Source organism: Streptomyces rishiriensis, assembly GCF_003112535.1.
Lineage (GTDB): Bacteria > Actinomycetota > Actinomycetes > Streptomycetales > Streptomycetaceae > Streptomyces > Streptomyces rishiriensis.
The window spans coordinates 461,374-573,742 of record NZ_BEWA01000002.1; the positions used below are offsets into that span (position 1 = coordinate 461,374).

At 71.2% G+C, this 112,369-nt stretch carries 99 protein-coding genes, 4 tRNA genes and 2 pseudogenes (1 of these 105 cut by a window edge); 43 read left to right on the forward strand and 62 right to left on the reverse strand.

All coding sequences use genetic code 11. The features are described from left to right. Nucleotides 1-31 precede the first annotated feature (31 nt). From Sri02f_RS03740 to Sri02f_RS03755, 4 genes are all read right to left on the reverse strand, one after another. Nucleotides 32-1,480 carry a GH1 family beta-glucosidase gene (locus tag Sri02f_RS03740; protein ID WP_108999604.1) on the reverse strand — a complete coding sequence of 483 codons (1,449 nt, stop codon included), beginning with the start codon at nt 1,478-1,480 and terminating at the stop codon, nt 32-34. 173 nt (nt 1,481-1,653) lie between these two features. Next, on the reverse strand, nt 1,654-2,574 hold the full coding sequence (locus Sri02f_RS03745) for a carbohydrate ABC transporter permease (RefSeq protein WP_108999605.1): 921 nt from the start codon (nt 2,572-2,574) through the stop codon (nt 1,654-1,656). Between the two features lie 14 nt (nt 2,575-2,588). Further along, nucleotides 2,589-3,581: a carbohydrate ABC transporter permease gene (locus Sri02f_RS03750; protein WP_108999606.1), complete on the reverse strand. Its 993-nt coding sequence runs from the start codon at nt 3,579-3,581 to the stop codon at nt 2,589-2,591. Nucleotides 3,582-3,964: 383 nt separating this feature from the next. Next, complete coding sequence (locus Sri02f_RS03755) at nt 3,965-5,284, reverse strand: ABC transporter substrate-binding protein (protein WP_108999607.1); 1,320 nt, start codon at nt 5,282-5,284, stop codon at nt 3,965-3,967. A gap of 756 nt (nt 5,285-6,040) precedes the next feature. Here Sri02f_RS03755 and Sri02f_RS03760 point away from each other — a divergent pair. Beyond that, complete coding sequence (locus Sri02f_RS03760) at nt 6,041-7,468, forward strand: GH1 family beta-glucosidase (protein WP_108999608.1); 1,428 nt, start codon at nt 6,041-6,043, stop codon at nt 7,466-7,468. A 126-nt stretch (nt 7,469-7,594) separates the two neighbouring features. Here the strand turns inward: Sri02f_RS03760 and Sri02f_RS03765 are convergent, their stop codons facing one another. From Sri02f_RS03765 to Sri02f_RS03805, 9 genes are all read right to left on the reverse strand, one after another. Next, the gene (locus Sri02f_RS03765) at nt 7,595-8,680 is read right to left on the reverse strand and encodes a hypothetical protein (protein ID WP_108999609.1); all 1,086 of its coding nucleotides are present in this window, start codon (nt 8,678-8,680) and stop codon (nt 7,595-7,597) included. Nucleotides 8,681-8,768: 88 nt separating this feature from the next. Next, complete coding sequence (locus Sri02f_RS03770) at nt 8,769-10,784, reverse strand: beta-galactosidase (RefSeq protein ID WP_108999610.1); 2,016 nt, start codon at nt 10,782-10,784, stop codon at nt 8,769-8,771. Beyond that, entirely contained in the window at nt 10,784-12,106 is a 1,323-nt protein-coding gene (locus Sri02f_RS03775) for a glycoside hydrolase family 36 protein (protein WP_108999611.1), read from the reverse strand. Before Sri02f_RS03775 ends, Sri02f_RS03770 begins: the two co-directional genes overlap by 1 nt. A gap of 27 nt (nt 12,107-12,133) precedes the next feature. Beyond that, nucleotides 12,134-13,018 carry a carbohydrate ABC transporter permease gene (locus tag Sri02f_RS03780; protein WP_108999612.1) on the reverse strand — a complete coding sequence of 295 codons (885 nt, stop codon included), beginning with the start codon at nt 13,016-13,018 and terminating at the stop codon, nt 12,134-12,136. Further along, on the reverse strand, nt 13,015-13,995 hold the full coding sequence (locus tag Sri02f_RS03785; protein ID WP_108999613.1) for a carbohydrate ABC transporter permease: 981 nt from the start codon (nt 13,993-13,995) through the stop codon (nt 13,015-13,017). Before Sri02f_RS03785 ends, Sri02f_RS03780 begins: the two co-directional genes overlap by 4 nt. Continuing rightward, nucleotides 13,992-15,308: an ABC transporter substrate-binding protein gene (locus Sri02f_RS03790; protein WP_108999614.1), complete on the reverse strand. Its 1,317-nt coding sequence runs from the start codon at nt 15,306-15,308 to the stop codon at nt 13,992-13,994. The genes Sri02f_RS03785 and Sri02f_RS03790 overlap by 4 nt, the downstream gene beginning before the upstream one ends. Before the next feature lie 211 nt (nt 15,309-15,519). Next, entirely contained in the window at nt 15,520-16,998 is a 1,479-nt protein-coding gene (locus tag Sri02f_RS03795; protein ID WP_108999801.1) for a cellulose binding domain-containing protein, read from the reverse strand. A 195-nt stretch (nt 16,999-17,193) separates the two neighbouring features. Next, nucleotides 17,194-18,564 (reverse strand): HAMP domain-containing sensor histidine kinase, encoded by a 1,371-nt coding sequence (locus Sri02f_RS03800; protein WP_108999615.1) that lies wholly within the window; start codon nt 18,562-18,564, stop codon nt 17,194-17,196. Next, nucleotides 18,561-19,268, reverse strand: a complete 708-nt coding sequence (locus Sri02f_RS03805; RefSeq protein WP_108999616.1) for a response regulator transcription factor — start codon at nt 19,266-19,268, stop codon at nt 18,561-18,563. Before Sri02f_RS03805 ends, Sri02f_RS03800 begins: the two co-directional genes overlap by 4 nt. A 143-nt stretch (nt 19,269-19,411) precedes the next feature. Here Sri02f_RS03805 and Sri02f_RS03810 point away from each other — a divergent pair, with 143 nt between their 5' ends. After that, complete coding sequence (locus Sri02f_RS03810; protein ID WP_108999617.1) at nt 19,412-19,936, forward strand: hypothetical protein; 525 nt, start codon at nt 19,412-19,414, stop codon at nt 19,934-19,936. 49 nt (nt 19,937-19,985) lie between these two features. Here Sri02f_RS03810 and Sri02f_RS03815 read toward each other — a convergent pair whose 3' ends face one another. Beyond that, nucleotides 19,986-20,858 (reverse strand): spermidine synthase, encoded by an 873-nt coding sequence (locus Sri02f_RS03815; protein WP_108999618.1) that lies wholly within the window; start codon nt 20,856-20,858, stop codon nt 19,986-19,988. A gap of 132 nt (nt 20,859-20,990) precedes the next feature. Further along, on the reverse strand, nt 20,991-21,383 hold the full coding sequence (locus tag Sri02f_RS03820; protein ID WP_108999619.1) for a hypothetical protein: 393 nt from the start codon (nt 21,381-21,383) through the stop codon (nt 20,991-20,993). A 255-nt stretch (nt 21,384-21,638) separates the two neighbouring features. On the opposite strand from Sri02f_RS03820, the gene Sri02f_RS03825 reads away from it, so the two are divergent. After that, a complete protein-coding gene (locus tag Sri02f_RS03825; protein WP_108999620.1) occupies nt 21,639-23,099 on the forward strand; it encodes an NsdA family TPR-like regulatory protein in 1,461 nt (486 codons plus the stop codon). Between the two features lie 134 nt (nt 23,100-23,233). Here the strand turns inward: Sri02f_RS03825 and Sri02f_RS03830 are convergent, their stop codons facing one another. Next, complete coding sequence (locus Sri02f_RS03830; RefSeq protein WP_108999621.1) at nt 23,234-23,827, reverse strand: histidine phosphatase family protein; 594 nt, start codon at nt 23,825-23,827, stop codon at nt 23,234-23,236. Nucleotides 23,828-24,048: 221 nt separating this feature from the next. Here Sri02f_RS03830 and Sri02f_RS03835 point away from each other — a divergent pair, with 221 nt between their 5' ends. The 7 genes and pseudogenes from Sri02f_RS03835 (at nt 24,049) to Sri02f_RS03865 (ending at nt 30,476) form a co-directional block, all read left to right on the forward strand. After that, nucleotides 24,049-25,002, forward strand: coding sequence for a phosphatase PAP2 family protein (locus Sri02f_RS03835; protein ID WP_108999622.1), 954 nt, complete (start codon nt 24,049-24,051; stop codon nt 25,000-25,002). Then, nucleotides 24,968-26,140, forward strand: a complete 1,173-nt coding sequence (locus tag Sri02f_RS03840) for a hypothetical protein (protein ID WP_245970424.1) — start codon at nt 24,968-24,970, stop codon at nt 26,138-26,140. The genes Sri02f_RS03835 and Sri02f_RS03840 overlap by 35 nt, the downstream gene beginning before the upstream one ends. Further along, nucleotides 26,131-27,765: an amino acid adenylation domain-containing protein gene (locus Sri02f_RS03845; RefSeq protein WP_108999802.1), complete on the forward strand. Its 1,635-nt coding sequence runs from the start codon at nt 26,131-26,133 to the stop codon at nt 27,763-27,765. The genes Sri02f_RS03840 and Sri02f_RS03845 overlap by 10 nt, the downstream gene beginning before the upstream one ends. Further along, entirely contained in the window at nt 27,762-29,102 is a 1,341-nt protein-coding gene (locus Sri02f_RS03850) for an AAA domain-containing protein (protein ID WP_108999623.1), read from the forward strand. The genes Sri02f_RS03845 and Sri02f_RS03850 overlap by 4 nt, the downstream gene beginning before the upstream one ends. 152 nt (nt 29,103-29,254) lie before the next feature. Continuing rightward, nucleotides 29,255-29,623 carry a DUF8844 domain-containing protein gene (locus Sri02f_RS03855; RefSeq protein WP_069769646.1) on the forward strand — a complete coding sequence of 123 codons (369 nt, stop codon included), beginning with the start codon at nt 29,255-29,257 and terminating at the stop codon, nt 29,621-29,623. Between the two features lie 180 nt (nt 29,624-29,803). After that, a pseudogene (locus Sri02f_RS03860) lies at nt 29,804-30,412 on the forward strand (bifunctional DNA primase/polymerase); the annotation flags it as partial. Further along, a tRNA-Lys gene (locus tag Sri02f_RS03865) sits at nt 30,403-30,476 on the forward strand. The pseudogene Sri02f_RS03860 and the gene Sri02f_RS03865, both read left to right, overlap by 10 nt. 77 nt (nt 30,477-30,553) lie before the next feature. Here the strand turns inward: Sri02f_RS03865 and Sri02f_RS03870 are convergent. Further along, nucleotides 30,554-31,834 carry a M6 family metalloprotease domain-containing protein gene (locus Sri02f_RS03870; RefSeq protein WP_167467484.1) on the reverse strand — a complete coding sequence of 427 codons (1,281 nt, stop codon included), beginning with the start codon at nt 31,832-31,834 and terminating at the stop codon, nt 30,554-30,556. Nucleotides 31,835-32,158: 324 nt separating this feature from the next. Here Sri02f_RS03870 and Sri02f_RS03875 point away from each other — a divergent pair, with 324 nt between their 5' ends. Then, entirely contained in the window at nt 32,159-34,042 is a 1,884-nt protein-coding gene (locus tag Sri02f_RS03875; protein WP_108999626.1) for a putative bifunctional diguanylate cyclase/phosphodiesterase, read from the forward strand. Here the strand turns inward: Sri02f_RS03875 and Sri02f_RS03880 are convergent. The 3 genes and pseudogenes from Sri02f_RS03880 to Sri02f_RS42530 form a co-directional block, all read right to left on the reverse strand. Beyond that, on the reverse strand, nt 34,021-35,094 hold the full coding sequence (locus tag Sri02f_RS03880) for an LLM class flavin-dependent oxidoreductase (protein WP_108999803.1): 1,074 nt from the start codon (nt 35,092-35,094) through the stop codon (nt 34,021-34,023). The two genes, Sri02f_RS03875 and Sri02f_RS03880, sit on opposite strands and share 22 nt — an antisense overlap. A 264-nt stretch (nt 35,095-35,358) precedes the next feature. Next, entirely contained in the window at nt 35,359-36,090 is a 732-nt protein-coding gene (locus Sri02f_RS03885; protein WP_108999627.1) for a maleate cis-trans isomerase family protein, read from the reverse strand. Continuing rightward, a pseudogene (locus Sri02f_RS42530) lies at nt 36,087-36,295 on the reverse strand (maleate cis-trans isomerase family protein); the annotation flags it as partial. The gene Sri02f_RS03885 and the pseudogene Sri02f_RS42530, both read right to left, overlap by 4 nt. A gap of 204 nt (nt 36,296-36,499) precedes the next feature. On the opposite strand from Sri02f_RS42530, the gene Sri02f_RS03895 reads away from it, so the two are divergent. Continuing rightward, nucleotides 36,500-37,462 (forward strand): D-2-hydroxyacid dehydrogenase, encoded by a 963-nt coding sequence (locus Sri02f_RS03895; protein ID WP_108999628.1) that lies wholly within the window; start codon nt 36,500-36,502, stop codon nt 37,460-37,462. Between the two features lie 53 nt (nt 37,463-37,515). On the opposite strand, the gene Sri02f_RS03900 is transcribed toward Sri02f_RS03895, so the two are convergent. Further along, complete coding sequence (locus Sri02f_RS03900; protein ID WP_108999629.1) at nt 37,516-38,016, reverse strand: cupin domain-containing protein; 501 nt, start codon at nt 38,014-38,016, stop codon at nt 37,516-37,518. Between the two features lie 498 nt (nt 38,017-38,514). On the opposite strand from Sri02f_RS03900, the gene ehuB reads away from it, so the two are divergent. The 6 genes from ehuB (at nt 38,515) to Sri02f_RS03930 (ending at nt 42,815) form a co-directional block, all read left to right on the forward strand. Then, the gene (gene ehuB, locus Sri02f_RS03905) at nt 38,515-39,441 is read left to right on the forward strand and encodes an ectoine/hydroxyectoine ABC transporter substrate-binding protein EhuB (protein WP_167467477.1); all 927 of its coding nucleotides are present in this window, start codon (nt 38,515-38,517) and stop codon (nt 39,439-39,441) included. Further along, nucleotides 39,441-40,181: an ectoine/hydroxyectoine ABC transporter permease subunit EhuC gene (ehuC, locus tag Sri02f_RS03910; protein ID WP_108999804.1), complete on the forward strand. Its 741-nt coding sequence runs from the start codon at nt 39,441-39,443 to the stop codon at nt 40,179-40,181. The genes ehuB and ehuC overlap by 1 nt, the downstream gene beginning before the upstream one ends. Then, nucleotides 40,178-40,825 (forward strand): ectoine/hydroxyectoine ABC transporter permease subunit EhuD, encoded by a 648-nt coding sequence (gene ehuD, locus Sri02f_RS03915; RefSeq protein ID WP_108999630.1) that lies wholly within the window; start codon nt 40,178-40,180, stop codon nt 40,823-40,825. Before ehuC ends, ehuD begins: the two co-directional genes overlap by 4 nt. Then, nucleotides 40,815-41,639: an ectoine/hydroxyectoine ABC transporter ATP-binding protein EhuA gene (gene ehuA / locus Sri02f_RS03920; RefSeq protein WP_373865062.1), complete on the forward strand. Its 825-nt coding sequence runs from the start codon at nt 40,815-40,817 to the stop codon at nt 41,637-41,639. The genes ehuD and ehuA overlap by 11 nt, the downstream gene beginning before the upstream one ends. Before the next feature lie 243 nt (nt 41,640-41,882). Further along, a complete protein-coding gene (locus Sri02f_RS03925; protein ID WP_108999631.1) occupies nt 41,883-42,641 on the forward strand; it encodes an IclR family transcriptional regulator in 759 nt (252 codons plus the stop codon). A 100-nt stretch (nt 42,642-42,741) separates the two neighbouring features. Then, nucleotides 42,742-42,815, forward strand: a tRNA-Lys gene (locus Sri02f_RS03930). Between the two features lie 98 nt (nt 42,816-42,913). Here Sri02f_RS03930 and Sri02f_RS03935 read toward each other — a convergent pair. The 5 genes from Sri02f_RS03935 to Sri02f_RS03955 form a co-directional block, all read right to left on the reverse strand. Beyond that, nucleotides 42,914-44,605, reverse strand: a complete 1,692-nt coding sequence (locus Sri02f_RS03935) for an AMP-binding protein (RefSeq protein WP_108999632.1) — start codon at nt 44,603-44,605, stop codon at nt 42,914-42,916. A 40-nt stretch (nt 44,606-44,645) separates the two neighbouring features. Then, nucleotides 44,646-45,110 carry a DUF3592 domain-containing protein gene (locus tag Sri02f_RS03940; protein ID WP_108999633.1) on the reverse strand — a complete coding sequence of 155 codons (465 nt, stop codon included), beginning with the start codon at nt 45,108-45,110 and terminating at the stop codon, nt 44,646-44,648. Nucleotides 45,111-45,245: 135 nt separating this feature from the next. Beyond that, on the reverse strand, nt 45,246-45,875 hold the full coding sequence (locus Sri02f_RS03945; protein ID WP_108999634.1) for a lytic polysaccharide monooxygenase auxiliary activity family 9 protein: 630 nt from the start codon (nt 45,873-45,875) through the stop codon (nt 45,246-45,248). Nucleotides 45,876-46,099: 224 nt separating this feature from the next. Then, complete coding sequence (locus tag Sri02f_RS03950) at nt 46,100-47,206, reverse strand: SPFH domain-containing protein (protein WP_108999635.1); 1,107 nt, start codon at nt 47,204-47,206, stop codon at nt 46,100-46,102. Nucleotides 47,207-47,337: 131 nt separating this feature from the next. Then, the gene (locus Sri02f_RS03955) at nt 47,338-48,153 is read right to left on the reverse strand and encodes an NlpC/P60 family protein (RefSeq protein ID WP_174855575.1); all 816 of its coding nucleotides are present in this window, start codon (nt 48,151-48,153) and stop codon (nt 47,338-47,340) included. 204 nt (nt 48,154-48,357) lie between these two features. Between Sri02f_RS03955 and Sri02f_RS03960 the strand changes: the two genes are divergently transcribed. Then, nucleotides 48,358-48,431 (forward strand) — tRNA-Lys (locus tag Sri02f_RS03960). Between the two features lie 227 nt (nt 48,432-48,658). Here the strand turns inward: Sri02f_RS03960 and Sri02f_RS03965 are convergent. From Sri02f_RS03965 to Sri02f_RS03985, 5 genes are all read right to left on the reverse strand, one after another. Then, nucleotides 48,659-49,318: a class F sortase gene (locus Sri02f_RS03965; protein WP_108999636.1), complete on the reverse strand. Its 660-nt coding sequence runs from the start codon at nt 49,316-49,318 to the stop codon at nt 48,659-48,661. A gap of 3 nt (nt 49,319-49,321) precedes the next feature. Continuing rightward, on the reverse strand, nt 49,322-50,074 hold the full coding sequence (locus Sri02f_RS03970; RefSeq protein ID WP_108999637.1) for a hypothetical protein: 753 nt from the start codon (nt 50,072-50,074) through the stop codon (nt 49,322-49,324). A gap of 112 nt (nt 50,075-50,186) precedes the next feature. After that, on the reverse strand, nt 50,187-50,966 hold the full coding sequence (locus tag Sri02f_RS03975; RefSeq protein ID WP_108999638.1) for an HAD-IIA family hydrolase: 780 nt from the start codon (nt 50,964-50,966) through the stop codon (nt 50,187-50,189). Between the two features lie 155 nt (nt 50,967-51,121). Next, nucleotides 51,122-52,057 carry an LAVTG motif-containing sortase-dependent surface protein gene (locus tag Sri02f_RS03980; RefSeq protein WP_108999639.1) on the reverse strand — a complete coding sequence of 312 codons (936 nt, stop codon included), beginning with the start codon at nt 52,055-52,057 and terminating at the stop codon, nt 51,122-51,124. Between the two features lie 185 nt (nt 52,058-52,242). Beyond that, complete coding sequence (locus Sri02f_RS03985) at nt 52,243-53,370, reverse strand: ROK family transcriptional regulator (RefSeq protein ID WP_245970395.1); 1,128 nt, start codon at nt 53,368-53,370, stop codon at nt 52,243-52,245. Nucleotides 53,371-53,452: 82 nt separating this feature from the next. Between Sri02f_RS03985 and Sri02f_RS03990 the strand changes: the two genes are divergently transcribed. Both Sri02f_RS03990 and Sri02f_RS03995 read left to right on the forward strand, forming a co-directional pair. Further along, nucleotides 53,453-54,526 (forward strand): Gfo/Idh/MocA family protein, encoded by a 1,074-nt coding sequence (locus Sri02f_RS03990; RefSeq protein WP_108999640.1) that lies wholly within the window; start codon nt 53,453-53,455, stop codon nt 54,524-54,526. Next, on the forward strand, nt 54,526-55,032 hold the full coding sequence (locus Sri02f_RS03995; RefSeq protein WP_108999641.1) for a heme-degrading domain-containing protein: 507 nt from the start codon (nt 54,526-54,528) through the stop codon (nt 55,030-55,032). Before Sri02f_RS03990 ends, Sri02f_RS03995 begins: the two co-directional genes overlap by 1 nt. A 213-nt stretch (nt 55,033-55,245) precedes the next feature. Here Sri02f_RS03995 and Sri02f_RS04000 read toward each other — a convergent pair whose 3' ends face one another. The 3 genes from Sri02f_RS04000 to Sri02f_RS04010 all read right to left on the reverse strand — a co-directional run bounded on the left by Sri02f_RS04000 (nt 55,246) and on the right by Sri02f_RS04010 (nt 57,303). After that, the gene (locus Sri02f_RS04000; RefSeq protein WP_108999642.1) at nt 55,246-56,103 is read right to left on the reverse strand and encodes a fumarylacetoacetate hydrolase family protein; all 858 of its coding nucleotides are present in this window, start codon (nt 56,101-56,103) and stop codon (nt 55,246-55,248) included. A 115-nt stretch (nt 56,104-56,218) separates the two neighbouring features. Further along, nucleotides 56,219-56,917, reverse strand: a complete 699-nt coding sequence (locus Sri02f_RS04005; protein ID WP_108999807.1) for a YidC/Oxa1 family membrane protein insertase — start codon at nt 56,915-56,917, stop codon at nt 56,219-56,221. 119 nt (nt 56,918-57,036) lie between these two features. Further along, the gene (locus tag Sri02f_RS04010) at nt 57,037-57,303 is read right to left on the reverse strand and encodes a DUF6412 domain-containing protein (RefSeq protein ID WP_108999808.1); all 267 of its coding nucleotides are present in this window, start codon (nt 57,301-57,303) and stop codon (nt 57,037-57,039) included. Nucleotides 57,304-57,711: 408 nt separating this feature from the next. Here Sri02f_RS04010 and Sri02f_RS04015 point away from each other — a divergent pair, with 408 nt between their 5' ends. Then, on the forward strand, nt 57,712-58,467 hold the full coding sequence (locus Sri02f_RS04015) for a hypothetical protein (protein WP_108999643.1): 756 nt from the start codon (nt 57,712-57,714) through the stop codon (nt 58,465-58,467). Beyond that, nucleotides 58,460-58,843: a GntR family transcriptional regulator gene (locus Sri02f_RS04020; protein WP_108999644.1), complete on the forward strand. Its 384-nt coding sequence runs from the start codon at nt 58,460-58,462 to the stop codon at nt 58,841-58,843. The genes Sri02f_RS04015 and Sri02f_RS04020 overlap by 8 nt, the downstream gene beginning before the upstream one ends. Nucleotides 58,844-58,941: 98 nt before the next feature. On the opposite strand, the gene Sri02f_RS04025 is transcribed toward Sri02f_RS04020, so the two are convergent. After that, nucleotides 58,942-59,781, reverse strand: coding sequence for a class E sortase (locus Sri02f_RS04025; protein WP_167467479.1), 840 nt, complete (start codon nt 59,779-59,781; stop codon nt 58,942-58,944). Between the two features lie 273 nt (nt 59,782-60,054). Between Sri02f_RS04025 and Sri02f_RS04030 the strand changes: the two genes are divergently transcribed. From Sri02f_RS04030 to Sri02f_RS04045, 4 genes are all read left to right on the forward strand, one after another. Further along, entirely contained in the window at nt 60,055-61,530 is a 1,476-nt protein-coding gene (locus Sri02f_RS04030) for a glycoside hydrolase (RefSeq protein WP_108999645.1), read from the forward strand. A 165-nt stretch (nt 61,531-61,695) separates the two neighbouring features. Further along, the gene (locus tag Sri02f_RS04035) at nt 61,696-62,718 is read left to right on the forward strand and encodes an SEC-C domain-containing protein (protein WP_108999646.1); all 1,023 of its coding nucleotides are present in this window, start codon (nt 61,696-61,698) and stop codon (nt 62,716-62,718) included. Nucleotides 62,719-62,835: 117 nt separating this feature from the next. Then, entirely contained in the window at nt 62,836-63,267 is a 432-nt protein-coding gene (locus Sri02f_RS04040) for a very short patch repair endonuclease (RefSeq protein WP_108999647.1), read from the forward strand. Between the two features lie 104 nt (nt 63,268-63,371). Then, nucleotides 63,372-66,449 (forward strand): DEAD/DEAH box helicase, encoded by a 3,078-nt coding sequence (locus tag Sri02f_RS04045; protein WP_167467486.1) that lies wholly within the window; start codon nt 63,372-63,374, stop codon nt 66,447-66,449. Between the two features lie 14 nt (nt 66,450-66,463). Here Sri02f_RS04045 and Sri02f_RS04050 read toward each other — a convergent pair whose 3' ends face one another. After that, nucleotides 66,464-67,123, reverse strand: coding sequence for an ATP-binding protein (locus Sri02f_RS04050; RefSeq protein WP_108999648.1), 660 nt, complete (start codon nt 67,121-67,123; stop codon nt 66,464-66,466). Nucleotides 67,124-67,327: 204 nt separating this feature from the next. On the opposite strand from Sri02f_RS04050, the gene Sri02f_RS04055 reads away from it, so the two are divergent. The 3 genes from Sri02f_RS04055 (at nt 67,328) to Sri02f_RS04065 (ending at nt 69,304) form a co-directional block, all read left to right on the forward strand. Then, nucleotides 67,328-68,173: a helix-turn-helix domain-containing protein gene (locus Sri02f_RS04055; RefSeq protein WP_108999811.1), complete on the forward strand. Its 846-nt coding sequence runs from the start codon at nt 67,328-67,330 to the stop codon at nt 68,171-68,173. Beyond that, on the forward strand, nt 68,173-68,373 hold the full coding sequence (locus tag Sri02f_RS04060; RefSeq protein WP_108999649.1) for a DUF397 domain-containing protein: 201 nt from the start codon (nt 68,173-68,175) through the stop codon (nt 68,371-68,373). The genes Sri02f_RS04055 and Sri02f_RS04060 overlap by 1 nt, the downstream gene beginning before the upstream one ends. Before the next feature lie 190 nt (nt 68,374-68,563). Next, nucleotides 68,564-69,304 carry a DUF6879 family protein gene (locus Sri02f_RS04065; RefSeq protein WP_108999650.1) on the forward strand — a complete coding sequence of 247 codons (741 nt, stop codon included), beginning with the start codon at nt 68,564-68,566 and terminating at the stop codon, nt 69,302-69,304. 70 nt (nt 69,305-69,374) lie between these two features. On the opposite strand, the gene Sri02f_RS04070 is transcribed toward Sri02f_RS04065, so the two are convergent. After that, on the reverse strand, nt 69,375-70,034 hold the full coding sequence (locus tag Sri02f_RS04070) for an HAD family hydrolase (protein WP_108999651.1): 660 nt from the start codon (nt 70,032-70,034) through the stop codon (nt 69,375-69,377). A 213-nt stretch (nt 70,035-70,247) separates the two neighbouring features. Between Sri02f_RS04070 and Sri02f_RS04075 the strand changes: the two genes are divergently transcribed. Further along, entirely contained in the window at nt 70,248-70,907 is a 660-nt protein-coding gene (locus tag Sri02f_RS04075; protein WP_108999812.1) for an RNA polymerase sigma factor, read from the forward strand. Then, nucleotides 70,904-72,031, forward strand: coding sequence for a CU044_5270 family protein (locus tag Sri02f_RS04080; RefSeq protein ID WP_174855576.1), 1,128 nt, complete (start codon nt 70,904-70,906; stop codon nt 72,029-72,031). Before Sri02f_RS04075 ends, Sri02f_RS04080 begins: the two co-directional genes overlap by 4 nt. Nucleotides 72,032-72,135: 104 nt before the next feature. On the opposite strand, the gene Sri02f_RS04085 is transcribed toward Sri02f_RS04080, so the two are convergent. Further along, nucleotides 72,136-72,711: a hypothetical protein gene (locus Sri02f_RS04085; RefSeq protein WP_108999652.1), complete on the reverse strand. Its 576-nt coding sequence runs from the start codon at nt 72,709-72,711 to the stop codon at nt 72,136-72,138. On the opposite strand from Sri02f_RS04085, the gene Sri02f_RS04090 reads away from it, so the two are divergent. Next, a complete protein-coding gene (locus tag Sri02f_RS04090) occupies nt 72,710-73,012 on the forward strand; it encodes a hypothetical protein (RefSeq protein WP_108999653.1) in 303 nt (100 codons plus the stop codon). The genes Sri02f_RS04085 and Sri02f_RS04090 overlap by 2 nt on opposite strands. Before the next feature lie 322 nt (nt 73,013-73,334). On the opposite strand, the gene Sri02f_RS04095 is transcribed toward Sri02f_RS04090, so the two are convergent. The 4 genes from Sri02f_RS04095 to Sri02f_RS04110 form a co-directional block, all read right to left on the reverse strand. Continuing rightward, nucleotides 73,335-73,820, reverse strand: a complete 486-nt coding sequence (locus tag Sri02f_RS04095) for a DUF2247 family protein (RefSeq protein ID WP_159106660.1) — start codon at nt 73,818-73,820, stop codon at nt 73,335-73,337. 5 nt (nt 73,821-73,825) lie between these two features. Then, a complete protein-coding gene (locus Sri02f_RS04100; RefSeq protein WP_108999655.1) occupies nt 73,826-80,677 on the reverse strand; it encodes a polymorphic toxin-type HINT domain-containing protein in 6,852 nt (2,283 codons plus the stop codon). A 132-nt stretch (nt 80,678-80,809) separates the two neighbouring features. Further along, nucleotides 80,810-85,213, reverse strand: coding sequence for a LamG-like jellyroll fold domain-containing protein (locus tag Sri02f_RS04105; protein WP_108999656.1), 4,404 nt, complete (start codon nt 85,211-85,213; stop codon nt 80,810-80,812). 311 nt (nt 85,214-85,524) lie between these two features. Next, the gene (locus Sri02f_RS04110; protein WP_108999657.1) at nt 85,525-86,559 is read right to left on the reverse strand and encodes a GlxA family transcriptional regulator; all 1,035 of its coding nucleotides are present in this window, start codon (nt 86,557-86,559) and stop codon (nt 85,525-85,527) included. A 239-nt stretch (nt 86,560-86,798) separates the two neighbouring features. On the opposite strand from Sri02f_RS04110, the gene Sri02f_RS04115 reads away from it, so the two are divergent. After that, nucleotides 86,799-87,248: a hypothetical protein gene (locus Sri02f_RS04115; protein WP_108999658.1), complete on the forward strand. Its 450-nt coding sequence runs from the start codon at nt 86,799-86,801 to the stop codon at nt 87,246-87,248. A gap of 73 nt (nt 87,249-87,321) precedes the next feature. On the opposite strand, the gene Sri02f_RS04120 is transcribed toward Sri02f_RS04115, so the two are convergent. Further along, entirely contained in the window at nt 87,322-88,857 is a 1,536-nt protein-coding gene (locus Sri02f_RS04120; protein ID WP_108999659.1) for an MFS transporter, read from the reverse strand. Nucleotides 88,858-88,950: 93 nt separating this feature from the next. Then, nucleotides 88,951-90,294, reverse strand: a complete 1,344-nt coding sequence (locus tag Sri02f_RS04125; protein ID WP_108999660.1) for a DUF445 domain-containing protein — start codon at nt 90,292-90,294, stop codon at nt 88,951-88,953. A 133-nt stretch (nt 90,295-90,427) separates the two neighbouring features. Between Sri02f_RS04125 and Sri02f_RS04130 the strand changes: the two genes are divergently transcribed. After that, nucleotides 90,428-91,762: an SGNH/GDSL hydrolase family protein gene (locus Sri02f_RS04130; protein ID WP_108999661.1), complete on the forward strand. Its 1,335-nt coding sequence runs from the start codon at nt 90,428-90,430 to the stop codon at nt 91,760-91,762. Nucleotides 91,763-91,853: 91 nt separating this feature from the next. On the opposite strand, the gene Sri02f_RS04135 is transcribed toward Sri02f_RS04130, so the two are convergent. The 4 genes from Sri02f_RS04135 to Sri02f_RS04150 are packed head-to-tail and all read right to left on the reverse strand — an operon-like array spanning nt 91,854 to nt 95,338. Beyond that, nucleotides 91,854-92,684, reverse strand: a complete 831-nt coding sequence (locus Sri02f_RS04135) for a DUF1707 SHOCT-like domain-containing protein (protein WP_108999662.1) — start codon at nt 92,682-92,684, stop codon at nt 91,854-91,856. 9 nt (nt 92,685-92,693) lie between these two features. After that, nucleotides 92,694-93,716, reverse strand: coding sequence for an ABC transporter ATP-binding protein (locus Sri02f_RS04140; protein WP_108999663.1), 1,023 nt, complete (start codon nt 93,714-93,716; stop codon nt 92,694-92,696). 7 nt (nt 93,717-93,723) lie between these two features. Then, nucleotides 93,724-94,488 (reverse strand): ABC transporter permease, encoded by a 765-nt coding sequence (locus tag Sri02f_RS04145; RefSeq protein ID WP_108999814.1) that lies wholly within the window; start codon nt 94,486-94,488, stop codon nt 93,724-93,726. A 49-nt stretch (nt 94,489-94,537) separates the two neighbouring features. Beyond that, complete coding sequence (locus tag Sri02f_RS04150; RefSeq protein ID WP_167467480.1) at nt 94,538-95,338, reverse strand: ABC transporter permease; 801 nt, start codon at nt 95,336-95,338, stop codon at nt 94,538-94,540. A gap of 233 nt (nt 95,339-95,571) precedes the next feature. On the opposite strand from Sri02f_RS04150, the gene Sri02f_RS04155 reads away from it, so the two are divergent. Then, nucleotides 95,572-97,992, forward strand: a complete 2,421-nt coding sequence (locus Sri02f_RS04155) for a transglycosylase domain-containing protein (protein WP_108999664.1) — start codon at nt 95,572-95,574, stop codon at nt 97,990-97,992. Nucleotides 97,993-98,144: 152 nt separating this feature from the next. Here Sri02f_RS04155 and Sri02f_RS04160 read toward each other — a convergent pair whose 3' ends face one another. Next, nucleotides 98,145-98,501 (reverse strand): GroES family chaperonin, encoded by a 357-nt coding sequence (locus tag Sri02f_RS04160; RefSeq protein ID WP_108999665.1) that lies wholly within the window; start codon nt 98,499-98,501, stop codon nt 98,145-98,147. Between the two features lie 66 nt (nt 98,502-98,567). Further along, on the reverse strand, nt 98,568-98,897 hold the full coding sequence (locus Sri02f_RS04165) for a DUF3618 domain-containing protein (protein WP_108999666.1): 330 nt from the start codon (nt 98,895-98,897) through the stop codon (nt 98,568-98,570). 109 nt (nt 98,898-99,006) lie between these two features. On the opposite strand from Sri02f_RS04165, the gene bcp reads away from it, so the two are divergent. Together bcp and Sri02f_RS04175 are read left to right on the forward strand one after the other, a co-directional pair. Continuing rightward, nucleotides 99,007-99,474, forward strand: coding sequence for a thioredoxin-dependent thiol peroxidase (bcp, locus tag Sri02f_RS04170; protein WP_108999667.1), 468 nt, complete (start codon nt 99,007-99,009; stop codon nt 99,472-99,474). A 180-nt stretch (nt 99,475-99,654) separates the two neighbouring features. Then, nucleotides 99,655-99,739: transfer RNA gene (locus Sri02f_RS04175), tRNA-Leu, on the forward strand. A gap of 46 nt (nt 99,740-99,785) precedes the next feature. On the opposite strand, the gene rdgB is transcribed toward Sri02f_RS04175, so the two are convergent. From rdgB to Sri02f_RS04195, 4 genes are all read right to left on the reverse strand, one after another. After that, complete coding sequence (gene rdgB, locus Sri02f_RS04180) at nt 99,786-100,388, reverse strand: RdgB/HAM1 family non-canonical purine NTP pyrophosphatase (RefSeq protein ID WP_108999668.1); 603 nt, start codon at nt 100,386-100,388, stop codon at nt 99,786-99,788. 32 nt (nt 100,389-100,420) lie between these two features. Next, nucleotides 100,421-100,837 (reverse strand): hypothetical protein, encoded by a 417-nt coding sequence (locus Sri02f_RS04185; RefSeq protein ID WP_108999669.1) that lies wholly within the window; start codon nt 100,835-100,837, stop codon nt 100,421-100,423. A gap of 109 nt (nt 100,838-100,946) precedes the next feature. After that, nucleotides 100,947-101,684, reverse strand: a complete 738-nt coding sequence (rph, locus tag Sri02f_RS04190) for a ribonuclease PH (protein ID WP_108999670.1) — start codon at nt 101,682-101,684, stop codon at nt 100,947-100,949. A gap of 80 nt (nt 101,685-101,764) precedes the next feature. Continuing rightward, nucleotides 101,765-101,998, reverse strand: coding sequence for a PTS sugar transporter subunit IIB (locus Sri02f_RS04195; protein ID WP_108999671.1), 234 nt, complete (start codon nt 101,996-101,998; stop codon nt 101,765-101,767). 179 nt (nt 101,999-102,177) lie between these two features. Between Sri02f_RS04195 and Sri02f_RS04200 the strand changes: the two genes are divergently transcribed. Together Sri02f_RS04200 and Sri02f_RS04205 are read left to right on the forward strand one after the other, a co-directional pair. After that, complete coding sequence (locus tag Sri02f_RS04200; protein WP_108999672.1) at nt 102,178-103,476, forward strand: PTS transporter subunit EIIC; 1,299 nt, start codon at nt 102,178-102,180, stop codon at nt 103,474-103,476. Between the two features lie 113 nt (nt 103,477-103,589). Beyond that, nucleotides 103,590-104,843 (forward strand): PTS transporter subunit EIIC, encoded by a 1,254-nt coding sequence (locus Sri02f_RS04205; protein ID WP_108999673.1) that lies wholly within the window; start codon nt 103,590-103,592, stop codon nt 104,841-104,843. A gap of 99 nt (nt 104,844-104,942) precedes the next feature. On the opposite strand, the gene Sri02f_RS04210 is transcribed toward Sri02f_RS04205, so the two are convergent. Together Sri02f_RS04210 and Sri02f_RS04215 are read right to left on the reverse strand one after the other, a co-directional pair. Beyond that, the gene (locus tag Sri02f_RS04210; protein ID WP_108999674.1) at nt 104,943-105,287 is read right to left on the reverse strand and encodes a hypothetical protein; all 345 of its coding nucleotides are present in this window, start codon (nt 105,285-105,287) and stop codon (nt 104,943-104,945) included. A 129-nt stretch (nt 105,288-105,416) separates the two neighbouring features. Beyond that, a complete protein-coding gene (locus Sri02f_RS04215; RefSeq protein ID WP_108999675.1) occupies nt 105,417-106,169 on the reverse strand; it encodes an MBL fold metallo-hydrolase in 753 nt (250 codons plus the stop codon). 260 nt (nt 106,170-106,429) lie between these two features. Here Sri02f_RS04215 and Sri02f_RS04220 point away from each other — a divergent pair, with 260 nt between their 5' ends. Next, nucleotides 106,430-106,936, forward strand: coding sequence for a type II toxin-antitoxin system PemK/MazF family toxin (locus Sri02f_RS04220; RefSeq protein WP_108999676.1), 507 nt, complete (start codon nt 106,430-106,432; stop codon nt 106,934-106,936). Between the two features lie 247 nt (nt 106,937-107,183). Here Sri02f_RS04220 and Sri02f_RS04225 read toward each other — a convergent pair whose 3' ends face one another. From Sri02f_RS04225 to Sri02f_RS04250, 6 genes are all read right to left on the reverse strand, one after another. After that, entirely contained in the window at nt 107,184-108,134 is a 951-nt protein-coding gene (locus tag Sri02f_RS04225) for a PLP-dependent cysteine synthase family protein (RefSeq protein ID WP_108999677.1), read from the reverse strand. 16 nt (nt 108,135-108,150) lie between these two features. Then, the gene (locus tag Sri02f_RS04230; RefSeq protein ID WP_057574449.1) at nt 108,151-108,429 is read right to left on the reverse strand and encodes a MoaD/ThiS family protein; all 279 of its coding nucleotides are present in this window, start codon (nt 108,427-108,429) and stop codon (nt 108,151-108,153) included. Between the two features lie 90 nt (nt 108,430-108,519). Beyond that, entirely contained in the window at nt 108,520-108,615 is a 96-nt protein-coding gene (locus Sri02f_RS43995; RefSeq protein ID WP_319301368.1) for a putative leader peptide, read from the reverse strand. 132 nt (nt 108,616-108,747) lie between these two features. Continuing rightward, entirely contained in the window at nt 108,748-109,773 is a 1,026-nt protein-coding gene (locus Sri02f_RS04240; RefSeq protein ID WP_167467481.1) for a LacI family DNA-binding transcriptional regulator, read from the reverse strand. Nucleotides 109,774-109,837: 64 nt separating this feature from the next. Further along, nucleotides 109,838-110,422, reverse strand: coding sequence for a nicotinamidase (locus tag Sri02f_RS04245; RefSeq protein WP_108999680.1), 585 nt, complete (start codon nt 110,420-110,422; stop codon nt 109,838-109,840). 125 nt (nt 110,423-110,547) lie between these two features. Next, nucleotides 110,548-111,894: a nicotinate phosphoribosyltransferase gene (locus tag Sri02f_RS04250; RefSeq protein WP_108999681.1), complete on the reverse strand. Its 1,347-nt coding sequence runs from the start codon at nt 111,892-111,894 to the stop codon at nt 110,548-110,550. 137 nt (nt 111,895-112,031) lie between these two features. Here Sri02f_RS04250 and clpS point away from each other — a divergent pair, with 137 nt between their 5' ends. Together clpS and Sri02f_RS04260 are read left to right on the forward strand one after the other, a co-directional pair. Continuing rightward, a complete protein-coding gene (clpS, locus tag Sri02f_RS04255; RefSeq protein ID WP_069769588.1) occupies nt 112,032-112,349 on the forward strand; it encodes an ATP-dependent Clp protease adapter ClpS in 318 nt (105 codons plus the stop codon). A gap of 11 nt (nt 112,350-112,360) precedes the next feature. Beyond that, a protein-coding gene (locus Sri02f_RS04260; protein WP_108999682.1) for a DUF2017 domain-containing protein crosses the window boundary here: on the forward strand, nt 112,361-112,369 show its beginning. Its footprint extends 600 nt past the window's final position; the window shows 9 of its 609 coding nt (coding positions 1-9); it begins with the start codon at nt 112,361-112,363; its stop codon lies beyond the right edge, outside the window.

Below are 112,369 nucleotides of genomic sequence, written 5' to 3' on the forward strand. Positions count from 1 at the left end.
GTGCGGTCCCGGCCTGCGGGACGGACCGGCCTCACTCCTGCCCGGCGGCCGGCAGCGCGTTGCGGCGGATCACCTCGGCGTACCAGTGGGCGCTCGCCTTGGGGATGCGGCGCTGGGTGGAGTAGTCGACGTAGACCGCGCCGAAGCGCTTCGAGTAGCCGTAGGACCACTCGAAGTTGTCCAGCAGGGACCACAGGAAGTAGCCGCGCACGTCGGCCCCGTCGGCCACCGCCCGCCGGACGGCCTCCAGGTGCGCGTGCAGGTAGGCGATCCGCTGCGGGTCGTTCACCCGGCCCTCGGGTGAGACGTAGTCGTCGAAGGCGGCGCCGTTCTCGGTGACCATCAGCGGCAGCCGGGGGTGCGACGCGGCCAGGCCGGTCAGCAGGGTGTGCAGACCGTCGGGGTCGATGGCCCAGTTCATCGCGGTGAGCTGGTCGTTGGCGAGGTGGAAGTCGACGTGCTCGGAGCCGGTCCACGGGGAGTGGTCGCTCGCGCCGTGGCCGTCGTTCTTGGTGCCGGTGCCGTCGCCGGCGGACACCACGGTCGGGGCGTAGTAGTTGACGCCCAGCACGTCGATGGGACGGGAGATCTCCTCCAGGTCGCCGTCGTGCACCAGCGCTGCCCAGTCGACCAGGTGCGCGGTGTCGGCGATCAGGTCCTCGGGGTAGGCGCCGTCCAGCACGGGCCCGGTGAAGACCCTGTTGCCGACCGCGTCGATCCGGCGGGCGGCCTCGGCGTCCTCGGGGCTGTCGGTGAGGGGGCGCACCTCGTGCAGGTTCAGGGTGAGGGAGGTCTGCGCGGACGCCGGCAGGTTCGCGCGCAGCGCCCCGACCGCCAGGCCGTGGCCCAGGTTGAGGTGGTGGGCGGCGCGCAGGGTGGCGGCCGGGTCGGTGCGGCCGGGGGCGTGCACACCGGAGCCGTAGCCCAGGAACGCCGAGCACCAGGGCTCGTTGAGGGTGGTCCACAGCCCGACGCGGTCCCCGAGGGCCCGGCCCATGATCTCCGCGTAGTCGGCGAAGCGGTGCGCGGTGTCGCGCTGCGGCCAGCCGCCCGCGTCCTCCAGCTCCTGCGGCAGGTCCCAGTGGTAGAGGGTGGCGACGGGGGTGATGCCCGCCTCCAGGAGCTCGTCGGTGAGCCGGCGGTAGAAGTCGAGGCCGCGCTCCACGGCGGGGCCGCGGCCGGTGGGCTGGACCCGCGACCAGGAGATCGAGAAGCGGTACGCGCCGAGGCCGAGGTCCTTCATGAGCGCCACGTCGTCGCGGTAGCGGTGGTAGTGGTCGGCGGCGATGTCGCCGGTGTCGCCGTTGCGCACCTTGCCGGGGGTGTGGCTGAAGGTGTCCCAGATGGAGGGGGTCCGGCCGTCCTCCGCGGCGGCGCCCTCGACCTGGTACGCGGCGGTGGCGGCGCCCCAGACGAAGCCCGACGGGAAGGAGGTGTCTGCGGCCGGCTCGGCTTTGGTCTCGGTTCGTACGGCAGTCATGGAGAGAACGCTCCCAAGTGGCGTGAGGAAGGGCCGGTGGTCCGGCGATGGGGGGAAGCGGACGGGGCACGGCACTGGGCGCCCGGCCGGGCCCGGCCCGCGGGCGGGGCGGGCCGTACGGAACGGCGAACGGGGGGCGGGGCCTGGTGCCGGCCCCCCGGCGGTCGCCCGGGTCAGCCCTTGACTGCGCCCGCCATGATGCCGCCGACGATCTGCTTGCCGAAGACGACGAAGACCAGCAGCAGCGGCAGGGCGCTGATCAGCGCTCCGGCCATGACGATGCTCTGGTCAGGGGTGTAGGAGGCGCTGAGCTGGCCGAGTGCCACCTGGAGGGTGGGGTTGTCCTGGTTCAGGGCGAGGAAGGGCCAGAAGAAGTCGTTCCACGCCTGCACGAACGTGAGCATGCCGAGGACCATCATCGCGGGCCGGGCGGCGGGCAGGACCACGTTCCAGACGATGCGGATGTTGGTCGCGCCGTCCACCTTGGCCGCCTCGATCAGCTCGTAGGGCAGCGCCTCCAGCAGGTACTGGCGCATGAAGAAGACGCCGAACGCGCCGACCAGGGTCGGGAAGATCACCGACTCCAGCTGTCCGCCCCACCCGATGTCCGCCATCATCATGAACAGCGGGACGACGCTGAGCTGCGGCGGAATCGTCAGGGTGGCGATGACCGCGGTCATCAGGGCGCCGCGGCCGCGGAAGCGCATCTTGGCGAAGGCGTATCCGGCCAGGGTGCAGAAGAACAGCGTGGCCGCGGTGATGCAGCCGGCCACGATGAAGCTGTTCACGATGGCCTTGCCCAAGTGGGCCTGGTCCCAGGCCGCTTGGAGGTTGCTCCACAGCCGGCCGCCCGGCAGGAACGGCGGCGGGCTGTCGAGGACGCGCTGCTGGTCGTGGGAGGCGGCCACCAGCGTCCAGTACAGCGGGAAGACGGAGCCCAGGCCGACGACGATCAGGGCGGCATAGGTGAACGGGCCGCCCTTGAGGTGCTGGCCGGCGCCGAGCTTGAAACGGCCGCCGCCCTTGTCGGCGGAGGCGGGAAGCGGTGCCGGGGCGAGGTCCGGCACGGTCTTGGTGGGACTGGTCGTGGTCATCGATATCGCTCCCGTCAGGCCGCGCTCTTGCGCACGAACCGGCCGACGATCCAGTTGATCAAGGCGATGAGCAGCAGCAGGACGAGCATGGCCCAGGCCACGGCCGCCGCCGGGCCCAGATGCCCCAGCTTCCAGCCGTAGTTGAAGAGATAGATGCTGAGGGTCTCGTACTGGTGCTCGCTGCCTCCGACGGCGCCGATCGTGCCGCCCTGCAGCAGCAGGGGCTCACCGAAGAGCTGCATGGAACCGATCGTCGAGATGACGATGGTGAACAGGATCGTCGGTCGCAGCGAGGGGATGGTCACCTTGCGGAACTGCTGCCAGCGCGTCGCACCGTCGATCGACGCCGCTTCGTACAGGTCGGTGGGCACGGCCTGCATGGCCGCCAGATAGATCAGGGCGTTGTAGCCGGTCCAGCGCCAGATCACGATGACGGAGATGGCGATCTTGGACGTCCACTCGCCGTCGCCCCAGTCGGTGTCGCCGAAGCCGACGAAGTGGAGCACCCAGTTGAGCAGACCGCCGTCGGGCCGGAAGACCAGGGCGAAGACCAGGGCCGCGGTCGCCACCGAGGTGGCGTACGGGGTGAGGATCACCGTCCGCCAGAAGGTGCTCGCGCGCAGCTTGTAGTTGAGCAGGTGGGCCAGGCCCAGCGCCACGAGCAGCTGCGGGACGGTGGAGATGACGCCGATCACGAAGGTGTTCGTGACGGCCGTCCAGAACTCGGAGTCCTGGAGGATCTTGGCGAAGTTGTCCCAGCCGACCCACTCGGACTGGTCGAGGCCCGTCATCTCCACCCGGTGCAGGGCTATCCAGCCCGTGTACAGGAGCGGGTAGAGCCCGAACGCGCCGAAGATGAGGAAGAAGGGGGCGATGTACGCGTACGGCGACGCCTTGTCGTCGAGGCGCCACAGCCGCGTACGCCACGCGCTGGGTCCGTTCGACGTGACGCCGGAGCCGCCGGGTGGCGGGGTGTGGGCACCCCGTGTGGGGGTTGTCGTTGCCACGGAGGGAGTCCTTCCCTGGAGAGCTGGGCCGGGTAGGGGCGGAAGGCGGGCTCACGGGCCGGACGCCGGTCCCGCCGCCCGCGCGGATCGGTGCGGTGGCGAGCGGCCCGCGTTCCGGCGGCGCCGTGGCGCCTCCCGCCCGCGCGGAGCCTGTCACGCGGCTCGTGCCGCGCCGTCGGGCTCCGGTCGCCGACCCCGCGCGACCCGGTGCCGCGACGTCCGGCGGGTGTCTGCCGGACGCCCGGACGCCGCGGAGCAGACCGGCGCCGGACGGCCGACCTGGTGGGGACCACCTCCGCGCCCGCGGCGCGGGAGCCGCAGCAGGGCCCCGCGCGCCGCAGCGCGGTGCGGGCGGCCCGTGGGGCCGCCCGCACCGGCGGATGTCAGCCGATCACCTTGTCGATCGTGTCGGTCGCGGCCTTCCACGCGTCATCGGGCTTGGTGCCGCGCTTCTCCATGTTGTTGATCTGCGTGGAGATCGTGTCCTTGATCGTGGCGTCCTTCGGGCCGAGCACCGTCTCGGGGATGGCCTTGGCCTCCTCGGCGTAGATCTGGCCGATCGGGGCGTCGTTGAAGTACGGGAGCTTCGCGTCCTTGACGTCGGCGAGCTCGTAGGCCCCCTTGTTGGAGGGGAAGACACCGATCGCCTTGAACACGGCGGCCTGCTGCTCGGGAGCGGTCAGCCACTTGACCAGCTCGGTGGCCTCCTTGGTGTGCTTGCCGCCCTTGGGCACGGCCAGGAAGGAGCCGCCCCAGTTGGCCGCGGTGGCGCCGGGCGCGCGGCTGATGTCCCACTTGCCCTTGAAGGCGTCACCGGAGTTGATGGAGATCTGGCCGGCCATCCAGGCGGGGCACGCCACCGTGGCCACGGTGCCCTTGCGCAGCGCCGCCTTCCAGGGGTCGGTGAACTGCGGCAGGCCCTGGGTCAGCTTCTTCGACGCGGCCTCGGCGGAGAGGTTCCAGCCCTGCTGCACGGAGGGGCTGTCCTTGTAGACCGCCTTGCCGTCGGCGTCGTAGTACTGCTTCGGGGAGGAGCCGACGACCGCGTTGTACATGGCGCTCGCGGAGTCCATGAAGAAGGTGCCGGCGGGCGCCTTCGCCTTGAACTTCTCGCCGAGCTTGATGTAGTCCTCCCAGCCGCCCTTCACCGCGTTCGCGACGGCTTCGCGGTCGGCCGGCAGGCCCGCCTGCGCGAACAGGTCCTTGCGGTAGCACAGGGACATCGGGCCGATGTCGGTGCCGGCGCCTATGACCGTGCCGTCCTTCGCGGTGGCCTGCTTCTCCTTCCAGGAGACCCAGTCGGCCACGTTGATGGTCTTGCTCAGGTCGGTGAACTTGGCCGCCTGGGTGTCGGTGACCTCCTTGATGCGACCGACCTCGATGCCGGTGACGTCCGCCAGACCGCTGCCCGTGTTCAGCTGCTGAAGAAGCTTCGGGTAGTAGTCCTGCTCGTTGGCGGTCGTCTCCTCCGTCACCGTGATGTTCGGGTGCAACGTGTGGTACTTCGCGAACAGACCGGCTTCCTTGTAGCCGAACTGCCCGAAGTCGGCCACCTTGAGAGTGATGTTCCCGTTGGAGTCCGAGGCGTCCGAGCCGCCGTCGTCGCTGCAGCCGGTCAGCAGCAGCGCCGAGGCCGTCAAGACCGTGGTGGTCAGGGCCGCTGCTCTGCGGCCGCGACCGCCGCTGGTACGGGTGATGCGCATTCCACTACTCCTTGTTCCAGTGGGGAACGGGATCTCAGGAATCGGACCGCCGGGGTTCGACGCTCCCGACCTGCCCTCTCGATTCGAGCGGTGGCCAGCCACAGCACATGGCGTGCGGTGAAAACGTGCTGGTCAACGGTGCGCCATGTGCGTCAGAGGGAAGGGCTGTTGGTGGTTCGGTTCACGGAGGAGAGGGCCCCCGACCGTCCGTGGGACCGCTCCCACGCGGCATGCCGGAAGACTCCTTGCTGCCGGACCGGGTGTCAAGACTTGAAAACGGCGTTGTTGCGCAAGCGTGTTCTCTGCGTCACGTGAATGTGTCGCACCGGACGGGATCACCCGCCCTGACATCACCCGGCCCCCCGCAGGAATCACGCAGGTCACGAACGGATCGGCGCGCGGCACGGGAGCCCGGCGCCGCCCGCCGGCGTCCGCGCCCGGTTTTTCCGGCCCGGAACGGGGCGAGTTCACCGGGGCCGCCGGAAGGTGAACGATCAGCCCCGCGCCGCACCGGAGCGAGGCGCCGCAGGGCGGTGCGGGAATCGACGTGACCGACGGGGCCGGGATGCGGAGGGCGGATTCCGGCTGCGGCGCGCGGGCGCGCGGGAGGGGAACCCGGAACGAGGCCGCGCCCGCGCCGACGGAATGCGCGGCGCAGGACCGGACCTTTTCCCCTCCTCCTTCCCGCGCCCCCCTTTTGCCGTGGGAGCGCTCCCATGCATAATGGGCGCTCACCCGACTCACGGGAGCGACTTCATGTCCGACCTGATGACCGCGGCCTTTCCTCCGTCCTTCCTCTGGGGCGCCGCGACGTCCGCCTACCAGATCGAGGGGGCGGTGCGGGAGGACGGCCGTACGCCGTCGATCTGGGACACCTTCAGCCACACGCCGGGCAAGACGGCCGGCGGCGACTCCGGCGACATCGCCGTCGACCACTACCACCGCTTCCGCGACGACGTGGCGCTGATGGCGGACCTCGGCCTGACGGCGTACCGCTTCTCCGTCTCCTGGTCCCGGGTGCAGCCGACGGGCCGCGGGCCCGCGGTGCAGGTGGGCCTGGACTTCTACCGCCGCCTGGTCGACGAGCTGCTCTCGAAGGGCATCAAGCCGGCCGTCACCCTCTACCACTGGGACCTCCCGCAGGAGCTGGAGGACGCGGGCGGCTGGCCCGAGCGGGACACCGCACACCGGTTCGCCGAGTACGCGCAGATCGTCGGCGAGGCGCTCGGCGACCGCGTGGAGCACTGGATCACGCTGAACGAGCCGTGGTGCAGCGCGTTCCTGGGCTACGCGTCCGGGGTGCACGCACCGGGCCGGACCGACCCGGCCGCCTCGCTGAAGGCGGCCCACCATCTGAACCTGGCGCACGGACTGGGCGCCTCGGCGCTGCGCTCGGTCATGCCGGCCCGCAACGAGGTGGCGCTCAGCCTCAACTCGTCGGTCGTGCGCCCGCTCTCCCCGGGCAACGCCGAGGACCTCGCGGCCGTCCGGAAGATCGACGACCTCGCCAACGGCGTCTTCCACGGCCCGATCCTGAAGGGCGCCTACCCGCAGACGCTGCTGGCGGCGACCTCGTCGCTGACGGACTGGTCGTTCGTCCTCGACGGCGACCTGCGCAGCATCAACCAGCCGCTGGACGCGCTGGGCCTGAACTACTACACGCCCACCCTGGTCTCGGCGGCGGACGCGGAGCCGAGGGGGCCCCGCTCGGACGGCCACGGCGCGAGCGCCCACTCCCCCTGGCCGGGCGCGGACGACGTCGCCTTCCACCAGACTCCGGGTGAACGCACGGAGATGGGCTGGACGATCGACCCGACCGGGCTGCACGAGCTGATCATGCGCTACGCCGAGGAGGCCCCGGGCCTTCCCCTGTACGTCACGGAGAACGGCGCGGCCTACGACGACAAGCCCGACGCGGACGGCCGCGTCCACGACCCGGAGCGCATCGCGTACCTGCACGGTCACCTCTGCGCGGTGCGCCGCGCGATGGCGGACGGCGCGGACGTCCGCGGCTACTACCTCTGGTCCCTGCTCGACAACTTCGAGTGGGCGTACGGCTACGAGAAGCGGTTCGGGGCGGTGTACGTCGACTACGCGACGCTCGCCCGCACCCCGAAGTCGAGCGCGATCTGGTACGGCCGGGCCGCAAGGACGGGGACCCTGCCGGAGGTCGGGACGGCCTGACCGCAGAGCCACCTGCCCGGGGAAAGGGGCAGGGGAGGGGAGGGCGCGGCAGGTTGTGGGGGCTTGCCGCGCCCGGGCCGTCCGGGGGTGGTCGAGCCGGGCAGCGGGGCCGAGGTGCGCCGCCGGTCACCGAAGCAGCGTCAGCGACACCACCGCGACCAGGGCGGCGACGGCGACGGCCGCCCAGGCGAGGGCCGTGAGGCGCTGTCTGCTGGGACGGCCGATCACCTCGATGCCGGCGGTCCCCGGGAAGGCGTAGTAGACCCGGTCCGGGTCGGTGCGCACCACGACCCTGGCCAGCGGCAGGCAGCGGAGCTCCACCCGGCGTCGCACCTCCCCCTCCGTCTCGGCCAGGAGCGGCGCGATCCGCTTGGCCTGGGCGTCTTCCAGGAACTCCGGTAGCTCCTCGGAGGGCGAGGAGAGCACGGCCGTGTGCCAGCGCCCGGCGCCGTCCGCCCTCAGCCGGGTCAGGGGCGGGTAGACGGGCTTGATCCCGTCGGGGGCCGGCGTGTGGGTGATCACCCCCTCGGTCCACACGGTGAACAGGCCCGCGCCCCCGCACTTCTCGTGCCGCAGACGTTTCGCGCCCTTGCACGTGCCGCAGACGGCCCGGCCCGTGCCGGCGCAGGCCGGGCACTTCAACTGCCGCTCCCCCAGGCACTTCGGGCACGCCACGTCGGGGCGCCGGCACCGTTTGCAGGGGGCGCGCTCCTGCGCCCCCTCGGTGCGAGGGCGGTGCGGCCGGGCCCGGCGGGTGCGCGGATGGCCGGTGCCGTCGCACTCCCAGCACGCGTCGGGGCCGCCCTGGCAGACGTCGCACTCGACGTACCGGGCGCACCGGCTCCCGCCGCGGCCCGCGCAGCCGGGGCATTCCCGCTTGCCGTCGACGCAGTCGCCGCACGGTTCCTCCGCCGGCGAGCCCTCCCGCACCAGCTCGATCCGCCGCGCGGTCCCCGGATCGTCGGGCGGGGCGACGGGATGGGTGTCGAGGTCGGTGTACGTCGGCCGGCCCGCGATCGCGCCCCGCCTGCCCTTGACCCTCATCGGCCGCTCGGTCCGCCGCTCGACGGAACGGACGATGCGGCACTCCAGGACCGACTGCCAGGAGAGCGCCGCCGCGCCGGGCACGGTGAGGTGAGCGGCGGCGCCCTGCCGGGAGACGTGCCGCTCGACCGCCTTGAGCATCTCTTCCTCGGACGGCGCCTCGGCCAACGCGCTTCCCCTCACCGGCGGGTGACACTCGCGGGAAGAGCAGGGTAGGAGGCGTCCGGCCGGGCGGCAAGAGGGCCTCGCGCCCCGGTCACGTTCCGCGCGGCTCCCGTACCACCGCGACGCCGCCGGGCGGGACCGTCACCGAGCCGTGCGCCGCCGGTCGTCCGGTGAGGAGTTCGACCGCCCCGGCGGCCACCGCCACTTCGGCTCCCGTCCCGCCGTGGTCGATGAGGAAGAGGTAGTCGGCGTCGCTCCCCCGCCGCCGGGCCGCCTCCACGCCCGTCGGCACGTCCGCGAGCACCGGCCGCACGCCGGCTTCCTCACGGATCCGGGTGAGCAGCGCCGCCAGCGTGTGCGGGTCGGGCAGGGTGGCCAGGTACCAGGCGGCGCCGGCGCCGTACGCATGCCGGGTGACCGCGGGGACGCCGGTCAGGGGGCCGTCCGTGTACGAGATCACCGTCTGCGCACCCGCCGGCCGGACCCGCTCCGACCACAGCGACGCCGTGCCGCCCCCGCTCAGCCCCACCGTCTCCTTCGGCAGCAACGGGAAGAGCTCGTCCGTGCTGACGCCGAGCGCCGCGCGGAACGCGCCCGGGTAACCGCCCAGCCGCACATGGCAGTTCTCGTCGACGGCCCCGCTGTGGAAGCCGACCGCCAGGGTGCCGCCCCGCTCGGCGAAGCCGGTCAGGTTGGCCGCGCCCGCGTCGTCGACCAGGTACAGGCTCGGCGCGAGGACCAGGCGGTACGCCGACAGATCCGCGTCGGGGCGGACGAAGTCCACGGCGACGCCCGCCCGCCACAGGGGCTCGTACCAGGACCTCGTCAGCTCCAGGAAGCGGACCTGCTCGCTGGGCTGCGACGGAAGTTCCAGCGCCCAGCGGGCGTCCCAGTCCCAGACGATCGCCGTCTCGGCGGTGCCCGTGCTGCCGCGCACCTCCGCCAGCGCCCCCAGGTCCGCGCCGAGCGCCACGACGTCCCGCCAGATCGCGCTGTCGGTGCCCGCGTGGGGCAGCATCGCCGAGTGCCACTGCTCGGCGCCCGCCTTGGCGGCCCGCCACTGGAAGTAGGCGATGCCGTCCGCGCCGCGCGCCACGTGCGCGAGGGCGTTGCGGCGCAACTCCCCCGCCTTCTTGGCCCGGTTGACGGGCTGCCAGTTCACCGCGCCCGTGGAGTGCTCCATCAGCAGCCAGGGGCGGCCGCCCGCGAGCGAGCGCACGACGTCGCCGCTCATCGCGATGTCGATCTCCGACTCGGGGTCGGTGGAACGCAGGTAGTGGTCGTTGGAGACGACGTCCAGCTCCGGCGCCCAGCGCCAGTAGTCCAGCGCGTCGAAGTTGTACATCACCATGAAGTTGGTGGTGGCGGGGACGGTGGGAGCGGCCGCTGCCAGCACCTCCCGCTCGGCCGTGCACAGCGACAGCAGTTCGTCGCTGCAGAAGCGGCGCCAGTCCAGCCGGTGGGTCGGGTTGGGAACCGCGCCGGTGGCGCGCGGCGGCAGGATCTCGTCCCAGTCGTAGTACCACTGGCTCCAGAACGCGGTGCCCCAGGCGTCGTTGAGCACCGCCAGGTCGTCGCCGTACCGGGCCCGCAGCCAGCGCCGGAAGGCCTGCGCGCTCGTGTCGCAGAAGCACTCCGCGTTGTGGCAGCCGTACTCGTTGTGGACGTGCCACATGACCACCGCCGGGTGGTCGGCGTACCGCTCGCCGAGCACGCCCGCGATCCGCAGCGCCGCCTCGCGGTAGGCCGGGCTGCTCGGGCAGAACGTCTGACGGCTGCCGTACGACAGCGCGCGGCCGTACCGGTCCACCGGCAGGGCCTCGGGGTGGGCCCGGAAGAACCAGGCCGGGGGCGCGGCCGTGGGGGTGGCCAGGTCGGCGGCGATGCCGTGGGCGTGGAGCAGGTCGAGGACGCGGTCCAGGCGGGTGAAGTCGTGGACGCCCTCGGCGGGTTCCAGCAGCGCCCACGCGAAGATGTTGACGCTGACCATGTTCACACCGGCCTCGGCCATGAGCCGCATGTCCTCGGCCCAGACCTCCTCGGGCCACTGCTCGGGGTTGTAGTCGCCGCCGTAGGCGATGCCGGGGACGTTCAGCGGGCGCTCCATCACCGGCCTCCCGACAGCAGCCGGCGCGTGGTGTGCACGCCCCATTCGTCGAGTGACAGCAGCCGGTCGCTGGAGGCCATGAGTCCGCCGGTCGCCGCCACGTGCGCGGCCCACCGCTCCCTGGTCTCCACCGCCGGGCGGGCCATCAGGCAGTCGGGGTCGTTGGTCCAGAGCCGGCCGTGCTGCCACTGGCGGCCTGCGCCGGTGAACTCGGCCGGGTCCTGGCCGGGCTGGCTGTAGTCGTCGGCCTCGGGGCGGCGGTGCGGGGCGGTGTCGGGGCTGACCCGCATGGCGTCGAACAGGCCGAGGGAGGGCAGGATCGGCGCTCCGCAGCCCAGCAGGTACGCGTCCGCGCCGATGGCCTCGCGGATGAGCGCGATGCCGCTGCGGTAGGCGGCGGTCGCGTCCGCGCCGTCGTCGTGCCGGACGCCGTCCAGCGCGCCCGCGTACAGGAAGTCGACCTTGAAGTAGTCGTAGCCCTCGGCGCGCAGGGTCCGGAAGACGTCCGTCAGGTACGCCGCCGCCTCGGGGTGGGTGGTGTCCAGGACGCGCAGGTCGTGGCCCCAGTTGCGGCCGGCGTGCGCGAAGCCGCCGTCGGGGTCGCGGACCAGCCAGTCCGGGTGGACGGTGGCCAGTTCGCTCGCCGGGTCGACGAGGAAGGGGGCGGTCCAGATGCCGGCCCGGCGGCCGCGCGCCCGGATGGCGTCCGCGATGCCCTCGCGGGAGCGGAAGCGGCCGGAGAGGGTGAGCCAGTCGCCCAGGGCCCGCTGGTAGCCGTCGTCGATCTGGACGACGTCGACGGGCAGGTCGAGGGTGTCCATGGCGCGGAGGTTCTCGTGGACGTCGTCCTCGGTGACGGCGGTGAAGTACTCGTACCAGGAGCACCAGACGGTGGGCGCCGGGCGGGGGGCCGCGAGGCCGCAGGACGTGGCCCAGTCGGCCAGGGTGGCCTGGACGTCCGCGCCCTCCGCCCCCGCGTACTCCTTCACGGGTCCGTCGGCGGTGACCTCGGCGTGACCCGCCCGGGCGGTCAGCCGGATCGAGGGGACCTCCCGGGCCGGGTCCGTCGCCGCCCACAGGCGGACCGGGGAGCCGTCGCCGGGGTCCAGGGCCAGCAGCCCCTCCCCCTGGAAGGCGCCCGCGGGGACGGTGACCCCGGGGCGGTAGCAGACGGTCGCCCAGTTGGCGTTCGTCGGACGGTGGGGGCGCGCGTCGAGGGCGTACGCGCCGCTCGGGCTCCAGGACTGCCACCCCTCCTCGTGGACGCGCGCGCGGCGCGGGTCCACGGGGACGGTGGCCACCGGGGTGAAGGGGTGGTGCACGGAGGTCTCTTTCACGGAGGAACGGGCTCAGCCCTTGTTGGCGCCGAGGGTGAGGCCGCTGACGAACTGGCGCTGGAGCACGAAGTACACGGTCAGGGTGGGGATCGCGGTGAGCAGGGCGCCGGCGGCGACCAGGTTGGGGTCGGTGAAGTACTGGCCGGAGAGGTTGCTCAGGGCCGAGGTGATCGGCATGTTCTCGCCGGTGGAGATCAGCACGATCGCCCAGAAGAAGTCGTTGTAGATCCAGATGGACAGCAGCGTGGCCAGGGCGGCCATCGCGGGCCTGCACAGCGGGAGCACGATCTGCCAGTACATGCGCCACACCGAGGCGCCGTCGACGAGGGCGGCCTCGGTCAGTTCGTGCGGCAGCATCCGCATGTAGTTGCTGAGCACGAACGCGCAGAAGCCGGACTGGAACGCCACGTGGATCAGCACCAGGCCGAGCGCGGAGTCGTAGAGCTTGCCGCTCATGGTGACGCCGGGCAGGTCGACCAGGAGGTACAGGCGGTACAGCGGGGTGATGATGACCTGCTGGGGCAGCAGGTTGCCGGCCGTGAAGACCAGCAGGAGCGCGATGTTGAGCCGGAAGTCGAAGCGGCTGACGTAGAACGCGACCATCGATGCCAGCAGCAGCGTGAGCAGCACGGCCGGGACCGCGATGATCAGCGTGTTGCCGAAGTAGTGCATCATGTCGGACTGCTCGAACGCGTTCTTGAAGTTGTCGAGGCTGAGCTTGTCCGGCCAGGAGACGTAGCCCTTGTCGCTGGTCTCCGCGTAGGGGCGCAGGGCCGCGAAGACCGCCCACAGCAGCGGGGCGAGCCAGGCGAGCGCCGTGACGACGAGGAAGGTGTGCAGCAGGACGCGCGCCGGGCGGACGGGGGCGCGCTTCTTCGCCGCGAGGGCCGTGCTCATGCGCGCCGCTCCTTCCGGAAGGTCGCGATCAGGTACGGGATGATCACGGCGAGGGAGATGACCAGCAGGACGACGGCGATCGCGGAGCCGTATCCGATCCGGCTGGACTCGCCGATGATGTTGTTGGTGATCAGGATCGACAGCAGCTCGGTGCCCTGGGCGCCCTTGTTGAAGACGAAGACCAGGTCGAAGGCGCGCAGCGCCTCGATGATGGTGACCACCAGCACGACCGTGTTGGTCGGGCGCAGGGTGGGGAAGATGACGTTCTTGAACGTCTGCCACTCGTTCGCGCCGTCCAGCGAGGAGGCCTCGCGCAGGGACGGGTCGACGCCCTTGAGGCCGGCCAGGTAGAGGATCATCATGTAGCCGGTGTGCCGCCAGGACGCGGCGACCAGCACGGCCCACAGGTTCAGGTGCGGGTCGCCGATCCAGTCGATGTAGTGGCCGGGCTTGTTGGCCCCGATCAGGCTGTTGATCAGGCCGGTGTCGGGGTTGTAGATCAGCTGCCAGACGAACCCGGTGACCGCCAGCGACATGACGACCGGCAGGAAGAACGCGGTCTGGTAGACCCGGCTGAAACGGATCTTCTTGTCCAGCTGCATGGCCAGGAACAGGCCGAGCGGGGTCGGGATCAGGATGAGCACGACGAACCAGATGACGTTGTGCTCGACGGCGGGCCAGAACTGCGGGTTGTCGGTGAACAACTGCTTGAAGTTGTCCAGGCCGACCCACTTGATGGAGTCGAAGCCGATGCCGTCCCAGGTGGTGAAGGCGAGGGCGATCGAGGCGAGGGCGGTGACCCAGACCAGGGCCACGTGCAGGACCGTGGGCACGCCGGCCATGAAGGCGAGCGTGACGCGGTCACGGCGGGTCAGCAGGCGCTTGTGCCCCTGCGGGACCCGCGTGTCGGCAGGCGCGGGGCCCGGAGGCGGCGCGGGGGCCGCCTCCGGGCTCGTCGAGGAGGTGTCGATGCTCATGAGGATGCGAAGATCGTCTTCTTCTGGCGCTCGATCGAGGACAGCAGGCTGTCGACGCCCTTGGGGTTCTGCAGGAACTTCTGCAGGCCTGGCTGCATCACCGTGGAGGTGAAGTCCGGGCGGGAGTCGCGGTCCATGAACTGGGTGAGGCTCTTGGCCTCGCTGATCATGGTGTACGCCTTCTTCTGCAGCGTCGTGTACGACGAGGTGTCGGCCTTGCTGGAGGCGGCCACCACGCTGGAGTCGGCCTTCAGGTAGATCTGCTCGGCCTCCGGCGTGCCCAGGAACTCCAGAAGCTTGACGACGCCGTCGTGGTTCTTCGGGGCCTTGCTGACCATGAAGCCGTCGGTGGGGGCCTCGACGGTGTCCTGGCCGTAGGCGGAGTTGATCTCCGGGAAGGCGAAGAAGTCGAGGTCGTCCAGGTCGGCCTTGTCGGTGAACTGCTGCGCCACGAACGAGCCCAGCATGTACATGCCCGCCTTCTTCGACACCAGCGTCTGCGCGGCGTCCTGCCAGGTGCGGCCCATGAACCCGTCCTGGTGGTAGGGCAGCAGCTCGGCCCAGTGGTCGAAGACCGCCTTCACCTTCGGGTCCGTCCACGCCTCCTTGCCCGCCATCAGGGACTTGTGGAAGTCGTAGCCGTTCAGGCGGAAGTTGATCTGGTCGAAGGTGCCCATCGCCGGCCAGGCGTCCTTGTCGCCGAAGGCGATCGGGACCAGGCCGTCCTTCTTCATCTGCTTGCACAGGGTGACCAGCTGGTCCCAGGTGGTGGGGACCTGGTAGCCGTGCTGCTGGAAGACGCTCTTGCGGTAGAAGAGCGCCCACGGGTACGTGTACAGCGGCACGAAGTAGTACTTGCCGTCCTCGCCCTTGGACAGCTGCTTCATCGCGTCGGGGAAGTTGCCCCCGATCTTCTGCCACACGTCGTCGATCGGCGAGGCGAGCTTCTTGGCCGCGAAGAACTGCATGCGGTAGCCGGCGAACCAGTTGAACACGTCGTCCGGGGTGCCCTGGAGGTAGGAGTTGATCTGCTCCTGGAACGTGTTGTGGTCCTTGGTGTTCACGTCGACCGAGATCCCGGACTGCTTCTTGAAGGCCGCGTAGATCTCGGCGAAGGCCTTCTTCGGCACCGCGTCTGAGGCGTTGGAGCCGAGGGAGACGGTCTTCGGGTCGGCGGCCGAGCCACTGGAGCCGCAAGCGGACAGCAGCGGCATTCCGGCGCCCAGGACGGCCGCCCCGCCTATGCCGCGCAGCAGCGTGCGGCGGCTCGGGGAGGGGAGGGAGAGACGGCCGGAGGGGGAAAGGTGATGCATGAACGGCTCCTGACGCGAGGTTCAGCCATGAGGGCGACTGAAAGCTGATCACAATCGATCAGAAATCAACTCGACCGAACACGAGGTGGCGCAATAACAGCCGCATGTCCGGTCATGCGTCAAGAGCCGTCGCTTTCATTTGTCGAAACGTAATCGACACACCTTGATCACTTGTTCTCCACATTCTTGATCAACCGGCGGCTGCGACCGGTCACTTGAAGGCCGCGAAGGCCTTCGAGAAGGCGGAAGGCGCCTGGAGGATCGAGCTGCAGGTGGCGTCCGCGGAGCCCTTGGCGCCGCCCGCGCACTGCTTGTCCCGCGTCGCCGACCACATCGACAGCCATCCCAGACCCGTCGACTTCGCGAAGGCGACGAGCTGGGCGGCGTCCTCGACCTTGAAGACCTCGGAGGAGACGTCGTTCACGCCGATCATCGGCGTGACGGCGACGGTGTGCCACGCGGCACTGTCACTCAACCCGAGCACACTCTTGACCTGGGCCTGGGTGGCGGTGGCCGCCTGCTCGGCATAGGCGCCCATGTCACCGCTGTACGCGGGACCGTAGTCCATCGCCATGATGTTGACAGTGGCGATGCTCACGTTGTCGGCCTTCGCATCTGCGAGCAGACTCACACCGGCCTGGGTCAGCCCCTCGGGCATGACCGGCAGGGTGAACGACACGTCCAGGCCCGGATGCTGCCGCTGGAGCCTGGCGATGGCCTGGGCGCGCCGGGTGTTCGCGGCGGCGTCGGCCAGCGCCCCGCCCTCCACGTCGAAGTCGACCTTGGTGAGCCGGTAGGCGTCGACCGCCTTCCCGTACGCGGCCGCCAGAGCGTCCGCCGAGGAGCAGGTCGTGGCCAGCTCGGAACCGGAGGCTCCGCCGAAGGAGACCCGCACGTCGCCGCCCTTGGCGCGCAGCGCCCCGATCTGTGCGGCCACGCCGTCGCTCGCGAGGTCGCTCACCCCGCCCCACTTCGGCGTGCAGCCGCCGCCGTCGGTCACGAACGCGAGGTTGTAGTCCTTGACGCCGGTCGCGCTCACGTTCGCGAGGAGGTCGAAGGCGGGGTAGAGGGAGGTGTCGACGTAGGGGGCGAAGCCGGCCGAGGCGGGGGTGCCGGCCCCGGGACCGCCGCTCGCGCCCGGGGAGGGAGGGACGGGAGCGGTGGGGGCCGCGGTGGACGTGGGGGCGGACGTGGGCGAGGCGGTGGGGGCGGTGGAGGGTGCGGTGGACGCCGTCGGCCGCCCGCTCGGCTCGGGGGTCGCCCCGCCGTCGGCCGAACACCTGGCCCCGTCGACGAGACAGCCGACCGGGTCCCCGGCGCCGTCGACCACGAACCCGACGGTGACGGACTCCCCGGCGGTGAGCCCGTCGGCGTCCCACTTCGGCGGTGTCACGGTGACGTGCCGCCCGGCGACGCTCGCCGTCCCGTTCCACAGCGAACCGAGCTTCGCCCCGGCCGGCAGGTCGAACTCCAGCTTCCAGTCGGTCTCGGCCCCGGCGCCGTCGTTGGTCACCACGTACTGGGCGGTGTATCCCGTCGACCAGTCACTGGTCCTGGTGTACGCCGCCCCGACCCCGGCCGCGTGCGCGGTGCCGGTGACGAGCGCGACCCCGCCGCCCGCCACGGCTGCGGCGACCGCGCCCCCGATGACCTTGTTCCTGCCGCTGATCTTGCGCCGGTGCGTGCTCATGACGTGCCTGCCTTCGCTGTTCACGGGGGTTCCCGGAGGTGGGGTGCGGCAGCACGCTAGCGACGGCGAAAGGGACAAAGAGCCTGACAGGGACAGGGGTCGGGGATCTTAGGCCGCGCTTAAGGAAGGCATCGGGACCGGTTAAAGGTCGAGACCTGTCCACCCCTCGTGGAGCAGCACGACCCGGTCCCTCCGTCACCCGACCGCCAGGCGTCTGCGGCGTCGGACGGCGCCCCGGTGGCCCCTGCGCACCGGTTCACGGCCGTCCAGCTGTATCCAGACGCGGACCTCGGCGCCGCCCAGCACCGAGGAGCCGATGCGGACGTCGCCGCCGGTCGACTCCGCGAGACGGCGGACGATGTCCAGGCCGAGGCCCGTGGAGCCGGCCGCCCCCGAGCCGCGGCCGCGGGCCATCGCCGCCTCGGGGTCGGGTATGCCGGGGCCCGCGTCCGAGACGAGGACGATCACCGCGTCGTCGCCGTTGTGGACGTCGACCGCGAAGGCCGTGCCCTCCGGGGTGTGCCGGAAGACGTTGCCGAGGAGGGCGTCGAGGGCGGCAGCCAGGTCCGCTCGGGCCACGGGTATGCGCACCGGTCGGTCGACGCCGGCCGTGCGCACCTTGCGGCCCTCGTCCTCGGCGAGCGCCGACCAGAACGCCATGCGCTCGCGCACCACTTCGGCCGCGTCGCACCCGGCGCCGGGGCCGGGTGCGGCCGTCTGCGGTTTCGCCTCCCGGGCGGTGCGGATGATCGTGTCGACCTCGCGCTCCAGCTGGGCGACCGCCGTACGGGTCTGCTCGGCGGCCGGGGAGTCGCCGAGAGAGGCCGCGTTGAGCCGCAGGACGGTGAGCGGGGTACGCAGACGGTGGGACAGGTCGGCCGCCAACTCCCTTTCATTGGCCAGGAGTTGCACCACCTGATCGGCCATCGAGTTGAACGCGACCGCCGCCAGGCGCAGTTCGTTCGGCCCCTCCTCCGGCACCCTCGCGCCGAGCTTGCCCTCCCCCAGTTCGTGCGCGCCCTCGACGAGCCGCCTGGCCGGCTGCACCATGCGGACGCCGAGCCGGTCGGCGACCGCGACCGAGCCGACGACCAGCGCGACACCGACCGCCGCCAGCACCGCCCAGGCCGTGCCGACCCCGTTGCTCATCGCGGACTCGGGGACGTACACCTCGATCACCACGGTCCCCAGGCTCAGCGCGACGGGCTGGAGCAGCGCGGACCCGCCCGGGACGTCCGTCGTGGAGGCGCGGCCCAGCTTCCGCACGGCCGCGACGTCCGAGGCGGCGGCGCGCTGCCGGCCGAGGTCGACGGCCGGCCGGCCGTCGACCGCCGGCAGGTGCACGGCCATGCCGTCGTCGGAGCCGGCGGAGGCCACCACCCGCTCCAACTGATCGCGGTCGGTGGTGATGGACAGCGCCGGCACCACCACCGCGGCCTCCCGTTCCGCGTTGGAGAAGGCGCGGTCACGGGCCATCTCCTTGACGACCAGCCCGAGCGGGACGGCGAAGGCGACCACGACCATGGTGGTGACCGCCAGGCAGACCTTGACCAGAGCCCATCTCACAGCGCCGACGCCCCTTCCCCCGGTGGTTCGAGCTTCACTCCGACGCCCCGCAGGGTGTGCAGATAGCGCGGGCTCGCCGCCGTCTCGCCCAGCTTCCGCCGCAGCCAGGACAGATGGACGTCGATGGTCTGGTCGTCGCCGTAGGACTGCTGCCACACCTCGGCGAGCAGTTCACGGCGCGCGACGACGACACCCGGCCGGCCCGCGAGGAAGGCGAGCAGGTCGAACTCGCGGCGGGTGAGGTCGAGTCGTACGCCGTCCAGCTCGGCCTGCCGGCGCAGCGGGTCGACGGCCAGGCCGCCGATGCGCAGGACGCTGGACGGCGCGGCCTCCCCGGCGCCGGACCGGGCCCGGCGCAGCACGGCCGCCATCCTCGCCGACAGATGCTCCACCGAGAACGGCTTCGTCAGATAGTCGTCCGCGCCCGCGTTCAGCAACCGGACGATCTCCGCCTCGTCGTCGCGGGCGGTGGCGATGATGACCGGGACGTCCGTGATGCCGCGCAGCATCTTCAGGGCCTCGGAGCCGTCCAGGTCGGGCAGGCCGAGGTCGAGCACGACCACGTCGAAGCGGAAATGGGCGACCTCGCGCAGCGCCTCCAACGCCGTGCCCACGCTGCGCACGGTGTGCGAGGCGTCGGTCAGCTGCCGGATGAGCGCCGAGCGCACGAACTGGTCGTCCTCGACCACGAGCACACTTGCCATGCGCCGCAACCTACGCCATGCCGGCGAGCGCCATCCGGGCCTGTGGACAACTCGGCTCCTGTGGACGACCGGTGAGGCGCCGTACCGGATCGGGGGCACATCCGTGCGACACGGGTGAGACGGGTGGGGCAGGATGGCCCGCGATGCGCAGAGGACTCGTACACGTACTGGCCTGGTTGCTCGCCACCGGCGCGGCGGTCACGCTGTCGTGGTGGGGCGTCCACACGGTGATGGCGGGCACGGTCTACGACCCGCCGCGCGCCCTGCCGCTCACCGCGGCGGACGCCACCGCGCGGGAGCCGGGCCCCCGGGCCTCCTCGACGAGCCGTCCCACCCCGTCGGCCAGCCCGTCCCGGCGCCCGAGTCGCACGCCCGCCGCGCCGGCGCCTTCGAGGACGGCGACGGCGACGGCCGGCCCCTCCCCCGCCTCCTCCGCGACGGCCGGGAGCACCGTCAAGAGCTACGACACCGACGGCGGCCGGGCCGTCTTCGACCTCGGCCGGACCTCGGCGACGCTCGTCTCGGCCACCCCGGGCGCGGGCTGGTCCATGCAGGTGTGGAAGACGCAGTCGTGGATCCGCGTGGAGTTCGCCTCCGGGGCGGACCGGGTCTCGGTCTTCTGCACCTGGCACGACGGGCCGCCCCGGGTGGAGATCGGCACGTACTGACCGAGGTGCTGCCGCGGAAGGGCCGCGGAAGGGCCGCGGGAGGGGCCCGCTAGCGGAACACGGAGGGCGGGGGCGCCGGTGAGGCCACCGCCGTGGCGTCGGCGACCGGCGCGGCCCCGCCGGTGAAGTCCGTGAGCGCGCGGCCGTGTTCGACCCGGCCGGGGTGCGGATCGGAGGCGGCCCGGCGGGTCAGTTCGGCGATCGGCAGGGGCAGGTCGGAGGCGACGAGCACCGCGTTGCCGAATCGTCTGCCCCGCAGCACGGTCGGGTCGGCGACCAGCGCGAGATCCGGGAATCGCGCGGCCGCGGTGGCGATCTGACCGCGCAGATGGGTGAGCGGCGGACCGTCGGCGATGTTGGCGGCATAGCGCCCGCCGGGTTTCAGCGCCCTGCGGACCTCGTCGAGGAACTCGGCGGAGGTGAGGTGGGCGGGCGTGCGGGCCCCGCTGAACACATCGGCGATGACGAGGTCGGCCCAGCCGTCCGGCACCTTGGCGAGCCCCTCCCGCGCGTCGGCGGACCGGACCCTGATCCTGGCCCCGGGGTCCAACGGCAGCTCGCGGCGGACCAGTTCGACGAGGGGGGCGTCGCGTTCGACGACCTGCTGGGTGGAGCGGGGCCGGGTGGCGGCGACGTACCGCGCGAGCGTGAGGGCGCCGCCGCCGAGGTGCACCACCTGCACGGGCTTGCCGGGCGCGGAGGCGAGGTCGATGACATGGCCCAGGCGCCGCTGGTACTCGAAGGAGAGGTAGGAGGGGTCGTCGAGGTCGACGTGCGACTGGGGGGCTCCGTCGATGAGCAGCGTCCAGGCGCGCGGCCGCTCCCGGTCGGGCACGAGCTGGGCGAGCCCGCCGTCCACGGTCTCGACGACGTCGGCGGCGTCGGCGTCCCGCCCGCGCCGGGTGTTCCTGGACTTTGCCATGACAGCATTTTCGCAGGCCGACGGCGCTCCCCGTGCCCCCGGCCGGCACAGCGCGCCCGGCACGCGCGCGTGCGGGCGGCCGACCGCTCGCGCCCCGCGCGGGGCCCTCGCCTCACACGGCGACGGGATCCCTCACCGGCAGCTGTCCGCCGCCTCGATCAGCCGGGCCGCCTCGCCCAACGCCCGCCGCAGGACCGCCGGATCCGTCGCGAGGTCCGCCCCACCGGGCGGCACCAGCCAGTCCGAGCCCCGGGGCGGGGGTTCGGGGGCGAGTCTCAGCCCGCGGCCGTCGGTCCCGGTGCAGGTGCTGCCCGGCACGTCCCAGGCCGCCGCCGTGCCGGCCGGCACCACGAAGCCGAGGGTGTCGTCACCGTCGTCGTGCAGGACGGGTCCCATCCCGTCCCCGGCCGACGACGCCCTTCGCAGGATGTCGACCGCCTCCAACCCCTGACGGGTGGGCACCGTCACTAAGTCGCACGCCGCCACCGGCGACGTACGAGGATCGTTGCTCTGGCTGGTCTCCATCCCGGCCTCCACCGCGCAGCCCGCCTGTACTCCGCAAGGTTCAACGTCACACGGCGTCAAGGGCTACGGCGGAAGTCCGCCGCAAAGGATGGCATTTCATGGCAGATCACGGATGAGATATCCGGTTTGTAGCCAAACACCGCGTGACGGCCCGATCACAGCAGGTACGTTCTTGCCGCCGGGAACAAGGGTGCCACACGGACACCTCACCCCTGCTCCGGCATGGTTCGACGGTTCGCACGAGAGGACCCGGCCATGGCGTCGTCAACGGTGACCCCACCTCGGCCCGACCGGCCACCACGGCCCAACCTCGCCTTCCGACAGCTGCGCGGACACCGCTCACCGGCCGAGTTCGCCGCCCTCGTGCGGCGGGCCGCGCGCGAGATCGGCGAGCGGGTCAGCTGCGACGCGCGCTACATCGGGCGGGTCGAGGCCGGTGAGATCCGCTGCCCCAACTACGCGTACGAGCGGGTGTTCCTGCACATGTTCCCCGGCCGCACGCTCACCGACCTGGGCTTCGCACCTCGCTCGACCGTTCGCGGCCGGGGGGCGCGCACCGCCGAGGAAGCGCCGTGCGCGCACTTCCCGCGGCCGGCGCGCACCACGAGTGACGAGCAGGACACGGGTGAGACGGGTGGAGCGCACGAGCCGTATGACACGCAGAACCCGTACGACACGCACCACGACCACGAGGAGAGCGACGTGCTGCGTCGCGCATTCATGACCGGCGGAGGCGCCACCATGGCCGTCGCCACCCTGGGCCCCTTCGGATTCGCCCATGCCGCGTCCGCGGCCGCCCGCCCCGGGCGCCGCGCGGGGACGAGCGAGGCGGGCGCCCTGGAAGAAGCGGTCCGCAGGATCCGGCTGCTGGACGACCGGCACGGGGCCGACGGCCTCTACCGGCGCGCGGCCGCTCCGCTGCGCGCCGCCTACGCGCTGCTGGACGCCGGGACCACCCGGCAGACGACCTCCGACCGGCTCCACTCCGGCGCCGGGGAGCTCGCCATCTCCGTGGGCTGGCTCGCGCACGACTCGGGCCGCTTCGACGACGCCCGCTCGCATTACGCCGAGGCCCTGGCGACCGCGAGGATGGCCGGGGACCCGGCGCTGGAGGCGCACGCCTTCTGCAACACCGCGTTCCTCGCGCGCGACGCCGGCCGCCCCCGCGAGGCCGTGCGGGCGGCCCAGGCCGCACAGCGCGTCGCCCGCCCGCTGGGCTCGCCCCGCCTGATGTCGCTGCTCGCGCTGCGCGAGGCGGGCGGTTGGGCCGGGCTCGCCGACCGGGGCGGCTGCGAACAGGCCCTGGTGCGCGCGCAGGCCCTCTACGACCGGGGTCCGTGCGACCACGACCCCGAGTGGATGAGCTTCTACGGCGAGGCCGAGCTGGAGGGGCTCACGGCGCAGTGCTGGTCCACCCTGGGCGAGTGGCCGCGCGCGGCACGGCACGCCGGGCGGGCGGCAGAGCTGCAGGACCCGCACTTCACCCGCAACATCGCCCTGTACACGGCCGAGTTCGCGGACGACCTCGCGCGCGGGGGGCGGCCCGACGAGGCCGCGGTCGCCGGGATGCGGGTCCTGGACCTGCTCGACCAGGTCCAGTCGTCCCGGATCCAGACGATGCTGGCGGGAACGGCCAGGGTGCTGCTGCCGCACCGGCGCGCCGGCGGCGTCTCGACGTTCCTGGAGCGGCACGCCTCGACACCGCGCATGTCCTGAGGGACCCCCCCGGCGGCGTCGGGCGGCGTCGGGCGGCGGGTCGGGGACGCCGCGGACGACGACGCCGGCCGGGACGCCCCGACTCGGGCTCGCCCCCCCCACTCGGCTCGCCCGGCCCTGTTCGGACCGGCCCGCTAGCCGAGGTGGCCGAGGTCGTTCCAGCTCTCGATCGCCGGTTCGCCGTACGCCCAGCCCAGCACCGACAGCGACGTCGGGTTGAGGCGGATGCGCGCCGCGAAGTCCAGCGGCAGACCCAGCCAGCGTGCCCCGATGGAGCGGAGGATGTGACCGTGGGCGAAGACCAGGACGTCCCGGTCGGCCGAGCGGGCCCAGGCGACGACCTCGTCCGCGCGGGCCGCCACCTCGGCGAGGGTCTCGCCCTCGGGGACGCCGTCGCGCCAGATGAGCCAGCCGGGCCGGACGGCCTGGATCTCGGCGGGAGTCATGCCCTCGTAGGCGCCGTAGTGCCACTCCATGAGCGTGTCCCAGGTCGTGGCGCGTTCACCGAAACCGGCGAGCTCGCACGTCTCCCGCGCGCGGACCAGCGGGCTGGTGCGTATCTCCACGTCCGCGAGGCCCTCGTGGGGCGCCCGGTGCAGCCGCTCGCCCAGCAGTTTCGCGCCCCTGCGCCCCTCTTCCAGGAGGGGGACATCGGTCCTGCCGGTGTGCTTGCCGGACAGCGACCACTCGGTCTGTCCGTGCCGGGCCAGCAGGATGCGCGGTGCCATGGGGGACCTTTCCGGGAGAACCCCGGGACGAACCAGGGGGGAGATCAGGGGCCGATCCCCTCCATCATCGCTCACCCTGAACAGGGGCAACCCGGTGGGCGATCCCGGCGTCTTTGAGATCCGGGGCACTCATCGCCGGATCATGCACACGCCGTAAAGTGGCCTGTCCCGCGCCACCGGCGCCGCAGCGACGACACAGACGAGAAGGGGGAGGCGATCGGATGCCGCAGACCGAGACACCAGGCACCGAGGCGGCCCCGCGGACGCGGCTGCGCTGGTGGACCGAGCTGCCCCTGCTCGTGCTGGTGTACGCCTGCTACTCGGGGGGCCGGCTGCTCGCCCGGGGCGACGTGAGCACCGCGGTCGACCACGGCCTGGCGATCCTGCGCGTCGAGAAGTTCCTGCACATCAACGCCGAGCACCCGCTGAACAAGCTGTTCAGGACCGAGGCGTGGATCGGCGTGCCGGCCGACTTCTGGTACGCGTCGCTGCACTACCTGGTCACGCCCGCGATACTGATCTGGCTGTTCCGGTCCCGGGCGCTGCACTACCGGGCGGCCCGCACCTGGCTGATGACGTCCACCTTCATGGGCCTCGTCGGCTTCACGCTGATACCCACCTGCCCGCCCCGGCTGCTGTCGGCGAGCCACGGCTTCGTGGACACCATGGCCCAGTACAGCTCGTACGGCTGGTGGGGCGGCGAGGCGAGCGCGCCGCGCGGCATGGGCGGGATGACCAACCAGTACGCCGCCATGCCGAGCCTGCACGTGGGCTGGGCCCTGTGGTGCGGCGTGATGCTGTGGCGGCACGGCGGCACGCGCACGGCGAAGACGGCGGGCGTCGTCTACCCGCTGGTGACGACGCTCGTGGTGATGGGCACCGCCAACCACTACTTCCTCGACGCGGTCGCGGGCGCGGCCGTGATGGGCGTCGGTCTGCTGCTGACCCCGCTGGTGCTGCGCGGCGCGGACCGCGCCCGGGTGTGGTTCACGGCCCGGGTCCCGCTGGTCCCGGCGGCCTCCACCGACACACCGGCCCCGATTGTCAGTGGCGGATGCCAGACTTCCACGGGTGAGCGAATTCCACGGCAGCGCGAGTCACGGCACCGGCCCGGAGCCGACCCGGACGCTTCTCCCTCGGATGCGGGGGACGGCGCTCCGGCAGCGGCTCGCTGAGCTGCGCGGTCCCGATGTACCGGCCAAGGCGCTGGACGCCCGGGCCCTCGCGGCGCTCGCCGCGAACCCGGGCTGCAAGCGGCGCGCGATCCTCGACGGCGCGGGGGTCGACAAGGCGGCGCTGGCCGGCGCGCTGGGCTCGCCCTCGGCCTTCGGGCAGTCGCAGTTCGCCCTGACCCGCGGCAACGCCTTCGAGGCAAAGGTGAAGGCCGACGGCGGCGCCGAACTGCTCCGGCTGGTGCACGAACGGCTGGACCCGGCGGCGCGGCCGCCCGTCGACGCGGCCGTGCCCGAGCTGTCCGCGATCGGCCCCGAGGGCCGCACCGCGCGCACGGCGCTGGCGCTGCGCGAGGCCACCGCGGCGGCCGGCGGCTGGACGCTCCTGGACCACCCCATGCTCGCGCTCGACGTCGCGGGCTCCGCCGCCTTCCTGGAGCCGGACGCCGTGGTGGTGCACCCGGACGGCAGCTGGACGGTCGTGGAGATCAAGTCCTTCCCGATGCTGGACGGCTCGGCGGACCCGGCCAAGGTCGGCGCAGCCGCCCGGCAGGCCGCCGTCTACGTGCTGGCCCTGGAGGAGGTCGCCGCCCGCCTCGACCCGGCCCCGCGCGTGCGCCACCGAGTGCTGCTCGTCTGCCCCAAGGACTTCTCCAACCTGCCCACCGCCTCCGCCGTGGACGTGCGCAAGCAGCGCGCGGTCACCAGCCGCCAACTGGCCCGTCTCACCCGGATCCAGGACATCGCCGACGCCCTGCCCGAGGGCGCCTGCTTCTCCCCCGAGCTGCCCGCCGAGCAGCTCACGGCGGCCGTCGAGTCGGTCGCGGCGTCGTACGCGCCCGAATGCCTGGCCGCCTGCGAGCTGGCGTTCCACTGCCGTGACCGCTCCCGCGCGGCGGGCGCGGTCACGTCCCTGGGCCGGTCCGTGCGGGCCGAACTGGGCGCGCTGACGACTGTCGAGGACGTCCTGGCGGCGGCGCGTGGCGAGACGGGCGACCCTCGGGACCCGGCGGTGGCCGCACTGCGCAGAGCGGCCGGGCTGCGGGCCGAGGCGCTGGAGGCGGCCGCCGGCGCCGAGCCGCCGGCCGGGCTGTGGAGCGTGCCGACGCCGGCCGCCGGGGCGGTGCCCGCGTGTCGCTGATCGCCACCCTCGCCCGGCTGGAGGCCGTCGCCACCGGCCGCGCTCAGCCCACCGCCACCGTCCGCCACCGGCGTCTGTCGCAGCGGCCGCTCGTCTTCGTGCCGCTGACCACGGCCGGTGAGGCCGGCGCTCCGCTGGGCGCGCTGGTCGGCACCGACCGGGACGCGCCGCGCCTGCTCGTCGTACCGCAGCCGCGCGACCGGGATCTGCGGTTCGCGTTCCTCGCCGAACTCGCCGACGTCGTGCTGCCCTACATCGACTCCTACGCCGACGCCGTGGAGGCCGCGGAGCGCAACGAGACCGACCCGGAGACCGGCAAGCGGGTCAAGGTCGAGGTCGAACTGTGCGCCGACGCGCCCCAGCTGATCGTCCCCAGCCGCGCGGGCGTCGACTACGTGCGTCTCCTCGGCCGCTCCATGCGGTTCCGACGGACGGCGGAGCAGGATCCGCAGACGCCGTATCCCGCGCCCCCGCGCGTGCCGCTGCTCGGGCGGTGGCTGACCCACTTCGGGGAGCGGTCCCGGGTGCCCGGCTCCGCCCTGCTGCAGGCCGTGACGGAACTGCTCGGCCGGCACTGGGCCACGGGCCAGTCCAGCCTGGAGGACCAGCACCTGGGGGCGCTGCTCGCCTGGATCGACCCCCCGGCGGGCGAGACGGGCGCACAGGCGGCGCTGCGGGCGGAGCTCGCGCGGGACGCGGACGGTCAGCTGCTGTGCCCGCCGGCCGGTCCGGCGACCGACCCGGCGTTCGACAACAAGCTGCTCGCGCCGGCCATCGAGCGCTACGACCGCGCGCGCACCGCCCTGGCCGCCGCCCAGGACGGACTGCAGGCCGACGACCTGCTGGGCGCGCTCACCGCCGCCGAGGGGGAGATCCGCGCGCTGGTGAGCAGCCGGATGCTGCCCACCTGGGACGCGGTGTGGCGCGGCCTCGATCTGCTGCGGTCGCTGCCGGAGGGCGCGCACGTCGAGGAGCGGTGGACGCGCGACCGCTGGTCGTTCACCGGCCACCGTGACCGGGTCGTCGCCGGGGAGCCTCCGCAGCCGCGCCGGGACGACGCGGTCACCGCGGCGAACAAGCTCGCCACGCGCGAGCGCGAACAGGCCCGCCTGGAGGCCCAGGAGGCGCTCGACGACCCGCTGGTGATGGCGGCACGGCGGCTCGCCGGAGAGGCGTTCGCGGGCGAGGTCGTCGACGTCGTCATGGCGTACGGCGAGGGAAAGAGGCCGAGCCCGCGCCCACTGGTCACCGTCCGCACGGAGGACCTGCCGCATCTCGCGGAGCGGGCGAAGGTGTACCGGTCGCTCGGCGGGAAGCCGCAGGCGGCGGAGTTCGTGCGCTGGGCCGCCGAGGGCGACGCGGGCCGCGCGGACGGCGGGCACGGCGCGGGCGGTGCGGGGCTGCTGGTGCTGCGGATCGTCGACAAGATGGGCCGCGGCAAGGAACCGGAGGCGGGATCCGTGCCGGAGAAGGGCGACCGGCTCTGCTTCACGCTCTTCGAGCACGAACAGCGCGGCGGAGCGAAACTCCCCGACCCGGAGGAGACGCCGTGGACGCACGGCGGGCCGCCCGGCGAGCAGACACCCGAGGCCCCCGACTCCGTCACCCAGGAGGACCTTCTGTGAGCACCGAGGCCGCCTTCGACCCCGGTACCGCCGCGACCCGTGCCACCGACGCGATCCTGCGCGACACGCTGCACGGCACCGCGCGCGGGGTGGTCGTCGACTCCCCGCCGGGCGCCGGCAAGTCCACCCTCGTGGTCCGCGCCGCGCTCGAACTCGCCGACGCGGGGCGCTCGTTGATGGTGGTCGCCCAGACCAACGCCCAGGTGGACGACCTGGTCGAGCGGTTGGCCCGGAAGAACCCCGAACTGCCGGTGGGCCGGCTGCACAGCAGCGACGCCGACCCGTACGACAAGGCACTGGACCGGCTGGCGAACGTACGGAAGTCGGCGAAGGCGGCGGAGCTGGCCGGGCTGCCGGTGGTGATCTCCACAGCCGCCAAGTGGGCGCATGTGAAGGTCGACGAGCCCTGGCGGCACGCGATCGTGGACGAGGCGTACCAGATGCGGTCGGACGGGCTGCTCGCCGTCGCCGGGCTGTTCGAGCGGGCGCTGTTCGTGGGCGACCCGGGGCAGCTGGACCCGTTCTCGATCGTGGGCGGCGAGCAGTGGGCGGGCCTGTCCTACGATCCGTCGGCCTCGGCGGTGTCGACCCTGCTCGCCCACAACCCGCAGCTGCCGCAGCACCGCCTGCCCGTGTCCTGGCGGCTCCCGGCGTCCGCCGCGCCGCTGGTCTCCGACGCGTTCTACCCGTACACGCCGTTCCGCAGCGGGACGGACCACGGCGACCGCCTGCTCTCCTTCGCCGTCCCGTCGGACGGCTCGGGCGTCGACCGGGTGATCGACGAGGCGGCGGAGTCCGGCTGGGGGCTGCTGGAGCTGCCCGCCCGGCACACCCCGCGCACCGACCCGGAGGCGGTGCGGGCGGTCGCCACGGTCGTGCGGCGCCTCCTGGACCGGGGCGGCGCGGCCCTCGCGGACGGCTCCCCCGACCCGACCCCGCTGACCGCCGGCCGGGTCGCCGTCGGCACGGCGCACCGCGACCAGGCGGCCGCGGTGCGGGCGGCGCTGACCGAGCTGGGCGTGGCGGACGTGACCGTGGACACGGCGAACCGGCTGCAGGGCATGGAGTTCGACGTCACGGTGATCCTGCACCCGCTCTCCGGCCGTCCCGACGCCACCGCCTTCCACCTGGAGACCGGCCGCCTGTGCGTCCTGGCCTCCCGCCACCGGCACGCGTGCGTGGTGGTGTGCCGGGCGGGGGTGGGCGACCTGCTGGACGAGTACCCCTCGACGGAGCCGGTCCAGCTCGGGACGCTGGTGAAGTTCCCCGACGGCTGGGAGGCCAACCACGCCGTCCTGGCCCACCTCGCGGAACACCGCGTCCCGTGGAGACCGTGAGTCCCGCGGAGCCGGGAACATCGGGGGGCGTTCGGTGCTTGAGAGTCCGGGGCCGAATGGCTCCTGCGTCACCGGGGGACAATGGAAGGTGGTCCACTCCACCGGTGCTGTCCACCTGTGGCGTCATCCGAACCGTACGAGGAGGCCGAGACATGGCGGAGCCCACGCCGCGTCGGAACGAACCGCGGCTACGCCCCGCGCCCCTGCTCTTCGAGCCCGCCGAGGCGACCGGTGATCCGGAGCACTTCTTCGACCTGGAGTCGATAGACGATCCGGGGGCGCTGCTGGCGCGGGCGACCGAGCTGACGCTCGCGTTCCGTGCTGCGGCCGACCGGGCGGTGGAGTTCCAGGCCATGGCGGCCGCGCAACTCGCCGATCCGCGCCGCTTCGACCGGCTGACCGCGGCGGACATCGCCGAGCGGGCGGAGTGGACCGAGGACTACGCGAAGAAGATGGTCGAGTTCGGCCGCGATCTGCTGCGGGGCGACTCCGAGGGCCGGGGCCACGCCGACCCGGTGTGAGCCGCCGGCCGTCGGGCCGCGTCGAGCCACCGACCGTCGAGCCACCGCGTCGAGGCACCGGCCGCCGAGGCGCCGGGTCGCCGGGCCGCATCCCTCTTCCGGCATATGCCGGGCGGGCAAGATACTCCTCCCCCGCACCCGGCGTCCCGATTTCCGGCAACCCTGTGAAATCACCCGTTCACTCCGGGTAGACCTGGGGGAATGAGCAGTGCATACGACGAACCCCTCGGCGTCACCTCGGACGGCGCGGCCTGGCTGTCGTCCGCCGGAACGTATCCGCGCAGCACGCTCGCCCTCTGGGAGGAGCGGCCGCAGGCCCCGGTGGTCCTGCCGTGCGGCTCGGTGTTCGACGTCGTCAGCGCGCCCTCGATGTTCGGGCGGCTGATGCTCGACCGGCTGTGGGGCGAGGGGCCGGGCTCCGGTCCGGTGGCCGCGTTCCGCGGACGCACGCTGCTGTTCGCCGCGCCGGGCACCGCCCAGCGGCTGCCCTCGCTGCTGGAGTGGGAGGAGTGGGGCGTCGGCGGCCGCCGGGAGGGCCGCACCGCGACCGTGCCGCCGCTGCTGTGCCACGGCACCGGGGACGCGGTGACCGTGCCCGCGCTCACCCCCTCCGGCGCCGGGTGCGCCACGCGCTGGATGGTGGCCCCGGACACCCGTCATCCCTGGCTGCCGGGCCCCGAGATCCTGCTGTGGGCGGCGGTGCGGGCGGCCCGCTCGGCCGTGCGCATATCGATTTCTCCTCCCCCCGACCAGGATGCTAAGGTCTACGACGTCAGCAGGCGCCGCTAGCTCAGTTGGTTAGAGCAGCTGACTCTTAATCAGCGGGTCCGGGGTTCGAGTCCCTGGCGGCGCACAGACGGCAAAGGCCCCTCGCGGAAGCGAGGGGCCTTTCGCATGTCCGGCGATCGCATGTCCGGCGCGGGCGCCCTTTCAGAGATTCACGCCCGGCGTGATCTTCACCGTCCACTCCCCCGAGGCCGTGCGCCCCTCCACGTCCACGCGGACGCCGCTCCCGGGGACGGTGAAACTCTCGCCGAGGCCCACCGGGGCGTCCGCGAGGGGCGGGTAGACGGAGTTCTCCCAGCAGGCCTCGGTGTGCGGGTGGGCGTCGAGCACCTCCACGGGACCGCGGCCGGAGCGGGCGCCGCTGCTGACGCGGTAGACGAGGACGCCGGTGCGGCAGGCCGCGCGGTCGTTGCCCACCGGGGCGCGCACCTCGAAGGCGAGCGCGCTGTCGGGGCCGGTGCGCACCACGGCGAGCTTGACGCCGCCGCCGAGCCCGAAGACCGGCGGGCCGGAGGCGCCGACGACCGGCACTCCGGGGCCGGCGGCCAGCGGTTCCAGGGTCAGCCGGGTGGGGCCCGGGCCCCGCACGCACACCACCTGACGGTCGTCCAGCCAGCCCAGCTTCCACTTGTGCCAGGCGAACAGGTCCGGTGCGAGACCGAACTGGCTGCCCATCAGGTCCCAGTCGCCGACATAGGTGTCCCAGTCGCCCTTGCCGTCGGCGGGACGGTGATAGAGGTCGGGCAGGTCGAAGACATGGCCGGTCTCGTGGGCGAGGACCAGCCGGTCCGGGGGGTGCTTCTCGAAGACGGTGACCACGCGCGGGATGTCCGTGCCGTCGGCGTGCAGCGGGGTCTGCAGGTTGACGACCTTCGTCGCGTCGGAGTCGACGCCGGGCGCGTCGGGGTCGGCCACGAAGTAGACGAGGTCGTAGCGGGAGAAGTCGACGTGCGGGTCGGCCGCGGCGAGCGCGTCGTGCAGATAGGCGGCCCGGCCGGCGGCGCTCCAGTCGCGCTGTATGGCGTAAGCGGTGGACGGCTTCGGCATGCGGATCCACCGCTTGAGCGGGTGTGCGCGCAGGGTGAACCTGCCGTAGGACGCCTGCCGGAAGAAGCGGCTGGTGGCCGGGAAGTGGTCGGCGGCCAGTTCGGCGGGGGACGCCATGGGCGTCCAGTCCGGGAAGGACAGGAAGACCATGACGGCGTCGAGGGCGCGGGTCGGGCGGGGGTAGGCGGTGTTCCAGGTGTCCAGGCCCTCCGAGTGGTGCGCGTCGGTGCGGGCCAGCGCGCAGGGCGCGGCGGAGTACGGCCCGGCGACCGAGGGGCCGCCGATCAGGGAGGTCGCGGCGAGCGCCGACAGGGTGGTGAACACAGCCGCCGTGCTGCGCAGTCGGGGGTAGGGGAACAGTCGCACGGGTCGCGGCAGACGCGGCACAGAGACCTCCGGGGGCGGTTCACGGGACACCGCCACCCAGCCTGTGTGAATTTGTCGTATTACGCCCTGTTTGTCTGCCCCAGACGAGTGAGGCGGCGGGAATCGGGCATCACCTCGACACCCCCGGAATTCTCACGGAACGTCACAAGCGGTCGTCCACACTCAGAACGGGGCCAGGTGCGGGCAGAAACGATCTGTCAGAAGGGTGGGTTGTTCCGGGACACTGGGCAGTGGCTGCGCGGGTCCGGGGGCAGCCTCTATGATCGGCAGACTTTCCTGCACGGACAGCGATCGAGTGCACTGCGGGAGCGAGCGGTGAGCGGAACGTCCGAAGGGCCGACGCCCGCGGCAGACCTCGACCGGTCAGCCGTCACAGAGAGTGACATCGACAGCACGGAAAGCGGAACGGCAGACCACCAGCCGCCGGCCTACCGTTCCGTCTTCGGCGCGGCGCCCCTCGCCATGGCCGTCGTCGACAGCGAGGGTCGCATCGTCGACGCCAACGACGCGCTCGTCGCGCTGCTCGGCGGCGGCAGCAGCGCCGGGCTGGTCGGGCGGGTCGCCTCCGACCTGCTGGACCTGGCCTCCGACGCCCGGACCTGGCACGCCTACCGGGAGGTGCTGCGCGGCCGACGGGCGAAACTGCGCTGCACCCGGCGGCTGAAGCAGCCCGACGGCCGCTCGCTGTGGACGCAGGTCACGGTCTCCCCGCTCGACGCGGACGAGCCCGGCGTCCTGCTGTCCGTCACCGACGTCAGCGCCCACCGTGACCTGCAGGCCAGACTGCGCCACCTGCAGATGCACGACCCGGTGACCCGGCTGCCCAACCGCACCCTGTTCTTCGAGCGGGTGTCGGCCGCGCTGGAGCCGGAGGCGTACGAGCAGAGCGGGACCGGCCGGATCGGCCTGTGCTACCTGGACCTGGACGGTTTCAAGGCCGTCAACGACACCCTCGGTCACCGCGTCGGCGACCGGCTGCTGACCGCCGTCGCCCAGCGGCTGACGGAGTGCGCCGCCGCGGCCGGGCAGACCCGGCCGAGCGTGCCGCTGGTGGCTCGGCTGGGCGGCGACGAGTTCGCCCTGCTCGTCGAGGACTCCACCGGCACCGATCAGCTCGCCGACCTGGCCGAGTGCGTGCTCAAGGCGCTCCAGGCGCCCTTCGATCTGGCCGGACACCGGCTGCACGTCTCCGCCTCGATCGGGGTCGTGGAGCGGCACGCGGCCGGCACCACCGCGACCGGACTGATGCAGGCCGCCGACACGACCCTGTACTGGGCGAAGGTGGACGGCAAGGACCGCTGGACGCTCTTCGACCCCGAGCGCAACGCGCATCTGATGACCCGGCAGGCCCTGGCCTCCACCCTGCGGCCCGCCATCGAGCGCGGCGAGTTCCGCCTCGACTACCAGCCGCTGGTCGGCATGTCGGACGGCCGGCTGCGCGGGGTGGAGGCGCTGGTGCGCTGGGACCACCCCCGGTTCGGGCTGCTGTCGCCGAATCGGTTCGTCGCGCTGGCGGAGGAGGACGGCTCGATCGTCCCGCTCGGGCGATGGGTTCTGGCCACCGCCTGCCGGCAGGCCCGGCAGTGGCAGCTGGACAACCCCGACGAGCCGCCGCTGTTCGTCAGCGTCAACGTGGCGGTCCGCCAGGTGTGGGACTCCGACCTGGTGGCGGACGTGGCGAAGATCCTCGCCGAGACCGGGCTCGCCCCGCATCTGCTCCAGCTGGAGCTGACCGAGTCGGCGGTGATGGGCTCGGCGGGACGGCCGTTGCAGGCGTTGCAGGCGCTCAGCGAGATGGGCGTGGGGATCGCCATCGACGACTTCGGCACCGGCTACTCCAATCTCGCCTATCTGAGCCGGCTGCCGGTGTCCGTGCTGAAACTGGACGGGTCCTTCGTGCGCGGCTTCCAGTACGAGAGCGACAAGGAGGGCGCCGCCCCGCCGAACCCGGCCGACCAGGTCGTCGTCGAGGCGATGATCGACCTGGCGCACCGGCTGGGGCTCACCGTCACCGCCGAGTGCGTGGAGACGTCCGCGCAGGCCACCCGGCTGCGGAGCATCGGCTGCGACACCGGGCAGGGGTGGCTGTACTCCCGCCCGGTGTCACCGGAGCGCATCTCCGAACTGCTGGGCGCGGAAACCGGAACGGAGTCCGCGGAGGGCTCCGGCACGCAGTCCTACGCGGTCGGCAACCCGTAGGCGTCGGCGACCAGTTCGTAGGAGCGCAGGCGCAGCTCGCCGCGGTGGGCGTGGCTGGTGAGCATCAACTCGTCGGCGCCGGTGCGCTTGTGGAGGTCGTCGAGGCCGGTGCGGACCTCGCCGGCGGTGCCGTGGATGATGTTCGCCGTCCAGGAGTCGACGAACTCGCGCTCCAGCGGGCCGAGTTCATAGCCTTCCGCCTCCTCGGGGGAGGGGAACAGGCCGGGGCGGCCGGTGCGCAGCCGGACCATGTTGACGCCGGTGGCCAGGACCTGGCGGCGGGCCTCGCGCTCGTCGTCGGCGGCGAGCACGGAGACGCCGATCAGCGCGTAGGGCTCGGCGAGCACCGCGGACGGCCGGAAGGACTCCCGGTACAGGTCGAGGGCGGGGACGGTGTTCTGCGCGGAGAAGTGGTGCGCGAAGGCGAAGGGCAGACCGAGCAGTCCGGCCAGCCGGGCGCTGAAGCCGGAGGAGCCGAGCAGCCAGACCGGCGGCCGGTGCGGCGACTGCACCCCGCCCGGGGAGGAGCCCTGGACCGGGCCGGGGATGGCGTGGATCCGGCGGTAGCGGTGACCGTCGGGGAAGTCGTCGTCCAGGAAGCGGGTGAGCTCGGCGAGCTGCTCGGGGAAGTCGTCGGCCCCCTCGTTCAGGGTGGCGGACCGGCGCAGGGCGGCGGCCGTCGCGCCGTCGGTGCCCGGAGCGCGGCCGAGTCCCAGGTCGATACGGTGCGGGGCCAGCGCCTCCAGGGTGCCGAACTGCTCGGCGATGACGAGGGGCGCGTGATTGGGCAGCATGACACCGCCGGAGCCGAGCCGGATGCGCTCGGTGTGCGCGGCGAGGTGCGCGAGGATCACGGCGGGCGAGGAGGACGCGACGCCCGGCATGGAGTGGTGCTCGGCCACCCAGTAGCGGTGGAAGCCGCGCGACTCGGTGAACTTCGCGAGGTCGACGCTGGTGCGCAGGGCGTCGGTGGCGGTCCGGCCGGAGCCGACGGTGACCAGGTCCAGCACGGACAGGGGGGCCGGGGCACTCCCCCGCGCCACGCCCCGGATCTCGTCCGCCGCAGCGACACCGGTCGCCGCCGTCGCCGCGCCCGTCCCCTCGCTCGCCGCCGTCGCGACGCCCGTCCCCGCGGCGCCCGTCTTCTCCGACGCCGCCCTCTCGGCCGCCGTCGCCCGGGGCGCCGTCGCGTCGGCCACCCTCGCGTCCGCCGCCGTCTCGTCCGCCGCCACGGGGGTCCTCCTGTCGTCGACCGTGTGTCCGTCCTCGTCGCACTAACAGGAGGCTGTCCCCGCTTATTCCCGGCCGGCCGGGAATCAGACCTGCACGATCGGTTCCCGGACGAACAGCGCGCCGAGCCCCGGCGCGTGCACCCGGCGGTCCGTCAGGCGCAGCGCTTCCCAGACCGTGACCTGGTTGGCGGTCAGGACCGGCTTGCCGAGCTCCTTCTCCAGCGCCGGCAGCCAGGCGGCCGTGTGCAGGCCGGTGCCGGGCAGCAGGACCGCCTGCGCGTCGGGCGTGTCGGCCGCCTGCGCCAGAGCGAGCACCTCCGCCTCGCCCCAGCAGCCGGCCTCGGCCGCGGTGACGACCCCGGCGCAGCGGACACCGCTCACCTCCAGTCCGCCCGCCCGGAGGAAGTCGGCGAACAGCGCGGCCACGTCGTCCGGGTAGGCCGCGGCGACGGCGACCCGGGCGGCCCCGATCTCACGGGCCGCGTGCACGAAGGCGAAGGAGGTGGAGGAGGCCGGCATCCCCGCGGCGACGGCCAGGGCGCGCACCTGCTCCTGCGCGCCGTCCCAGCCCTGCACGAAGCCGCCGCTCGTGCAGGCCCACACGACCGCCTCGACACCCGCGAGCCGCAGCTGCTCGACGCCCTTCGCGAGCCGCTCGGGCGCGCCCGAGCGCTGTAGCGCGTCGACCCGGTGCGCGCCTTCCACGACGTCCGTGTGGACGAGGTCCACCCGGATGTCGCTGCCCAGGAGCTGCTCGATGCGGGGGTAGTCGTCCTCGGCCGAGTGGCCCGGGTAGAGGAAACCGAGTGCGGTCATGTCCAGCCTTCCTGCTGCTGCTCTTCTTCCGGCGGTACCGGGGCTTCCCGCGGTACGGAGAGTTCCCACAGCGCACGGGTGTCCAGCGGTTCGGTGGGCCACACGCGCGCCGGGGCTTCCAGCAACGCCTGTACGGTCCCATCGCCCGGGTACCCAGTCGGCGCAACGCCGCCCATACGGTCACCTGGTTGGCCGAGATGACCGGTTATGCGTGATTGCGCCCCCGGGCGGGGGCGATCCGGTCCGGAACCGGGGAGCGGCAAGGCGGATCCGGGCCCCGGCGGAGGAGAGGAGGAGCCGCAGGGCAACGAGACGGTGGGGCCGCCGTGTTGACGGCCGTGGGTTCGGGTGCGAACGTGGTCGATCCGCGCACGTCAGGCACGTGGGTCACGGACGAAGGGGGCACCCGGTGAGCGTCGCCCCCGTGGCTCTTCCCACACTTCTCGTCCTCGACGCCGATCCTCTCCCGCGGCTGGGGAAGCTCACCGGCCGGGCCCGGGTGCTGCACACCGACGAGGCCTCGCTCGCGGAACGGCTCCCGGCCGCGGACGTGCTGCTGGTCTGGGACTTCACCTCGCACGCGGTGCGCGCCGCCTGGCCGGGCGAGGGGCCCCGGCCGCGCTGGGTGCACACCGCGAGCGCGGGCGTGGACCATGTGATGTGCCCGGAACTCGTCGCGTCGGACACGGTGGTGACCAACGCGCGCGGCATCTTCGACGAGCCGATCGCCGAGTACGTCGCCGCGCTGGTCCTGGCGATGGCCAAGGACCTGCCGCGCACCTGGGAGCTCCAGCAGCGCGGCCGATGGCTGCACCGGGAGAGCCGGCGGGTCGCCGGGGGCCGGGCCGTGGTCGTCGGTTCCGGGCCGATCGGCCGGGCGATCGCCCGCACGCTGAAGGCGCTCGGGATGACCGCCGCCGTCGTCGGCCGGGTCCCGCGCACCGGCATCCACGGCCCCCAGGACCTGGACCGGCTCCTCGCCCGCGCCGACTGGGTGATCGCCGCCGCTCCGCTCACCGAGCAGACGCGCGGCATGTTCGACACCCGGCGGTTCGGCGTGATGCAGCCCTCCGCCCGGTTCGTGAACGTCGGCCGCGGACAGCTGGTCGTCGAGGACGCGCTGGTGCGGGCGCTGGAACGGCGCTGGATCGCGGGCGCCGCCCTGGACGTCGTCACCGAGGAGCCCCTGGCCCCCGACAGCCCGCTGTGGCACGTCCCGGGGCTGTTGATCTCGCCCCACATGAGCGGCGACACCGTCGGGTCGTCCGACGAACTCGGCGCGCAGTTCGTGGAGTTGTTCGAACGGTGGGCGGCGGGCCGGCCCCTGAAGAACGTGGTCGACAAGCAGCGCGGCTACGTCCCCGGACACTGACGGCCCCGCCCGCCCCGCCCCGCCCCGCCTCGGCCCGGCGTGTGGGGGGCGGCTCAGGCGTTGTCCGGGGCCGTCCGTCGCAGCTCCTCCTGCCAGAGCGGGCTCGCGAAGTAGTGGTTGTCGTAGAGCTCGGAGCTCGCCCGGATCTCCTCCACGTCCGCCTCACCGCGGTACACCCGCTCCAGCAACCGGTAGTAGTCGAAACGGTGCAGGCCGGGGGTGAACAGGACGAGCAGTTCGGCGGTGCTGTCGGGAGCCGGCGCGAACGCGTGCGGGACGGTCGGCGGAACGGTCAGGAAGTCGCCCGTGCCCAGGGTGCGCACCTCGTCGCCGACCAGGAAGCGCATCGTGCCGTCGAGGACGAAGAAGACCTCGGTCGTCTTGGTGTGGAAGTGGGCGGGTGCTCCGGGCGACCCCTTGGCGAAGGTCGCCTTGTTGGCGGTGAGGGCCCCGTCGGTGGCGCCCGCGTCGGCGAGCAGGGTGATCAGGCTGAGGGCGCCGTCCTGCAGGGTCTCGGCCTGGTCGGCGCGGACGAGGAGGGGGCTGCTGCTCATGGGGACTCCCGGAAGGTCGGTCGATGGTCCGCGGACGAGGCCGCAGGACCGGCACACCCATGAATCTAGGCGATCGAAAGACCTGAGAAAGGGTGCAATAGAGAGCCCTTCTCGTGGGTCAATTCCCTCGCCGGACGGAAGCCGCGCCGCATACCGCACACCGCACACCGCACGCAGAGCATCTGCGGGACAGTCGGATTCCTCCTTCGATGACCCCGATGCCGCGAAGGGAGAGGAACGGCCGTAGATCCCGTTACGGCACCGTTCGGCCTGTCGGTCGTCCCGGCGCGCGGAAGGAAGTCCCGGACGGTCGCGCGGGCAGCCGACGCGGGATCGCCGAGCCCCTTTGCCATGGCGATGATCCGCTCTTGACCAGCGGGACTTCGTCGCACCGGCCGGAGGACCGTGCCGCGCCCACCCCGCGGCCAGGGGTCCCGGCGGCGATCCGGGCCGGAAGTGACCGGCATGACTCGCATGAAGTCGGGTAGCCGCGCGCCCATGGCTCGACCACATGCACACCGATCAGAAGCCGTCGACAGATCCCCCAGAGGGCTGAGCCGCCGTTCGCTCTTTGCAGGAGCGGTGTCGCTGGGCATCGCGGGAAGCCTCGGGGCGGCCGGCTGCAGCCGCGTCCCGGATGACGGAAAGGTGCTGGGAGGCAGCCTCCTGGACACCCTGCGCGATCAGGGCTCCGTGAAGATCGGCATCGCGAGCGAGCCACCCTTCGGATACGTCGGCGACGACGGACAGGCCACCGGAGAGGCGCCCGCGATCGCGAAGGTGATCCTCAAGAGGCTCGGCATCGACGACGTCAGGCCGGTGCCGGTGGACTTCGGCGCCCTGATACCCGGGCTGAAGGCGCGGCAGTTCGACATGGTGTCCGCGGGGATGTACATCAATCCGGTCCGGTGCGAGCAGGTGCTGTTCGCCGACCCCGACTATCTGATGCTGGACGCCTTCATCGTGAAGAAGGGCAACCCGCACGGCATCAGGACGTACGACGACGTCAAGAAGAAGGGGCTCAGACTCGCCACCGGCAAGGCCACCGCCCAGACCGACTACGCCAAGGCGGCGGGCATCGGCGACGTGCTGGTCCTGCCGGACCAGGTGGCCGGGCTGGACGCGGTGGCCCAGGGCCGGGTGGACGCCTTCGCGGCCACCCGCATCACCGTCAAGTCGGCGGTGGCGGGGTCCGCACGCGTGTCGGCCACCGAGCCGTTCCAGCCCGTGGTCGACGGCAAGCCCGCCTACGGCGCGGGCGGCTTCGCCTTCCGGCAGTCCGAGCGGAACTTCCGTGACGCCTTCAACGCGGAACTGCTGAAGCTCAAGCAGGACGACTACCGCGAACTCCTCCGGATCGTCGGCCCGTTCGGCTTCACCAGGGACGACATGACAGGCCTCACGGCGAAGGAGCTGTGCGGCTGATGATGAGTTCGGAGTTCTTCACCATCTGGTTCCTGCCGGGCGTCTGGATCACCGTCCAGGTGACCCTCTACGCGGCCGTCCTCGGCGCGGCCGTCTCGTTCGGGATCGGTCTCGCCCGCGACTCACGGCTCTGGATCGTCCGCTTCGCGGCCGGCGCCTACTTCGAGGTCTTCCGCGGCATGTCGGCGCTGGTGCTGATGTTCTGGATGTTCTTCGCGCTGCCCCTGTTCGGCTGGCAGCTGGAGCCGATGTGGGCCGGGGTCAGCGCGCTGGGCCTGACCTACGGGGCCTATGGCTCCGAGATCGTCCGCGGCTCGCTGGCCGCCGTCCCCACGGCGCAGAAGGAGGCGGGCGTCGCGCTCGACTTCACCCGGTGGCAGCGGCTGCGCCTGATCGAACTGCCCCAGGCCTGGCCCGACATGGTGCCGCCGTTCAACAACCTGCTGATCGAGCTGCTGAAGGGCACCGCCCTGGTCTCGGTCATCACGGTGGCCGACATGACGTTCGCCGGCAACCTGCTCCGGCTGGGCACCAACCAGACCACCCCGATCTACACGCTGCTGCTGGCCCTGTACTTCGTCCTCGCCTTCGTCATCACCCGGGGCATGCGGATGCTGGAGCGCAGGGCGAAGGCCGGGATCGGGGAACGGCCGGAGAAGTCCGGCGGCATCGGCGCGAAGACCGGCGCACGCGGCGACGGCCCGCGCGCCGGTTCGCGGTCCGCGGGAGGTGTGCGATGAACTGGGACTGGAACGTCGTGAACGACTTCATGCCGCGGTTCTGGGACGGTGTGCTCGTCACTGTGCAGGCGCTGGCCGTCGGCAGCCTGATCGCCTTCGCGCTCGGCCTGGTCTGGGCGCTGGCGCAGCGGTCCGCGCGCGTCTGGGTGCGCTGGCCGGTCGTCGCCGTGACGGAGTTCGTCCGCAACACCCCGCTGCTGGTGCAGCTGTTCTTCCTGTTCTACGTGGTGCCGAACTTCGGTCCCTCGATGTCGCCGCTCGCCACCGGCATCGTCGGCCTGGGACTGCACTACTCCACGTACACCGCCGAGGTCTACCGGGCGGGCATCGACGGGGTCCCGGCCGGCCAGTGGGAGGCGGCCACGGCGCTGAGCCTGCCCCGGGGCCGCACCTGGCGGGCGGTGATCCTGCCGCAGGCGATCCGCCGCGTCGTCCCGCCGCTCGGCAACTACGTCATCGCCATGCTCAAGGACTCCCCGATGATCGCGACCATCGGCGCGTTCGACATGCTCGGCGAGGCCCAGACCTTCAGCAACGAGACCTTCACCACGGAGGCGCTCACCGTGGTGGGCGTGGCGTTCATCGTCATCGCCTACCCCGCCTCCCTCCTGATCCGAGTCCTGGAGCGACGCCTTGTCCGCTGACACCCACTCCGCACAGACCCTCGACACCCTCGCCAATCCGCCGGTGGACGGCAGCGAACTGATCCGCTTCGACCAGGTCACCAAGCGCTTCGGCGACAACACCGTCCTCGACCGGCTCGACTTCTCCGTCGACTCCGGCAAGCACGTCACGCTGATCGGTCCGTCCGGCTCCGGCAAGACGACGATCCTGCGGCTGCTGATGACCCTGGCCACGCCCGACGAGGGCACGATCTGGGTGGGCGGCGACTGTCTGACCCACGAGGAGCGGGGCGGCAGGCTGGTGCGGGCCGGCGAGAAGCACGTGCGCGAGGTCCGCAAGAACATCGGGATGGTCTTCCAGCAGTTCAACCTCTTCCCGAACATGAAGGTGCTGCGCAACATCACCGAGGCGCCGGTCACCGTCCTCGGCCTGTCCAGGGACGAGGCCGAGGAACGCGCCCGCGGACTGCTCGAGCTGGTCGGTCTGGGCGAGCACGTCGACAAGTACCCCACCCAGTTGTCCGGGGGCCAGCAGCAGCGGGTGGCCATCGCCCGGGCGCTGGCGATGCGGCCGCAGGTCCTGCTGCTGGACGAGGTGACCTCCGCGCTGGACCCGGAGCTGGTGGCCGGCGTCCTGGACGTGCTGCGGGACATCGCCCGCACCACCGACATCACGATGCTCTGCGTGACCCACGAGATGAACTTCGCCCGGGACATCTCGGACCAGGTCCTGATGTTCGACGCGGGCCGCGTCATCGAGTCCGGCCCGCCGGAGAAGATCTTCAGCGATCCGGAGCAGGAACGAACCCGGGAGTTCCTCAGCGCCGTGCTGTGAGCCCGGAGGGGCGCGAGCCGGGACGGGGCGGGGCGGGACGGGGCGGGCCCCGGCCTCGCGCCCGGCCCCGGGGGCGCGGTCCGACGGGGCATATGCCTTCGGAACAATCGCCCTGTTGAGAGCGGTGCAATCCTCTCGACCCCCTCCCCGCAGGGCAGTTGGCCGTTATGGTGGAAGGGGTTCACTGACCGGATTACGGCCCACTACAGCAGCGCAGCCGACACAGCTGGCGCAGGGGGAACCGTGGCGCTGAAGCACGAGCCGACCGCGCCGTACCACTCGGCCCAGGACGCGCTGCGCGTCCTGGAGACGATGGCGCGGCACTCCACCGGTGTCACCGACGACGAACTCGCCCGCGAGAGCGGACTCGGCGCGGAGCGGCTGACCACGCTCCTGCGCATGCTGCGCCGCGAGGGCTATGTGGAGCAGATCGCCGACGGGGCGTACGTCACCGGCGACGCCCTCGCCCGGCTGGGATCCACGCACCACCGGGAACAGGCCCTGCACGACAAGCTGCAGCACATCCTGGACCGGCTCCGCGACTCCGTCGGCGCCGCCGTCTACATCAGCCGGTACGTCGACGGCGAGGTCACGATCACCCAGTACGCCGACGGCCCGGCCACGCCGTCCGTCAACGAGTGGGTCGACTTCCGCTCCTCGGCGCACGCCACCGCGCTCGGCAAGAGCCTGCTCGGCCAGCTCGACCACAACGGCCGCCGCGACCACCTCGCGCGGCACAAGATGGCCCGGCTCACCTCGCGCACCATCACCAGCGACAAGCTGCTGCTCTCCCGCCTGGAGGCACAGCCGCCCACGGTCCCGGTGCTCGATCTCCAGGAGTACGCGATCGGCACGGTCTGCGCCGCCGTCCCGATCACCGCCGGTTCCACGGCCGGCTGTCTGGCCCTGTCCCTGCCACTCGCCCACGCCCACCGGCTCCGCCAGGCGGCCGAGACCCTGAACAGGAACGCGGCGCCGGTGCTGCTGTCGCTGGCCATCTGAGACCCGCCCCCGGGGCGTCGCCGGGTGGTCGGGAGCACCCCCGCGGACCAGGTAGTATTTTCTCCGTCGCCAGCCGCCGAAGGCGGAAGGCGAGAGTCATGCGCCGCTAGCTCAGTTGGTTAGAGCAGCTGACTCTTAATCAGCGGGTCCGGGGTTCGAGTCCCTGGCGGCGCACAGATGAAGGGCCTCTCGTACACACGAGGGGCCCTTCGCCTTGCCCGCCACGCCCCTCTCCCCTCCGCCTCCCGCCCACCCCCGGCCCGACCGGTTCCCTAAGCCCGACCGGTTTCCGCCGGCCGACCGGTTTCCGCGGCCTCCCCCGCCGGCCGACCGGCTTCCGCGGCCTCCCCCGCCGGCCGACCGGCTTCCGCGGCCTCCCCCGCCGTCAGCCTCCGGTAGCCGGTCTCCCCGGGCGGCCGCCACCACACCGGGTCGGCGCAGCGCGGCCCCTCGCGCCGCAGCAGCGCCCGGTGGATCTTGTTCGTGGCGGTGACGGGCATCCGCTCGACCACCCGCACGAACCGGGGCGCCATCTTCGTCCCCAGGTCGGGCTGGGCGAGCAGGAACCCGGCGAAGCCGAGCGGGTCGAAGGTCCCGGCCAGCGTCGCCATCACCTGGTCCCCGGTCACCGGGTCGGGCACCGCGTAGACGGCGACGGCGGCCGCCCCCTCGTAACGGGCGAGGATGTTCTCGATCATCGCGGCCGCCAGGTTCTCGCCGTCGACGCGGAGCCGGTCGTCGGTGCGGCCGGCGAAGTAGAGGTAGTCGGCGCGGTCGCGGTAGAAGAGGTCGCCGGTCCAGTACGCGCCGTCCTCACGGCGCCGCTCCGCCTCCGCCGCCGGGTTGCGCCAGTAGCCCTCGAAGGGGTTCGGTCCCCGGTTGACCAGCTCCCCGATCGCCTCGTCGCCGTTCAGCAGCCGTCCCGCCGCGTCGAACACGGCCGGCGGGCACTCCGCGCGCGTCTGCGGATCGAGGACGACGAGACCGGCGCCGGCCCGGCCGACCGCCCCCGCCGGAGTCCCCGGCGACCACTGCACGGCCGCCCCGCCCTCCGAGGAGCCGTAGCCCTCCACCAGCCGCACGCCGAACCGCCGCTCGAACGCCGCCGCGTCGACCGCGCCCGCCTCCGTGCCGAAGCCCAGCCGCAGCGCGTGGTCGCGGTCGTGCGGGCCCGGCTCGGTGGCCAGGACGTACTGGATGGCCCGGCCGACGTAGGTGAAGTAGGTCGCCCGGTGGCGCCGGACGTCCGCCAGGAACCCGGACGCCGAGAAGCGCCGGCGCAGCGCCACCCCGGCCCCGGCCGTCAGCGCGGGCGCCCAGTCGGCGATCACCGCGTTGCCGTGGAACATCGGCATGCACACGTAGTGGACGTCGTCCGGGCCCACGGAGAACTGCGCGGCCAGGGAGCGCCCGGCGGTGGCCAGCCGGCCCTGGGTGCAGATCGCGGCCTTGGGCGCGCCGGTCGAGCCGGAGGTGAAGTAGAGCAGGAGCCGGTCGGCGGGGGTGGCCCGGGAGGGGTCAGGGCGGGCGTCCGCGTACGGGGCGAGCAGAGCCTCGTACTCCGGCGTGCCCGTGATCAGCAGCCGGACTCCGGGCAGGTCGAGGCCGTCGAGGAGGGGAAGGTGGGCGGACTCGGTGATCAGCAGCCGGCACTGCGTGTGCAGGATGTCCCGGGCCAGCTCGGGGCCGCGCCGGGTGGAGTTGATCCCGGCGACGGCCGCCCCGGCGAGGGCCGCGGCCGACAGCCAGAGGGGGAACTCCGGGGTGTTGTCCAGCAGCACCCCCAGGTGCGGCGGGCCGCCCGGCGGCAGCAGGTCGTGCAGCAGGGCGGCCCGGGCGGCGGCGCCCGCGGCGACCTCGTGATGCGTGAGGACGGTGTCCTCGCACCACAGCCCCGGCCGACGGTCGCCCCAGCGGGCCGCCACGAGTTCGGCGACGGTGTCGGTCGCGCTGATGGACTCCATGGCGGCGCACGGTAGTTGACATACCGTCAGATGTGGAGGGCTACGGCGTCAGGTTGCCCACCTCGTCGAACATCCAGTGGACGCCGACCATGAAGCAGACGCAGAGGCCGATGAACAGAGTGAAGAAGGCCAGCAGGCAGCCCGTGCCCGCGGCGAGCCTGCCCCGGCCCGGCCGGTGGGCCGTGGCTCCCTCGGGGCGGTCCGGCGAGTAGTACACGGTGACGATGTCGCCCTCGATGACGGTGCCCGGGCCGCCGCCCTCGTCGAAACGGAAGGCGCGGCCGTCCCGCGCGGTGAACTCGTAGACGTGGTGCAGGGTGGTGCTCACCGAGGTGTCGCCGCCCCCGCCGCTCGTGCTCGTGTACATCCGCAGACAGCGTCCCTCGGCCGTGACCCCGCTGTTCCAGGCCGCTCTGACCTGCCGGGTGCGGCCGAGGGCCTTGTAAAGGAAGAAGAGCGCGCCGGCGATCATGATCGTCGGAACGATGTAGAACAAGGCTTCCATGAGCTCCCCCGATGTCCTGACGCCGGCCTGGTCGAGTCGGCGTGCAGGGAACGTACCCGTGCGCGGGCCCGGGGGAGCTCAAGCGATGCTCAGGAATGACGGCGACCGCCGAGCCGACGGCCGCCCTGGCGCCGCTCAGAACGTGACGTCGGAGCAGGCGTAGAAGGCGTTGGCCGTGTCGGCGATCGTCCACACCGCGACGATCACGTGACGTCCGCTGAGCCCGGACGGCAGCGTGCCGGTGTGGGAGAGGGTCGACGGGGGCCGCTGACCGCCGTAGGGCACGGTCAGGAACGGGGTGAGGACGAGGTCGGAGCGGGCCAGGCCGTGGTCCTGGTTCCAGCCCTGCCGGGTGACGTAGTACTTGAAGTCGGTCGTGGCGTGCATCGCGGTGAACTGCCAGCGGAAGGTGTAGCTCTGACCGCCGGTCACCCTGGTCGTCGGCCATGCCCCGCCCGAGGGGCTCTTCGCACTGTCGAGCTGGGCGAAGCGGGTGTTGCCGCCGGAACAGATCCGGCCGTCCGCGGGGCCGGCGGCCGGGAAGCCCTTGGGTCCCTCGACGCTCTGCGGCTCCCACTGGATGTCGCCGCAGTTGCTGACGGAGCCGTTCTGGCAGAGCTTCTGCCGGCTGACGGGAAGGTCGGTGTAACCGTGCCCGCTCGCGCCGCCGGCGGTGAGCACGAAGGCCCCCGCGGTGGCGAGCCCGAGGGCGGCGGCGTACCACTTGGTCTTCTTGCCGGTTCCTGTGTGGGTCTTTTCGCGCATGCTGGCGCTCCTGGTGAACGTGGGGAGTTCAGGAGTTCTGTGAGCCGTGCCGTGCCATGCCGTGCCATGCCGTGCCATGCCGTGCCGTGCCGTGCCGTGCCGTGGCACGGCGTGATGCGGTGGGGTGTGGCGTGGTGTGGTGTGGCACGGCGTGGTGCGGTTGGGGCGTGCAGGTCTAGACCAAGTTCGAGATTATTGCCGTTTCTTGGTCATGTCCAGACCAATCACGTCTGCTCCTGACGCCCCGCGCAGAACGCCACGGTCAAGTCCTTCACCAGCGCCTTGCGCTCGCAGTCGTCGAGCTCCACGAGCCCCCGCATCGTCAGCCGGGTCACCGTGTCCTCCACCGAGTCGACCACCGAGGTCAGCACCGTCGCCCGGTGCTGGGCGTCGAGCGCCGCGATCCGGCGGCGGTGCATCGCCGCCGCGACCTCGGGGGCGTACTCGATCCGGAGCGGCTGCACCGAGAACACCTCCAGACCGATCGCACCGGCCTCCCTCGCCACCAGCCTGCTCAGCGCCTCGCCCGCCGCCTCCACCGAGCCCCGTCCCGCACCGGGCGTCTCCACCGGGATCCGGGCCAGCGCCGCCTCGACGCACTCACGCAGATACGTCTCGTGGTCCTCGACGCCGAGCGTGGCCCGCGCGGTGTCCCGCACCCGCCACACCACCAGCGCCACCACCCGCAACGCGACGCCGCTGCCGTCGGCGGCGGGCATCGGCTCGCTGCGCCAGTGCCGCAGCCGCACGTCCACCCGGCGGCGCAACAGCAGCGGGTTCACCCACAGCAGTCCGGTGCGGCGCACGGTCCCGCGGTAACGGCCGAAGAGCCCGAGCACCCAGGCCCGGCCGGTCCGCCCCCGGGCGAGTCCGCCGAAGCCGAACAGCCCCAGCGCGCCCGCGCCCGCATAGGCCGCCCACTGCGGCGGACCGAGCCCGGCGCCCGCGAACTCCGGCAGCCGTAGCGCTCGCACCGCGACCCACGGCAGCACCCCGGCCCACCACGAGGCAGCGACACAGCCGGCCACCCCGCAGGCCCCGGCGAAGACGCCCAGGACACCCGGCAGCACCCGGGCCGGCCGCTCCACCAGCTCGGGGTCGACCTGCGCCGCCGGGCGCGGCTTGACCGGTGTCGGGCGGCGCAGCCGCGGCTGCTCCCCGGTGCCCGCCCGGCTGCCCACCACGGCGGGCCCGAGCGGCACCGGCCACGGCTCCGGCTCGTCGCGGAACAGCAGGTGGACGGGGATCTCGGTGGTCACCTCGTTCTGGATGACCCGAGCGTGCCTGGTGGGCCCTTCGGGCTCGGGTGTCGGTGAAGTGGTCGTGTGCATTGCGTGCCTCCAGCCTCCGCGCCAGATACGCCATGACGGTGAGCGGGACTCCGGCGGCGAGCGGGTCCCCGGGACGGTCCCGATGCGGGACCACGGAAATACGGGCTTATGTCGGCGGTTGCGGGTGGGGGCTACCGGAAGAGCCGCCGCCAGGTCTCCGGGCCCGGGCCACCGGCGCCCACCACTTCGGCGTCGCCCGGCGCGGGTGAGGTGAGCCCCTTGTAGCGGTACGGGATGTACCGGTCGGAATGGCTCCAGTAGGCGTACGGGGTGGCCTGACGGCGAGTGGTCGGGCGGGTCTGCTCGTAGGCGACGTAGTAGCTGTGCGTGTAGTCCGTCCAGCCGCCGAAAAGGACTACGTGCGAGCCTTTCTCGGGATCGTCCGCGTTATGGAACAGCAGAATGTCGCCCGGCTGGAGTTCCTCTCTGGAAATCCTCGTCCCGAACTGGTCGAGGCTGCCCGTCAACTCGTTCCCCGGCAGGTTCCAGGCCATGGAGACGAAGCCCGAGCAGTCCTGCCGGTAACCGTCGTGCCAGTAGGCGCTCATGCTGTACGGCACCTGGGCCGAAACCCACTGCTCGGCCCGCCGGATGATGTCCGCCCGGGTCGTCGGGGGAGTTCTGACCGGCCCCGCCGGCCCTCCGGGACGCGCCGGCCGCCCGGCCGGCCCATGCAGCGGCGCCTTGCGTCCCTGCGGGGTGGCGGGTTCGTCACCTGCGGGAACGCCGGGACGGCCCGGCGGTTGCCGGGCGGCGACGGCGGGCGTCGCCTGAGCGGCGCCGAGCGCGGCGGCCGTCGCGGTGGCGACGACCAGGGCGCGGTGGGCGGACGGGTGGCCGCCGAACGGGGCGGACGAGGAAAGGTGGCTCGCCCGCCGCCGCGATACGCATCCGGGGCAGTCGCAGTCGCTCTCGGGATCGAATTCCTCGAATACCGGAGCCTCCATGCGATTCCCCTCACACTGCAGCTGGAAATATCCGCGACTGTGCACGCTCGCAGTTTCTCAACTGTCTTCCCGGCGCGCATGCTGACGGTCCGAACGATGTACGCGGAACCCGCCCGGCCCAATGCCGCGGTCCGCCGCCCGGAGCACGGGCCGCGGGTGGTCCTGGGCACCCTCGCCGGTCCTGTAGAGTTGTCCCGTCAGCAGGCGCCGCTAGCTCAGTTGGTTAGAGCAGCTGACTCTTAATCAGCGGGTCCGGGGTTCGAGTCCCTGGCGGCGCACAGACATCGAAGGCCTCTCGCGAGAGCGAGGGGCCTTCGTTCGTGTCGCACGTTTGCTGGGTACCTCTCCTACAGAGCCCCGGCCATCCCCTGACTCTCCGTGGCTTCGCGCAGCCTCCCGCGCCGGACGCCGGGTCACTCCCGCAACCCGGGCGCGCGCGGTCGAGGGCCGGTCCGGTCGGCGGTTTCGGGGGAGCGGGCCGCCGACCGGGCCAGGTGACGTCACATCAGACGGCGGTGCGCGACAGATACGCCGACACGATCACGTTGGCGGTGTAGCCGTGGGCGACCGGATCGTAGGTTCCGCCGCAGGTGATCAGGCGCAGCTCTGCACGGCCCGGCCGACGGGAGCCGTAGGCCCGACCGGCGTCGAAGCGGTCGCGCCGCACGACCTCGACGTCGTCCACGGTGAACTCGGCGACCTTCCCGTCGTCGCGGACCACCCGTACCGTCTCGCCGCGCTCCAGCGTGCCGAGCCCGCGGAAGACGGCGGGCCGGGTCCGGGTGTCGACGTGTCCCACCAGCAGGGCCGTGCCCCGGGCGCCGGGTTTCGCACCGCCGGCGTACCAGCCGACGACGCCCGCCTGGTCGAAGGGCGGCGGGTCGATCGCCCCGTCGGCGTCCAGACCGCGCGCGACGACCGGGGCCTGGACGCCCAGCCGGGGGATGTCGATGCGCCGCGGCAGCGCCTGTCCCAACGGCTTCGCCGCGGGCGGGAGCCCGGTCTCCGGCGGGCGGACCGCCGCGGCCGGATCACCGGCGGCCGGGGCGGCCGCGCCGTGTCGCACCTCGGTCACCTCGCGCCCCCACAGCCAGAGTCCGAGCAGCAGCACCGACCAGGTCAGACCGGTCGCCAGGCGGCCCGGGAGGCGTTCGCGGCCGGCCACCGGTCAGTCCGTCCCGCGTCGCCGGCGCCGTCCGCGCCACACGAAGACGGCCGCGGCGACGCCCACGAGCACCAGGCCGACGACCGCCTGCACCGTGCCGGGGCCGTCGGCGTCCACCCGCGCCTCCTCGACGGAGGCGAGCGGAGCGGCCCCGCCACCGCCGGCGCGCACCGGGGCGACGGGAGACGCGGGAGCGACTGGGGTGGCTGGGGTGACTGGGGTGACTGGGGTGACTGGGGTGACCGGAGAAGCTGCGTACGGAGAGGCGGGAGAGGTGGGAGCCGTGCGGTCGCCGGAAGCGGTGAGGGCAGAGGGAGCGGTGGCGGTGGCGGTGGCGGTGGCGGTGGCGGGAGGGGACGGGGCGTCCGGGGGCGCGGACGCCGGGTCCAGGACCTCGATCCGGCTTTTCACCTGGACACCGGCGCAGGTGATCCGCACGTCGTAACCGCCCGCCGCGAGCGAGGAGCGGACCCGGGTGTCGCCCGTGAGCGCGCCGCCGGCGCCGTCCGCGACGACGAGCTGCGCGTCCGCCACGAAGGCGACCGAAGCCGCGGTGGCCGTCCTGCCGTCGCAGCCGGTGGCCCTCAGCGTGACCTCGGATCCCGGCGACGGTCTCGACGGCGTGACGGACACCCCGGCGCCCGCGCCCCGTCCGCCTTCGTCACGGCCGACGTCCCCCGAGGCGGCGTACGCCGTGGGAGTGAGCACCGCAGCGACGACCGCGACGCCCGCACAGACAGTGATCTTCCAACCCATCGTGACCTCCAGCTCACTGGAGACTCCCCCGCCGGAACCGCGGCCGCATCCTCCGGCGGGGTGTCACTGCTCCGAACGAGTGGGTCGGGCGGCGCTACGGGTTTTGGATCCGTCAGATCCGGTCGACGAGATCCGCGATCGAGTCCACGACCTTCGACGGGCGGTACGGGAAGTCCTCGACCTGCTCGGGACGGGTCAGGCCGGTGAGGACCAGGAAGGTCTGCATCCCGGCCTCCATCCCCGCCAGCACGTCGGTGTCCATGCGGTCGCCGATCATCGCGCTGGTCTCGGAGTGGGCCCCGATGGTGTTCAGCCCGGTGCGCATCATCAGCGGGTTGGGCTTGCCCGCGAAGTACGGGCTCTTGCCGGTGGCCTTGGTGATCAGCGCGGCGACCGCCCCGGTGGCCGGCAGCGCGCCCTCGGCCGAGGGGCCGGTCTCGTCGGGGTTGGTGCAGATGAAACGGGCGCCGTCGTTGATGAGCCGGACGGCCTTGGTCATGGCCTCGAACGAGTAGGTGCGGGTCTCGCCGAGGACGACGTAGTCGGGCTCGTGGTCGGTGAGGATGTAGCCGATGTCGTGCAGCGCGGTGGTCAGGCCGGCCTCGCCGATGACGTACGCCGTGCCCTCGGGCCGCTGGTCGTCCAGGAACTGGGCGGTGGCCAGCGCGGAGGTCCAGATGTTCTCGATCGGCACGTCGAGGCCCATCCGCCGCAGCCGGGCGTGCAGGTCGCGCGGGGTGTAGATCGAGTTGTTGGTGAGGACCAGGAACGGCTTTCCGGACTCGCGCAGTCTCTTCAGGAAGGCGTCGGCGCCGGGGATCGGTACGCCCTCGTGGATGAGCACACCGTCCATGTCGGTGAGCCACGACTCGATGGGCCTGCGGTCTGCCATGTGCGGGGTCTCCCTGCCGTACGCGAGTACGCGGTTTCTGCGCGTGCATGCGGTCGCTGCGTGCGCCCCAGCCTAGTCACAGGCCCGATCTTGAGGGAATGGCCGGTTCCGGACCGTCCACCGGCTGGGACGCGAGCGCGCGACGCGGTCGTGGTTCAGCGGCGTCGGCGGGCCAGCAGCAGGGCCGCGCCGGCGGTCAGGAGGCAGCCGGCGGCCGCGACGAGCACGGTGGGCGAGGTGAGGCCGGTGCGGGCGAGTTCCTCGGCCTCGTCGGCGAGGGAGAGACCACCGGCGTCGGCGGCGGAGGCGTCGGGACGGGGGGTCGGGGCCGTCGCGGCACCGGCCGTGGCATCGCTCGGGCCGGCGCTCGCGGGGTCGGCCGGCGTCTTGGCCGCCGTCTCGCCGGCGGTCGTCCCGGCCGTGGGGTCGGTCGCGGGGCCGGTCGTGACGTGGGCAGTGGGGTCGGTATTGGGGTGGGCATGGGGGTCGGTCGTGGCCTGGCTCGTGGCGGGGGTGGAGTCGGCCACGACGGAGAAGCGGTAGTCGTTCGACTGTCCGATCCAGTCGCCGTCGTCGCCGTGCCGCTGGACGACCGCCGCGTTGGCGGTGACCGCGTTGGCCGTGGCGTCCGGGGCGAGGGCGAGCCGCAGCTTGACGGTGAGGGTCCGGCCGGGGCTCACGCTGAAACCGGGGAAGCCGTCGGATGCGTCGCCGCTGCCGCCGGTGAACGCGCCGACGAGCTCGTCGTCGTCCGTGGGTTCGAAGCGGACGGGGTGCGGTCGGCCGTCCACGTAGAAATCCAGCCGCGGCTGGGACGGCTTCAGGGCGCGCTCGGCGTCGACCAGGACGACTACCGGGTGGATCGCGGCGCAGGTGCGGCGGGTGGTGTTGGTGAGGTCGAGATACCAGACGCCGTATCCGCCGCCGGCCCGGTAGGAGGCGGGGCCGCCGTGGATGCGGGTCGTGAGGGGGAAGTCACCGGCGGCGGCGCCGGCACAGCCCGGGGCGGCCAGCGCATGGGCGGGCGCGGGGAGGAGGGCGGCGGCCGCGGCGAGGCAGAGGGAGACAGGCGGGCACAGTCGCATGAACACGTGAGCCTGCCCGGCCTCCCGCGCCGTCCCCGGAAGGCGCACCGCACGACCGTGCGAAGCCCCTCGTTCGGACGATCCGCGGGGGCCGGCGGGGCGGGAGACCGGCCGGGCGGGAGACCGGCGAGGCGCGAGACCGGCGAGGCGCGAGACCGGCGAGGCGCGAGACCGGCGGAGGGAAAGAATCCTCATCCGGTCTCCCGGCCGAAGAGGGGGGCCAGGCACAGTTGGGCCGCGCCGTGGGCCACGGCGCGGGCGCCGTGGGGGGCGAGGCGCACCCGGATGGCGTCCTGTGGGGAGCCCTCCCGGCGGGCTCGGGCCTGGAGGACGGCCGTCACGCCGTGGAGGAAGGGCTCGGGGGCGGCCGCGATCGCGCGACCGCCCAGCAGCACGGCGTCGATGTCGAGCAGCCCGGCCAGGTTCGCGGCGCCCTCACCGAGGACGCGCGCCGCCTCGCCGACGTCGCCCCGGCCGAGAGCCGCCAGGCACAGTGCCTCGACGCAGCCCCGGTTGCCGCAGGGGCAGGGCGGGCCGTCCAGCTGGATGACCTGGTGCCCGAACTCGCCCGCGCCGGTGCGCGCCCCGCGGTGCAGGGTCCCGCCGAGGACCAGGCCGGCGCCGAGGCCGGTGCCCAGATGGAGGCAGACGAAGGAGCCGCGCTCGCCGCCGACGGCGAGACCGAGCGCGGCCGCGTTGGTGTCCTTGTCGACGACCACCGGCGTCCCGAGCCGCTCCGCCAGCGCGTCCCGCAACGGGAACCCGTCCCACTCCGGGAAGCCGGTGACCCGGTGCAGCACCCCGCGGGCGTGGTCGAGCGGGCCGGGAAGGGCCACCCCGACACCGAGGAGCGCGGGTGGGGTGTCGGGGGCGGAAGAGACGGCAGGGGCGGGTGGGGTGTCGCCGAGGAGGTTCGCCACCTCCCGCGTCACTGCTTCCAGCACCGTTTCCGCCCCCGCGCCCAGCGACAGCGGCACGCACCGCTCCCGTACGGTCCGGCCGTCGAGTCGGGCCAGCACGACCCGCAGTTCGTCCCGGTCGAGGTGGACCCCGACCGCGTGACCGGCCTCCGGCACCAGCCGCAGCACCGTGCGCGGCTTGCCGCCGGTGGACGCGCGGCGTCCCGCCTCCGCCGCCAGCCCCTCCAGCCGCAGCCGGGCGGTGATCTTGCTGACCGCCTGCGGGGTGAGCCCGGTGCGCTCGGCCAGTTCCAGCCTGCTGATGCCGTCCGGTCCCGCCGTGCGCAGCAGGTCGAGCACGAGCGCGGTGTTGTGGCTGCGCAGGCCCAGGAGGTTGACGCCTGCGTCCGTCCTGTTCACTGCCGGCCTCCGGCGGTCCTGTTCACGGCCCCATTCTGCCCTCTGCTTGCACTTTGGCAACAGCGTTGCGAAAGTGGGAGTCATGACAGGTACTCCTCTCCGCGTGGGTCTGATCGGCTACGGACTCGCCGGTTCCGTCTTCCACGCCCCGCTGATCGCCGCCACCGAGGGGCTCGTCCTCGACACGGTGGTCACCTCGAACCCCGAGCGGCAGGAGCAGGCCCGCGCCGAGTTCCCGGACGTACGGATCGCCGTCGCCGCCGACGACCTCCTCGCACGCGCCGACGAGCTGGACCTGGTCGTCATCGCGTCACCCAACAAGACGCACGTCCCGCTCGCGACCGCCGCACTGAAGGCGGGCCTGCCGGTCGTCGTCGACAAGCCGGTGGCGGGCACGGCGGCCGAGGCCCGTGAGCTGGCCGCCCTCGCCGAGCAGCGCGGGCTGTTCCTCTCCGTCTTCCAGAACCGCCGCTGGGACAACGACTTCCTGACCCTCCGCAAGCTGCTGGCCGAGGGCGAGCTGGGCGACGTGTGGCGGTTCGAGTCCCGGTTCGAGCGGTGGCGGCCACTGCCGAAGGGCGGCTGGCGGGAGTCCGGCGATCCCGCAGAGATCGGAGGTCTGCTCTACGATCTCGGCAGTCACGTGGTCGACCAGGCGCTGGTCCTCTTCGGCCCGGCGCGCACCGTGTACGCGGAGGCCGACGTGCGCAGGCCCGGCGCGCAGACCGACGACGACACCTTCATCGCGCTGACCCACGCGAGCGGGGTCCGTTCCCACCTCCACGTCTCGGCGACGACCGCCCAACTCGGCCCGCGTTTCCGGGTGCTGGGCTCGAAGGCGGGCTATGTGAAGTACGGCCTCGACCCGCAGGAGGCAGCGCTGCGGGAGGGCGAACGGCCCGGCACGACGGCGGACTGGGGCACGGAGCCCGAGGAGCTGTGGGGCCGCGTGGGCGCCGGAGAGTCCCCGCTGACCGGCGGCGGGCGCCCCGAACGGACCCTCCCCGGCGACTACCCGGCCTACTACGCTGCGGTGGCCAAGGCACTGACCGACGGCGGCCCCAACCCGGTGACCGCCGTCGAGGCGGCCGCCGCCCTCGACGTCCTGGAGGCGGCCCGCCGTTCGGCACGAGACAAGGTGGCGGTGACGCTGTAATGGGCACCCACGAACTCACCCCGAAGTTCACCCCGGAGATCACCCCGAGCCTGGAGGAGCTCCAGGCCCAGGAACGACGGCTGGTCTTCCGCCAGTTCACCCATGACGACGCGTGGGCGCTCGGCTCGCTCCTGGTGGAGCTGGCCCGCGAGCGCCAGGCGCCGGTCGCCGTCGACATCCACCGCGCCGGCCAGCAGCTCTTCCACGCGGCCCTGCCCGGCTCGGCCCCCGACAACGACGCCTGGATCGCGCGCAAGCGCCGGGTGGTCGAGCGCTTCGGCGCCTCCTCCTACCTGGTCGGGACCCGTTACCGCGCCAAGGGCACGACGTTCGAGGACTCCTCCCGCCTGGACCAGGACGAGTACGCGGCCCACGGCGGCTCCTTCCCGATCAACGTGGAAGGCGTCGGGGTGATCGGCGCGGTGACGGTGTCGGGACTGCCCCAGCTGGAGGACCACCGGTTCGTGGTGGAGGCGCTGGAACAGTTCCTGGAGAAGCAGCTGTAGGTCCCCTGCGGGCCTCCCTTGGCGCCCCTCAGGGCCGCTCCGCAGGAGCGCCCCGAGGGGCGCGGGGAACTGCGCGACCAGCCACGCACGGCCCGCGGCCGCCGGACGACCGCAGTCCCCACCCCCGGCAGCCCCCGCCCCCTGGCCCGGCCCGGCGGCCTCAGGACCGGCGGTCCCCCGGCACGGCGGGCCTCCCGCGCGCCCAGCGGAGCGCTACGCGTCCTTGAACTCCTGACGCTGCCTGCCGAGCCCCTCGATCTCCAGCTCCACCACGTCCCCGGCCCGCAGGTACGGCTTCGGCTCGGGCTCGCCCATCGCCACGCCCGCGGGCGTCCCGGTGTTGATGACGTCACCGGGGTACAGGGTCATGAACTGGCTGACATAGCGCACGACCTCCCCTACGGGGAAGATCTGCTCGGCCGTGGTCCCGTCCTGCTTCAGCTCCCCGTTCACCCAGAGCCTCAGGGACAGGTTCTGCGGGTCGGCGAGCTCGTCCGCCGTCACCAGCCAGGGCCCCAGCGGGTTGAACGTCTCGCAGTTCTTCCCCTTGTCCCAGGTGCCGCCCCGCTCGATCTGGAACTCCCGCTCGGAGACGTCGTGCGCGACGGCGTACCCCGCGACGTGCGCGAGCCCGTCCTGCGCCGACTCCAGATAGCGGGCCGTGCGCCCGATGACGACCGCCAGCTCGACCTCCCAGTCCGTCTTGACGGACCGGCGCGGCACCAGGACGGTGTCGTAGGGCCCCACGACCGTGTCCGCCGCCTTGAAGAAGACCACGGGCTCGGCGGGCGGCTCGGCCCCCGTCTCCCGGGCGTGGTCGTGGTAGTTCAGCCCGATGCACACGATCTTGCCGATCCGCGCCAGCGGCGGCCCGATCCGCAGCCCGGTCGCGTCCAGCGCCGGCAGCTCCCCGGACTCGGCGGCGGCCCGGACCCGGCCGAGCGCCACGTCGTCGGCGAGCAGCGCCCCGTCGACGTCCGGGACGACCCCGGAGAGGTCCCGCAGGACCCCCTCGGAGTCGAGCAGCGCGGGGCGCTCCGTTCCGGCCGTACCGACTCGCAGCAGCTTCATGGTGACTGTCTCCCTCGATCACGGGTCGTCCACCGACGGGTGCAGCCATCGGATGACTGGTCGATCCTCCAGACTGGCAGTCCGCTCCGCAATACCCGGTTCACGTACTGGACCGTCACCGGTAGAGGACGGCCCGCTCGATCGCGCTCCAGGTCGAGCTGGTGATGACGTACAGGGCGGCGGCCAGCGGCACGACGGCCACCGTGACCAGCGTGAAAAAGGACATGAACGGCATGACCCTGGCGAGGACGCCGACCCCGGGGACGTCCTGACCGCCGGTCACGGGCAGCGGCGTCCGCTTGGCCCGCAGGTAGTTGAAGCACGCGACGGCCGCGACGACGGCGAAGAGCACGAGGTAGACCAGCCCTGCCCCGCCGACCGGGCCGCCCCCGGCGAGCGCGTCCGTCCAGCGGTCGGCGAGCGGTGCGGCGAACAGCCGGTGGTCGAGCAGTCCGCCGCCCGCGCCACCGGCCGAGGAGCCCGAGAAGAGACGGTAGAGCACGAAGAACGCGGGGAGCTGGAGCAGGCTGGGCAGGCAGCCGGAGAGCGGCGACACCTTTTCCTCGGCGTGCAGGTCCAGCACCGCCCGCTGGAGCCGCTCGGGATGTCCGCCGTGCTTCTCGCGCAGTTCCGCGATCTTCGGCTGCAACGCCGTACGCGCCTTCTGCCCGCGGGCGGCCGCACGGGACAGGGGGTGCACGAGGAGTCGCACCAACGCGGTGAACAGGACGATCGCCGCGGCCGCGGAGGCGGCGCCGAACAGGGGCTGGAGCAGGTCGGCGAGGTGCTCGACCAGCCCGGCGAAAACGGACAGGGGTACGGACAGGAGTACGGACATGGGTGAGGAGCCCTCCGAGGGTCTCGTCGTGCCGGCGGTTCGGGAATGCGGCATGACGACCCGTGCGGGGCCACGGAGACGAAGTGGTGTGCGCCCTACGCGACGGTCGTCGGGAGGGCGTGACCGGGGGCCCTGGGGCGGGGCCGGCCGGAGGCGTCGGGGTCGCGTTGCGGCAGGAAGGCCGTACGGCGCGCCCGGTCCCTGATGGCCGTCCGGACCCGGGTGGGCGGGACGGCGGGGGCGCTGCGCGCGGCCACCAGCGCGCAGACGGCGAGGGCGGATCCGGCCGCGGCGGTCGCGGCGAACGCGACGGCGGCCGACACGGCCGAGAGGCCGCCGGAGTCCAGGAGGAGGACGTCCATGACGAGCAGAAGGAGAAGCGGGACCCGGAGCGGAATCAAGATCGGGATCGAGTTCGAGCTCCGGACCGAGTTCGAGCTCCGGACCGAGTTCGAGTTCGGGACCGAGTTCGCGTTCGGGATCGGTCTGGCGGAACGCGAGGCGAACCGGTTACCCAACACGTCTCCCCCTCCCCTCGGCCATCGACCCCGACGGACCGCGCCCCACGGCGGTCCCCGTCCCCCGGCGAGGGCCCCTTCACCGCCCGTCGGGCCGTGTACCCGGTTTATACCTCACTCCGGCGGCCGCGGTCAGCCTGGGGCCGGTCCGCCATCTTGTATCAGGTGTTTGACACAAGATCCCGCCCAGGGCATCTTGTACCCACCTCTTGTACTCACCGCTTGATACAAGCACGCCGCCGGGGGGCCGACATGCTCGACACCGTCTCGCCAGAACGCCTGCTGGCCCGCGCCGACCTCTGCGCCCGCTGGGCCGGATTGACGCTGGGCTTCGTGCTCGCACAGCCGCTCGCGACCATGGACAGCGACGACCTGGCCATGCGCTTCCTCAGCGCCATCACCGCGTTCGGCCTGTGCGCGGTCGGCGGTGTCCTGCTCGGCGACTCCCTGACGCCCGCCCCGCAGGAAGCGGTCCGCACCGCAGCCCTCGCTCCCCGCCGGGTCCGCGACCACGTGCCGCCCCGCATGGCCCCGCTGCTGCTCTTCCAGACAGCGTGCCTCCTCGCCCTCCTGACGGTCGGGACGTTCGCCGCCTCCCCCGACGCCGCCGGCCGCACGGGCCGGGCCATCACCGTCACCTGCCGGAGCGTGACCAGACCCCTGGGCCCCTGGCCCGGCATCTACTACGCCACCCCCCTCCTCGCCTCCCTGGCCGTCGGCACCGCCGCCTGCGTCTGGGCGCTGCGTCGCATCGCCCACCGCCCCGGCGACAACCAGCAGCGCCACGACCGCTCGTGGGCGATCACCGCGGCCTGGGGGCTGCTGGTCTCCAGCCAGCTGCTGATCGTCCTCGGGATGATCGGCAGAGTGCTGTCCCGCACGACGTGCGCGGGCATGCTCGGCAACGTCACCGCGCTGGTGATCTACCCGCTGAGCCTCGTGACCCTGTTCAGTCTGGGATGGTGCCTGTTCACCATCGTCGTGCCCCGGGCCGTCGGCGATGAGTGAACCCGCCGTCCGCGTCGACACCACCAGCCAGGTGCCGCCGTTCGAGCAGATCCGCGCCCAGCTCGCCGCCCTGATCGTCACCGGCCGGCTGACCGAGGGCGAACGGCTGCCGACCGTGCGCCAGCTCGCCGCCGACCTGGGCCTGGCACCGGGCACCGTGGCCCGCGCCTACCGTGAGCTGGAGGCCGCCGAGCTCATCCGCACCCGTCGCGGCGCGGGCACCCGGGTGGCGGCGCCCCCGGCCGAGCCCGCCCACCCCGACCCCGTCCAACTCGCCACACTGGCCCGCGACTTCACCTCCTCCGCCCGCGCCCTGGGCGCCGACACCGAGGCCGTCCTGACCGCCGTCCGAGAAGCCCTGGAGGAAGGGTCGTAGACACCGGGGTGGCTCGGCCGGACACGGCCGGACGGACACGGCGGGGCGGACACGGCCGGACGGACTCGGCGGGGCCGCGCCCGGCGAGGGTCACCGCGCTATCCGCGAGGAAGCGTCGCGACCAGCTTGCCCCACACGACCAGGCGGTACCGGGAGGTGTACTCGGGCGTGCAGGTGGTGAGGGTGAGGTAGCGGCCGGGAGCGTCGTAGCCGTAGGCGGGCCGGGTGAGGGACCGGGGCACGGGCCGGATGACGCCCGCGTCGCGCGGCGAGGTCTGCGGCAGGATCTTGTCGACGACGTAGGTGTAGATCGCGTTCCGCGTCGCCACTTCCACCTTGTCGCCGCTCCGGAGACGGTCCAGATGCCGGAAGGGCTCGCCGTGGGTGTTGCGGTGCCCGGCGACCGCGAAGTTGCCGTCCTGGCCCGGCTGTTGAGTGCCGGTGTAGTGACCGACGTACCCCTTGTTGAGGACGTCCCGCTTGCTCGTGCCCTCGGCGACGGGGACCCGCAGATCGAGGCGCGGGATGCGCAGGACGGCGTAGGCCTGCGAGGAGCGGGGCGCGCCGCCGGACGCCGAGGCCTTCGCGCTGCCGTCGCCCGATCGCCCGAGCCCGCCGTCGCCGCCCGAGCCGGAACCGAAGCCGGAACCGGAGCCGGAACCGGAGCCGTCGTCCGAGCCCGCTCCCGAGCCGGCTCCCGTGCCCGTTCCAGGACCGGAGCCGCCCGCGCCGGCGCCGTCCCCCCACTCCCGCTCCAGCGCCTCCACCCGCCGCTCGGCGCCCTCCTTGGCCTCCCGGTTGGTCCACCACAGCTGATGCACGACCAGTAGCAGCACCAACACCCCGGAGGTGACGAGGACTTCGGCACCGCTCCAGAGCACCCGCCGGTACCTGGCGCGCCGCCGCCGGGTGCTGTGCTGCACGAGGGGGATCCGCACGCGGGCACGATAGGCGGAGGGGGACGAGGTCTCCAGACCGTTCGCCCGCTCGAACCGGCCCCCGCCCTTCCTCCACAGGTTTGAGAAAGGGCTGTCAGAACCCTCGACAACACCACGGAGCACACCCGATGCTTCGTGACGCGCAGACCAACACGCGCACAGACGACACGCACTGACTCGCGCACGCGAAGAAGACATGCAGACGCACTGACGCATTTGACGACGTCGGTTGGGACGACCGGCTGTCGATCGCAGTCATGAAGCGGAGAAGTCATGATCCGACGCAGGACCCTGCTGACGGCCACCGGCGGCGCGCTCCTCGGAAGCGCCCTCGCGACGGGCACCGCCCGGGCCGACGCCACCATCGCCGTCAACCCTTCGATGGCGTACGGCACTTGGGAGGGCTGGGGCACCTCCCTGGCCTGGTGGGCGAACGTCTTCGGCGCCCGGGACGACTTCGCCGACATCTTCTTCACGACCAAGTCGGTGTCCTACAACGGCAAGACCCTCCCCGGTCTCGGCCTCAACATCGCCCGTTACAACCTGGGCGCGTCCAGCTGGAACACGGTGGACGGCACGTCGATGGCGGTCTCGCCCAACATCCCCGGTTTCAAGCAGATCGAGGGCTACTGGCAGGACTGGAACAACGAGGACCCGACGTCCTCCGCCTGGGACTGGACCGCGGACGCGGCCCAGCGCGCGATGCTCCAGAAGGCGGTGTCGCGCGGTGCGACGACGGAGCTGTTCGCCAACTCCCCCATGTGGTGGATGTGCCTGAACCACAACCCCTCCGGCGCCTCGGGCGGCGGCAACAACCTGCAGTCGTGGAACTACCGTCAGCACGCCTCCCACCTGGCGGCGGTCGCGTCGTACGCGAAGGCGAACTGGGGCGTGAACTTCGCGACCGTCGACGCCTTCAACGAACCGTCGTCGTCCTGGTGGACGGCGACCGGGACGCAGGAGGGCTGCCACATGGACGCGACCGTCCAGGCGGCCGTACTCCCCTATCTGCGAAGCGAGTTGGACAAGCGCGGGCTGACGGCGACGAAGATCTCCGCTTCGGACGAGACGAACTACGACCTCGCCCGCACCACCTGGAACTCCTTCTCGTCGACGACGAAGGGGTACGTCGACCGGGTCAACGTCCACGGCTACCAGGGTTCGGGCGGCCGCCGCGACCTGCTCTACACCGACGTGGTGACGACGGCCGGCAAGGCGTTGTGGAACTCGGAGACCGGTGACAAGGACGGCACGGGTCTCACCATGGCGAGCAACCTGCTGTACGACTTCCGCTGGCTCCACCCGACGGCGTGGGTCTACTGGCAGGTCATGGACCCGTCGTCGGGCTGGGCGATGATCGCGTACGACGCGAACACGCTGGCGGCCGGCGCGGTCACCACGAAGTACTACGTGATGGCCCAGTTCAGCCGTCACATCCGCCCCGGCATGACGATCCTCGACACGGGCGTGAGCTATGCGGCGGCGGCGCTGGACAGGACAGCGAAGCGCCTGGTCATCGTCGCCGCGAACACGTCGTCCTCGGCCCAGACCCTGACCTTCGACCTGTCCCGCTTCACGACGGTGACGGGCGGCCCGTCGGGCCTGGTCCCCCGGTGGAACACGGTGACGAGCGGCTCGGGCGACCTCTACGCGTCCCACTCGGACACGCACCTGAGCGGCAAGACGATCAGCGTGCCGTTCGCGGCGGGCGCGGTGCAGACCCTTCAGGTGGACGGGGTGACGATCTAGGCAGACGGCGGAGGGCCAGGCGTCGGCCGGGCCGACGCCGGCCCGGCAGGCCGGATCGACAACGCCGTCCAGTTCCTGGACACCCCGACGGGCCGACCCGCGATCCGCGCCCCCTGGCCTGCAGATATCTCTCTTTCGTCAGCGGGCGGCGCTACGGTGTCATCCATGCGCCCCGACACGCCTGCCGAGAACGTCGACCACACCGCCGAAGCGGCACGCCTGGAGCGGACCGCCGGCCTGTATCCCGAGGACGCGGAAGCCCTGCTGCTGCAGTCCGCGGCCCACCTGGAACTGGCCGGCGACCGCCCCGCCGCGACGACCCTGTACGACCGCCTGCTGTCGTCTTCGGACAGCCTGGAGAACCCCCACCTGATCCGCGCCCTGAAGGCCGCGAACCTGTGGGAGTACGGCCACGAGGCCGAGGCCCGAGCCATCATCGACGGCATCCGGGCCGCCGCCCCCCGCGACCCGGCCCCCTGGGTGATCGTCGCCGAGTCCCTGGAGTCCCACGACGAGCTGGAAGCGGCGCAGAAGACGTTCACGGAGGGCGTGACCCTGCTCCTCGCGGACGTGCCGGAGCCCCCGCCGCATTCCTCCCACCCCCTCCTCTTCGGCCGCCACCGCGTACGCCGCATGCTGGGAGCCGCCCACGACGACTGGGACGTGCTGGCCGACACCCTCCACTCCTCCCCCGTCCCCCTGGACGAGCTGCACGACCCCAAGCGCGTCTGGTCCCTGGGCTCGGACAACCCGGCCGAACTGCAGGCGGAGATCTCCCGCCTGCGCGCCGAGCTCGGCACCTACCGGGAGGAACTGTCCCGCCCGTTCCCGGTGGCGGTCCTGCACTGGCCGACGGGCGAGTTGGCGGAGCTGGTCGGGGCATACCCGACGCTGTCCGACGAGTACCCCTCGCACGAGGAGCACCTGGCGACGATAGAGGCGTCCCTGCGCGAACTGTCCGCCTCGGGCACGCCCAACCTCGGCATCGTCACCGGCACGGTCCCCTCCTACGAAGCCTTCGCAGCCTCGGAGGCCTCGTCCCCGGCGGACACGAACCTCCTCCCGCAGTACGCGACGACCTTGGCAGCCCGGGGACGGGCTGTGGGGTGGCCGCCGGAGCGGGGGGCGGGGTGCTGGTGCGGGTCGGGAAACAGCTATGCAGCGTGCCATGGGGCTGCAACGGTTTGAGCCCGGAGCCGTGGTATTCCGGGCAGCAGGGCGATCATCCACCGTGACCACATGCATCCGTGAGGCTGGACGACAGTGAGCGGCGTGACGCCTTCTTCTCCCGGCGTCTCGGCCCGCATGAGCAGGCAGGCGAGCAAGGACACCGGTGTCGAGCTGGCCGTACGACGACTGCTGTACGCGACCGGTATGCGCTACCGCGTGGAGTACCCCGTCCCCGGCATGCCACGACGACGGATCGATGTGGCGTTCCCCCGGGCGAAGGTGGCAGTCCTCATCGACGGCTGCTTCTGGCACGGCTGTCCGCAGCATGCCACGCACCCCAAGTCGAACGCGGAGTGGTGGCGGACCAAGCTGGACCGGAACATGGCACGGGACCGGGAGACGACCGAGCATCTCACCACCCTGGGGTGGACGGTGTTGAGGTTCTGGGAACACACACGGCCGGAGGAGGTCGCCCGGACGGTGCGCGCCACGGTCGACCGCAGAAGACGCCTCTCTCCTGCCCTGTGTGCGAACGTTCGCCCTCCCGACGTCAGTGGCCCCTGTTAGAACTGGTCACGGCAAACGGGCGATCGAGGGGGCCAAGCGTGGTTCAGCCAGGGGATCTGTCACAACCTGTCGCGGGTGTGTACGAGGAGCTCATCACCGTAGGTATGCAGGCCCGGATCGACCAGCTCAACGCGGCTGGTTGGAAGCCGATCCACGCAGAGGTCAGCTCTGAGTCGTCGCCGCATGTACTGGCGCGCTACATCGGCGAAGCCGTGGGGCGACGGTTGAGTCAGCTCCCCCATGACCGGCAGGTCGCGGCGGCGAACCAGATCATGCAGTCCTTGGTCAGGAGCGCGCCGGATCCGGGCGTTGACGAGGCGGGGACCACCATCGTCGACGGTCCTCGCCAACTCCTCGCCCTGGCTCAGCAGGAGGCTCCTGGCGTCTACTCCATCAGGCCCTTGACTCCCCTGTCCGAGACCGCATTGATCACCAACGCACCGGATGATCCGAGCCTGGGAGCGGAGTTGCGAGCCGAGCTCGCCACCGCTGACCGCATCGACCTGCTTTGCGCGTTCGTGAAGTGGTACGGAATAAGGGTCCTTGAGGACTCGCTCCGCGCGGCCAAGGAACGTGGCGTCCCCATCCGGGTCATCACGACCACCTACATCGGCGCTACCGATCGCCGCGCGCTGGACCGGTTGGTGCGGGACTTCGGCGCTGAGGTGAAGGTCAACTACGAGATCAGGTCGACTCGCTTGCACGCGAAGGCTTGGCTGTTCCGGCGGAACACGGGCTTCGACACGGCATACGTGGGCAGCTCCAATCTGTCGAAGGCAGCCCTGCTCGACGGTTTGGAGTGGAACGTACGTCTGTCCTCGATCGCCACCCCAAGGGTCCTCGACAAGTTCGAGGCGACCTTCGACGCCTACTGGGCCGACACGGCCTTCGAGTCGTACGACCCCGACCGCGACGGCGAGCGTCTCTCTGAGGCACTCGCACAGGCAGGCGGCACCGGGGCGGCCGAGGGACTCAAGATCAGCCTCTCGGGCCTTGCGGTGCATCCTCTCCCACACCAGAAGGACATGCTGGAGCGTCTCCGTGTGGAGCGTGATGTTCGTGGCCGCAACCGCAACCTCCTCGTCGCAGCGACCGGTACGGGAAAAACCGTCATGGCCGCTCTGGACTACCGGAGCATGCGCGACGACCGCCGTGGAGAGCTTCCCCGCCTGCTCTTCGTCGCCCACCGAAAGGAGATTCTGAACCAGTCCTTGCGGACCTACCGAGAGGTGCTCGACGACGCCTCCTTCGGCGAGCTCCTCCACAGCGGCAAGGAACCACGTGACTGGACACACGTGTTCGCCAGCGTCCAGTCGCTCAACCTCCAGCGGTTGGAGAAACTCGACCCCGAGCACTTCGACGTCATCGTGATCGACGAGTTCCACCACGCCACCGCGGAGACGTACCGGCGGGTAATCGAGCACTTCAAGCCCGTTGAACTGCTGGGCCTCACCGCAACTCCGGAGCGCATGGACGGGCGCAACGTTCAAGATGAGTTCTTCAACGGAAGGATCGCCGCCGAGCTGCGGCTCTGGGAAGCCCTAGAAAACGACCTACTGTGTCCCTTCCACTACTTCGGGCTTCCGGACGGAACGAATCTCGCCCGTCTCGATTGGCGTTCTGGCACCTACGACCGGAATCAGCTCGGCGATCTCTACACGGGTGACGAGGCGCGGGCGCGCATCGTCATCAAGCAGGTCGAGGACAAGATCTCGGCTCCAGCCGCCATGCGAGCGCTCGGTTTCTGCGTGACCAAGGCACACGCGCATTTCATGGCGAAATGCTTCCGCCGGGCGGGGTTCGATGCGGTGGCCCTCGATAGTGACTCCAGACCCGAAGTTCGAGAGCGGACACTCGCCGACCTCAAAGCCGGGCGCGTCCAGGTGATCTTCTCCGTTGACCTGTTCAACGAGGGCCTGGACATCCCCGACGTCGACACCCTCCTACTACTACGCCCCACCAACAGCGCGACAGTCTTCCTCCAGCAGCTCGGCCGGGGTCTGCGCCGGACACCAAACAAGCCTGTGCTTACGGTGCTCGACTTCATCGGGCAGCATCGAGCCGAGTTCCGCTTCGAGGAACAGTTCCGGGCTCTGACCAACCTCTCCCGCAACCGTCTCGTCGACAGCATCGAGCAGGACTTCCCGCAGCTGCCGTCCGGCTGCCAGATCATTCTGGAGGGCAAGTCGAAGGACCTGGTCCTCGCCAACATCCGCACACAGCTCAAGGCCACGATCACGACGTTGGCCAAGGAAGCCAGGGACTACGGCACCCCGCGTCTCGCAGACTACCTACGTGAGAGCCGACGCGACATCCAGGAGCTGTACAAGAGCGACAACTCCTGGACCAAGGTTTTGCGTAGAGCAGGGTTCATCCGAGAGGAGGCACCGCAAGGTGAAGCAGAACTCCTCAAGCGCGTTCATGCCTTCCTTCACGTCGACGACCCGGATCGCATCCACGCGTATCTAAGACTGCTCGCCGAAGACCCTCCGGACTACGACTCTCTATCTGCGGGGGAGCAGGCATATGCCCGCATGCTCTTCTTCAACCTGTGGGACAACGCGGGCGGTTTCACCAGCTACCGACAGGGCCTCGAATCGCTGCGCTCCCAACCCGTGTTGCGGGACGAGCTTCAGCAGGTCCTGTCCTACGCCCTCGAAGCAGCGGACCACTTCCCCCTCCCGCTGGAAGGACCTCTCGCCGGCGCTCCCTTGAAGATTCACAGCTCCTACAACCGGTCCGAGATCCTCTCGGCGTTGGGAGTGGCCCATCTGGGCGGACAGATGCCGAGGGACTTCGGGCAAGGAGTGCGATGGGTGGAGGAGCTCAACACCGACGCCCTCCTCATCACCCTGGAGAAGAACGAGCGCGACTTCTCCCCCACAGTCCGGTACAAGGACTACGCACTCAGCCCAACTCGCTTCCATTGGGAATCCCAGAGCACCACTCCGGAGAATTCCGAGACAGGGCTGCGCTACCAACAGCACGCCCAGCGGGGGAGCCACGTCCTGCTCTTTCTGCGTCGCTACAAGCGCAACAGCATCGGCAAGGCCGAACCGTGGATGCTTCTGGGACCGGCGACCTACGCGGGGCACACAGGCAGCAAGCCCATGGCGATCACCTGGGAGCTGCATCACGAGCTTCCTGCCGACGTGAACTCCTACGCCTCGATCACGAGCTGATACCCCACCTCCGCTCAGGCAGAGAGGTGGGCTTTCCCCTCGAAGTGCATCTGGGCTCGGTCCAGGAGGTCGTCAGCGTCGCGACCGTGTGTATGAAGCCAGTGAAGTAGGTCCGCGATGATGTCGATCGCTGCCGCCTCCGCCCGGGCCAAGCCCAGCCGGGGCAAGGCCGTGGTCGTCCCGCTCGAAACCGCCTCCGCCCCGTACAGGCCCAACAGCCCTTCGGCACTGCTCAGTCGTGGCGTGCCTTGCTTCGAGACGTGGGAGCATCGCTCTGCCGCCAACTCGCACCACGTCACTTTGCAGTCCCCGCGAAGATCAACGCCCCAGCGCACCGCGGTCGCGTCGACGAGTGCCATCCCACGGCCCCCCTCGGAGTCAACTCCGCCCTGGAGTAGGACGGGTAGCGCTTGAGTGTCGGGGTCTTGGATCTCAATGCGCAGGTGTGGACCGTTCATGGAGAGAGCGAGCCTGGTGGGCGTACCCGCACCGACGTGCGCAAGCACGTTGGACACCAGCTCGGTGACACACAGGTTTGCGTCCTCGACCACCTCAGGCAGCCCCCACAGCCGCAAGTGAATGCGCATCAATCGGCGGAGGGCGGCCACCTCCTCCGGCTCCGCCACGAAGTCGAGACTCCACGGTTTTCTCTGCGCGTGCTGGTCGTTGTGCATCGAGGCAAGTCCTTCCCGTAGGGCTACAGTCGCCCAGTGCGACTGGAGGCACACTGAGGGTTGCATTGGAACTCTCAAAATGGAACTCTCACAACGGGCGACATGGGAGCGGGGAGTCCATGGACACGCCCCCGGCGCACGCCCCCTTGCCCTCGCACTCCGCCGACCACGACGATCTGACCGATCAACATGAAGGGCCTGAACATGGCAGTCGGACCCACCACGCGCAGGCGCCAGCTCGGTGCCGATCTTCGGCGCCTTCGGGAAGCGAAAAGCCTCACCCTCGAAGAGGCGGGCTCTCGCGTGGGAATCTCCAAGGCGACTCTGAGTCGCTATGAGACAAAGGAGGGCACCGTCAAGTGGCCAGCGGTTGACGCCCTATGCCGGGAGTACGGTGCCTCTGACGAAGAACGCGCCGCCTTGGTCGAACTGGCCAAAGGGGCAAAAATTCAAGGGTGGTGGCGATCACTCGCTGACCCCATCCCTGAGTCCATGAACCTCATGCTCACCCTTGAGGACGAGGTCGTCCGCGAGGATCACTACGCGTGCATGTACGTCCCTGGACTCCTCCAGACGCGCGCCTACGCCGAAGCTGTGCACCGAGCCTCCGAGGCAGGGTGTTCAGAGCGGGAAGTCCAGCACATGGTCGACATTCGCATGAAGCGGCAGGAGCTCCTGGAACGCGCCGAGCCACCTCACCTCTGGTGCGTCATCGATGAGGCAGCCCTACGACGCCGAGTTGGCGGCAGCGAGATCATGCACGAGCAGTTGCACCACCTGCTCGGCGTGTCCCAACGTCCACATGTGACGGTCCAGGTGCTGCCCTTCGCCAAGGGGGCTCATGCCGCCGCAGTGGGCAGCTTCGCCGTCCTGCGAGGCCCGACTCCGGATCTGGACGTGGTGTACGTGGACCTGATCGGCGGTGGGCTCTTCATGGAAAAGCCACAAGAACTGGCACGCTATAGGTTGGCGTTCGAATACCTCAGTGCCCAGGCGCTCGACCTGGAATCCTCAGCGGAGCTCATCGACCGCATACGCATGGAGTCCTGATGACCTCGCCCCCGACGCCCCGGTGGTTCAAGTCCTCCTTCAGCGGAGGCAGTGGGACCGAGTGCGTGGAGTGCGCTCGGAGCGGAGCGGCCATCCTCGTACGCGACTCCAAGCGCGAGGACGGCCCCGTCCTAGCCATCCGCCATCTGGCTTGGCAGTTCTTCGTGCATTCGCTGCAGTGGGAAGTGATGGAACAGTAGGGAAGCAGTGTGCGCTTGGTGACCGAGACCCGCGCGGTGCCCGGGTGAACTCTCTGTTGAGCCAAACGGAACGAACGTTGCGCACAATCTCAGCCTGCTCCCCGATACGCGCAATCCGCTGCAATCCTTGGGTGCGTCCGGTATCGCCCACGCATCCTGGATGTCCGGCAGCCGCAAACGGAGGGCGAGCATGACACTCAGGTTCCTCGGCACGACCAGTGACGACGGTGACTGTCCCACCCTGTACGACATCGAGGGGACGGACGAGATCCTTGTTCAGGGCGAACGGGAGGCCGACCCGGAACACCTCGCCCAGTTGCGGGACGTCAAGGAGTCGGAGACGTTCGTCCGGGTCCCCCGCAGCCTCCTGACCTGCTACGCGCCCAAGAGCGAAGCCCCTCGGCTCCAGCCCTTCGCCTCCACCTCCGGGTTCTTCCGGGACTTCAGGCACACGGCCTGGCGCCTGGAGACACGTCGTGGCTACGCCTCCGACCGCACCAGTCCCAAGTGGGGCCGCTTCCTGGCCGGGGAGAACATCGCCGATGATCCGGACAACGCCTGGCGAGAGAACGTCCGAGTGCAGACAGCTCTGGGCAAGCGGTTCGAGCGGGTGCGACTGGTCGACGAACCCCTCACGCAGGGACAGGGGTTCCTCCTCGCGAGCGCGCCCGGCAATGTCGCCGCGGGCGAGGACATCCGCAACCTGACTCGCGGCCAGGCGCAAGAACTGCGGCTGCCCGACTACGATTTCTGGCTCTTCGACTCGAAGATCGTCGCTCGCTTCGCCTTCGACGACGAGGACACCACTCTCGGCGTGTACGTCACCGAAGAGCCGGCCGAGGTCCTCGCCGCCTGTCAGGCCCGCGACGCCGCCTGGCACCACGCTGTCCGCACCGAAGAGTTCGCGGGGCGGGTACGTTCCACCGTGTGAGCACGGACTACCAGACCGCCCAGCCCAGTACGGACCGTGGGCCACGTGCATACTCGTCGGGGCGCGACCGTCAGCGCTCTCCAGCGTTGAACTTGGCGATCTCCTCCGGCAGTTCCGCCAGCGAATCGATGCGCATCGTCGTGATCACGTCCGCGTCCGGGTCGCGTTGCTGGATCGTGCCCCAGGGGCCGCGCCGGATGAGGGCGGTCAGGAGCCCCGCCTGCACGGCAGGGCGGATGTCGTTGTCGAGCCGGTCACCGACGTAAAGGATCTCGACCGGCTCGGCAGGCGTCGCCTCGATGACGTGCTCGAAGAACCTCACGTCCGGCTTCGACACCCCCCAGTCGTCACTGGTGGCGATCATGTCGGAAGGAAGGTCCAGGCCCCGCAGCAGACCGCCGGCCCGCACAGTCTGGTTTCCGGCGATGCCGACCCACAGCCCTGCTTGACGGAGGGCAGCCAGGGTGGGCCGGACGTCCGGGTAGAGATCATCCTCGCCAAACCACTCCGGCTTCCCGGCAGCCGCGCGCTTCTCCCGCTCCTCGGTCAGGTCGAACCCGGGCCGGAACTCCTGGAACGTCTCCCGGTAGTCGCGTCCCTGCGCGATGACCGCCCCGAACATCGCCGCGAAGGTGTGCCGTGGCACCCCCAGCCAGTCCGCCCAGGTCCCGTACTCCCGGCTCTCGTCGACAAGACACTCGCCCACATCGAATACCACCGCACGAATCATTCTCCGCAGATTAAACGGTGGGGACGGCGGGCGAAGCAGCGCCGTTGGGACAGCAATGGCCTCGGTTCTGGGTAATACGGGCGGGGAAGTGCGCAGTTCGAGGTGGCTGTGATCCACGCCACCGGAACCGCTTCCCCCGTTCGGAGAGGTATCTGTGTGAGGTCCAACGGAGAGAGTGAAGTGGCGGCGGGCGGGGACGATGGCGGGGACCTGTTGCGGGGGCGGGTTCGGCGGGGGGAGCGGGCTGCGTTCGGGGAGCTCTACGAGTTGTACGCGACCGCCGTCTACAACCATGCCCTGCGGCTCACCGGTGACTGGTCGGCGGCCGAGGAGGTCATGTCGGAGACGTTCCTCGCCGCCTGGCGGGGACGGGAGGACGTGGCCGTCGAGGGTGGTTCGTTGCGGCCCTGGCTGTTCGGGATCGCCACCAACAAGGCGCGCAACGCCGACCGGAGTCTGCGGCGGCGGCTCGCCTTTCTGGCCCGGCGGGCGCCGGGGGCGCAGGAGGTCGACGACTTCGCCGAGGACGTCGCGGGCCGGGTGGACGACGCCCGGCGGCTCGCCGACGTGCAACGGGTGCTCGGGCGGCTGAGGCGGCACGAACGGGAGGTGATCGCGCTGTGTGTATGGGGCGGGCTCGACTACGCACAGGCCGCCGAGGCGCTCGGCGTTCCCGTCGGGACCGTGCGGTCGCGGCTGTCGCGGGCGCGGGCGCGGCTGCGGGAGTTCGTGGAGCGGGAGGAGCGGGAGGAGCGCGAGAGACGTACGTCGCATTCCTCGCATACGGGTTTTATGGAACCGCGTTCCCGTCGCGGAGAGGTAGAGAGTGAGACCGCGTTCGCGGTCCTGCCCCTTCAGGAGGAAGCCCGATGAACGCCACTCCGGCCGGATCCGAGCAGGGTGAGCGCGCGGAACTCGACGAACAGGGTGAGTTCGGTGAACTGGCAATGCTGTTGCCGACCTCGCCCGTCGAGCAGGTGCTGCCTCCCGGGCGTCGTTCCCATCACAAGGACGTTCTGATGCAGCTCATCGATCGCGACAGCCGTGACGACGCGGAGGGCGCCCGCCCGCTGCCGAGGCCCCGTCGGCTCTCCCGGCCGGCCCGGTCCGCTCTTCTCGCCGGGGCCGTAGCCGTCGCGCTGGCGGCCGGGTTCACCGTCGGCATCGGCGCGGGGCGGCACGGCGGGGGTGCGGACGCCCGGGCGGGCGCGCCCGGCACGCCCTCCGCCGGCAGCCGCAGCGCCGTCGTCACGCTCGACCGGATGGCCGCCGTCGCCATGAACACCGATGTGCAGCCGGTGCGGGAGGACCAGTTCGTCTACGTCCGCAGCCGGGTGGCCGAGAACGTGGGCGAGTGGGGGAAGCCCGTGAAGCTCGGGCCGCTGCACGAGCGGCAGGTGTGGTTCTCGCAGCAGCAGGGGCCCGTGGTCGACGTCGGGCTGATCCGGGAGGACGGGCAGGACTGGCCGATCGAGGTCGGGGTGCCGGACGGCACGAATCCGAGGGACTCCGCAGTACCGGCCGGCGTCCAGCGGCCCACCTACGCGTGGCTCGCCTCGCTGCCCACCGAGCCCGGGCACCTGTTGAAGCGGCTCTACCGCGAGACCGTCGTCGAGAAGGGCGACGACCGCGACCAGGAGGTCTTCAACCGGATCGGGGATCTGATCAGGGAGCAGATCATGCCGTCCGCGACGGCCGCCGCCTTCTTCAAGGCCACCGCCCGCATCCCCGGCATCACGGAAGTGGACGACGCGGTGGACGCCGTCGGACGGCATGGCATCGCCATCGCCCGGGAGGACGTCCGACACGGCACCCGCACCGAGTGGATCTTCGATGCGCGCACCCTGGACTACCTGGGCGAGCGCACCGTCTTCAGCCGGGACACCGAGCGGGCCAGAGCGGGGACGGTCTCCGACTCCGCGGCCGTGCTGGAACGCGCCGTCGTGGACAAACGAGGGCTGGAGCCGGGCGAGCGCCGCCGCGCCGGGCGGAGCTAGCGCACACGTCTCGCAGCGGCCGCACGGACCTTCCTCGTGCGGCCGTGCTCGGCGAGGAAGGCGAGGGCGTGGACGGAGGCGTCCGGGGCCTCGACGAGTCTGCGCTAGAGCCAGTCCGAGGCGGTGGTGAGGGCGGCGGTCATGGCCTTCCCGGGGGTGGCCGGCACAGGGGTGGTTGGCAGGGGGGTCCCGGCCCTCGGGCCGGAGGGGGTGGCAAGGGCGCGGAGGAGGGTCCATTCGTTGAGGCGGGTGGTCAGGAAGGCGTCCTCACCCACGGTCTCCCCCATCACCTTCGTCCAGGCCCGCCAGCTCTCGTCGTCCGCGACGGTGGCGCGGGGGAACGCGGTGGCCGTTCGGTCCAGATGCCGGACCACCGCCGAGCGGGCCATCGTCGCGTCCTCGTCGGCCAGGACGCGACGGACGAGGGACGTCTCCTCGGCTGCCGGGACGCGGGCGAGGGTGTCCAGGTATGCGGCGAACCTCGCGTGCTCGGGGGGTTCGGCGCGGTCCGGTGGGGACTGGTCGTCGGCGTCCTCGTGGGTCGTGCCGTCGGGTGTGCGGTGGGTGGGCAATGTGGGGTCCTTTCCCGCTCGGGGGACGAGGGGCGGTCGGCGGGCGGTGGGCCGGGGCGGGTTAGCCTCGTCGGTGAGCTTGATGATCAGGGCGAGGAGACAGACCATGGCGAAGGTTCCCAGTGCGGTGATCGCGGCGGGCGGGCTGGTCGGAGGGTACGGCGTGGCCCGGTGGACGAGGCAGCGGCCGCTGGGCGGGGTCGTCCTCGCCGTCGCGGGGGCCGCGGCGGCGCAGCGGTGGCGGCAGCAGGCCGGCGGGGTGGCCGCGGGGGCGCTGAGCGTCGCGTACGTCGCCGCGTTCGCCGGGTCGCACCCGCTGTCGAAGAAGGTGGGCCCGTGGCCGTCGGTGTTCGGCGTGGCGGGGGCCGTCGCGCTGGCCTCGTGGGCGGTCGCCGACCGGCGTTCCTGAGACGCCGCTCGGCGGGGTGTACCGGGACCCTCTGCAGAGACGTTCTGCCGAGCGACGACCTCCGAGCCACCCACCGCGGCCTCACCCCGCGGCGTCCGGCGCATCCAGGCTTCAGTCAGTCGCCGACCTTCCGGTGGAGGTGCAAACGCCGACGCCAAAACACGTGGTAGGCCAGCCATTGCAGATGGTCCACCGCGACCTGTCCCGCGCAGAAGCCCCGCCAGGCGTCACCTGGCGGGGCTTCATATGTACACAGGCACTACTGTGCGGAACGAAGCATCCTGCCGGAATTCCCGCGGGATCCATCGTGACCCGCCGGTACTCACCGTCGCCGGTACAGGTCCTCCGAGTACCTCAGGAACGACTCCAACCTCTCAGCCATTCCTGCGAACCCCCCCTTACCTCCAGGAGGGGGAGGCATGTATTTCACGAAGCCCTCCATCTCCTCAGGGTACTCAAAGTCCGCATACAACTCCTCAATGGCGTCGAACAATTGCTGATCACTCAGGCCGCTCTGACGGAGCCAGGCCAACGAGAGATAGATCCACACGGCGGACAGTTCGTGAGGGTCACCCAAATCCTCGGGCGGAAGGTCCGGAAGGTCCCCGGACCGGATCTCCTCCGACAGTGCGAGCGCCCACCTTTCCTCCACCTCGAGCAGCGGGCGGCCGGCCTGCATTTTGTGCAGGTAAATCTGGACGACGGAAGGATCGTCCAACCACCCCCAATGCTTCCCGTAAGCGACTTCTCCGGTTGTCAGATCCACTCGTTCCACAATGAAGCTGCCGGGGATCTTGAACTTGGCCATCGCGTTCATGGTTTGTTTGGGATTCCGTTCATCGATCCTCCATTTACGAATCTTTGATGAGTGATCAGGTTTCCGCTCCCGCCGCGCTCAACCAGCCACTCGAAGCGTCCAGCCTTCCCGTTCATCTCTCCCGGCATCTGCACCAACAAGCGCTCCACTCCATCTCCACCAACAAGTCGAGTGGTTACGCCCTTGGTTGCGATATCGCCGACAACGAAGTCCGCCGCTCTGTGCCCAGCATCCTTCTTCAGCCCGGATCCATATCCCTTGGCATTCTGGATGATTTCCTGAGCTTCTGCGGAGCCGACCCCGCACCACGGTCCGCTGTTGTGAACGAGGACCGGCGTCTGACCAGCGAGTACATAGTAAGTGTGAATGTCGGCGATGGTCAGGTTGTGGACTGTGGCCGGCTGGGTCCAGCGTTTCACCGCGGTGATGCGGACCACGGCCTTGATGGAGGCGTGCAGGTGTTCGCCTGCGGTCAGGGCGGTGGCGTCGATCCACTCGTTGAGTTCCGGGACCCAGAACGGGTGTCCGTCCGTCGCGGTGATCGAAGCGGTCAGTTTCTTGCCGTCGACCTCGATGGTCAGGGTGATTCTGACCAGGTGCTTCAGGCCCTTGCCCGTGATCTCGGCCGTGACCGTCTTGACCGTGGTGCGGCCGGTCTTCGGGTCCGTGGCGAGGACCTTGTCACCGGTCCTGACGTCCTCGATCCGCTTGGTGGTGCCGTCGGCCATGAGGACTTCGGTGCCGGGGACGAAGCTGTTGCAGGGTTTGGCCTCGCTGCCGGCGGCCCCGCCGATGTAGGCCAGCAGTGCGGTCGCGACGGCGTCCCGGATGACGTTGCCGCGGGCGACGGCCGCTGCTTTCTCGTTGCATTCTTCGGCGTTGTAGACGCAGTAGGTGGCCGCGATCTCCTTGGCCTTGTCGACGTCCTTGCCGCCGTGCAGGACGTAGAGGTAGGCCTGACGGCACCCCTCACGCCCGTAGCAGGCGGAGCCCTCCGTGGACGACTCGTAGACCGGGTTGTACCAGAAGTCGTCCGTGAACTCCCCGTTCATCCGGGGGGACCAGTACTGGTCGGCCAGCTTGTCGATGTCCTTCGTGACCGGGGTGTTCTGGGCGACCCAGTGCTTCTTCGCCGCGTGGGAGCGCTTGTAGATGTTGCCGCGGTGGTAGTCGGAGGTGCCGCTCTTCGCGTCGTAGCCGACTTCCTGCTGTTCGTGCTTGCTGCAGTACTTGACGTCGTACTGGCAGGAGTTGGGCTTGGAGCCGATCTCCGTGCCCGCCGGGTCGGAGTAGGTGAGGGGGTTGTTGTTGGCGTAGGTGTAGCCGTGCATCTGCTGCGGGTCGCCGGGTGTGAAGACCGGGTCGACCGACAGGAAGCGGCCCGTCGCCGGGTCGTACTCCCGCGCGCCGAGGTGGGTCAGGCCGGTGACGGTGTCGGTGGTGCCCCCGACGAATCCCCTGGTGCCGGTCCAGGTGTTGGGGACCGTGCCGCGCAGGCCGCCGAACGGGACGGTGCGACGCTGGGTCAACGCCTGGGATGTGGCGTTGACGGACAGCTGGGCTGTGCCGTGGTGGTCGGCCAGGGTGAAGGAGAAGGACCCGTCGTTGGCCTGGACGGCCTGGTGGCCGCCGCCGACGTCGAAGTAGCGGGTGCCCGTGGCGGTCGTGGCGCCCTTGGCCAGGGTGACTTCGGTGGCGCCGAGGTAGAGGGTGGTCTCGGTCGGGGTGCGGCCGATCAGCCGGTTGCCCTCGGCGTCGTAGAGGTAGTCGGTGACCTTGTCGCTGCCGCCCTCCACCGGTTGGGTGACCTTCGCCAGGTGGCCTTCGGCGTCCCAGTCCAGGGTCTGGGAGGTGCCGTTGCCCAGCTGCCGGGTGTGGGTGAAGCCGCCGACGTCGTAGGTGAAGCTGTCGGCGGACTTGACCGTGCCGGTGGTGGTGTCGACCGAGCTGAGGGTGTGCGGCCGGACCTTGCCCGGGTCGGGGTAGTGGTAGGTGCGGCTGGTGTCCGGGGCGCCGGAGGCCGTGGCGTGCTGGGTCTCGGAGAGCCGGTTGCCGACCTCGTCGTACCTGTAGGACGTCCAGTACGGGGCCGGGCCGCCCACGACGGCGCTGCTGGGTGCGGTGGAGCAGCCTGTGGCCGACTGGGCCCACGCCTCGGTCAGCCGGCCGAAGTAGTCGTAGGAGAAGCACTGGTTGTCGGTGCCGGAGCGGGAGGTGTCGGAGACGGAGAGGACGTTTCCCGCCTCGTCGTACTTGTAGGTGTTGAACTGGTCGACACCCGTGACGTCCTGCCGGTCCACCCGTGAGGTCTCCAGGCGCTGGGTGCCCCACTGGTAGGTGTCGGTCTCGAGCGTGGTCTTGCCGCCGTTCGCCGCCATGGCGTACTGCAGCGGCTTGCCCGTGAGGCTGTAGCTGGTGCTCGCCGTCAGGTTCAGCGGACCGCTGACCCCGATGGGCCGCAGGGTGTGGTCCTCATAGGTGTAGGTGACGGTGTTGGCGGCCAGGGCGCCGGCCTTGGGGTAGCCGACGCTCTGCACCGTGCCGGAGGCGTTGTAGGCGGTCGTCGACAGATAGGTGCCCTGCAGGTCGCCCTCGGACGACGGGATCGTCACCGAGGAGCGCAGCGGCCGGTACTGCCGGTCGTAGGAGACGACGCTCGACTTGTACTCCTGAGTGCCGCTGAACCGTGAGCTGGACGCGAGGTGACCCTTGGCGCCGGCGACGGTGTCGTAGACCCACTTGGCGCGCAGGGCGCCGGTCACGGAGTTGTCGCGCAGCTCGGTCTTGCGGCCGAGGCCGTCGTAGACGTACGCGAGGACCGTGCCGCGGCCGTCCCTGGTGCTGGTGAGATGGGAGCGGTCGTCGTAGTCGTTGTGGCCGGCGCCCTTGTCGGGGTCGGTGGTGTCGGTCAGCCGGCCCATCAGGTCGTACGTCCACGTCCAGCCGTTGCCCGCCGGGTCGGTGACCTTGGTCAGTTCGCCGCGGGGCGAGTAGCCGTAGGAGGTCGCGTCGTAGGCGGCGTCGAGGTCGTGGGAGTGGAGCAGGCGCAGTTCGGTGGTGTTGCCGCGAGCGTCGGTGAGGCTGGTCTGCGCGGTGCCGCCGACCGGCGGGACGACCGTGGTGCGGTCGCCGCCGTAGATCGTCTTCGTGACGCCGAGGACGGTTCCCCCGTCGCCGTTGCCGGCGATCTGCTTCAGCTCGCTCACCCGGCCCAGACCGTCGTAGGTGTAGCGGTTCTGGGTCTCGACGGTCAGCGCGTTCTCGGGCTTGAACAGTGTGGTGGAGGGAGCGGTGGTGTCGGTGTAGTAGGTGGCGAACTCCTTCGCCTTCAAGCCGCGTTCGTCGTAGAAGGTGTCCGCGAGCAGCGTTCCGCCGTTCGGGCCGGGGGCCTGGGTCTGCCGGGGCCGCAGGAATCCGTCGTAGAAGGCGTAGGTCGTGTCCTGGGCGCCGTTGTTGCCGAGCGTCTTCGTCGCCACGACGACCGGCTTGTCGTCGGTGATGGTGTAGCCGAACTCGTAGCTGGGGGTCTGGCCCGTGAGCCGGTCCGCCAGCCACACCTTCGCGGTGCGGCCCAGCGGGTCGTACGCGTAGGTGATGACCTTGCCGTTGGTGTCGGTCTCCGTCAGCGGTTGCCCGCGCAGGGTGTCGTAGGCGGTGGTCGACGTCTGGGTGGTCGTGTTGTCACCCGTGGTGGCGGGCGGAGTGGTCACGGAGCTGCTGGTGGGAAAGCCGGTGGTCGGGTTGTAGGCGGTGGTGGTCGTCCTGCCGTCGGTGCGGGCGGACCTGGTGAGCGCGCCGTCGGAGGCGACGGTGACGTCGCCGGTCAGATCGGTGGTGGTCAGCGCCCGGCCGTAGCCGTCGTAGGTGGAGGTGGACTCCAGGTAGAGGGCGCTGGAACCGCTGTACGTCTTGAGTTTCGCGGTCCTGGTGGCGTCGCCCTTGGTCGCCGCGGCGCCATAGGCCCCGCCGTCGTAGGCGGTTCGGACATCGGACATGACGTCGTCGGGGCGGCTGGTGGTGGCGTCGCACGCCTTGGCGACCGTCTCGACCCGAGCGGGCGCGTCGACGGGGACGCTGCCGGAGACGTAGGTGGTGCGGGTGCACTGGTCGTCGGCCGCGGTCGTGGTGTCTCCGAGATCCTCGGTTCGGGTGACCAGGCCGGTGGTGGCGTCGTGGGTGTCGGACGTTGCGGTGGTGCGCCACTTGACGCCGGCGCCGTCGTCGAGCGAGGTCCAGGACCTGCTCGAGTCGTTGCCGGTGAGGTTGGCCGTGACGGTGCCCCAGGTTCGGACCTTCTTCGCGGTCTCCTTGTACCAGGGACGGTTCACCGTTTTGGTGAGCACCTTGCCGTCGGGAGCGGAGTAGGTGAGGGTCTTGTACGCGAAGCCCGCCTGCGACTCGTGGTCGGTGATCGGGTCGCCTTCCCCCGCCCCGAGGGTGACCGAGACGCTCTTCGTGCCGCCGGAGGTGGACTTGCGGTCGCCGTCCATGCCGCGCAGGAAGTAGGTGTCGGTCTGCGACTTCATCGCCGGGGCGCCGCCCTGGCCGCCGGTGCGCACCCGCACATGGCCGTAACCGCGCCACTGCGACCAGGTCTTGGACTTCTCCTTGGTCATCCCGTCGTCATCGTCGTAGTGCCAGGCCGCGCCGTCCAGGTAGTCGTACATGGTGACCTGGTCGGGGGCGCCGCCCGTGCGGTCGGTGGAGGTGACCGTCTTCACGACGTACTTGTTGAACCACTGGCGGTCGGGATCGTCGGTGGAGCTGCCGCCGATGTACTGCGGGAAGCAACGGGTGGTGTTGGTCTCCGGGGTGGTCAGCGCGGTGGCGTCGCAGACCGGCTCCGAATAGCCGACGTCTGTCTGGCCGCCCGACTCGTCCGCCACGGTGGACAGCCGGGACTTGATGTAGGGGGCGTAGCCGTCTCCGATCTTGTCGAGGCGGTTGGCGAGCTGGGTGTAGCCGAAGGTGACCTTCGGCAGGGTGATCGAGGCCGTGCCGTTGTAGCCGGTGCGCTGGACGGAGTCGAGCAGCAGCTGGTAGTCGGTGTCGGCCATGCCCCAGCGGTGGGTGAGCTTCCAGCCGTCGACGTTGCTGTAGGAGCCCGACGCCAGGACCTGGGTGGTGACGGACGTCAGCCGCTTGCGGGTGAAGAACGCCGGGGAGAACCGGCCTTTGTCGCAGTCGGTGTCCGCCTCGCAGTTCAGGTCCCACGGGGTGTCGTACCAGTACTGCGAGCCCGTGGAGATGGACGAGCAGGTGGTCGAGCTGTCGGGGATGCACCGCTCGCTGTTGGTGAAGTTCACCTTCGCGAGCGCCTTCGCCGAGTACACGGCCGTGGACTTCAGGCCGTACTCGATGCGGTCCAGGGTGCCGCCGCGGACATAGGGGGTGTCGTCGGCCGCCTTGAGGTTGCGGCCGTAGGAGTTGGTCTCCTTGTCGTAGTAGTAGGCGACCGCGTTGCCGTGCGGGTCGACGACGTAGTCCAGGTTCCAACGCCAGCCCTGTTGGCACCAGGACGCCGCGAACGTGGAGGCGTTGCAGGGCTCACCGGAGTTGTTGCCGAAGACGGGCACGGTCCAGGTCGAGTCGGTGGTCTCGTTGCCGCTCGCCCAGCCGGGCAGCCGGTTGTAGCCGAAGTAGTACTGCGTCCCGTCGGGGCTCGTCACCCGCCAGTACTCGTCGTTGCGGGCGCCGTTGGAGCGGACGTCCGCCGTGGTGCCGTAGATGCGGTCGACCTTCGTGCCGTCGTCGTTCTGCAGCTTGAAGGAGTTGGCTCCGGTGGGCACCAGTTCGCCGCCGGAGCCGTTGAGGGAAAGCGTCGCGTTGTCGTACGCCCAGCAAAGGTCGCCCGGCTTGCTGCCGTCGGCGTTGGCGACGCCGTCGTCCGCGCACCCCTTGTAGCTGCGCTCGATGAAGCCGGGCGAGAGGTCGAAGCCGTCGCCGACCCAGGAGGCCTGGTTGTTGGTGTTTCCCGTGCGGCCGTCGATGCCGCCGGAGGAGTAGGACAGACCGACCTGCGGTGTCAGGCCTCCTGGCACCTGCGGTACCGCCATGTCGTACGACCACGCGAACGAGCCGCTGCTCTGGTCCGTGCTCCAGGTCGACGAGGCGGACAGCGACGTGGCCTTGTAGTCGCCCTTGTCGCCGCCGGCCGACGCGGTCGCCGCCAGGACGGTCGCGGTGTTCGCGCTGAGGGGGACCGCGTCCGTTCGCAGTGTCTGCTTCTCGGTGTCGTTGACGGTCGCGACCGGCTGGACCGAACGGCACTGTGGCTTCTGTGGGGTGGTCAGCGCACAGGCGGGCAGCCTCACGAGGGTCAGCCGGTCCGCGTAGCCGCCGCCGTACAGACCGGCGAAGGAGGAGTAGTCGAGTGCGGCGCGCACCTTGCCTGCGTGCTGTGCCCTGTCCCGGCCGGGGGTCAGGGTGAAGACCGGCCCGTCGACCCCCGTCCTGCGCGCCGCAGCGCGGGGCAGCGAGGTCACGGTGTACGTGCCGGTCGCCGCGTCCGCGGAGCGCTCGACCTTGGTGTCCAGGGTGAGCGGGAGTCCCTTGACGCGCGTCGTCTCCTGGCGCAGCGTGACCGCCGCCGCGTTCGCCTCGGGCCACCTGGTGGCGGGCGCCTCGGCGGGCGTGCGGGGCCCCTTGGTCAGTTTGCGGGGCACCGCCTTGCCCGCCGGACCGCCCGCGACCGGGGACTCGGACTTCGGCAGCGCCGGCTTCGTCCAGCCCTGGGCTACGGCGGGCACACCCGACGCCTGGAGCAGGGTCGCGGTCAGCACGGCGGCCGTGGCCATGGCCACCCGGCGCCAGGGCCTGCCCGTTCTCTCGCGTGATCTGGTCTTCATGGGGGTCGTCGTTCCTCCCGTTCGAGTGCTCCGGGGCGGCGGGGAACCGCGCACGGCGGAGCGAAGAATTCGGCTGGGGAGCGGGACGGGCCGCGATCGGCGGCGCGTCCCGCTCCCGGGCGGCCGTGCCGGTCAGTCGCCGCTGGGCACGACCGTCTCCACACCCGGCTGGCCGGCGGCAAGGTGGTCGATCTGTGTCTCGGTCAGGGCGCCCTGGAAGATCCAGACGTCGGAGAGCGAACCGGGGAAGTACTGGCCTGGCGTGGCGCCGGCCGTGTCCCGCCCGAGTTGCAGGGTCCTGGCCGCCTTGTAGGTCAGTACGTTGTCGGACCACGAGACGGCGTCGGCGCAGCTCGCGTCGTCCTGCGTCCCGTCGCCGTCGGCGTCGGCGCAGGCCGTCTCCTGGAGTTCGCCGTTGACATAGAGGCTGAGCTCCTTGGAGAAACCGTCGTAGACGAGCGCCACGTGGTTCCAGTCGGTGGGGCTGTAGAACAGGCCGTTGCCGACGTCGGTGACCGCGGCCGAGTCGCTGTCGGAGTCGGCCGTGGCGATCCGCCAGCGGCCGGGATCGGTCGCCGGGGTGGCGCTGGGCTCGTAGCGCACCGCGAACGCGCTCTTCTTGGAACCCGGGGCGCTCACGACGGTGACCGGACTCGTCGGGACGGCGGCTGTCTGGACGAACGCGCTCACGGTGAAGCTGGCGCTGGTGTCCACCGGCACCACCGCGGCAGCCGCGTAGTCGTCCGTGCCGTCGAGTGTGACGGTGCCGTCGACCCCACCCAGGCCGGCGTCGACCCCGTCCTTGCCTGCCTGGGCTCCGTTGTACAGGGTCATGGAGTCACCCGACGACGACGCGTCGGGTGACGTCAGTGGGCTGCCGGTGGCCGACTCGAACTTCCAGCGTCCCTTGACCACCGCGCGCTGCTTGAACAGCTGCTGCACCTCACCGGCCGACACCGGCCGGTCGAACAGCCGCACGTCGTCGATCTGGCCGGGGAAGAACGAGGTGGCCTTGCCCTCGAAGGCGCTGGCGCCGATCTGCATCGCACCCCCGGCGTACCAGGTCGAGGGAAGGACGGCGGTGCCGGCCAGAGTTCCGTTGACGTACAGCGAGAGCGTGTGGGCGACGGTGTCCTGCACGCCCACCAGATGCGTCCACTCACCGCCGTAGGCGGTGGTGCCCGTGGGCTGGAGCGCCCGAACCACGGTGGAGTCCGAGGTGTCGGCGCTGTGCTGGTTGAACACCCAGCGGTCGTAGGCGTTGGAGTAGTACAGCTCCGGCCCGGTCACCACGGTACCGATCTGTGAGGCGACGGTCGCGGCGTGGGCCGGTTTGGTCTTCGCCAGCTTCACCCAGGCCGACACGGCGAAGCTGTAGGAGGTGTTGACCATCGGGGTTCCCGTGGCGGCGTAGCCGTCGGCGCCGTCCAGGGTGAGCGCGTTGCCGTCCACTCCGGCCGCGCCGGTGGTGGCGCCCCCCTTGAGGACGGCCGGATTCACGTCGGCCCGGCCGCTCAGCGCGGGCGCGTCGGCCGCGTCGTCCATGTGGAAGACCATCCGGGCCGGACGGCCGCCACTCGTGTTCGAGGTGTACAGGCTCGACACCTCGGCGGCCGCCAGCGGCTTTTCGAAGGTCTTCAGCTCGTCGATGGCGCCGGGGAAGAACGACGCGGGCGCGCCACCGGTCAGTCCGGCGCCGATCGCCATGCCACGCCGTGCGTTCCATGGGGTGCTGTAGGCCGCCGTCCCGGCCAGGGCGCCGTTGACGTACAGCTTCAGCAGCTTCTCGCCGGCGGCGTAGACGCCGACCAGATGGGTCCACTCGCCTGCCTTGACGCCGCCGGCGGCAGCCTGCGTGGCCTGGACCGGGGTGCCGGCGGCGGTGTCGGCACTGTACTGGGTGAACGTCCAGCGGTCGCTGGTCTTGGCGTAGGACAGCTCGAAGCCCGGTTTGTTGTTGCCCTGTTGGGAGGCGACGACCGCGGATCCGGACGGCATGGCGGACAGCTTCACCCAAGCGGACACGGAGTAGCTGATGTCGGTGTTGACGGTGGCGATGTCGGTGGCGGCGTAGTCGTCGACTCCGTCGAACTGCACCGCCTTGCCGAACTTGCCCTCGACGTTCGGTGTGGGGCCGCCGTGCAGGGTTGCGGGCTGCTCGGGCGCGCTGCCCGCCGCCTGGCCGGCGCCGGCCGCCTCGTTCATCGACCAGTCGGCCCGTTCGAGCTGACCCGCCTTGACCCGGAACTGGTAGGTGCGGATCTCGGAGGCGTTGCCGGCGGTGTCGAAGGAGCGTGCGGTGAAGGTGTTGAGGCCCGGCTTGAGCGGCAGTACGGGGACGGTCTTGGCCGCTCCGGCCGACGTCGTGATGGCGTTGGCGGAGACCGGGTCGCCGTTGAGGCCGTACCAGTACTTCGTCACGTCGGAGACCGCGCCGGTGACCGTGAAGTTGCCGTACTGGCCCACTCCGTCGTACCAGGGATCGTCGGGGTCCTCGGGGTTCGAGGCCGGGTAGACGGCCGAGGAGATCGTCGGCGCCTTGGGCACGCTCGTGTCGTAGACGAAGTAGCAGCCGTTCGCACCCGTGGACGACCACGGCGAGTACTGGGCGCCGTCGTAGGAGCGGACGTACCAGTTCACCGTCTTGTTGGTGGGGATGGAGGACGGCAGGGTGAGCACGAAGTCGGAGCCGGACTTCTTCGCCGTGCTCAGGGCGGGCTTCCAACGGGCGATCACGCCCTTGCCGTCACCGGCGTCCCAACTCGCGGCGAACTGTACGGAGACGGAGTCGCCGTCCGGGTCGGTGACGTCGTTGGCGTAGATCTTGCCCAGTGTGCGCACCCGCGCGGCGCCGGCGGCCGCCTTGCACGATCCGCCGTACTCCATGGTCAGCTGAGACGTCTTGACCTGCGGCGGCGGGCGGTTGTACTGCACACGCAGGTAGGCGTCGTCCGAGAACCGCTTCCACGCGTATCCGTCCGACTCGCTCGACCCCTTCATGCCGAAGGTCATCGTCGACCACTTCTTGTCCGCCGCCTGCTGCACCGCGGCCTTCACGTCGAACTCCGCGTCCTTCGCCGCGCAGCCGGTGAAGCCGTAGGCGAAGGACGCCGTCCTGAGGTGGTCGATCCAGAAACCGGATGCGTTCTGCGAGTTCCAGGTGGTAGCGGAGGAGATGTCCTTGGTGCGCCACAGCTCGACGCTGCGGTCCGAGCAGGACGCCGACCAGGTGTTGCGGACCACGAACTCCGCCTGCAGCACGGTCCGCCCGGCGAACTTCGAGGTGGGGATGCGGTAGAAGAGCCGCTTGGTGTCGTTCGGAGCGCAGTACGACCAGTCGCAGTAGCCGAGGCCCGCGTCCGGGTCGCCGTTGAACTTCCACTGCGGCGAGGACGCCCAGTACTTGGAGGCCATCGTCCACGCCGAGGCCTTGGGGGAGTACCACTGGGGGTCGATGAACACGGGGTACACCGTGTTCTTGCCCCTGAGCACACCGCGGTCGGGCGTCAGCACCAGCGCGTCCTGCCCAGCGGGAACGTCGACGCCGACCGGCGCCACGTTCGCGGACTCCGCGGCGACGGCCTCGGACTCGGCGGGACCGACGGTGGCGGCAGAAGCGGCAGCGGCAGAGGGAGAGGTAACGGTGGTGCGGGCGTCGGCGGTCGTCGCGCGCTTCGGGGTGGCCGGCGGCGCGTGCGGAGCGAGCCCGGCGGGAGACTGCGGCGTGGTGTCCGGGGCCTCGGTGCTGGAGTCCCACATCACCGGGCGAGGGGCCTCGAAGACCGCGCCTTTGGCGCCGTCGTCGATCGCTGCCAGGCCGCCCTCGGCGGTCTCCTCGACCTGCATGCCCTCGGCGTTCATCTTCAAGCGCAGGGTGCTCAGTTCGGCGCTCGCCGCCGCCTCGGCGGACTTGACGACCAGGAGCTGGGTGAACCCGTCCTGCTGTGCCGTCATCCGCAGATCGACGCCGGGCAGCACCTCCGGGTAGGTGACGGCGCTTCCGTTCAACTCCGGGACGGGCAGCTCACCGGGCCAGGACAGAGCCAGCTCGCGGCCGTTCCTCGCCATCCGCACCAGCGGGGCCGACCCCCCACCGGAGAAGGTCAGGCCGACGGTCGTGACCTTGGGCGCCACCGTCCCGTTCGCTCCGCGGGTCAGGGTGGTGTCGATGTCCCGCCACACACCGTCCACCCGGGTCCGCACCGGACGCAGGTGTTCCCGTGCCTCCAGGTGTCCTTCGGGGGTGGCGTAGACCTCGCTGCTCTCGCCCCGAAGGGAGGTGATCTCCACGGGTTTGCCCGTGCGCGCGGCCTCCGCCAGCGCCTTGGTGTCCTCGCCCGCCCCGTCGTCCGCGGCCGTCCTGGCCTTTGCCCCCGTGTCAGCGGTCCCGACGGCCTTGACGGCTTCCCCGGGCGAGGCGTCAGCCCTCTCACCCACTGCAAGAGCGCTGTGGGACGCGCCCGCCGCCAGAGTCAAGGCGGCGCAGAGAATCGCGCCGGCGGTGTGCAGCCGACGTCTCCCCCCATGCGTATTCATATGAACTACTCCCCCGCCAGGCGCTGTTGAGCTGTGCCTGGTTATGTTCGATCAAGTGGCCGAATCGCAAGATACGAGCACGACCGATCTGTTCACCAGGGACTCACAAGCGGACAAAGCTCATCACAGTCACCAAGCAAGCACAGCCGGGGGGATGACATGCCTCACGTTTGGTCGCTGAATTCGCCGCAATTCGAGGCCGGTGCCCTGATTCGTTCAGGACACGGGACTTCACCGGACAGTGACCGGCCGGTCCTCGTCGTCGTCAACACGGCGGTGGCGCAAGGGGATTGGCGTAGCGAGTCGGCTGGTCATGCTCGGGTCGCGTCCGTCCGGGGAGCGCCGGTGGACCGTCCCGAAGTCCCCGCCCCCGCCCCCTCCCCCGCCCCCGTGCTCTCCTTCGACCGGAACGCCCTGCGGTATCCCTGTGGGCTCGTTCCGGCGACCTTGCGGAAGCATTCCCGGAAGGCGGTCGGGGAGCCGAAGCCCGTCTGGGCGGCGATCCGTTCCACCGGGTAGGCCGTCGACTCCAGCAGGTACTGCGCGCGTCGCACCCGTGCGCGGTGCAGCCAGCGCAGCGGCGTCGTGCCGGTCTGCTCGCGGAAGCGGCGGTTGAGGCTGCGGGTGCTCATGCCGGCCCGCTCGGCGATCCGGTCCAGCGTCAGATCGTCGGCGCAGTTGTCCTCCAGCCAGACCAGGAGCGGTTCGAGGGTCGCGCCGGCCGGGGCGGGCGTCAGGTCCTGGGCGATGAACTGGGCCTGGCCGCCCTCCCGTTCGAGCGGCATGACCGACATGCGGGCGGCCTGCGCGGCGATCGCCGAGCCGTAGTCGCCGCGGATCATGTGCAGGCACATGTCGAGGGCCGCCGCCGCGCCCGCCGAGGTGAGGAACCGGCCGTGGTCGACGTAGAGGACGTTCGGGTCGACCTCCACCTTCGGGTAGCGCAGGGCGAGTTCGCGGGCTGCGTACCAGTGCGTGGTCGCGCGCAGCCCGTCCAGCAGGCCCGTCGCGGCGAACAGGAAGGCGCCGACGCACACGGAGGCGATCCGGGTGCCGTTCGCCGCCGCGTCGCGCAGCGCCTCCGCGACCCCGGGCGGCAGCTCCTGCGGCGGGTCGGCGACGCCCGGCAGGATGATCGTGTCCGCTTCGGCCAGCGCTTCGAGGCCGTACGGCGCGCGCACGGTGAACGCCCCCGCGCTCACCTCCCCGGAGGGGGACGGCGAGCAGACCCGCACCCGGTACGCGGGGCGGCCGTCGGGCAGCCGCGCCCAGCCGAAGGCGTCGATCGGGGCGGACAGATCGAAGGGGACGACCCCGTCCAGGACCAGTACGGCGACGGTGTGCATGGCGAGAGCCTAGGCAGCCGACGGGATCACGCCAAGCCGGGAAGAGCGCGGCCGTTGCGGTGGGTAGGTGGTGGGCACGTGGTGGGTGCGTGGTGGGTGCGTGGTGGGTACGGTCGGCGTCCGCGGGTGTACGCGGACACGGCAGTCCGAATGGGGGTGCCGGAGCGCTGGCGGGAATCCGTCGGCCTCTGGCATTCTCGCCGCTTCCGCGTGATCTTCGCGCCCTCTAGCGTCGGCGCGTGACCAAGTTCCTCCTCGCCGTTCACGTCCTCGCCGCGATCGTCGCCGTCGGGCCCGTGACCGTCGCCGCCAGCATGTTCCCGCCCGCCGCGCGCAAGGCCCTGGCCGCGCCCGGGGACGCGGGCGCGGCCGGGACCGTGCGGCTGCTGCACCGCATCTGCCAGGTGTACGCGGCCGTCGGCATCGCCGTCCCCGTCTTCGGGTTCGCCACCGCGGGCGCCATGGGGGTGATGGGCGATCCCTGGCTGATCGCGTCGATCGTGCTGACCGTCCTCGCCGCGGCCGTCCTGCTGCTCCTCGTGCTGCCGCGGCAGGAGGTGCTCGTCGAGGAACGGGGGGAACCCCGCACGACCGTCCGACTCGCCATGTTCACCGGGGTGTTCAACCTGCTGTGGGCGACGGTGACGATCCTGATGATCGTCAGGCCGGGATCGACGACAGGGGCGTAGGCGATCCACGGCGGCCCGGCGGCCGGGCAGCCGGGACGGCCGGGGTGGGTGACGGCACCCACCCCTCGGGCCGCTACGCCGGCTTCGCCTCGCGGCCGGCCGTTCCCTTCGCGTCCGCCTGCGGCTCCGTCGCGTCCGCCTGCCGCTCCGTCGCGGTCAGGGGCTTGGCGATGTCCTCCAGGGAGCGTCGCTCGGCCTTGACCGCCAGGAACGCCGCGACCAGGCCCGCCAGGCACATCAGCGTCGCGCCGACGCAGAAGGCGAGGACCGTGTCGCCGACCTTGCCGGTGTCGGTGAGCCGGGCGAACAGCAGGGGGCCGCTGATGCCGCCGGCGGCCGTGCCGAGGGCGTAGAAGAAGGCGATGGACATCGCACGGGTCTCCATGGGGAAGACCTCGGACACCGTCAGATAGGCGCTCGACGCGCCGGCCGACGCGAAGAACAGCACCACGCACCAGCAGGCCGTCATCGTCGTCGCGTTGAGCGAGCCCTGGTCGAAGAGCCAGGCCGTGGCGAACAGCAGCACACCCGACAGCAGATAGGTCGAGGAGATCATCACCCGGCGGCCGACCGTGTCGAACAGCTTGCCCAGCAGCAGCGGGCCGCAGAAGTTGCCGATCGCGATGACGGCGAAGTAGTAGCCGGTGCTGCCGCTCGGCACGTCGAAGAACTTGGTCAGGATCGCGCCGAAGCCGAAGGTGATCGCGTTGTAGAGGAAGGCCTGGCCGATGAAGAGGGAGAAGCCGAGGGTCGCGCGGCGACGGTACTCGGAGAACACCGTGCGGGCGATCTCGACGAAGGAGACGCTGCGCCGCTGACGGATGGTGAGCTCGCCCTCGGCGCGCGGGAGCCGCTCCCCCTTGTCCTCCTCGATCTTGCGCTCGATGGAGGTGACGATCTCCTCGGCCTCGCGGTCGCGGCCGTGGATCAGCAGCCAGCGTGGGCTCTCCGGGACGTGCCGCCGTACGAGGAGGATCACGAGGGCGAGGACGGCGCCCAGCGCGAACGTCAGCCGCCAGCCGACGTCGGCCGCGAAGATGTCCGTGTTCAGCGCGACGATCGACAGCAGCGACCCGGCGACCGCGCCCAGCCAGAAGCTGCCGTTGATGATGAGGTCGACGCGCCCCCGGTACTGCGCCGGGATCAGCTCGTCGATCGCGGAGTTGATGGCCGCGTACTCGCCGCCGATGCCGAAGCCGGTGAGGAAGCGGAAGAGCAGGAACCACCAGGTGTCGAAGGAGACGGCGGTCAGGGCGGTGGCCGCCAGATACACCGCGAGGGTGATCATGAAGAGCTTCTTGCGGCCCCACTTGTCGGTCAGCCGGCCCCAGAAGAGCGCCCCGGCGCAGGCGCCCGCCACATAGAGCGCGGCCGCGATGCCGGTGACCTGCCCGGAGGTGATGGGCAGGCCGCTGCCCGGCTCGGACAGCCGGCTCGCGATGTTCCCGACGACCGTGACCTCCAGGCCGTCCAGGATCCACACGGTGCCCAGTCCGAAGACGATGGTCCAGTGCCAGCGCGACCAGGGCAGCCGGTCCAGGCGGGCGGGGATGTCAGTGGTGATCGTGCGGTCTCTCTCGGCCGGCACGGCAGCTTCGGCGCTGGTCATGGGCTCCCTCCTCGGCACACGCTCGTCGTCGAGCGGAACGCGGTCCGTGTTCCCGCGACCAGTGCCTTTAAGCCCCGCCCGCCCGCGCCGCGCTCACGCCCCCAGCGCCCGCGCCACGGTGTAGATCAGCAACCCGGCCAGCGAGCCCACCACCGTGCCGTTGATCCGGATGAACTGCAGGTCCCGGCCGATGTTCGCCTCGATCTTGCGGGTGGTGTGCTCGGCGTCCCAGCTCGCGACCGTGTCGGTGATCAGCGAGGTGATCTCCTTCCGGTACGTCGTGACGACGTGCACCGCGGCGCCCTCGACCCAGCTGTCGACCTTCTCCTGCACCTTGGGCTCGGTCGCCATCCGGGCCCCCAGCGACAGCAGCGAGGCCCGCACGCGCAGACGCAGTTCGCTGCGCTCGTCCTCCGCCGCCGCGACGATCATGGAGCGGACGGCGGTCCACGCGGACGCGATCAGGTCCTGGACCTCGCCCCGGCCCAGCACCTCGCCCTTGAGCCGCTCCACCCGCGCGCGGGTGTCCGTGTCGGACTGCAGGTCGGCGGCGAAGTCGGTGAGGAACCGGTCGAGGGCGCCCCGGGCCGGGTGGGAGGGCATGTCCCGCATCTCCGCGCAGAAGCGCAGCAGTTCCTTGTAGACGCGCTCGCCGACCTTCTTGTCGACGAACCGGGGGGTCCAGCCGGGCGCGCCGCCCTGCACGGCGTCCATCACCGAGTCGGCGTGCAGCACCAGCCAGTCGTGCGCCCGGGACACCACCAGGTCGACGGCGCGCCGGTGGCCGCCGTCCACGACGATCCGCTCCAGCAGCTTTCCCATGCCCGGCGCGATCTCCTGGGCGTCGGCGCGCCGTGTGATCGCCTCCCCCACCACCGCCTGGACGTCCGAGTCGCGCAGCACCGTCAGCGCGCCGCGCAACGCCGTCGCGAGCTCCGCCGTCACCCGGTCGGCGTGCGCGGGATCCGCCAGCCAGACGCCCAGCCGGGTGCCGATGCCCACCGCGCGCAGCCGCTGACGCACCACGTCCTCGGAGAGGAAGTTCTCGCCGACGAACTCGCCCAGCGAGACGCCGAGCTGGTCCTTCTTGTGGGGGATGATGGCCGTGTGCGGGATGGGCAGGCCGAGCGGGTGACGGAACAGCGCCGTGACCGCGAACCAGTCGGCGAGCGCGCCGACCATGCCCGCCTCCGCGGCCGCCGCCACATAGCCGGCCCAGGCGCCCGCGCCCCGGTGGGAGGCCCACTCGGCGAGGACGTACACCACGGCCACGAACAGCAGCAGCCCGGCCGCGGTGAGCTTCATCTGCCGCACCCCGCGCTGTTTCTCCTCGTCCGCGGGGGTGAAGGAGGTCATGGCCCGGTAGGACGAGGCCGCCTCCGGTGCTGCCGCTTCGGTACGTTCCATCTGCTCCACCCGTTCGGTGATCCCGCACACATTGTCCCTTCCTGACCGACTCCTGGAACGGAACAAGAGTTCCCGTCGTCTGTCGGAACGGGGAGATCAAGGGCGAACTCCTGCACCGATCCGGAGCCCCAAGCTCCCCGCGCATGAGGAGACACGCACCCGCATGACCGCCAAGCACCATGGTTATGCCCTGCTGTCGGCGATCGTCGCCCTCGTCATGGGCCTGTCCGCCGCGATCTACGTCACCGCCGCCGCCGAACACGGCCCCGGGCACCGCCGTGCGGGGGACTCCGTCGCCGCGGGCCCCGGCCCGTACCACGCGGCCCCCGTGTCCACCGGCGTCTGGGTGGGCGCCTGGGCGGCGGCCCCGGCCGGCGCGGAACCGGGCACCGCGGCCGACGGCATGGCGGGCCGCACGGTCCGCAACGTCGTGCACACCGGCGTCGGCGGGAGCGCCGCCCGCGTCACCCTGTCCAACCTCTACGGCGACCGCCCGCTCACCGTCACCCACGCCACGCTCGCCGTCGCCGCCCACGACGACAGCCCGGCCGCCGACCCCGACACCCTGCGCCGTCTCACCTTCGCCGGCGCCGACGCCGTCGTCGTCCCGGCCGGCGGACAGAGCGTCAGCGACGCCGTCGCCGTCACCGTGCCGCACGACGCGGACGTCCTGGTCAGCGTCTACTCCCCCACCTCCGCGGGGCCCGTCACCTACCACCCCCGCGCCCGGCAGACCAGCTACGTCGCCGAGGGCCAGTCCACCGAGGACACCAGCGGCGCGGCGTTCACCGAGACCACCCCCTACTGGCGCTACCTGACCGCGCTGGACGTGCTCGGCGACGAGGCCGACGGCACCGTCGTCGCGCTCGGCGACTCCATCACCGACGGCGTCACCTCCACCTCCGGCGCGAACCGCCGCTGGCCCGACGCCCTCGCCGACCGGCTGCGGGCCGCTCTCGCCGCCGACGGCGCCGCACCCCGCTACGCCGTCGTCAACGCCGGCATCAGCGGCAACCGGCTCCTCGCCGACGACCCACGGCGCGGCGCCTCCGGCCTGAACCGCTTCGACCGCGACGTCCTCGGCCGCCCCGGCGTCAAGGCCGTCGTCATCGACCTCGGCATCAACGACATCCTGCGCGACCGGACGCTCGCCGACCCGCAGGCGATCGTGGCCGGCCTGCGCACCCTCGCCCACCGCGCCCACGCCCACGGCATCCGGGTCGTCGGCGCCACCCTCACACCGTTCCGCGGCCACCGCGGCTACAGCGCCGCCCGTGAGAACGTGCGGCAGCAGGTCAACCGGGCGATCCGCACGGACGGCCTGTTCGACGAGGTCGTCGACTTCGACACGGCGCTGCGCGACCCGTACGACCCGCGCAGCCTGCGCCCGGAGTACGACTCCGGCGACCATCTGCACCCCAGCGACCGCGGCTACCGCACCATGGCGCAGAGCCTGGACCTGGAGAAGCTGTCCGGCTCCGCGCCCGCCCGGCTGTAGCAGCCGCCCCCGCTCCCCGCTTCCCGCGAAGGGCCCCACGTCCCCGCGTTCCCGGGCTCCCGGGCCGCCGCGGCCCGCGAGGACCGGGCCGTCAGTCCTCGTAGTGCCGCTCCCGCCCCTCCCGGCGCTCCTCCCGCTGCCGCCCGCGCCGGCGGCCGTGCTCGTGCAACAGGTCCTTGTGGCTCTCCCGTACCCGGCGGTGCGCGTCGTGCGTCTCGTCCCGGAGGGCGGAGCGCAGCTCGCGCCGGGCGGCCCCGCGGTCCCGCTTCTCCTGCTGCCGGGCCGCCCGCGTCTTCTTGCGCTCGACCCCGACGCCGCCCCAGAAGGCGAACCCGGTGACGACCACCCGCGGCCCGCCCGGATCCCCCGCGGCCCCGCTCCCGTCCTGGTCGAAGCCGCCCATCACCCCGACGCCGCGCACCACGACCTCGACGCCCGGCGGCACGACGATCTGCACCCCGCCCATGATCGCCACACAGGTGATCTCGACCTCGGCCGCCGAGAAGTCCGCCTCGCGCAGGTCGATCTCACCGCCGCCCATCAGAGCGACACAGGTGAAGCGCCGCGGAACCGTCCAGCGGCCCTTGCGCTGGAAGCCGGACATCACCGCCACGGCCCACGACGAGGACCCCTCGCCGCCCACCATCCGCCCGGCCCAACCCCCCTCCCCCGAAGGCTCCTTGTGCAACGACACGACCGGCGGCGGGACGACGCCGGGCACCGGCAGATCCCGGGTGATCGGCGTCAACTCCCCGTAGGTGCGCGCCTTGTACGTCTCCTCCAGCCGCTCCTCGAACTCCGCCATGTCGAGACGCCCCTCGGCCAGGGCGTCCCGCAGCACCTCGGCGACCCGCTCACGATCGGCGTCGGAGGCACGAAGGTCCGGACGAGCCGGAAGGCCCGGGACTGCGTCGTCGGTCATGTCAGCAGCCTACGAGTTCCCCGCCCCCGGCACCACGGCCTGCCGCTCCGGCAGGCCTTCGCCCGAACCCCCCGGCGCGTACAGCATCTTCGCGATCACCGCCTCGATGTCCGGCTCCCGCACCGACAGATCCACCAGCGGGTACCGCTCCGCGATGTGCGCCACCAGCGGAGCCGCCGACGCCGACGCCGGGAACGCCAGCCACTGACGCGGACCCTCCACCTTCACCACCCGCGCCGCCTCCCCCGCCTCGATCGGCGGGAACTCCCGCTCCAGATCCACCACCAGCGTCCGCTCGCTCTCACCCGCCTCGTGCAGCCCCGCCAGCGCGCCGTCGTACACCAGCCGGCCGTGGTCGATGACCATCACCCGCGAGCACAACTGCTCGATGTCCTGCAGGTCGTGCGTGGTGAGCAGCACCGTCGTGCCGCGCTCGGCGTTCAGCTCCCGCAGGAACTCCCGCACCCGCGCCTTGGAGACCACGTCCAGGCCGATCGTCGGCTCGTCCAGATACAGCACCTCCGGATCGTGCAGCAGCGCCGCCACGATGTCGCCGCGCATCCGCTGCCCGAGCGACAACTGGCGCACCGGCACCTCCAACAGCGCGGACAGGTCCAGCAGTTCGACCAGGCGGTCCAGGTTCTCCCGGTAACGCCCGTCCGGAATGCGGTACATGCGGTGCATCAGCCGGTACGAGTCGATCAGCGGAAGGTCCCACCACAGCGTCGTACGCTGACCGAACACCACCCCTATCCGATGCGCCAGCCGCGTCCGCTCCCGCGCCGGATCGAACCCCGCGACCCGCAACCGGCCCCCGCTCGGCGTCAGGATCCCCGTCAGCATCTTGATCGTCGTCGACTTCCCGGCCCCGTTCGGCCCGATGTAGCCGACCATCTCGCCGCGCGCCACCCGGAAGGAGATCTCGTCGACCGCCCGTACCCGCCGCAGCTCCCGCCTCAGGAAACCGGTCCTGCGACGCACGTCGAAGACCTTCTCCACCCGGTCCACCTCGATGAGCGCACTCTCCGACACCGTCGCCTCAACTCCCCGTACTCCGGTACGACCTCAGTCCGACCCGCCACGCGAGCCCCGCCGCCGCGCAGCACACCGACGCGACCAGCGGCGGCGCGAACGCCGCCCACTGCGGCAGCCCCAGCGGGTAGGGCCGCCCCAACACATACGACGCAGGAACCCAGTTGACGAACGCCAGCGGGAACACGAACGTCACCCCGCGCACCAGCTTCACGCCGAACACCGTCGGCGGATACTGCAACAACGTCTGACCGCCGTACGTGAACGCCGCCTGCACCTCCGCCGCGTCCTGCGCGACGAACTGGAAGGCCGCGCCCGCCACGAACACCGACCCGAAGATCACCCCACCGCTCACCAGCATCACCGGCACCAGCAGCACCTTCTGCGGCGACCACGCCACGTCCGTCGCCACCAGCGCGTACCCGAACACCGCCGTCCCCTGGAGGATCCGGCTCACCCGGCGCAGCGCGAACCGGTCCGCGGCGACCTGGGCCAGCACCGGCGCCGGCCGCACCAGGAGGGTGTCCAGCGTCCCGTCCCGGACCCGCGTCCCCAGCCGGCCCGCCGAGCCGATCGCCAGATCCGCGAACCCGAACGACATCGCCGACAACCCGTACAGAAACGCGATCTCCGGCAACGAGTAGCCGCCGAGCACGTCGACCTGCGAGAACATCAGCAAGATCGCGACAAAATCCAGCCCGGTCACCAGCAGACCGCCCACCGCCGTCATCAGGAACGACACCCGATAGGCCAGCGTCGAGCGGATCCACATCCCCGCGATCAGCCGGTACGCCCGCAGCCCCTCCGCCACCCGGCCGCCCTCACCCACCCTGCACCACCACCCGCCGCGTCGCCGCCCGCTGCACCGCACGCCCCAGCACCAGCAGCACCACCGCCCACACCGCCTGGAACGCGAACGCCGACCACGGATCGACCACGCCCATCAGCACGTCCGCCGGCATCTGCAACAACGCCGCCCACGGCAACGCCGCCATGATCTCGCCCAACGGCTGCGGAAACGCGTTCAACGGCAACGCCATCCCCGAACAGAACATCCCCGTCACCACCAGCGCCTGCAACGCACCCGTCCCGTCCAGCGTCCAGAACCCGGTCAACGCCACCAGGAACCGGATCCCGTAACTCACCGCCATCGCCAGCGCGACCGCCACCAGGAACGCCGACCACAGAGCCGGATCACGCGGCAACGCCGTCGGGAAGAACAACGCCCCGAACACGAACGGGATCACCCCGCGCCCCACCAACTGGAACACCGCCCGGCCCACGTCCACCGCCAGCCACCACGCCTGCAGATCGGCCGGCCGGTACAGATCGACCGCCACGTCCCCCGAGCGGATGCGCTCGATGAGATCCGTCTCGAAACCGCCGCCCTGGATCGCCAGCGTCGCGAACAGCGCCTGCCCCAGCCACACATAGGTCACCGCCTGTGACTGGTCGTAACCCCCCAGATGCGGCCGCTCGTCCCACAACGCCAGGTATGTGTAGACGAGGATCAGGCCGAAAACCGTGTTGGTGAACACCCCCGCGGCCGTGGCCACCCGGTAGGTCGCGTACCTTCGGAAACTCCCCACGGCGACGACCGCGTACAACCGCGCCGATCCCAAGGCAACCCTCCTCCTCGCCCACGAGTCACCCCTGGTAACCCCCTTCGACACCGAAGCGCAGGAGCTTAGTGCGCCCGTGCCGTCGCGTGCCACGCGATTTCCGGCACAACACGCACCGATTGTCGGGAACGGAACGCTGGGTGCGAGAGTCTCTAACAGAGGGCGCAGAAGGCGTACGAGGCTTACGAGGCGTACGGGAACGTACCCACGCGACATCAGGAGTCCTGCAACACATGAGTGACGATCCGCAGCCGCAGCAGCCGACCGAAGGCTGGGCACCAGGAAAGCCCGAGGCAGGTGACGGAGGAAGCGAGAACAAGGTGAAGCGACCCAAGCGCACCGGATGGCGCCGCCTCCTGCCCACCTGGCGGATGGTGCTGGGCACGTTCGTCCTCGGCGTCCTGGTCGTCGTCGGCCTCTTCTTCCTCGGCTACTCCATGGTCAACATCCCGCCGGCCAACGCCGTCGCCATGAAGCAGTCCAACGTCTATCTGTACGCCGACGGCACCGAGATCGCCCGCGACGGCACCGTCAACCGCGAGAACGTCGACCTCTCCCAGATCTCCAAGGACGCCCAGCACGCCGTCCTGGCCGCCGAGGACCGCGACTTCTACACCGAGTCCGCCATCGACCCCAAGGCGATGCTCCGGGCCGGCTGGAACACCGCCACCGGCAAGGGCAAGCAGTCCGGCTCCACCATCACCCAGCAGTACGTGAAGAACTACTACCTCGCGCAGGAACAGACCGTCACGCGCAAGTTCAAGGAATTCTTCATCTCGATCAAGCTCGACCGCGAGAAGTCCAAGGACGACATCCTCGAGGGCTACCTCAACACCAGCTACTTCGGCCGCAACGCCTACGGCATGCAGGCCGCCGCCAAGGCCTACTACGGCGTCGAAGCCGCCAAGCTCACCCCCGCCCAGGGCGCCTACCTCGCCGCCCTGGTCAACGCGCCCAGCGAGTACGACGTGATCGCCCACCCCGAGAACAAGGCCGCCGCCCAGGCCCGCTGGAACTACGTCCTCGACGGCATGGTGACCAAGGGCTGGCTCAGCCAGGCCGCGCGCAGCGGCATGAAGTTCCCCGCGCCCAAGGAGACCTCCGGCGCCGACAACGGCATGTCCGGACAGCGCGGCTACCTCGTCAACGCGATCAAGGACTACCTGAAGAACAACAAGATCGTCACCTCGGACGAGCTGGAGGGCGGCGGCTACCGCATCACCACCACCCTCGACAAGAACAAGCAGAAGGCCTTCGTCGACGCCGTCAACGACAAGCTCATGTCCAAGCTCGACCCGAAGAAGCGCAAGGTCGACTCGTACGTCCGCGCGGGCGGCGCCGCCGTCGACCCCAAGACCGGCAAGATCCTCGCCATGTACGGCGGCGTCGACTACGTCAAGCAGTACACCAACAACGCCACCCGCCAGGACTTCCAGGTCGGCTCCACCTTCAAGCCGTTCGTCTTCACCTCCGCCGTCCAGAACGACTCCACCACCCAGGACGGCCGCCAGATCACCCCCAACACGATCTACAGCGGCACCAACAAGCGCCCCGTCCAGGGCTGGTCCGGCCCCTCGTACGCCCCCGAGAACGAGGACTACGTCAACTACGGCGACATCAACGTGCGCACCGCCACCGACAAGTCCGTCAACTCGGTGTACGCACAGATGGCCGTCGACGTCGGCCCCTCCAAGGTCAAGCAGACCGCGATCGACCTCGGCCTGCCCACCTCGACCCCCGACCTGCAGCCCTACCCCTCCATCGCCCTCGGCACCGCCAACGCCAGCGTCCTGAACATGGCCGAGGCCTACGCCACCCTCGCCAACCACGGCAAGCACGGCGCCTACGCCCTGATCAGCAAGGTCACCAAGGAGGGCTCCGACGTGATGGAGCTCCCCGCGTTCAAGGCCTCCCAGGTCGTCAGCCGCGAAGCCGCCGACACCACGACCTCCGTGCTGCGCAGCGTCGTCGAGAACGGCACCGCCACCGAGGCCCTCGCCGCCGGCCGCCCCGCCGCCGGCAAGACGGGCACCGCCGAAGAGGACCAGGCCGCCTGGTTCGCCGGCTACACCCCCGACCTCGCCACCGTCGTCGCCGTCATGGGCCAGGACCCCGAGACCGCCCACCACAAGTCCCTCAAGGGCGCCATGGGCCTGGCCCGCATCAACGGCGGCGGCGCGCCCACCCAGATCTGGGCCCAGTTCACCAGGAACGCCCTCAAGGGCACCCCGGCCTCGGAGTTCAACCTCCAGATCCAGGACGGCGGCGAGGAATCCGCCTACCCGTCCGCCCCGCCCTCCTCGGAGAAGCCCAGCGCCGGCGAATCCGCCGGCAGCACCCCGTCCGGCGACGGCACCAAGGGCCAGACGCAGGGCCAGACCCAGGGCCAGACGGGCGGCGGCAACACCACCGGCGGCGCCACCGGCAACACCGCCGCCGGCACCGGCACCCACGGCGGCGCGTCCACCGGCACCACCTCGACCGGCGCCACCGGCGGCAGCCCCACCACGGGGGGCACCACCTCGGGCGCCGACTCCGGCGGCGCCGACGGCGGCACCACGGCCGGAACCACCGACGGCGGCGCCACCGGCGACCCCGGCAACTCGGGGGGCACCACCGTCGGCCCGCAGCTCACGCCCGTCCGCCGCGACTGACGCCCGGCACGGCGGACGTCCGGCACGCACAGCGGGCGTCCGTCACAGCCGGCGTCCGCACCGGCCGCCGCCCCTGCACAGAGACCGCGAAAAGGGCTGGTGACCATGGTCACCAGCCCTTCGAGCCACCGTTTCACGGAGGCCCGGACGTCTCAGAGGTACAGACCCGTCGAGTCCTCCGACCCCTCGAACCGGTCCGCGGCGACGGCGTGCAGATCGCGCTCCCGCATCAGCACATACGCCACGCCCCGCACCTCCACCTCCGCCCGGTCCTCCGGGTCGTACAGCACCCGGTCACCCGGCTCCACGGTCCGCACGTTCTGCCCCACCGCGACGACCGCCGCCCACGCCAGCCGGCGACCGACGGCCGCGGTGGCGGGAATCAGGATGCCGCCACCGGAACGCCGCTCGCCCTCGCCGGTCTCCTGCCGCACGAGCACACGGTCGTGCAGCATCCGGATGGGCAGCTTGTCGTGCCGGGGATCGAGGTCGTCTCTCTTGGCGCTCACAGCACTGAACCTACCTGTCCGCAGCCGATGCGTGAGCGGGCGGGTCCGGGGCGGCCCCGGGCGGGATCACCCCCGGCGACGACGGGCGCCCAGGGCCAGCAGCCCCACGACGCCGACGACGACGAGCGCCGCCGGCACCACCCGCTCCAGCCGGGGCGCGCCCTCCTCGTCCACGAACTGCGCCCGCACGTCGCTCACGACCCGGTTGACCTGCACATAGGCCCTACCCAAGGTGTGATCGACGTTGGCGACGACCTTGGCCTTGGCGTCCCCGACGATGGTCTTCGGGTGCACCCGCACCCCGATCTCGTCCAGCGTGTCCGCCAGCACCTCGCGGCGGGCCCTGATGTCCGCCTCGATCTGCGCCGGGGTTCTGGTGTCCGACGTCTCCGCCACGGTAAGGCCTCCGAAGTCAGCCGATTCTTGTTCTGGCGATGCTTGTTCTGGACAGTCTGTCAGCTCCGCCCGCCGCCGCACTGTCAGGACCCCCGGTTAGGCTGGCCCGATGAGCGAGCGACTCCAGCCCGGGGACGTGGCCCCCGACTTCACCCTCTCCGACGCCGACGGCAACCAGGTCTCCCTGTCGGACCACAAGGGCCGCAAGGTCATCGTCTACTTCTACCCGGCCGCGCTGACCCCCGGCTGCACGAAGCAGGCCTGTGACTTCACCGACAACCTCGAACTGCTGACCGGCGCCGGCTACGACGTCCTCGGCATCTCCCCGGACAGCCCCGAGAAGCTGGGGAAGTTCCGCGACAAGGAGTCCCTGAAGGTCACCCTCCTGGCCGACCCGGACAAGACCGTGCTCGACGCGTACGGCGCGTTCGGCGAGAAGAAGAACTACGGCAAGACGTACATGGGCGTCATCCGCTCCACGATCGTGGTGGACGAGGAGGGCAAGGTCGAACGAGCCCTGTACAACGTCCGCGCCACGGGCCACGTCGCCAAGATCATCAAGGATCTGGGCATCTGAGCACCCCTTCCGCAGCCGGCGGCCCGCGGCGAACACCCGACGCGGGCCGCTCCATGTCCCGCTCCATGTCCCGCTTCAACGGCTACGTGGCGCCGCCGGAAGGGGAGAGCGGTACTCGCCGGGTGACCCACAAGGCCCGTAGACTGATGGCCGCCGGTCGAGCGCGATGACCGTTTTTGAGCGGCCGTGATGGAATTTGGCAGTCATGCTGGGTTTAGGTCCCAGTGGGTTAACACCCGTGTGGGTTCGAGTCCCACCGGCCGCACATCTCGGAGGGGGCCGCCAGACAGGCGGCCCCCTCCCGTGTCCGCTCAGCCCAGCAGCTCCCGGACCGCTGGGACCAGGGCGCGGAAGGCCTTGCCTCGGTGGCTGATGGCGTTTTTCTCCTGCGGCGTCAACTCCGCGCAGGTGCGGGTCTCGCCGTCCGGCTGGAGGATCGGGTCGTAGCCGAAGCCGTTCGTGCCCTCGGGCGCGAAGCGCAGCACGCCGCTCAGCCGGCCCTCGACGACGCGCTCTGTGCCGTCCGGGAGGGCGAGGGCCGCGGCGCAGGCGAAGTGGGCGCCCCGGTGTTCGTCGGCGATGTCGGAGAGCTGGGCCAGGAGGAGGTTCAGGTTGGCCCGGTCGTCGCCGTGGCGGCCCGCCCAGCGGGCCGAGAAGATGCCGGGGGCGCCGTTCAGCACGTCCACGCAGAGGCCGGAGTCGTCGGCGACGGCCGGGTGGCCGGTGGCACGGGCGAGGGCGTGGGCCTTGAGCAGGGCGTTCTCGGCGAAGGTGACGCCGGTTTCCTTGACGTCGGGGACGTCGGGGTAGGCGTCCGCGCCGACGAGGTCGTGGGGCAGGCCTGCGTCGGCGAGGATCGACCTGAGTTCGGTGATCTTTCCGGCGTTGCGGGTGGCGAGGATCAGGCGGGTCATGCGCCCAGTATCCCCAGTGCGCGGCCCGTCCCCTACGGTGTGCAGACCTTCGTGAGTTCGCCCGCCGCGTCGGTGACGGGGCTGAGGTCGGGGGTCCGGTCGCCGTTCTTGACGGCGGTGCGGACGTTGGCCACGGCGGTCCGGAGGTCGGTGACGGCCTTGTTGACGTCGGCGTTGCCGGACTTGTCGCCGATCTTGTCGAGGTCGTTCTCGATGGAGGTCAGCGATGCCTGGGTCTGCGTCGGGTCGTTCGCGGCGTTCTGCACGGCCTGCTGGAGGTCGGTGACGCTGTCGGCGACGGAGTCGGCGGTCTGGACGCAGTCCAGGGCTTTGCCGACCGCGTCGCAGCCGGTCGCCGTCAGTGCCACGGTGAGGGCGGCGGCCGCGGTGGCTGCGGCGATGAGGGTACGGCGACGCCGGTGCGTGCGTGGGCTCGCGTCCGTGGACATGACTGGTTCCTCCGCTTGTCAGGCCCAGGAGGCCCCCGTCGGTGCACTGGCCAAGACGCGCCGGAGGGCGGGCCGGTTGCCCGGGCCCGCCTCGTCCTTGGTGTCCCTTTTACTGTTCCAGGACCGCGTCGAGTGCGGTGCGCTGCAGGGCGGTGAGTTCGGCGCACCCGGAAACGGCGAGGTCGAGAAGGGAGTTGAGTTCGTCGCGGGCGAACGGCGCGGCTTCGGCGGTGCCTTGGACCTCGACGAAGCGGCCGTCGCCGGTGCAGACGACGTTCATGTCGGTCTCGGCGCGGACGTCCTCCTGGTAGCAGAGGTCGAGGAGGGGGATGCCGTCGACGATGCCGACGGAGACGGCGCTGACGGTGCCGGTGAGGGGTCGGCGGCCGGCCTTGACGAGTTTGCGGCCCTGGGCCCAGGAGACGGCGTCGGCCAGTGCGACGTATGCGCCGGTGATGGCCGCGGTGCGGGTGCCGCCGTCGGCCTGGAGGACGTCGCAGTCGAGGACGATGGTGTTCTCGCCGAGGGCTTTGTAGTCGATGACGGCGCGCAGGGAGCGGCCGATGAGGCGGGAGATCTCGTGGGTGCGGCCGCCGATCTTGCCGCGGACGGACTCGCGGTCGCCGCGGGTGTTGGTGGCGCGGGGAAGCATGGAGTACTCCGCGGTGACCCAGCCTTCGCCGCTGCCCTTGCGCCAGCGGGGGACGCCTTCGGTGACGGAGGCGGTGCAGAAGACCTTGGTGTCGCCGAAGGAGACGAGGACGGAGCCTTCGGCGTGCTTGCTCCAGCCGCGTTCGATGGTGACGGGGCGGAGCTGTTGGGGGGTGCGGCCGTCGATTCGAGACATGGCGCTGAGCCTAGCCGTACATGCGGAAGGGGCTCCTCCCTCGGTGGAGAGGAGCCCCTGGGGGTGAGCGCGGGGCTCACTCACATCATGTCTTCGATCTCCGCCGCGATGGGGTCGGCGTCGGTGCCGATGACGACCTGGATGGCGGTGCCCATCTTGACGACGCCGTGGGCGCCGGCGGCCTTCAGGGCGGCTTCGTCGACCAGCGCGGGGTCGTTGACCTCGGTGCGCAGGCGGGTGATGCAGCCTTCGATCTCTTCGATGTTGTCGAGGCCGCCGAGTCCGGCGACGATCTTCTCAGCCTTGGTGGCCATGTTCCGTCTCCCTGAATTCCCTGATGCGCGCCGCAATTCTCTGCCGAACCGCTTTGTCGCAGTAACCCACAGTTGGCCCATCTTTGCGAGCGATTGTGCGGTGTGTGTCCGAGGATGACGTCACAGCAGCCCAATCGTCCGTAGCTGGTCTACACCACCTGACAGGCGGTCGCCAAACGATGAGTGCACAGAGCGCCGGGGGCGAGGTCGGCCGAGCACGTGGGCGGTGGCAGGGGGCGTTCCAGGGGCTGCAGAAGATGGGGCGCAGTCTGCAGCTTCCGATCGCTGTGCTGCCCGCGGCCGGCATCCTCAACCGGCTTGGTCAGCCTGATGTGTTCGGGGACGACGGGCTGGGCTGGACGAACGTCTCCAAGGTGATGGCGGGTGCGGGCGGGGCGCTGCTCGACGGTTCGCTGGGGTTGCCGATGCTGTTCTGCGTCGGTGTGGCGATCGGGATGGCGAAGAAGGCCGACGGTTCGACGGCGCTGGCGGCGGTGGCCGGGTTCCTCGTCTACTACAACGTGCTGCGGCAGTTCCCGGAGGACTGCGGGCCGGGTTCGAAGGTGATCCCGAACATCGGGTGTCAGGCGACGGACAGCACGGTGGGCGCGTTCACGTATCAGAATCCCGGGGTGTTCGGCGGGATCGTGATGGGTCTGCTGACCGCCTTTCTCTGGCAGCGGTATCACCGGACGAAGCTGGTGGACTGGCTCGGGTTCTTCAACGGGCGGCGGCTGGTGCCGATCATCATGGCGTTCGTGGCGATCGCGTTCGCCTCGCTGTGCCTGTGGGTGTGGCCGCCGATCGGTGACGGGCTGGAGAACTTCAGCGACTGGCTGAGCGGGCTGGGTTCGTACGGTACGGGGATCTTCGGTCTGGCGAACCGGGCGCTGTTGGTGATCGGGTTGCATCAGTTCCTGAACGTGCCCATCTGGTTCCAGTTCGGCACGTACACGAAGCCGGACGGGACGGAGGTGCACGGGGACATCAACATGTTCCTGGCGGGCGACCCGCAGGCGGGGCAGTTCACGTCGGGGTTCTTTCCCATCATGATGTTCGCGCTGCCGGCGGCGGCGCTGGCGATCACGCACTGTGCGAGGCCGGGGCGGCGCAAGGAGGTGGGCGGGCTGATGCTGTCGGTGGCGCTGACGTCGTTCGTCACGGGCATCACGGAGCCGATCGAGTACTCGTTCCTGTTCGTCGCGCCGTTGCTGTACGCGGTGCACGCGGTGTTGACGGGCGTGTCGATGGCGGTGACGTGGGGGCTGGGGGTGCACGACGGCTTCAGTTTCTCGGCCGGGCTGATCGACTACGTGATCAACTGGAATCTGGCGACGCGGCCGTGGGCGATGATCCCGATCGGTCTGGGTTTCGCCGTCGTCTACTACGCGGTGTTCCGGTTCGCGATCACGCGGTTCGATCTGAAGACGCCGGGCCGGGAGCCGGAGGAGGAGCGGGAGGACGTCACGAAGGCGTAGCCCAGCGTAGTCCCAGGAACACGGGAATCGCGGGTTCCTTATGCCACCTTCATCGTGCTACAACATGGTCTACACCACTGAGTGGTGTAGACCATCACCGATGGAGGAAGTCTATGAGCACCGCCACCGCGCCCACGGCGGCCCCCTCTAAGAAGCGGGGATCCGGCCTCTTGCAGGGCCTGCAGAAGGTCGGCCGAAGCCTTCAGCTCCCGATCGCCGTGCTGCCGGCGGCGGGTCTCATCGTCCGGCTCGGCCAACCGGACGTGTTCGGAGCCGACGGCCTCGGCTGGGACAAGGTCGCCGCGGTTTTCGACAAGGCGGGCGGCGCCATCACCGGCAGCCTCCCGTTGCTCTTCTGCATCGGCGTGGCCATCGGATTCGCCAAGAAGGCCGACGGCTCCACCGCGCTCGCGGCACTGGTCGGGTTTCTGGTCTACAGCAAGGTGCTGGAGGCCTTCCCGGTCACCGAGGCCAAGGTGCAGGCGGGTGCGGACATAGCCGCGACCTATAACAACCCAGGCGTGCTCGGCGGCATCATCATGGGCTTGCTGTCGGCAGTCCTGTGGCAGCGGTACCACCGCACCAAGTTGGTGGATTGGCTCGGGTTCTTCAACGGGCGACGCCTCGTTCCGATCATCATGGCCTTCGTCGGCATCGCTGTCGGCGTCTTCTTCGGGCTGATCTGGGAGCCCATCGGCGACGGCATCAGCAACTTCGGCGAGTGGATGACCGGCCTGGGGTCAGTCGGCGCAGCGCTCTTCGGCGCGATCAACCGAGCTCTGATCCCGGTCGGCATGCACCAGTTCGTGAACACCGTGGCTTGGTTCCAGCTCGGCGAGTTCAAGGACGCCGCCGGTCAGGTCTTCAACGGTGACTACAACCGCTTCCTGCACGGCGACCCGACCGCCGGTATGTTCATGTCCGGCTTCTTCCCGATCATGATGTTCGGTCTGCCTGCCGCCGCGCTCGCCATCGCTCACACCGCCCGCCCCGAGCGCCGCAAGGCCGTCATGGGGATGATGATCTCGCTCGCTCTGACGTCCTTCGTCACCGGTGTGACTGAGCCGATCGAGTTCTCGTTCATGTTCATCGCCCCGCTGCTGTACGTCATCCACGCGGTACTGACCGCCGCCTCCATGGCCATCACCTGGGGGCTGGGAGTCCACGCCGGATTCAACTTCTCCGCCGGCTTCATCGACTACGCGCTGAACTGGAACCTCGCCACCAAGCCCTGGTTGATCATCCCGATCGGCCTGGTCTTCGGGGCCGTCTACTACTTCGTCTTCCGCTTCGCGATCACCAAGTGGAACCTCCCCACCCCGGGCCGCGAGCCCGAGGAGGAGGTCGAGGACCTCACCAAGGCGTGAGCCCGGAGTCGCTCGACGAAGGGGTGGGCCGAGAACCTGAGGTTCTCGGCCCACCCCTTCGTCGTCACAGCGGTCGCTTACGCGGCCCGGGCGCGCGGGTCAGACGCAGCCGGGTCCCACACTCGTGGTGCCGGCGTCGTATTGATCCCAGCCACTCGTCCCTCCGCTCATGTAGTGATACATGTGGAAGGTGCAGTGGTAACCGGCCGACGGGCCCGCGTCCACGCGGGTCTTCTTCACGAAGATGAACTGCCGCCAGGCTCCCGACGGGCACTGCTTGGTGTGCGTCTTGGAGATCTTGCTCGGAGACAGACAGGTGACGTTCGTCCACGCGGGCACAGCCTCGGGAGCCGAGGCGGATGCCACGGGAACTCCGAGCCCCATGGTGGCGGACAGCGCCACCGCGGCGACCGCCAGCCTCGTGACGCGGCGTACTTCGGTCATGGTTTCCCCCTGTTCACTTTTCGCAGCGAAGGGTCAGCTCGCCGCGATCACTGAAAGGTATGGACCTTTGGGTCGCCGGTCAAGAGTGCATGCGCCGTGGGCCGCCGGGCCGATGACGCATGCTCTCCCTCAGATCTCGTACGTCACCCGTGGTCTGGCCAGTTCCACCGGGCCGGTGAAGGCCGTCCGGGCGTCCACCAGGTTGACCTGGGGGTCCGTCCACGGGGGGATGTGGGTCAGCACGAGCTTGCGTGCGCCCGCCCGGCTCGCCGCCTCGCCGGCCTCGCGGCCGTTGAGGTGCAGGTCGGGGATGTTCTCCTTGCCGTGGGTGAAGGCGGCCTCGCACAGGAACAGGTCGCTGTCGCGGGCCAGTTCCACCAGGGCGGGGCTGACGCCGGTGTCGCCGGAGTAGGTCAGCGACCGACCGCCGTGCTCCACACGGATGCCGTAGGCCTCCACCGGGTGCGCCACGCGTTCGGTGTGCACGGTGAAGGGGCCGATGTCGAAGGTGGACGGCTTGACCGTGTGGAAGTCGAAGACCTCGCTCATCGAGGAGGCGGAGGGCGTGTCGGCGTAGGCCGTGGTGAGGCGGTGCTCGGTGCCCTCGGGGCCGTAGACGGGGATCGGGTCGCAGCGCCCGCCGTCGTGCCGGTAGTAGCGCGCGACGAAGTACGCGCACATGTCGATGCAGTGATCGGCGTGCAGATGGCTCAGGAAGATCGCGTCGAGGTCGTAGAGACCGCAGTGGCGCTGCAGCTCGCCCAGGGCGCCGTTGCCCATGTCGAGAAGCAGCCGGAAGCCGTCGGCCTCGACGAGGTAGCTCGAGCAGGCCGATTCCGCGGACGGAAACGACCCCGAGCAGCCGACGACGGTGAGCTTCATAAAGCAGAATCCTCCGCTGGCGGGTGACCGAGATGTACCGGAAGGGATCCGTGGGGCGGACCGTGGAACGAATGATCGTCAAATGGGGCGACAGGGGTCGTGCGGTCCGTCGAGCGTAAGGCGCAAAACCTCGGGTCGCTCCTCCACCAGGGGCTGTTGTGGGCGAACTCACCTGTGGTGTCACCGGTTCGGCTGGACCGAGGGCGCGAGAGGTATGGAGAGGGCGCACAGCGGCAATCGCGCGCCGGTAACGTCGTCGTATGCACACGTCCTGGTGGCTCGCGCTCGCGGCCGTGGTACTGCTCGCGCTGGTCGCGACGCTCGTGGACGGCTGGGGACGGGGGCGGCGACCGCGGCGCCCCGGTACCCGGCCGCCCGGTCGGCGCACGGCCCGCCCGACAGGCCGTTCGACGGATCGTCCGCCGGGCCGGCCGGCTCGCGGACGGGACGCGTCGGGGCGGCCCCGGCCCGCGGAGATCTGGTGGGCGGACGTGCCGTTCGAGGACGGGCCCGGCGCGAAGGACCGGCCGTGTCTGGTGCTGGTGGTGCGCGGTGACCGGGTGACCGTCGCGAAGATCACCAGCAAGTACCACGAGGAGCGGCCCGGGGTGATCCCGCTCCCGCCGGGCGCCGTCGGTGACGCGCGCGGGCGGCAGAGCTATCTGGAGACGGACGAGCTGCGCCAGGTGCGGCTGGGCGACTTCCGGCGGCGGGTGGGTGTGGTGGACCAGGCCCTGTGGGACCGGGTCCGGCACCTGGCCACCTGAGAACCGGCCGGGGCGGGACCCGTCCGGCACGGGACCCGTCCGGCGCTGGGGACCGGCCGGGGCGAGGGCGGGATTCAGGTCCCGCCGGGCCGTGGGGCGGGGTGCAGGTCCCCGGCGCGAGGACGGGGGGCAGGTCCTGCCCGGCGTGAGGACGGGGCGCAGGTCCCGCCCGGCGGATCGGGCCGCCGGGCTGCCCGGCCCCCGCGTCCTCACGGGGCATGCGCCCTGAGCTCGCGCCCCTGGCCGCCTACGCCCAGAGCTGGCCCTGCAGGGTCTCGATGGCCTCCTCGGTGGTGGCCGCGGTGTAGACGCCCGTCGACAGGTACTTCCAGCCGCCGTCCGCCACGACGAACACGATGTCGGCGCTCTCCCCCGCCTTGACGGCCTTGTTGCCGACGCCGATCGCGGCGTGCAGGGCCGCGCCCGTGGAGACGCCCGCGAAGATGCCCTCCTGCTGGAGGAGTTCGCGGGTGCGGGTGACGGCGTCCGCCGAGCCGACGGAGAAGCGGGTGGTGAGGACGGAGGCGTCGTACAGCTCGGGCACGAACCCCTCGTCGAGGTTGCGCAGGCCGTAGACCAGGTCGTCGTAGCGCGGCTCGGCCGCGACGATCTTCACGTCCGGCTTGTGCTCGCGCAGGTAGCGGCCGGCGCCCATCAGGGTGCCGGTGGTGCCGAGGCCGGCGACGAAGTGGGTGATCGACGGCAGGTCGGCGAGGATCTCCGGGCCGGTGCCCGCGTAGTGGGCGCCGGCGTTGTCGGGGTTGCCGTACTGGTAGAGCATCACCCAGTCGGGGTGCTCGGCGGCGAGTTCCTTGGCGACGCGCACGGCGGTGTTGGAGCCGCCCGCGGCCGGGGAGGGGATGATCTCGGCGCCCCACATGGCGAGCAGTTCCCGGCGTTCCTGGGAGGTGTTCTCCGGCATCACGCAGACCATGCGGTAGCCCTTGAGCTTGGCCGCCATGGCGAGGGAGATGCCGGTGTTGCCGCTCGTCGGCTCCAGGATGGTGCAGCCGGGGGTGAGGCGGCCGTCCTTCTCCGCCTGCTCGACCATGTGCAGGGCGGGCCGGTCCTTGATCGAGCCGGTGGGATTGCGGTCCTCCAGCTTCGCCCAGACGCGGACGTCGGAGGACGGCGAGAGCCGCGGCAGGCGCACCAGGGGGGTGTTGCCCACCGCGGCCAGCGGGGAGTCGTAGCGCATCGGGGCCCGCGGCCGATCAGGCCATGCCGCCGGCCACGGCCGGCAGGATCGTCACGGTGTCGCCGTCGGTCAGCTTGGTGTCGATGCCGTCGACGAAGCGGACGTCCTCGTCGTTGAGGTACACGTTCACGAAGCGGCGCAGCTTGCCGTCGTCCACGATGCGGGCGTGGATGCCCGCATGCCGGGTCTCGAGGTCGGTGAACAGGTCGGCGAGGGTCTCACCGCTGCCCTCCACCGCCTTCTGACCGTCGGTGTACTGGCGGAGGATGGTCGGGATGCGGACCTCGATGGCCATGGCTGTGGGCTCCTGTCGGATGGTGTGGGCAGCGCGGATACGTGCGTGTGAGGCGCCGCGGCTCACGGCCGTGCGGCGGCAGGGCCTGCGTCAACAGATGGCGCTGGCGAGCCTGCACAGGTCGACGTGCAGCCGCGCCACGAGCAGTGCGCCCGGCGTCTTCGTGCTCACGTCGTTCAGAACCATGGGCTCATCGTATCGATTCCCGGTCCGCCTTCCGGAAGGTGATCCCACATGATGGACGCATTCCGGCCGGGGGGTGAGATGCCCTCAATTACCCGACCCGCCCGACCCGCCCGACCCGCCCGGCTCGCGGGCCTAGGCCGACGCTCGGCGCACCAGGCGGGTCGGGACGATCGCCGTGGGCGGCTGCGCGCCGCTCTGCGGCAGGAGCAGACGTGCCAGCAGCCGGCCCATCTCCGGTACGTCCTGGTGGACGGTGGTCAGGGGCGGGTCGGTGGCCCCGGCGATGGAGACGAGGTCGTCGAAGCCGACGACGGCGACGTCGCCGGGCACGCTGCGCCCGCGCTCGCGCAGGGTCTGCAGCGCGCCGGACGCCATGAGGTCGGAGGCGACGAAGACGGCGTCCAGGTCGGGGCGGCGGTCCAGCAGCGCGGCCATGGCGTGGGCTCCGCCCTCCCGGGTGTAGTCGGCCCGCTCGACGAGGTCGGCCGGGGCGTCGGGCAGGACGTCCCGGTAGCCGGCGAGCCGGTCGGCCGCGGAGTTCTCCTGGTCGTGGGGTCCGGTGACGGTCGCGATCCGGCGGCGTCCGAGGGAGAGCAGGTGCCGGACGGCCTGGCGGGCTCCCCCGCGGTTGTCTCCGTCGACGTAGGCGTGGCCCGGGACGGTGTCGCCGTCGCGCAGGAGGGGGCGGCCGCCGAAGACGGCGGGCAGGCCGAGGCGGCCCGTCATCTCGTGCAGCCGGTCGCCGGGACGCAGGGAGAACAGGATCGCGCCGTCGACGTGGCCGCCGCCGAGGTAGTCGGCCACGCGCGGGTAGTCGTCGGGCTCGTCCACGAAGAGCAGGACGGCCTGGGCGCCGTGGTGTGCGAGTTCGCGGCGGATGCCGCGCAGCAGGAGGTCGAAGAAGGGGTCGAGGAAGAGCCGGTTCTCGGGCTGGGCGGCGACCACGGCGACGGCGCCGGTGCGGTGGGTGACCAGCTGCCGGGCGCCCTGGTTGGGGACGTATCCCAGTTCGGAGACGACACGGCGGACGCGGTCGGCGACCTCCGCCCGCACCCGGGCCTCCCCGTTGATCACCCGCGAGACGGTGGATTTGGAGACTCCCGACTGCCGGGCGACGTCGTCGAGCGTGGGGCGCCGTGCGTACGAGCGTGGGGTCAACACCGTCTCCGTGGGGGCGAGTTGTGGGTGCACCTTCGGAAACGGTAACCGGCCGGGGGGTGGGTCAGACGACAGGTTTTCCCGTCAGCTCGACGCCCGCCGCGCGCATTTCCTCCAGGGCCCGGTCGGTGGTTCCCTCGGCGACGCCGGCGGTCAGGTCCAGCAGGACCTGGGTGCGGAAGCCCTCGCGGGCCGCGTCCAGGGCGGTGGCCCGTACGCAGTGGTCGGTGGCGATGCCGACGACGTCCACCTCGTCGATCTGGCGGGCCCGCAGCCAGTCGCCGAGCGTGACCCCGTTCTCGTCGGCGCCCTCGAAGCCGCTGTAGGCGGCCGCGTAGTCGCCCTTGCTGAAGACGGCGTCGACGGCGCCGGAGGCGACGGCCGGGGCGAAGTTGGGGTGGAAGCCGACGCCCTCCGTGCCGGCGACGCAGTGCGCGGGCCAGGAGTGGACGTAGTCGGGGTTGTCGGCGAAGTGGCCGCCGGGCGCGATGTGGTGGTCGCGGGTGGCCACGACGTGCCGGTATCCGGCGGGGGCCTGCCCGATCAGCTCGGTGATCGCGGCGGCCACGTCGGCGCCGCCGGACACCGCGAGGCTGCCTCCTTCGCAGAAGTCGTTCTGCACGTCAACGACGATCAGGGCGCGGCGCATGGGCGGTGTCCTTCGATGGCGGTCCCCCGGCTCCGTCGATCGCGGGGGAGGTGAAGTAATCGAGCCTAGAGACTTTGCCGGTCGTGCGGGAGGGGGCGGCGCCCGGCGGTCGCCGGGCACACGCCCTAGTTACCCGACCGGTCGTGGACATACTCCGTGGGAATGACGGGTTCGCCGCGCGAGAGCTGGGTCGCGGACAGGGGCAGGCCGGCGCGGGCGGCGGCGTGCCGGTCGCGGGCGACGTCCAGGGGCTCGCGGGCGACGACGGCGCCGCCCTTGACGAGCTCGACGAGCAGCAGGCGGTCGGTCAGCTCGGCGGGCACGTCGCCGGTGCCGACGACCTCGGCCTCGGCGACGCCGTGGGCGTCCTGCCGGCGTGCCGCCCACTTGCGGCCGCCGATGGAGGTCTTGCCGCCGGTGGACTTCTTCGCCACCGGCACGAGCGGCGCCCCTGGGTCGTCGGACTCGGCGCGGGCGACCAGTTTGTAGACCATGGAGGCCGTCGGGTGTCCGGACCCGGTGACCAGCTGGGTGCCGACGCCGTAGGCGTCCACGGGGGCGGCGGCCAGGGAGGCGATGGCGTACTCGTCGAGGTCGGAGGTGACGATGATGCGGGTGCCGGTCGCGCCGAGCTCATCGAGCTGCCGGCGGACCCGGTGGGCGACGAGGAGGAGGTCGCCGGAGTCGATGCGGACGGCGCCGAGCCCGGGTCCGGCCACCTCCACGGCGAGCCGGACGGCCTCGGTGACGTCGTAGGTGTCCACCAGGAGGGTGGTGCCCCGGCCGAGGGATTCGACCTGGGCGCGGAAGGCGTCCCGCTCGTTGTCGTGCAGGAGGGTGAAGGCGTGGGCGCTGGTGCCCACCGTGGGGATGCCGTAGCGGAAGCCGGCGGCCAGGTCGGAGGTGGTGGTGAAGCCTGCGACGTAGGCGGCGCGGGCGGCGGCGACGGCGGCGAGCTCGTGGGTGCGGCGGGCGCCCATCTCGATCAGGGGGCGCTCGCCCGCGGCGGAGGACATGCGGGAGGCGGCGGCGGCGATGGCGGAGTCGTGGTTGAGGATGGAGAGGATCACGGTCTCCAGCAGGACGCACTCGGCGAAGGAGCCCTCGACGCGCATGATCGGCGAGCCGGGGAAGTAGACCTCGCCCTCGGGGTAGCCCCACACGTCACCCGAGAAGCGGTACCGGGCGAGCCAGTCCAGGGTCTCCTCGTCGACGACGTCGCGCTCGCGCAGGAAGCGCAGGACGTCGGCGCCGAAGCGGAAGTTCTCGATCGCGTCCAGGACCCGCCCGGTGCCCGCGACGACGCCGTAGCGCCGGCCCTCCGGGAGCCGCCGGGTGAAGACCTCGAACACGCTGCGCCGTTCGGCGGTGCCCGCCTTCACCGCGGCCTGCAGCATCGTCAGCTCGTACTGGTCCGTGAAGAGCGCCGTGGACGGAACTTCCACCGGCAGCCCAAGGTCCGCTACGTCCACTTGCCTCACCCTGTCCGTGACTCTCCGGTTACCCCGGGCGTGGCCGGGGCCCGGGGGCCGTCCCCCGGTGTGTGCAGCACGGCAAGGGATGCTACCCCCTTTTCGTCGGTGTGACGATTTCGGTGCGGCGTGGCAGCATGGACGGTGTGACGTCACCCGCTCCCCTTGAGATCGAACGCACCGAGTCGGCGGAGGAGGTCTTCGCCGTACCCGAGCCGGACGTCCCCTGGGTCACGATCGTCCACAACGACCCGGTCAACCTCATGAGCTACGTGACGTACGTCTTCCAGACGTACTTCGGGTACTCCAAGGACAAGGCCACCAAGCTCATGATGGACGTCCACCACAAGGGCCGGGCCGTCGTCTCCAGCGGGTCCCGCGAGGAGATGGAACGCGACGTGCAGGCCATGCACGGCTACGGCCTGTGGGCCACCCTGCAGCAGGACCGGAAGTAGCCTGCCCTCCTATGCCTGGA

Bases quoted from the DNA above. Each gene is read 5' to 3' on its own strand.
- Sri02f_RS03810 (WP_108999617.1), top strand. From the start codon at position 19,412: ATGCGCAGAGGACTCGTACACGTACTGGCCTGGTTGCTCGCCACCGGC.
- Sri02f_RS04135 (WP_108999662.1), bottom strand. From the start codon at position 92,684: ATGACCGACGACGCAGTCCCGGGCCTTCCGGCTCGTCCGGACCTTCGT.
- Sri02f_RS04055 (WP_108999811.1), top strand. From the start codon at position 67,328: ATGGCAGTCGGACCCACCACGCGCAGGCGCCAGCTCGGTGCCGATCTT.
- Sri02f_RS03815 (WP_108999618.1), bottom strand. From the start codon at position 20,858: ATGGCAAAGTCCAGGAACACCCGGCGCGGGCGGGACGCCGACGCCGCC.
- Sri02f_RS04220 (WP_108999676.1), top strand. From the start codon at position 106,430: ATGCACACGTCCTGGTGGCTCGCGCTCGCGGCCGTGGTACTGCTCGCG.
- Sri02f_RS04010 (WP_108999808.1), bottom strand. From the start codon at position 57,303: ATGGACGTCCTCCTCCTGGACTCCGGCGGCCTCTCGGCCGTGTCGGCC.
- Sri02f_RS04225 (WP_108999677.1), bottom strand. From the start codon at position 108,134: ATGCGCTACGACTCCCCGCTGGCCGCGGTGGGCAACACCCCCCTGGTG.
- Sri02f_RS03785 (WP_108999613.1), bottom strand. From the start codon at position 13,995: ATGAGCATCGACACCTCCTCGACGAGCCCGGAGGCGGCCCCCGCGCCG.
- Sri02f_RS03795 (WP_108999801.1), bottom strand. From the start codon at position 16,998: ATGAGCACGCACCGGCGCAAGATCAGCGGCAGGAACAAGGTCATCGGG.
- Sri02f_RS03855 (WP_069769646.1), top strand. From the start codon at position 29,255: ATGGCGGAGCCCACGCCGCGTCGGAACGAACCGCGGCTACGCCCCGCG.
- Sri02f_RS04245 (WP_108999680.1), bottom strand. From the start codon at position 110,422: ATGCGCCGCGCCCTGATCGTCGTTGACGTGCAGAACGACTTCTGCGAA.
- Sri02f_RS04020 (WP_108999644.1), top strand. From the start codon at position 58,460: ATGAGTGAACCCGCCGTCCGCGTCGACACCACCAGCCAGGTGCCGCCG.
- Sri02f_RS43995 (WP_319301368.1), bottom strand. From the start codon at position 108,615: ATGGTTCTGAACGACGTGAGCACGAAGACGCCGGGCGCACTGCTCGTG.
- Sri02f_RS04155 (WP_108999664.1), top strand. From the start codon at position 95,572: ATGAGTGACGATCCGCAGCCGCAGCAGCCGACCGAAGGCTGGGCACCA.
- Sri02f_RS03740 (WP_108999604.1), bottom strand. From the start codon at position 1,480: ATGACTGCCGTACGAACCGAGACCAAAGCCGAGCCGGCCGCAGACACC.
- Sri02f_RS04200 (WP_108999672.1), top strand. From the start codon at position 102,178: ATGAGTGCACAGAGCGCCGGGGGCGAGGTCGGCCGAGCACGTGGGCGG.
- Sri02f_RS04105 (WP_108999656.1), bottom strand. From the start codon at position 85,213: ATGAATACGCATGGGGGGAGACGTCGGCTGCACACCGCCGGCGCGATT.
- Sri02f_RS03840 (WP_245970424.1), top strand. From the start codon at position 24,968: ATGCGGGGGACGGCGCTCCGGCAGCGGCTCGCTGAGCTGCGCGGTCCC.
- Sri02f_RS03770 (WP_108999610.1), bottom strand. From the start codon at position 10,784: ATGGAGCGCCCGCTGAACGTCCCCGGCATCGCCTACGGCGGCGACTAC.
- ehuB (WP_167467477.1), top strand. From the start codon at position 38,515: ATGGCTCGACCACATGCACACCGATCAGAAGCCGTCGACAGATCCCCC.
- Sri02f_RS04030 (WP_108999645.1), top strand. From the start codon at position 60,055: ATGATCCGACGCAGGACCCTGCTGACGGCCACCGGCGGCGCGCTCCTC.
- Sri02f_RS04100 (WP_108999655.1), bottom strand. From the start codon at position 80,677: ATGAAGACCAGATCACGCGAGAGAACGGGCAGGCCCTGGCGCCGGGTG.
- Sri02f_RS03975 (WP_108999638.1), bottom strand. From the start codon at position 50,966: ATGGCAGACCGCAGGCCCATCGAGTCGTGGCTCACCGACATGGACGGT.
- Sri02f_RS04210 (WP_108999674.1), bottom strand. From the start codon at position 105,287: ATGACCGAAGTACGCCGCGTCACGAGGCTGGCGGTCGCCGCGGTGGCG.
- Sri02f_RS03820 (WP_108999619.1), bottom strand. From the start codon at position 21,383: ATGGAGACCAGCCAGAGCAACGATCCTCGTACGTCGCCGGTGGCGGCG.
- Sri02f_RS04205 (WP_108999673.1), top strand. From the start codon at position 103,590: ATGAGCACCGCCACCGCGCCCACGGCGGCCCCCTCTAAGAAGCGGGGA.
- Sri02f_RS04045 (WP_167467486.1), top strand. From the start codon at position 63,372: ATGCAGGCCCGGATCGACCAGCTCAACGCGGCTGGTTGGAAGCCGATC.
- Sri02f_RS03780 (WP_108999612.1), bottom strand. From the start codon at position 13,018: ATGAGCACGGCCCTCGCGGCGAAGAAGCGCGCCCCCGTCCGCCCGGCG.
- Sri02f_RS04035 (WP_108999646.1), top strand. From the start codon at position 61,696: ATGCGCCCCGACACGCCTGCCGAGAACGTCGACCACACCGCCGAAGCG.
- Sri02f_RS04050 (WP_108999648.1), bottom strand. From the start codon at position 67,123: ATGCACAACGACCAGCACGCGCAGAGAAAACCGTGGAGTCTCGACTTC.
- Sri02f_RS04080 (WP_174855576.1), top strand. From the start codon at position 70,904: ATGAACGCCACTCCGGCCGGATCCGAGCAGGGTGAGCGCGCGGAACTC.
- Sri02f_RS04130 (WP_108999661.1), top strand. From the start codon at position 90,428: ATGACCGCCAAGCACCATGGTTATGCCCTGCTGTCGGCGATCGTCGCC.
- Sri02f_RS03835 (WP_108999622.1), top strand. From the start codon at position 24,049: ATGCCGCAGACCGAGACACCAGGCACCGAGGCGGCCCCGCGGACGCGG.
- Sri02f_RS04185 (WP_108999669.1), bottom strand. From the start codon at position 100,837: ATGTCCACGGACGCGAGCCCACGCACGCACCGGCGTCGCCGTACCCTC.
- Sri02f_RS03940 (WP_108999633.1), bottom strand. From the start codon at position 45,110: ATGGAAGCCTTGTTCTACATCGTTCCGACGATCATGATCGCCGGCGCG.
- Sri02f_RS04230 (WP_057574449.1), bottom strand. From the start codon at position 108,429: ATGGCCATCGAGGTCCGCATCCCGACCATCCTCCGCCAGTACACCGAC.
- Sri02f_RS03760 (WP_108999608.1), top strand. From the start codon at position 6,041: ATGTCCGACCTGATGACCGCGGCCTTTCCTCCGTCCTTCCTCTGGGGC.
- Sri02f_RS04215 (WP_108999675.1), bottom strand. From the start codon at position 106,169: ATGAAGCTCACCGTCGTCGGCTGCTCGGGGTCGTTTCCGTCCGCGGAA.
- Sri02f_RS04085 (WP_108999652.1), bottom strand. From the start codon at position 72,711: ATGGTCTGTCTCCTCGCCCTGATCATCAAGCTCACCGACGAGGCTAAC.
- Sri02f_RS03995 (WP_108999641.1), top strand. From the start codon at position 54,526: ATGGGCACCCACGAACTCACCCCGAAGTTCACCCCGGAGATCACCCCG.
- Sri02f_RS03945 (WP_108999634.1), bottom strand. From the start codon at position 45,875: ATGCGCGAAAAGACCCACACAGGAACCGGCAAGAAGACCAAGTGGTAC.
- Sri02f_RS03885 (WP_108999627.1), bottom strand. From the start codon at position 36,090: ATGACCGCACTCGGTTTCCTCTACCCGGGCCACTCGGCCGAGGACGAC.
- rdgB (WP_108999668.1), bottom strand. From the start codon at position 100,388: ATGACCCGCCTGATCCTCGCCACCCGCAACGCCGGAAAGATCACCGAA.
- Sri02f_RS04015 (WP_108999643.1), top strand. From the start codon at position 57,712: ATGCTCGACACCGTCTCGCCAGAACGCCTGCTGGCCCGCGCCGACCTC.
- Sri02f_RS03830 (WP_108999621.1), bottom strand. From the start codon at position 23,827: ATGGCACCGCGCATCCTGCTGGCCCGGCACGGACAGACCGAGTGGTCG.
- Sri02f_RS04145 (WP_108999814.1), bottom strand. From the start codon at position 94,488: ATGTGGATCCGCTCGACGCTGGCCTATCGGGTGTCGTTCCTGATGACG.
- Sri02f_RS03935 (WP_108999632.1), bottom strand. From the start codon at position 44,605: ATGGAGTCCATCAGCGCGACCGACACCGTCGCCGAACTCGTGGCGGCC.
- Sri02f_RS04110 (WP_108999657.1), bottom strand. From the start codon at position 86,559: ATGCACACCGTCGCCGTACTGGTCCTGGACGGGGTCGTCCCCTTCGAT.
- Sri02f_RS03790 (WP_108999614.1), bottom strand. From the start codon at position 15,308: ATGCATCACCTTTCCCCCTCCGGCCGTCTCTCCCTCCCCTCCCCGAGC.
- Sri02f_RS04120 (WP_108999659.1), bottom strand. From the start codon at position 88,857: ATGACCAGCGCCGAAGCTGCCGTGCCGGCCGAGAGAGACCGCACGATC.
- Sri02f_RS03745 (WP_108999605.1), bottom strand. From the start codon at position 2,574: ATGACCACGACCAGTCCCACCAAGACCGTGCCGGACCTCGCCCCGGCA.
- Sri02f_RS03970 (WP_108999637.1), bottom strand. From the start codon at position 50,074: ATGGGTTGGAAGATCACTGTCTGTGCGGGCGTCGCGGTCGTCGCTGCG.
- Sri02f_RS04090 (WP_108999653.1), top strand. From the start codon at position 72,710: ATGGCGAAGGTTCCCAGTGCGGTGATCGCGGCGGGCGGGCTGGTCGGA.
- ehuD (WP_108999630.1), top strand. From the start codon at position 40,178: ATGAACTGGGACTGGAACGTCGTGAACGACTTCATGCCGCGGTTCTGG.
- Sri02f_RS03990 (WP_108999640.1), top strand. From the start codon at position 53,453: ATGACAGGTACTCCTCTCCGCGTGGGTCTGATCGGCTACGGACTCGCC.
- Sri02f_RS04065 (WP_108999650.1), top strand. From the start codon at position 68,564: ATGACACTCAGGTTCCTCGGCACGACCAGTGACGACGGTGACTGTCCC.
- Sri02f_RS04070 (WP_108999651.1), bottom strand. From the start codon at position 70,034: ATGATTCGTGCGGTGGTATTCGATGTGGGCGAGTGTCTTGTCGACGAG.
- Sri02f_RS03955 (WP_174855575.1), bottom strand. From the start codon at position 48,153: ATGGAGGCTCCGGTATTCGAGGAATTCGATCCCGAGAGCGACTGCGAC.
- clpS (WP_069769588.1), top strand. From the start codon at position 112,032: ATGGACGGTGTGACGTCACCCGCTCCCCTTGAGATCGAACGCACCGAG.
- Sri02f_RS04095 (WP_159106660.1), bottom strand. From the start codon at position 73,820: ATGGCCAAGTTCAAGATCCCCGGCAGCTTCATTGTGGAACGAGTGGAT.
- Sri02f_RS03950 (WP_108999635.1), bottom strand. From the start codon at position 47,206: ATGCACACGACCACTTCACCGACACCCGAGCCCGAAGGGCCCACCAGG.
- Sri02f_RS04060 (WP_108999649.1), top strand. From the start codon at position 68,173: ATGACCTCGCCCCCGACGCCCCGGTGGTTCAAGTCCTCCTTCAGCGGA.
- Sri02f_RS04040 (WP_108999647.1), top strand. From the start codon at position 62,836: ATGAGCAGGCAGGCGAGCAAGGACACCGGTGTCGAGCTGGCCGTACGA.
- Sri02f_RS04195 (WP_108999671.1), bottom strand. From the start codon at position 101,998: ATGGCCACCAAGGCTGAGAAGATCGTCGCCGGACTCGGCGGCCTCGAC.
- Sri02f_RS03755 (WP_108999607.1), bottom strand. From the start codon at position 5,284: ATGCGCATCACCCGTACCAGCGGCGGTCGCGGCCGCAGAGCAGCGGCC.
- rph (WP_108999670.1), bottom strand. From the start codon at position 101,684: ATGTCTCGAATCGACGGCCGCACCCCCCAACAGCTCCGCCCCGTCACC.
- Sri02f_RS03825 (WP_108999620.1), top strand. From the start codon at position 21,639: ATGGCGTCGTCAACGGTGACCCCACCTCGGCCCGACCGGCCACCACGG.
- Sri02f_RS03900 (WP_108999629.1), bottom strand. From the start codon at position 38,016: ATGAGCAGCAGCCCCCTCCTCGTCCGCGCCGACCAGGCCGAGACCCTG.
- bcp (WP_108999667.1), top strand. From the start codon at position 99,007: ATGAGCGAGCGACTCCAGCCCGGGGACGTGGCCCCCGACTTCACCCTC.
- Sri02f_RS03805 (WP_108999616.1), bottom strand. From the start codon at position 19,268: ATGGCAAGTGTGCTCGTGGTCGAGGACGACCAGTTCGTGCGCTCGGCG.
- Sri02f_RS04000 (WP_108999642.1), bottom strand. From the start codon at position 56,103: ATGAAGCTGCTGCGAGTCGGTACGGCCGGAACGGAGCGCCCCGCGCTG.
- ehuC (WP_108999804.1), top strand. From the start codon at position 39,441: ATGATGAGTTCGGAGTTCTTCACCATCTGGTTCCTGCCGGGCGTCTGG.